Here is a 111,660-nt window from a genome sequence, read left to right on the forward strand (position 1 = left end):
CAGCGTGGTGGTGGCCGCCGCGATGGCCGCCGACAGCACGAAGGTCTCGATGAACGGCTTGTCCTCGAGGAATTCGCGATTGCCGTCCGCGTTGTAGGGGTATTTGGAATCCGACTCCGCCGGGTAGGCGATGCTGTCGGCGATGGTGATGCTGTGGAACCCGTGCGCCTCCGCGGCCTGCGCCAGCGGAACGTAGTAGTCCGGGTTGGTCATCGCCTCCGCGTAGGTGAAGCGCATCGGGTTCGTCCTCTCGACGGTGAGCAAGGCAGGAAAACTAGAACAAATTCTAGTTGTTGTCGTGATGCTAGCGCGGGTGTGCCGTCCCGGTGGCCGAGATGGAATCGGGCCGGGGTTGCGGGCGGAATCTGGACCTTGTTCTAATCGCTGTCATGACCATTGCCATCACCGGATCCGGATCGGGCATCGGAGCGGCTACCGCCGCCGCGCTCGCCGCCGCCGGGCACGACATCATCGGCATCGACCTGCGCAATGCCGACGTGACCGCGGATCTGACCGATCCGGCCGCGCGCGCCGCCGCCGTCGAGGCCGTGCTGGAGCGCTCCGGTGGCGTGCTCGACGGACTGATCCTGTGCGCCGGTGTCGGCCCGCACGTGCCGGACCCGAACTTCGTGGTCGAGATCAACTACCGGGCCACCGTCGCCCTCCTCGACGCCCTGCTGCCCGCCCTCACCAAGGGCGAATCGCCTGCGGCCGTGGTGGTTTCCTCGGTCGCCTCCACCCACATCAAGTGGGAGGACAATCCGATCGCCAAGGGCATCGAGGCCGAAGCCTTCGCCTCGGCAGGTGATTACGCCGGGTCCTACGCCTACGCCGCCTCCAAGAACGCGGTCACCGTCGCGGTGCGCGAACGGGCCGTGGAATGGGGCAAGGCGGGCGTACGCCTCAATACGGTCGCCCCCGGCAGCGTCGACACCCCGCTACTGCAAGCGGGACTCGACGATCCGCGCTACGGTGACGCCATCCGCAACTTCACCGCACCCATCGGCCGCAATGGCACGCCCGACGAGATCGCCTCCCTGATCACGTATTTGGTCGGCCCCCACGCCGGATTCATCCACGGCGCACAGTTCGTCATCGACGGCGGCGTGGACGCCCAGGCGCGGCCGAGCGCGGTCTGAAACAAACACGCCCGATCGTTTCGGCGCGGCGCGATCCGCCGCCACCATCCGATCCGGCGTCAAGAACGGTGGTCGGAGCCCGCGGGGTGTACATCCGCTTTCGACTCACCCGATGCCGCGGTGGGGACCGCTAATCCTCACTGCGGCATCACCTTTCCCGAGGAACACCAGGCAGGGGAGCGCCAGTTCGGCTGATCTGTGGCGGGCATCGCGTTACCCGGGAAGCCCTGTCCAGCTGGTCTCGCTGTGGCGGTGGCGGTTCCGAACGCGTCAGGCCTGGTCGGTGTCGGTGTCCTCGGTGGGCTCGTCGGGCTGGCCGATGACGCCGGGGCCGGATGCGCCGAGGTTGCCCGTGAGTTCGCTTTCGCCGGAGACGGTTTGGTAGGGCTGGACTGTGCGGGCGTGTTGCTGATCCGAGCCGCCGCCACCGCGGCCCGCGCCTGCCGCGCCGGGGGAGCCCATGAAGCCCGAACCGGCTTGGCCGCCCATGGCGGCGAGACCGGCTGCGCCGGAACCGAAGGGGCTGGCGCTCGCTGCGACGCGGCCGCCCGGGATCGAGGAGCCGGGGCCGCCCGGGGTGGAGGGGATTCCGCCACCGCCGATGCCGCCACCGCCGCCACCACCCGCGCCGCCGCCTCCGCCGCCACCGAGACCGGCGGCCTTGGTGTCGAGGGACGGATCGCCGCTTTGCGGGTTGCCGTTCGCAGGATTGGTTGCCGATGAAAGGCCGCTCTCGAGAAGGCCTTTGGCCTGTTCCAGGATCGGCTGGCCGACATTCTGGGCCAGGGACTGGGCCACCTCGGCGGGGTTGGGGCCGCCGCTCTGACCGGCGAGCTGGCCGATGATGCCGTTCAACTGGGCGGTGTAGCCGGAGAGTTCACCGCGGGTCACATTCACGACCGTGATCGCCGAGCCGAGATGCTCGGTGGCCGAGGCGATGAGCGCGGCCTGGCCGGGCGGGGTCAGCGCGACCGGAGCCATGGCCGCCGCCTGCGTGGCGAAGGACTGGGCGATGGCCGTGAGCTGGATATTGCCGCGCTGCACGATGGCGGCGGCCTGTTCGGTGAGCGTCGACAGGTCGAATCCGCGCTGGGCGGTCTCCTGCCCTTGGTTCTGCGCCTGCTGACCTGCGGACTGCGCGCTCTGTGAGCCCTTGCCCTGCCACAGCGATTCGACGGTCTTCAGTGCACCGCTGCCCACGGAGACCGCACCCTCGATGATCTTGGAGCCCTGGCTCAGCAGGGTCGTGGGATTCAGCTGGCCGAGCACACCGGTGCCGAAGCTGTTCATCAGATCCAGGAACGGCTTGAACAGCGCGTCCATGCCCGGGACGGCGGGCAGCGCCAGACCCTTCATGAGATCGCCGACCGGATCGGCGGGCAGCGGCGGCAGCGCGGGCAGACTCGCGGCGGCCTGGGTCAGCGCGGACTGCGCGGCGCTGATCGCGCCCGGGACGTCGTTCAGCGCCGCCTGGGCATTGCCGAGCACGCCCTGGGTATCGGACAGCGCCTGCTGTGCGCCGGACAGCACGCCGTGCGCGGCGTCGAGGCCGGGGGAGAGGGTGCCGTCGAGCATCGAGGCGGCATGAGTGTCGGCACCTTGCGTACCGCCACCGAGACCGTGCGGGAGGCCGCCGGACAGGGGTGAACCGCCGCTCTGCTCGAACTCCTTGCTGGACAAGGCGAATGCGGGCGCTTCGAAGGCCGCCACATCATCGGGCAGCTGGCCGAGGGGCAGATCGAGCAGGGGGCCGGTCGGCGCGTAGTGCAACGCCTCGGGGCTCAGCGGGTGGGACGGATGCGTCGGGTTGACCATGCCGATCACGCCGGACCCGGCGTCCAGGGGCCTCATGCCTGGCCTCCGAGCTGTCCGCCGATGCGGTTCAAACCACCGGCGAAGTCGCCATCGGTGGCCTCGTAACCCGCCGCGGAACCGAACGCGGCCTGGCCGAGGTGCGCGAAGCGGCCCGACAGTGCGTTGATGTCCTTATCGTGCAGTAGCTCGGCCACCGCGAAGCTGGCCAGGAAGTCCGCGCCGATGAGGCCGAAGACCGGCGTCATGGCGGCGACGTGGGATACCGTGTCCAAGCCGCCCGCGGCGGCAATATCGGTCGCGACGCCGTCCTGCGTCGCGGCGAAGGAACGGACCGCGTCGGTCTCCACCGAGAGATCAGCCATGATGGCCCCCCGTATCGTCGTAGACATGCGGTGCCGAATATATCCCACTGGGCGTCCACTCCGGCGTGCCGCGTTCTCCCACGCGGGTGATCACCGCTGGTTGCAAATTAGAACAAGTTCTATATTCTTCATCCCATGAAGGTCGCAGTCACCGGCGCTGCCGGGTTCCTTGGCACCAATTTGCTTCGCCTGCTTACGGATCGCGGTCACGAGGTGACTGCCATCGATCGCGTCCGGCCCACCGGAGCCAGCGAACCCGGTGTCACCTGGGTGAGTGGAGATGTGCTCGATCCCGCATCCATGCGCAGTTGCCTCGAGGGCGCCGAGGTCGTGTACCACCTGGTCGCGCTCATTACCCTCGCCCACAAGAACGATCTGGCCTGGCGGGTCAACACCGAGGGCGTCCGCGTGGTCGCCGAGGCCGCGCGCGAGGTCGGCGTGCGGCGCATGGTGCACACCAGCTCGATCCACGCGTTCAATCAGTACAGCTGTGGCGGCACCATCAATGAGCGCGCGCCGCGTTCCATCGACCCGGATCTGCCGGTGTACGACCGCTCCAAGTGGCAGGGCGAGGTCGAGCTGCGCAAGGTCATCGATCAGGGCCTCGATGCCGTGATCTGTAATCCGACCGGTGTGTATGGCCCGATCGACCACTCCGACTCCCGCATCAATGTCACCCTCTGGGACTCCGCGCGCGGCCGCACCCCGGTCATGATCGGCGGCGGTTTCGACCTGGTCGACGTGCGCGATGTGGCCAAGGGTCTGGTGCTGGCCGGTGAGCGCGGCAAGACCGGTGAGAACTATCTGCTCGGCGGCCATTTCGTGAACATGCTGGAGATCACCCGGCTGGCCGCGGAGATCAATGGCAAGTTCAAGCCCGCCTTCGCGATTCCGCCCAAGATCATTGCGGCGCTGCTGCCGGTGCTCGAGCCCGCCAGCCGCGCGTTCGGCAGCGACCGCATCTCCAAGGCCTCCATGGGTGCGCTGCTGTCCGCGCCGATCGTCGAGCGCACCAAGGCCACAACCGAACTCGGCTACCAGCCGCGCCCGGCCGCCGAGACCGTGCGCGACCTCATCGACTTCTACAACGGCCGGACCGTCAAGGTCGACACGCAGAAGATTGCTTGACAGTCGATAGCACAAATGTTCGACTTGGGTGGTGCGGTGGCAAAGCCAGACCCTGGACGCCGATGACGGCGCACTGCCCGGGCTCGAACGCGCCGGATTCGTACGGAGCGTACAGACCCCGGACTTCGAGGGCATCACGTTTCACGAGGTGCTCTGCAAGTCGGCCCTGAACAAGGTGACCGACGGCGGGACACTGCCATTCGCCTGGACCATCAACCCCATGCGCGGATGCTCGCACGCATGCCGCTACTGCTTCGCCCGCGGCACACACGAGTATCTGGATCTGGACGCGGGCGAGGACTTCGACTCGCAGATCGTGGTCAAGACCAATGTGTCCGCGGTCCTGCGGCGCGAGCTGCACCGGCGCTCCTGGCGGCGGGAAACCGTTGCGCTGGGGACCAATACGGATCCGTACCAGCGCGCCGAGGGGCGGTATCGGTTGATGCCGGGCATCATCGGCGCGCTCACCGAATCGGGCACGGGCTTCTCGATTCTCACCAAAGGCACCCTGCTGCGCCGGGATCTGCCGCTGCTGACTCAGGCGGCCCAGCAGGTTCCGGTACGGCTCGCGGTCTCCATCGCCATCCTGGATCCGGAGCTGCATCGCGGCCTGGAGGCGGGGACGCCGTCGCCGAAGGCCCGGCTCGAACTGGTCCGCGCGCTCACCGATGCCGGATTCGCCGTGAATGTCATGGTGGCTCCGGTCATTCCCTATCTCACCGACGGCCGCGCGCATCTGGACGAGCTACTCGGGGCCATCGCGGAGGCCGGAGCCGCCGGAGTCATTGTGCTACCGATGAATCTGCGCGGCAGTACCCGCGCCTGGTTCCTCGACTGGCTGGCCGAAGCCCACCCGGCGCTGCTGCGACGCTACCGGCAGCTGTATGGTCGCGGTACTTCGGTCAGCCCGGAGTATTCTGCGTGGCTACGCGGCCGGATCGAGCCGTTGCTGGAGAAACATCGTTTGAACCGCGATCGGCAGGCCGAACCGCAAGTGCGCGCCGCCGAATCGCATACGCCCGACCCGCAGCTCGCGCTGTTCGCCTAGCGCCGGCTCGCGCATCTCGACACAGTTTCAGCATCTCGACACACGTTTCACCCGTTCATTTCGCATGTCTGTCACGAATCGGTCAGCACGCGAATAGACGGGAGTAGTTTGGCGTTGATACCTCAGACTGACGAGGAAGTGATGCAGGCGCATGGTTTCCCAGCATGACGACTCTGTGGAGCTGCCGCCCAACGGCGGGGCTGCCCACGGTGATATCCCCGTGAACGGCAGTGACACAGGCAAATTGGCAGCAGAAAAACTGGAGCGTGTCGTAATCCGTTTCGCCGGTGACTCCGGTGACGGCATGCAGCTGACGGGTGATCGATTCACCCACGAGGCAGCGGCATTCGGCAATGACCTCGCTACCCAGCCGAACTTCCCCGCCGAGATTCGCGCACCCCAGGGCACCCTGCCGGGCGTCTCGTCGTTCCAGATCCAGATCGCCGACTACGACATTCTCACCGCCGGTGACCAGCCCGATGTGCTGGTGGCGATGAATCCCGCGGCGCTCAAGGCGAATCTGGAGGATCTGGCGCGCGGGGCCACGCTGATCGTCAATACCGACGAGTTCACCAAGCGCAATCTCGCCAAGGTGGGGTATACCGGCGATCCGCTCACCGATGACACGCTGTCCGATTTCGTGGTGCATCGGGTGCCCATGACGTCATTGACGCTCGGGGCGACCGAACCGACCGGTGTGGGCAAGAAAGATGGGCAGCGCGCCAAGAATATGTTCGCGCTGGGATTGCTGTCCTGGATGTACGGGCGGCCGATCGATGGCACCGAACAGTTCGTGCGGGAGAAATTCGCCGACAAACCGGATGTGGCGGAAGCGAATATCCTCGCAATTCGGGCGGGGTGGAATTATGGCGAAACCACCGAGGCCTTCGCCACCACCTACGAGGTAGCTCCGGCGACGCTCCCGGCGGGCACCTATCGGCAGATCACCGGTAATACCGCGCTCGCCTATGGCTTGGTCACCGCCGGGCAACTGTCCGGGCTGCCGGTGTTCCTGGGGACCTATCCGATCACCCCGGCCTCCGACATCCTGCATGAGCTGAGCAAGCATAAGAACCTCGGCGTCACCACCTTCCAGGCCGAGGACGAGATCGCCGGAATCGGTGCGGCGCTGGGCGCTTCGCTGGGCGGGGCCCTCGGCGTCACCAGTACCTCCGGGCCCGGGTTGGCGCTCAAGAGCGAGACCATCGGGCTCGCGGTCATGACCGAACTGCCGCTGCTCATCATCGATGTGCAGCGCGGCGGGCCCTCCACCGGATTGCCCACCAAGACCGAACAAGCCGATCTCTTGCAGGCGCTGTATGGGCGCAATGGCGAATCGCCGGTCGCGGTGCTCGCGCCCCGGTCACCCGCCGACTGCTTCGATACCGCGGTGGAGGCGGCGCGCATCGCGCTCACCTATCGCACGCCGGTGCTCCTGCTCTCCGATGGCGCGATCGCCAATGGGTCGGAGCCGTGGGCGATTCCGAAGGTCGGCGAGCTCCCGCCGATCGATCCCGGATTCGAGGCCGGTGGCGAGGACGGGGACGGCTACCAGCCCTACGCCCGCGACCCCGAAACCCTGGCCCGGCCGCTCGCGGTGCCCGGCACCGAGGGGCGCGCGCACCGCATCGGCGGGCTCGAAAAGGCCGACGGCAGCGGCAATATCTCCTACGAACCCGCCAATCACGAACTCATGGTTCGACTGCGGCAGGCCAAGATCGATGGCATCGCGGTGCCGGATCTCGAGGTCGACGATCCGGGGGAGCGGGCCGAACTGCTCATCATCGGATGGGGCAGCTCCTACGGTCCGATCGGCGAGGCCTGCCGCCGGGCACGCAGGCGCGGCGTACCGGTGGCGCAGGCGCACCTGCGGCATCTGAATCCGTTCCCCGCCAACCTCGGTGACGTGCTGCGCGGGTATCGCACCGTGGTCTGCCCGGAAATGAACGGCGGCCAACTGGCCATGCTGCTGCGCGCCCGCTACCTCGTCGACGTGCAACCGTGGACCAAGGTGGCCGGGACCGCGTTCTCGGCGCAGGAACTGGTCGGCGTCATCGATGCGGCACTCGACGGCTCCATTGCGGAGATGGAACAGACGAAGGCCTTCGCCGCGCGGGCGCGGGCGACCTACCGCACACCAGGGGGAAAGTGATGACCATCCTCGAAAACCCGCTCGTCGGAACGGATCTCGGGCTCACCGGACTCTCCGGTGTGCCCGCCGCGCAGGGGCCGCAGAAGGCCAAGGACTTCACCTCCGATCAGGAAGTGCGCTGGTGCCCCGGCTGCGGCGACTACGTCATCCTGGCCACCGTGCGCGGATTCCTCGCCGACCTCGGGTTGCGGCGCGAGAACCTCATGTTCGTCTCCGGCATCGGATGCTCGAGCCGATTCCCGTATTACCTGGAGGCGTACGGGATTCACTCGATCCACGGGCGTGCGCCCGCCATCGCCACCGGGCTGGCGGTGACGCGACCCGACCTGTCGGTCTGGGTCGTGACCGGGGATGGCGACGCGCTGTCCATCGGCGGCAATCACCTCATCCACGCGCTGCGCCGCAATGTGAACATGACGATCCTGTTGTTCAACAACCGGATCTACGGTCTCACCAAGGGGCAGTACTCGCCGACCTCGGAGACCGGCAAGGTCACCAAGTCCACCCCCATGGGCTCGATCGACCATCCGTTCAACACGCTGTCGGTCGCCCTCGGTGCCGAAGCCACCTTTGCCGCACGGGCTTTGGACTCCGACCGGGCCGGGCTCAATGAGGTGCTGCGCGCCGCCGCCGAACACCGCGGCACGTCCTTCGTGGAGATCCTGCAGGACTGCCCGATCTTCAATGACGGCTCCTTCGACATGCTCCGCAAGGAGAATGCCGAATCCCACCTCGTCCGCCTGCGTCACGGCGAGCCGCTGCGCTTCGGCGCGGACGGTGAATTCGCGGTCGTCCGAAACGGTTTCGGCCTGAAGGTGGCGCGCACCGACACCGTGGCCACCTCCGACATCGTGGTCCACGACGCCTACACCGACCACCCCGAATACGCCTACGCCCTCTCCCGCCTGTCCGACCAGGATCTCTCCCACGTCGTCACGGGCATCTTCCGCAGCGTCTCCCGCCCCACCTACGACGACGGCGTCCGCGCCCAAGCCGAAACCGCCGTCGAACGCAAACCGCACACCGAGGACTCGCTGCAACAACTCCTCACCGGCCGCGAAACCTGGACGGTCGGCTGACCTTTCATCGCAGGCCGACAGCGTTGGGGCCCAGTATGTCTGGGCCCCAACGAATCAGCCCGGGCCGACAGCGATTCAAACCAGCGATCGCGATCGGGCAAGCGGTGATCAGGCCGGTATGAAGGCGTTCAACAACCGCTGATAGACATCGCTGACCCGCAGCCGAGCCGCCTTCTGCTCATCGGTGATCCCCTCGGTCCACTCCGGCGCGTACACCACCAGATGCACATCCTGATCCGGTGCCGCAGGCATGAAGTCGATGATCGTCGTCCCCTGATCGGACACCGTCGGCATCCCCACATCCACCAATGCCAGCGCCCGCACCTCGGCCGCCGCCGACGTCAGCACATCCGCGGGAATGGTCCCCGTGACCCGCTGCGACCCAATCCATTTCACCGCGCGCCCATCGAACTGCACCTCCAGCGCCGGATGCAGATCCGTCCGCGACTGCCACCCATTGGGCATCCCGGTCAATGTGAACAATGGCGTCGACGACACCGGCGTGGTCGGCGCGGAGGACGGCAGATCAGGCAGTGTCGGCAAGGTCGGTGGTGTCACCGGATCCACTGCGGGCACGGTGGTCACCGGAACCGGCTGAGTAGTAGGCGGCACGGTGGTCGTCGGCACCGTGGTCGGCGCGACGACTGTAGCTTCCACCGTCGGCACGGCGGTCACCGGAGCGCCCTGCGTAGGCGGCTCGACGGTGGGTGCCGCAGGCGGAGCCGCCGGATCCTGCGCCGCCGCCAAACCCACGGCGCCGGTCAGCAATACGGCCGCCGCGAGCGTCGCGGCTGACCCGCGCCAAACCCCGAATCGTCGTGTCCCACCGACTGTTCGCATCGATTTCCTCCGAACTCCCATGCGAGCCAACACCCGCCGCCGCAGATTCTGCCTCGCGATCGCGTCAGCGTCCCCGACGGCGCGCCGGTCATGGCGCAGGTGCGACCACAACACACCGATGTGAACGCAGGGGGTACGGCAGCACGAAGGTCGGGCGGGGAGCCGTGACGCGCTGAGCGCGAAGGGGTTCCCTGCCCGGCCTTGAAGTGGAGGGCTGTGCTGGGGGCTACTTCAGGCCGGGGGGATTTCCGAGGTCGCGGGTGTTGTAGGTGTCGCAGGCCTTGATTTGGCCGGTGCGGTAGCCGGAGAGGAACCACTTTTGGCGTTCCTCGGACGAGCCGTGGGTCCAGGCTTCGGGGTTTACGCGACCGGTGGACGCCTTTTGGATGCGGTCGTCGCCGACGGCGGAGGCGGCGGAGAGGGCGTCGCGAATGTCGGTGTCGGTCAAGGGCTTGAGGAAGGGCTGGTTGGCGCCGGGGGCGTTGAGCTTGTCGGCGTAGGAGGCCCAGACTCCGGCGTAGCAGTCGGCTTGGAGTTCGGTGCGGACCGCGCCGGACTCGGGGCCTTGGGGGTCGCGTTGGGCGCGGTTGATGTCGCCGAGGAGGTTTTGGATGTGGTGGCCGAACTCATGGGCGACCACGTACTCCTCGGCGAGCGGGCCATTGCTCGCGCCGAAGCGGTCCTTGAGTTCCTGGAAGAAGGCGGTGTCGAAGTAGGCCGTCTGGTCGGCCGGGCAGTAGAACGGGCCCACCGCGGAGGACGCGCGGCCGCAGCCGGTGCTGACCGCGCCGGAGAACAAGGTCACCTTCGGGGCGGTGTAGCGCTTGTTCACCTGCTTGGGCAGTTCGGTGCCCCACACCGAGTCGAGGCTCTGCACCGTCAGCACGACGCGGCAGTCGACGTACTTATTGGCGTCGGCTCCGGTCTTGCAGTGGTCGGGAGTCTTCACCGTGCCCTGCTGCGAGTTGCTGTCCGCTCCGGTGAACTGGCCGAGCACGCTCCCCGGGTCGCCGCCGAGCAGAAGTGTGGCGATCAGCGCGATGATGCCGAGGGCTCCGCCGCCGAGAACCAGTCCGCCGCCCATGCCCGGTCCGCCCCCGCTGCTCACCCGGTCGGGGTCGATTTGCAGGCCCTCGTTGAAGGTCATGCGCCTAGCTTCGCACGGTCGCGTGGATATCGGTTTCCACTTGGAATACGTGTCTCACTACGATGGACCCGCACCCGGTCCACTCTGCCGGTGTTTCGAGCCCGTCGAAAGGAAACCAGTGCTGCGCACCCACTTGGCTGGTTCGCTGCGAAGCGAGCACGCCGGTCAGACCGTCACCCTCACCGGATGGGTGGCTCGTCGGCGCGACCACGGTGGCGTGATCTTCATCGATCTGCGTGATGCGTCTGGTGTGTCGCAGGCCGTCTTCCGTGAGGGAGTACCGGCCGAGCAGGCCCACAAGCTGCGCAACGAGTTCTGCGTGAAGGTCACCGGCGTGGTCGAGAACCGCCCGGCGGGCAGCGAGAACCCGAACCTGCCGACCGGCGCCATCGAGGTCAATGTGACCGAACTCGAGGTGCTCAACGAGGCCGCGCCGCTGCCCTTCCAGCTGGACGACGAGCCCGGCGAGGAAATCCGGCTCAAGTACCGCTACCTGGACCTGCGCCGCGAAGGCCCGGCCAAGGCCATCCGGCTGCGCTCGCACGCCAATGCCGCGATCCGCGAGGTCATGGGCAAGCACGCCTTCGTCGAGGTCGAGACCCCGACCATGACCCGCGCCACCCCGGAGGGCGCCCGCGACTTCCTGGTGCCCTCGCGCCTGCAGCCCGGCTCGTTCTACGCGCTGCCGCAGTCCCCGCAGCTGTTCAAGCAGTTGCTCATGGTCGGCGGCATCGAGCGCTACTACCAGATCGCGCGCTGCTACCGCGACGAGGACTTCCGCGCCGACCGCCAGCCCGAGTTCACCCAGCTCGACCTCGAGATGAGCTTCGTCGAGCAGGAGGATGTCATCCTCCTGACCGAGGACATCCTGGTCGCCCTGTGGAAGCTCATCGGCCACGAGATCACCACGCCGATCCCGCATATGACCTACGCGGAAGCCATGCGCCGCTACGGCTCCGACAAGCCGGACCTGCGCTTCGGCGTCGAGATCACCGAAATGGCGGAGTACTTCAAGGACACGCCGTTCCGCGTGTTCCAGGCTCCCTACGTCGGCGCGGTCGTCATGCCGGGCGGTGCGTCGCAGCCGCGGCGTCAGCTCGACGCCTGGCAGGAATGGGCCAAGCAGCGCGGCGCGAAGGGCCTGGGCTACATCCTCGTTCAGGAGGACGGCACCCTCGGCGGTCCCGTCGCCAAGAACCTGAGCGACACCGAGCGCGAGGGCCTGGCCAAGTTCGTCGGCGCGAACCCGGGCGACTGCATCTTCTTCGGTGCCGGTGACGCCAAGTCCAGCCGGGCCCTGCTCGGCGCGGCGCGCGGCGAGATCGCCCGCAAGTGCGACCTCATCGACGAGTCCGAATGGGCCTTCGTGTGGATCGTGGACGCGCCCATGTTCGAGCCCGCCGCCGACGCCACCGCCAGCGGCGATGTGGCCCTGGGCCATTCGGCCTGGACCGCCGTGCACCACGCCTTCACCTCGCCCAAGCCGGATTCGATGGACACCTTCGACACCGACCCGGGCTCCGCGCTGGCCTACGCCTACGACATTGTCTGCAATGGCAATGAGATCGGCGGCGGCTCGATCCGTATCCACCGCCGGGACGTGCAGGAACGCGTATTCAAGGTGATGGGCATCGACCACGACGAGGCGCAGGAGAAGTTCGGCTTCCTGCTCGACGCGTTCTCCTTCGGCGCACCGCCGATGGGCGGGCTCGCGCTCGGCATGGACCGGATTGTCGCGCTGCTGGCCGGGTTGGATTCCATTCGCGAGGTCATCGCCTTCCCGAAGTCGGGTGGCGGCGTGGACCCGCTCACCGATGCGCCCGCGCCGATCACGCCGCAGCAGCGTCAGGAAGCGGGCTTGAACGTCAAGCTCGATGCGGACGGCAAGCCGATCGTGGAGAAGAAGGACAAGTAAGGCATACGCCTGAATCGAGTACGCCTGAACTGAAAGGCCCGCACCGCTTACATAGCGGGGCGGGCCTTTTCGTTTGTTTGTCCGGATCAGACCCGGACCACCAGGCGACCGGTGAGCGTGCGGTAGGCGTAGGTGATGGCGATCGCGGTGACCGGTCCGGCCACCAGCAAACCGACGCCGCAGAGCAGCGCGCCGACGAACGTCACAATGAGCACCGCGAGCGCGAGCAGCACCACCGGAATGGCATTCGCGATCACCAATTGGGCACTGGATTTGATCGCGGTGAGCGGGTCCTGATCCTGATCGATCACGAAATGCAGTGCGAACATGCACAACACACCGACTATCACCACCGGGAACACGCATGCCATCGAGGCGATCAGGCAGGCCACAAATACCAGCAGTGCGGTGATCAGCACATTACCGGCATTCACGAAGCCGAAGAAGGCCGGGAAATCCGGTGGGGTGCCATCGGTTTCGTAGAGCGCGCCGCGAATCATCGCCGCCTGCAATAGCCATACCAGCAGCGAAGCCACGGCGAACAGCATGAGGACCGCCGAAAGCGACCGCACATCGAGGATATTCACCAGCAGGGTGACCATCAGCCAGGCGATCAGGCCGATCAGGACCATGCCCAGCCACGGAATCGGGTTCTGCCGGAAGCGGTCCCAGCCGTAGGCGAGGGCACGGCCCACATCGAGGTGCTCGCGTGGGGGCTCGAAGGTCTGCGGGGCCTCCGCGCCGGAGGTCGGGAAACCGCCCTGCGGTGGTACGCCGCTCGGCGGGCCCTGCGGCGGACCCGGCTGGCCGGGGCCGCCGGGCGCGTAACCGGACTGTGGCACCGCGCCGCCCGCGTAACCGGACTGCGGCGCGCCGCCCGCGTATCCGGGCGGAATCTGGCCTGCACCTGCATGTCCGGATTGCGTGGTTTGGCTTGCGCCGGGATAGCCAGGCGGCGCTTGAGACGCGCCCGACTGCGGGGGCAGTGGTGGCGGGGGCTCCACCGCCTCGCTGCCGTACTGCGCCGAACCCGGACCCTCGAACTGCGGATATCCCGCCAACCCCGGCAGTTCATGACGCCCATGCGTGCCGCCGTGTTCGGTTCCTCCGGAATACGGTGGGGGCTCGGGATTTTGATGGCTGCCCGACTGCTTGGGGTACCGCGCGCCACCCCCCTCGGCGGGCGTGTCGCCGGAGGGCTCATTCGGTGCTGAGGGCGGCGTGCCAGTCATGGTCACAAGCCTTTCACATTTCCCGGTTTACGGTGTGGCGCACAGCAGTTGACCATGAGACAACTCGAAGGTGATGGTTGTGTCAAGCAACCAGCGCCGTGTGGGCAAACGCTTACCAAAGACACGCCGGACGACGCGCGAAAGGTTGCGCAACCGCTCGCTGAAAGTGACCTGGAGCGAGTACTTTGGGTTCCGATGACCGCACTATTGGCCGAACGCGCCGCCGAAGTCGTGTCCGCGGCACAACACTTGCTCACAAAGCGAATGGGTGCTCCGGTAAAGCTGAGTGATCCTATGGAACTCAGCGGTAGTGGTAGGACGACGGTGCTACGCGTCCGTGTTGCGGAGAACGCCTTTTCACTTCCGCGCACACTCATTGTGAAGCAGGTACGGGGTTCCGCGACGCAGCGACGCACCGGAGGCATGGCCCCCGGCGTCGCCAGCATCGACTCCGCATTCCTGCGCGAAGCCGTGTCCTACCAGTTCACGACCGCCCTCGGCCGCGAACACCGGCCCGGCGCGTACCTCCTGGGCTACAGCCTCCCCGACCGGTTGCTGATCCTCAGCGACCTCGGCGAGAACACCTCGCTCACCCAGGTCCTGCAAACCAATCTCGAACCCGCGGGCCGTAATGCGTTGATGGCGTTCGCGCAGGCACTGGGTCGCATGCATGCCGCGACCGTCGGACGCGAAGCCGATTTCGTGGCACTGCTGCGGCGCGTCGATGTGGTGCATCGGGTGGACGGCATCGCGCAACAGGCCGAATCCGCCGTCGCCGAGGTGCCCGTCATGCTGGAGCGTGAGCTCGGCATCGAGGTGCCGGGGGAGATCGCCGAACGCATCGTGCGCGGCAATCGGCTGTTCTCGTCCGGGCGGCATCGCGCGTTCAGTCCGTCCGATCTGTGCCCCGACAATGTCATCCTCAATGAGGAAGGCGCGCGATTCCTCGACTACGAGTGGGGCGGCTTCCGCGACGCGACCCTCGATATCGCCTACGCACTGGTCTCCTTCCCGGGTTGCCTCTGCGACTTCGAACTCTCCCGCGAACGCGCCCGGCAGATGGTCGAGGCCTGGCGCTCGGAAGTGGTCGCGGTCTGGCCTTCCCTCGCCGATGACGACAGCCTGGCCGAACGGATTCTCGAAGCCCGCCTCATCTGGGTATGGCTGTCCACCTACTGGTTCCTCCCCGCCGACCACACCCGCATCGCCGCGGCCCGCGAACACGGCCTGTCGATTCCGCGCTCCGCGGCCCTGATCAACCGCTGGGCCGCCCTCGCCGAGGACGCCCGCTGCACCGGCGACGACACCCTCGGCGACTTCGCCGAACATGTGTCGGCGACCTTGGAAGAGCACTGGGAGGAGTAACTCCCGCTTGACAACGAAGGCCCGGATCCAGTTTCGGATCCGGGCCTTCGGCATTGCGGGCTGGTACGCGTGGACGCTCAGCTCCTGCCGCTGTGCTTGGACAGTGTGTCGTGGTGTGCCGAAACTTGGCCGCGCCGCAGGTCAACCTATCTGGAGCTGCGCCTCGTCGCAGGTCATGCCATCGGTGCGTTGCGCGGCTCGAGCCGCCCGCCCCGCCGCACGGCGAAGGAAATGCCGTGGCGGACACCGGAGTTCGGGTCGGCGACGTCGGTGAGGTAGAACCAGTCCATCTGCGCTTGGTCGGCATCCACGTGCAGGACGCCGTATCCGTGCGAATCGAGTTCGGCGTAGTGCAGGTGACGGTTGACGCCGACGATGGCCGTCTCGGCCGCCACCGAGGCGGTGCGGGGCGGTGTCTTGGTCATATCGCCCATGCTCTGCGAGGACACCGACGGGATCACGAACTCCACGCCCGCCTGCTGTCCGGCCGGGTACGCGGCAGCGTCGACGGGCACATCGGCGGCCCATGAGGTGTGGATATCTCCGGTCAGGAAGACCACATCGGAGACATTGCCGTCGGTGATGGTGCGCAGCAGGTGCTGACGGTCGGTGGTGTAGCCGTCCCATTGATCCACGTTGGCGGGAATGCCCGACTGCGGGATGCCGATCAGTTCGGTCAGTGCCTTGGTGGTGGCCGGTTCCAGTGGCGGGAACACCAGTGGCGCGATCATGACCGGGTTACCGATCAGCTTCCAGCTCACCGGGGCCGATTCCAAACCGGCCGACAGCCAATCCATTTGGGCCTTGCCGGTTATCGTGCGGTCCGGATTGTCGACCTGCCGCCAGCCCGTGCCGGATTTGGCCTGCTGGTCGCGGTAGCTGCGCAGATCGAGCATGGACAGTTCGGCCAGGGTGCCGAAGCGCAGTCGCCGGTAGATGCGCGAGTCGGCGCCGCTGCGCACCGGCATCCACTCCAGGTAGGCCTGCAGGGCCGCCGCGCGCCGCGACTGCCAATCGCCCTCGGTGTCTGGCTGATGGTTTTCCGCGCCGCCGGTCCAGGCATTGTCGGCGGATTCGTGGTCGTCCCAGGTGCAGATGAACGGCAGCCGGGTGTGCAGGTCGGCGAGGTCGGGATCGGTCTTGTACTGCGCGTGCCGAATCCGATAATCGGCCAGCGACACGATCTCGTGCGCGGGCTCATGCGGGCGGACCGTGCCATTGCGGCCGCCGTACTCGCCGCGTTGGTACTCGTAGAGGTAGTCGCCGAGGTGCACGATGGCGTCGAGATCGCCGCGCGCCGCGAGATGCCGGTAGGCGCTGAAGTATCCGGCCTCCCAGTTCGCACACGACACCACGCCCAGGCGCAGGCGGTCCGGGGTGGCGGACGGGTCCGGGGCGGTATGGGTGCGGCCGACGGCGGAGGTCTGGCCCAAAGCCGTGAAGCGGTAGCAATATTCGCGGCCCGCGGCCAGCCCACTCACGTCGATCTTGACGGTGTGGTCGGAATCCGCTGTGGCCGTATGGGTTCCGGAGGCGGCGATCGAGGCGAAGGAATCGTCGGCGGCAACCTCCCAGCGCACCGCGACCGGACCGCCCGCGCCGGAGCCGGGGAGCGCGTCCTCGGACTGGGTCACGCGGGTCCAGATGATCACGCCCGAGGGGAGTGGATCGCCCGAGGCGATGCCGTGCCGGAAGACCGGCGACTGCGCGTGCGCGGTCGAGGATCCGAACAGGCTCGCCGACATGGCGGCGGTGCCTGCCGTCAAGGCCGCGGCGGTGCCTCCCTTGAGAGCGGAGCGACGATCGAACCGGGCGAACATGATCTCGGGAAGGCGCACGCCTGAGATGACATCCGATCCGAGGCCGCGAAGCAAACTGGACAAGTGAACAGTCTGTAACCGCAGGGTGCATGACCGGCGTGCGCGGATCTGTCGGCCCCGCTCGGTAGGGTCATTGCCGTGAGCGATGGACTGTTCGACGCGCCGGGAATGGAGGCCGTGTCCGACGAATTCGAGGCGAAGATCCCCAGTAGTAATGGGCAGTTCGCCCCCCTGGCCGTGCGCATGCGCCCCCGCACCCTCGATGAGGTCATGGGCCAGGACCACCTACTCGGCCCCGGATCCCCGCTACGCCGCCTGATCGAGGGTTCCGGCGCGGCCTCGGTCCTGCTCTACGGCCCACCCGGCACCGGCAAGACCACCCTGGCCTCGCTCCTGTCCCAGGCCACCGGCCGCCGCTTCGAAGCACTCTCGGCGCTCTCCGCCGGCGTCAAGGAGGTCCGCGCCGTCATCGACCTCGCCCGCCGCCGCCTCACCGCGGGCGAGCAGACCGTCCTGTTCATCGACGAGGTACACCGCTTCTCCAAGACCCAGCAGGACGCCCTGCTGGCAGCGGTCGAAAACCGCATAGTGCTCCTGGTGGCCGCCACCACCGAGAACCCCTCGTTCTCCGTGGTCTCCCCACTGCTCTCGCGCTCCCTGGTGCTGCAACTGAAGTCCTTGTCGGAAGACGACATTCGCGCCGTCCTGGCCCGAGCCATCGCCGACCCCCGAGGCCTGGCCGGGGAGTACACGGTCACCGATGCCGCCCTCGACCACATAGTCCGCATCGCGGGCGGCGACGCCCGCCGATCCCTCACCGCCCTCGAAGCCTCCGCCGAGTCTTCCCTCGACGGAACCGTCGACGTGAACCTCGTGGAGGCCAGCGTCGACAAGGCCGCAGTCCGCTACGACCGCGCGGGTGACCAGCACTACGACGTGATCAGCGCCTTCATCAAATCCCTCCGAGGCTCCGACGTCGACGCCGCCCTCCACTACCTCGCCCGCATGCTCACCGCAGGCGAAGACCCCCGATTCATAGCCCGCCGCTTGATGATCCAAGCCAGCGAGGAGGTCGGCATGGCCGACCCCACCGCCCTCCAAACAGCGGTAGCCGCAGCCCAAGTGGTCCAACTGGTAGGCCTCCCCGAAGCCCAACTAGCCCTCACCCAAGCCACCATCCACATAGCCACCGCCCCCAAATCAGGCGGCGTGGTCAAGGCCATAGGCGCAGCCATGTCCGACATAGCCGCAGGCAAAGCCGGAGCCGTCCCACCCCACCTCCGCGACGGCCACTACGCGGGCGCCGAAAAACTAGGCAACGCCCAGGGCTACAAATACCCCCACGACCACCCCGACGGCGTCCTCACCCAGCAATACCCACCCGACGAACTGATCGGCAAGGACTACTACATCCCCACCGACCACGGCTACGAACGCGAGGTAGGCCCCCGCGTAACCAAACTCCGCAAGATCGTCCGAGGTAGATAGTCAGTCTTTGTACAACCCGTTGTCGCGGGCGATCTGTTCGATCTCCTTCGGGGTGCCGCCCATGATGACGCGGACGTGTTCGGTGACGAGTTCGATGGGCCAGTTCCACCAAGCTGCGCGCAACAAGCGGTCGATGTCCTCGTCCGGGTAGCGCTGCTTGACCGGTTGGGCGGGGTTGCCGCCGACGATGGTGTAGGGCGGGATGTCGGAGGTGACTACCGCGCCGGTGGCGATGATCGCGCCGTCGCCGATGTGGACGCCGGGCATGATCAGGGTGTTGTAGCCGAACCAGACGTCGTTGCCTACGACGGTGTCGCCCTTGCTGGGGATGGACGTGATGATGTCCATGGTTTCCTCGGCCCAGGTGCCGCCGAAGATGGTGAAGGGGAAGGTGGAGACGCCCTGGGTGGCGTGGTTGGCTCCGGCCATGATGAATTTGGTGCCGGTGGCGATGGCGCAGTATTTGCCGATGATGAGTTTTTCGGGGCCGAAGGCGTAGAGGACGTTGTTGCGTTCGAAGTCCGTCGGGGCGTCCGGGTCGTCGAAGTAGGTGTAGTCGCCGACGAGGATGTTGTCCGATTCGACGTGCGGTTTCAGGAACACGGTCCGGTCGGTGTGGGGGAGCGGGAAGCGCTGGGATGGGTCCGGGATCACAGTCACCCCGGCGATGGTAGCTATCCCGCTGGTGGTCGGGAGAAACCCGCTGGACCGGGGACGGTAGGCTTGATTCCTGTGCAGACCCACGAGATTCGACGGCGCTTTCTGGAGCATTTCGTCCGTGCCGGACACACCGAGGTACCGAGTGCTTCGCTGATCCTGGCCGACCCCAACCTGCTGTTCGTCAATGCGGGCATGGTCCAGTTCGTGCCGTACTTCCTCGGTCAGCAGACCCCGCCCTTCTCGACCGCGACCAGCGTCCAGAAGTGCGTGCGCACCGGCGATATCGAGAATGTCGGCGTCACCACCCGGCACAACACCTTCTTCCAGATGGCCGGCAACTTCAGCTTCGGCGACTACTTCAAGCGCGAGGCCATCTCGTTCGCGTGGTCGTTGCTGACCAACAGCGTGGAAGACGGCGGCTACGGCTTCGACCCGGAACGCCTGTGGGCCACCGTCTATCTCGATGACGACGAGGCCGAGCGCATCTGGCTGGAGATGGGCGTGCCCGCCGAGCGGATCCAGCGCCGCGGCATGGCCGACAACTACTGGTCCATGGGCATCCCCGGCCCGTGCGGCCCGTGCTCGGAGATCTACTTCGACCGCGGCCCCGAATACGGCGTCGAGGGCGGCCCCGAGGCCGACGAGGACCGCTACCTCGAAATCTGGAACCTCGTGTTCATGCAGAACGAGCGCGGCGAGGGCACCGGCAAGGACAACTTCGAGATCCTCGGCCCGCTGCCCAAGAAGAATATCGACACCGGCATGGGCGTCGAGCGCGTCGCGTTCCTGCTGCAGGGCGTCGACAATGTCTACGAGACGGACCTGCTGCGCCCGATCATCAATAAGGCCGAGGAACTCACCGGCAGCTCGTACGGCGTCACGCCCGAGAACGACATCCGCTTCCGCGTCATCGCCGACCACGCCCGCTCCGGCGCCATGTTGATCGCCGACGGCGTCAACCCCGGCAATGACGGCCGCGGCTACGTGCTGCGCCGCCTGCTGCGCCGCATTGTGCGCTCGGCCCGCCTGCTCGGGGCGGATCAGCCGGTCATGGGTGCGTTCATGAAGGTCGTCAGCGATCTCATGTCGCCGTCGTATCCGGAGCTGGCCACCGACTTCAAGCGCATCGAGACGGTCGCGGTCGGCGAGGAGACGGCGTTCCTCAAGACGCTCAACACCGGCTCCACCCTGTTCGACAACACCGCCGCCGCCGTACAGGCCAAGGGCGGCAAGACCATTGCCGGTTCGGACGCCTTCACCCTGCACGACACCTACGGCTTCCCGATCGACCTCACCCTGGAAATGGCCGCCGAGGCGGGCCTTTCGGTGGACGAGGACGGCTTCCGATCGCTGATGGCCGAGCAGCGCAAGCGGGCCAAGGACGATGCGATGGCCCGCAAGCACGCGCACGCCGACCTGACCGTCTACAAGGAATTCGTCGATCGCGGCGCCACCGAGTTCACCGGCTTCGACGAGCTCGCCACCGAGGCGACCGTGCTCGCGCTGATCAAGGACGGCGTGCGCGTGCCCGTCGCCGAGGTCGGCCAGGACGTCGAGGTCATTCTGGACCGCAGCCCGCTCTACGCCGAGTCCGGCGGCCAGATCGCCGACCGCGGTGCCATCACCGCCACGGGCGGCATCAAGCTGGCCGTCAATGATGTGCAGAAGATCGCCAAGACGGTGTGGGTGCACAAGTCCACCGTCGAGGCCGGTCAGCTCGCCGAGGGCGATACCGTGCTCGCCCAGGCCGATCCGAACTGGCGGCGCGGAGCCACCCAGGGTCACTCCGGAACGCATATGGTGCATGCCGCGCTGCGTCAGATCCTCGGCCCGAACGCCGTGCAGGCGGGCTCGCTCAACAAGCCCGGCTACCTGCGCTTCGACTTCAATTGGCAGGGTGCGCTTTCCGAGCAGCAGAAGGCCGATATCGAGGCCGTCTCCAATGACGCTGTCGGCGCGGATTTCCCGGTGAACACCTTCGTCACCGATCTGACCGAGGCCAAGAAGATGGGCGCCATGGCGCTGTTCGGTGAGAATTATGGCGATGAGGTGCGCGTCGTGGAGATCGGCGGACCGTTCTCCATGGAGCTCTGCGGTGGCACGCATGTGCAGCACTCCTCGCAGATCGGCCCGATCACCGTGCTCGGTGAATCCTCGGTCGGTTCCGGCGTGCGCCGCGTGGAAGCCTTTGTCGGCCTGGACTCCTACAAGTACCTCGCCAAGGAGCGCGCGCTGCTGGCCGGTGTGGCCTCCTCGCTGAAGGTGCCGTCGGAGGAAGTTCCGGGGCGCGTCGAGCAACTCGTCGAGCGACTCAAGGTTGCTGAGAAGGAACTCGAGCGCACCAAGATGGCTGCGGTGCTGTCTTCGGCGGGCACGTTCGTCGAGCGCGCCGAGCGTGTCGGCAAGGTGCTGCTGGTCGCGGCCGCCGCGCCCGAGGGCGTCGGCGCGGGCGATCTGCGCACTCTGGTGGCGGATATCAAGGGCCGCTTCGGCTCCGAGCCCGCCATTGTGGTGCTGCTCGGTAATGCCGACGGCAAGGTGCCGTTCGTGGCCGCGGTGTCCAAGGCCGCGCAGGATCTCGGCTTCAAGGCCGGTGACCTGGTCGCTGCCTTCGGTCCCAGCATTGCGGGCCGCGGTGGCGGCAAGCCGGAGATGGCGCAGGGCGCGGGCTCGGATCCGTCCGGGATCGAGGCCGGTCTGGCCGCTCTGCGGGCACGGGTGGCCGAGCTCGCAGGCTGATGCCCAATTCTGAATCGTCGGACCGGCCGGACACTTTCGAAGGTGCCCGGGTTCCGGTCGAGACGGACGCGCGTTTCCGTTCCGATCGTCCGTCTCCGGACGAGGATCCCGGTCGGGGTCGGCGTGTCGGCATCGATGTGGGCACCGTCCGCATCGGTGTCGCCTCCAGCGATCCCGACGGCATCCTCGCCACCCCGGTCGAGACCGTGCCGCGGGCCAAGAAGGTGGCCCCCGGCCAGCTCGCACCCGACCTCGCCAGGATTGCCGAGATTGTGCGGGAATACGAAGCCGTGGAAGTGATCGTCGGCCTGCCGCGTACCTTGCGCGGCGAGAGCGGCTCGTCGGCTAAGCTGGCGGCCACCTTCGCGGGGCGTTTGCGGACCCTGATCGCTCCGGTGCCGGTGCGGCTTTCCGACGAACGTTTGACTACGGTGTCTGCTGCACGCGCGTTGCGAGACAGCGGAGTTCGAGCGCGCGGGCAGCGGCAGGTCATCGATCAGGCGGCCGCCGTATCGATCCTGCAGGGTTGGTTGGACGAACGGAGTGCGCTATTGAAGCCGGGCGGTGCTGACGCATGACCGACCGCTGGACGCGAGCCGAGGAACGCTATCGGCAGAACGCGGATCGCCGCTACCGCCGGGACGATGTGGACTGGAACGAGGCGGACGACTACGAGGACGACACCACCGTCATCCCTCGCTATGAAGACGACGACGAGGAACCACTGCTCGAGCCGGAGCCGCCGCGCCGCGCCGCGCCACAGCGCGCCGACCGTGGCCGCCGAGGCTCCGCGCCGCGTTCCGAACGCCGAAGTTCCGGTGGCCGGGGCGGTTCACGCCACAAGAGTTCCCGCATGGCCTCGCGCAAGGCGGCCGAACGCAAGCGGCGCCGCCGCAATCTGCTGATCATCGGCGGCGTATTCGCCATCCTGTTCCTGGGCGCGGTCGGCTTCGCCGGCTGGAAGTTCATGAACCGCTTCAGCCCGCCGGAGGACTTCTCCGGGCAGCAGGGCCCTCTCGCGGTCGTGCAGGTGAAGGCGGGCGACACCGCCACCCAGATCGCGCAAACCATGTACGACAAGGGCATTGTCGCCAGCAGCGGCGCGTTCTACGAAGCCGCCGTGCGCAATACCAATATGAACTCGGTGCAGCCCGGCTACTACGCCATCCCCAGTCACAGCAAGGGTTCCGAAGCGGTCATCGCGCTGTTCGGCAAGGACGCGCGCGTCGGCAATGTGGTCATTTCCGAAGGGCGCCAGCTGCACGACTCCACCGATGCGCAGACCGGGGCACGCAAGGATGGCATCTACCGCAAGATCGCCGAGGCCAGCTGCGTCGGCACCGGCACCGCCGCCAAATGCGTGACCTACGAACAGCTCGACGCCGCGGGCAGCGGTACCGATCCGGCCGCACTGGGTGTTCCGGCCTGGGCCCTGGATCGGGTGCGCACCGTGCCCGATCCGAGCCGCAAGCTGGAGGGCCTGATCGCGGGCGGCACCCTGGATTTCGATCCCACCGCCAACCCGCAGGACATTCTGAAGCAGCTGGTCACGACCAGCGCGGCGAGCTATGAGGCCACCGGGATCCTGCAATCCGGTGCGGCCAATGGGCTTTCCCCCTATGACACGCTGATCGCCGCGTCGCTGGTGGAGCGTGAGGCGCTGCCGCAGGACATGTCGAAGGTGGCCCGGGTGATCGTGAACCGGCTCAAGGTCGATCAGCCACTGCAATTCGACTCCACCGTCAACTACGCGCTCAGCAGCACCGAGGTCGCCACCACGGACCTCGACCGCGCCAAGAAGACGCCGTGGAACACGTACGCCATGTCGGGCCTGCCCGCCACGCCCATCTCCGCACCCTCGCTGGAAGCCTTGCGCGCCATCGAGAAGCCGGAGCCAGGGAACTGGCTGTACTTCGTGACCGTCGACAAGCAGGGCACCACCCTGTTCACCGACAACTACAACGAGCATCTGCGCAATATCGAAAAGGCCAGACAGAGTGGAATTCTCGACAGTGGACGGTGACCGCCGCAAGGCCGCCGTCCTGGGCAGCCCGATCTCGCATTCGCGGTCGCCGCAACTACATCTGGCCGCCTATAAGGCGCTCGGGCTGGAGTGGACGTACGAGCGGATCGAGTGCACCGGGGAGCAGTTGCCCGGTCTGGTCGATGGGCTCGGGCCGGAATGGGTCGGGCTGTCGGTGACCATGCCGGGCAAGGTCGCGGCCCTCGCCTACGCCGATGAGCGGACCGATCGCGCCGAGCTGGTCGGCTCGGCGAACACCTTGCTGCGCACCGACACCGGGTGGCGTGCGGACTGCACCGATGTGGACGGCGTGCGCGGTGCGCTGCAAGGGGCCGGTGTCGAGGAGATCGCTCGCGCGGTCGTGCTCGGTGCGGGCGGCACGGCGCGCCCGGCCCTGCTGGCGCTGGCGGACCTGGGTGCGCACACCGTCACCATCGTCGCCCGTGACGCGGGCCGCGCCGCCGACACCCTGGAACTCGCCGAGCGCCTGGGCATGTCGGCCGAGATCATCGACTTCGACCCGGGCACAGTGGGTTTCGTCTGCTCCGACGTGGACGCCGTGGTGAGCACCGTACCGGCGAATGCCGCTGCGGCCGTGGCGGATTCCGTCGCGCTCGCCCCGGTGGTCCTGGATGCCATCTACAACCCGTGGCCGACTCCGCTGGCCGAGGCGGTCGAACGTGCGGGCAATACCGTGGTCGGCGGGCTCGAAATGCTGTTGAACCAGGCGTACGGCCAGGTCGAGCAGTTCACCGGCAAGCCCGCCCCGCGCGCGGAAATGGCTGCGGCACTGCAGGAATGACCGGCGTGCTCAGGCCGCTTTGGTCGCGGTGACCGCAATCGTGATGTAGGGCATGGTGAAACCGCCGCCTATCGCATCGATGGCGGACCCGACCGCTTCGAGCACCTCGGCCACCTGGTCGGGTGGGAGTTGGGTGAGCGGGCCCTGCGTGGGAATCTGGTCCAGCCACTCGTCCCGGGTGTAGGTTCGGGCCCAATCGAATCGCCACGGTTCGGGATCGGTGAATCCGCCCGCCTCTCGAATCCCCTTGGCGACCTTGTCGAATATCGTCTGGTAGACCTCGAGTGGCGGTCGTGTGGCCTGCATGTTGAACGGCGAGTCGGGCATCAAGCGGCTATACACCGTGGCGAACGCCTCGCTCACCTCGGCCGGTGGCTGGAATACATGCCAGAACGGTGCCAGCCGCCCGCCCGGCCGCAGCGATTGCGCCGCCTTGACCGCTCCCGCAACGGGATCCACCCAATGCCAGGCGGTTCCGGCCACCACAGCGTCATAGCTGCGCCCCGCCGGATCCCAGGTTTCAAAGGTCGCCACCTCCACCGGAATTCCGCTCTCCCGCGCGAATCCGGCCATCCGCGAATCGGGTTCGACACCCAGCACCGTGCAGCCCGCAGCGCGGAATTGCCGTGCCGCCGTACCCGTCCCGCACCCGACATCCAGGACATCGCGCCCGGGACTGGCGGCCACGATCCGGTCCACCATGGCCTCGGGATAACTCGGGCGGGTCCGGTCGTAGCGTTCGGGATCCACACCGAACGATTCCGCTATGTGCCTGGCCGTATGTGGTTCGGGAGCGGCGTGGGGATCTCGCCCCGGCGGTGGAGTGACCATATGGCCACTTTAAATGGGCCGCCTTGCAGCCGATGCCGAGATCGCTACGCTCACAGCGATATTGGTCAGTGCCCGTCAGGCGCTGACCGGGATTGCTGTCATCTGGGCTCAGGCGACCGGCTGTGGTTCGAACGCATTGCGGAAGGTGAAGGCCGCCGGGGTCGGGCCATTGGCGCGCAGGAGTTCCAGGCGTTCGACGCCTTCGGTGACGGTCGGGATGTGGCCGATCGGAACCCACCACATGACCGCGGCCACCTCGCCCAAGGGGACGAACCATTCGCGGCGGCGGCGCAGGTACTCCATGTGGCCGCTGCGGTAGACGTAGTCGAACAGTTGGTCGCGCGATTCCCAGACGCTCATGGTGATGATCGTGTCCGGGTCGGATTCGTAGGGGTGCAGGGCGGTTGCGTTATTGGCCTCGCCGTCCACCAGTCGCCAGATGAAGCCGGGGGCGATGTCGGCGAGGGCATTGATCTTGTCGAGTGCGGCCACGAATTCGACGACGCGCGGGTCGTCCTGGGGTGCGGCGAGACGGCCGATATTGAACTGGGCGAGGTGCATGAGGTGACTATAACTAACGTGTATTGATTTTAGAAAAGCTTACGCAACATCTGCCCGGTGCCGCGTCCATGTGGGCGATCCACCCCGCTTCGTTCGCCGGGCCCGTGAGCAGCGCGAGGTTCATGCCGCACACCAGCGGCGGGAAGTCCACGGCGAGCCGGTGAAAAGGGCAGTTGCGCAGGCGAATCACCTCGCCGTCGAGGTAGGGCTCGTAGCCGCGCTCGCGCAGCGCGTCCAGGAGATCGCGGCCCTCGAGTGCGGGACCGTGTGCGGCGGCGGCCTTCTCGATGGCAGCCTCGAGTCCCGCGTATTCGGTGGCCTCGGCGAGAACCGTTGCGAGCGTGCGATAGTCCCGGGCTGGCAGGGTGATCGCGAATTCGGCGTCCGCGCGTCGATAGAACTTGGCAGGCCGACCCGACCCCGGTCCGCTGCGCCCCTCGGGCCGCCGGAAGACCGCGTCCAGTAGTCCCGCCTCGGCAAGCTTGTCGAGATGGAAGGCGGCCAGCGGCCGTTTGATCTCGGCCGCCTCGGCGGCCTCGTCACGACTCACGTCATGGTCCGCGGCGGCGACGTAGTCGTACAAACGCCTGCGGATCGGATCGTGCAGCAGGGCGACGGCTTCGATGCTCACCGGGTAAACGTAGCGCGAATACCGCATGGTCCCGGGCGGAGAGGTGAGCCGCCCATGCCCCGTGTGCGCCCCGTCGCGGCGAACGCGTTAAGGTTCTGGAACGAGTTTCAGTTCGGCCACGCGGCCGCGCAGGTTAAGGTGATCGACATGAATGCGTGGGTGTTGCGCGCCGTCGGGCTGGGGGCGCTGACCGTAGTGCTGCGGACCTTGCTCGGTTTCGCCATGGTGCAGTGGCCGACCAATGGCTCGTATATGCGAATCTTCTGCCTGATCGTGCTGGTCGCGGCCGTGCTCGCCTGGGGTTTCCTGGACGGTCGCGCCGACCGGCGCAAGAATGCCGAGCCCGAGAACGGCGCCGATCTCACCATGGTCTGGCTCAAGGCAGGCCTCGCGGGCGGTCTCGGCGCGGGCCTGGTGGCCTGGCTGCTGGACTTCCTGCCCAAGTTCGATCTGGGTGACAACGGCCTGCTGTTCGAGATCACCTCGGGCGCGTCGTTCATCATCCTGCTGATCTTCATCCCCGGCATGATCGGCGTGACCATCGGTCGCTTCCTGGCCGGGCGGGAGCGCAAGAACAACCCCGGCAAGCCGGACGAGAGCGTGTCTCTGAACAAGGAACCCGCCGCAGTCTGACGGACTCATACGAGAAGCGCCCCGAACCGCACTGCGGTTCGGGGCGTTTCGCCATTTGCGGTGTCTCAGAAGCGGACCGCTGGGGTCACTGGCCACGCCGCGGTGTACTCAGCAGCGCGCGGCCGCGTTCCGGGGTGAGGCTGTTCGCCAGCACGGGGTCGGCGAGCAGCGCGACCGGGGCGATGTGATCCGGGGTGCGGGGCCGCCAGTGCGTCATCGCGGCTTCGAGCGCATGCCATAGGGCCGTCGGGTCCGAGCGGTGTTCGGCGAGCGCGTTTCGTACCGCGGTATCGAATTCCTGGTTTCCGTAGGTGAGTCGGTAGCCGGGCTGCTGCATCCGCGCTCGGTACTCGTCGATAGCGGGTCCAATCTGCAACCCTTGGTCGTTCTGGGTGATTTTCAGCCTTTGGGCCACATCGAGTTTGGAGAGCTGATAGGGCCCCTCGTGTTCGTGTTGCCGGGCGAGTTCGAGGGATACGCGGTGCGCGGTGAGCGCCCTGTCTGCCAGGTACTGGGCGCTTTCGAGCACGGAAGCACGCCAGGGCTCGTTGTTTTCGTGTTGCAGGAACATGCAGGGCAGGAACTCTTCGGTGAAGAGTGGACCGGTGAAGAAGTCGTCCGGGACGGACGCCGGAGGCAGCAGATGCGACATCAGCTGGGAGGCCTCGTAGGGGGAGGCGCCGAGGAACGCCAGCAACTGGACCCGCAGGACAGCGGCGCGTGGCCTGCCGAACTTATCGGCCTTTTCCAGTGTCGGCAGGGCCTTATCGATGTCCCCGGCCAGAGCCTCGCCCCGAGACTGTTCCACCGCCAGATCCCAGTCGTCACGGGTGCTCCCCGCCGGTTGACGCAAGTGATGAAGGCCCTGGTAATTCGATTCCATGAGCGCAGTGAACGACGGGTATCGCCGCGGAAATTCGGACCAGGAAAACGCGCTGTATGCCGCCCACTCGCCGTTCTCGTCGCGGTCGGCCGGGTCGAGGAACAGAATTCCGGCGTCGGCGTGCAGCGAGATCAGTAGCCCGCGACTGAACGGGTTACCCGGCGCGTCGACCGGATCGGCGATCAGATCGGCCCACGACTCCCAGTGCGATTCGAGATCACGCACCCACCCCAGATTGGTGGTGTCACGCATCTGCCACACGAACTCCCCGGCATGCCGCCACCCATCGGTGGTCAGCAGGAAGTCGCGATACGAGGGCGGCAACCTCAGACCGAGGCGCTCCTCGACCGCCGCGACGTCGGCCTCGGCGGCCGGGGCATACCCGAGCCAGCGCTGCTGCCGCACCTCCTCGGGAATCTGATCATCAGCATCTCTGCTGATGATCCATTCCTCGCTCCACCGCTCCAACCATGGTCGCCAGTTCATTACCCGAGCTTACGACCGGCCACCGACAAGTTCGGCACGCATGCCGGTGGCCTCCATCCCGGCGGCCAAACCAAGTGCCGGTCAAGGGGTTTCGAGACGCCTGCTCAGAGCAGGATCGCGGTTCCGCCGGTGCTCTGCTCGCGGGCGATGGCCGAGTAGGCGGCGGCGAGCAGGCTCGGGTCCGGGCCTTCCAGGCGGCCGGGCTTGGCGAGGCCGTCGAGGACCACGAAGCGCAGGACGCCAGAGCGGGTCTTCTTATCGGTCTGCATGGTGTCCAGCAGCTGGGGGAGGGCGTCGGCGTCGTAGGTGGTGGGCAGGCCGACGCTGGACAGGACCGCGGCGTGGCGGTCGGCGGTGGCGTCGTCGAGGCGACCGGCCAGGCGGCCGAGTTCGGCGGCGAACACCAGGCCCACCGAGACGGCGGCACCGTGACGCCAGCGGTAGCGCTCGCGGCGCTCGATGGCATGGCCGAGCGTGTGGCCGTAGTTCAGGATCTCGCGCAGATCCGATTCCTTGAGGTCGGCGGCGACCACATTCGCCTTGACCTGGATGGCGCGGCGAATGAGCTCCGGCAGCACCTCGCCGGTCGGGTCGAGGGCGGCCTGGGGATCGCGCTCGATCAGTTCCAGGATCACCGGGTCGGCGATGAAACCGGCCTTGATGATCTCGGCCATACCGGCCACGATCTCATTGCGCGGCACCGTCTCCAGGGTCGCCAGGTCCACCATGACGGCGGCCGGCTCGTGGAAGCTGCCGACCAGGTTCTTGCCCGCCTCGGTATTGATGCCGGTCTTGCCGCCGACCGCCGCGTCCACCATGGCCAGCAGGGTGGTGGGCACATGAATGATGTCCACCCCGCGCATCCAGGTGGCCGCCACGAAACCGGACAGGTCGGTGGCCGCGCCGCCGCCCAAGCTGATGATGGCGTCCTTGCGGGTCAAGCCGATCCGCCCCAGTACCTCCCAGCAGAACCCGGCGACCTGAAGATCCTTACCGTCCTCGGCATCCGGGATCTCGATCCGGTGCGCATCGATCCCCTTGTCCGCCAGTGCCTTCCGCACCACCTCGGCGGTCTCGGCCAGCGGCGGCTGATGGAAGATCGCCACCGTGCGCGTGCCGGAATTCCCGGTCACCTGATCAACCAGGTCACCCAGCAGGCCGCGCCCGATGATCACCGGGTACGGGTCTGCGGTGCGGACCTCGATACGGGTCGGCTCACTCATCAGTGCTGCTCCGATTCTTCTTGTGCGGGTTGGTCAGAGGTGTGCTGCGCCCGGGCTCGAGCCCGAGCCCTGCGGGCGCGAGCGCGGCGGGAACGGCCGCTCCCAGGCGCGGCCGCGGGTCCAGCCGCCGGATCGGCCTGCTGAGAGGCGTCCCCGCCCTCGGGCGAGTCGCCGCCCTGGGGTGAGTTCGCGCCCTGGGGTGAGTTCGCGCCCCGCGATGCGTCCCCGCTCTGTGGCGAGTTACCGCCCTGCGGCGAGTTCCCGTGCTGTGGTGAGTTCGCGCCCTGCGGTGAATTCCTGCCCCGGGGCGAGTTCCTGCCCTGAGAGGCGTTCTCGTCCTGCGATGCGGTGGAATTCCGCCGCCGGTTCGAATCCTGCGGCGCGTTCGAGTTCTGCTGGGCGGCAGCGGAGCTGGTGGCGGATCCGGATGCCGAGGATCCAGTCGCGGAGGAGCTGGTTGCCGCGGCTCCGGTTGCCGCAGAGCTGGCTGAGGCGGAGCTGGCTGCGGTTGTGGACTGGGCGGATTCGGTGGCGGTGGCGTCCGGGCGACGGCCGCGACGGCGAGAACGCCGACTGCGGCGGCGCTTCGGGGCGTCGGTTGCCTCCGCGTTGTCCGCGTCGCTCGATGCGGTTGCCCGGGCCGCGCCCGAATTGGCATCGCCTGTTGATGCAGATGCGGAATTCGCTTCGGACACGGCCGGATTCGATCCGGCGGCCGTTGTTGCCTGATCGCCTCGACCGCGTCCGCGACGGCGTCGGCGACGCGGGCGTGTGCGCCCGGAGTCGGCGGCGGTCTGGGTGGCGGCTTCTTCGGCGGCCGAATCCTCCGGGCGCACCGTGGATTCGAGTCCGAGTTTGGCCAGGATCATGCGCACCACGCGGCCCGGACTGCGGCCGTCGGTGCGCACGCGAATGCTCGCCACCTCGCGGTACAGCGGGCGGCGGTGCTTCATGATCTCGCGGTATTTCTTGGCCGGGTCATCACCGACGAGCAGGGGCCGGTTGGTGCTGGCGCCGGTGCGGCGAAGTCCTTCGCCCACACTGATTTCCAGGTAGATGACGGTCCGTCCGCGCAGCAGTTCGCGGGTGGCGGCCGACAGCACCGAACCGCCGCCGAGCGAGACCACGCCGTGGCCCGCCAGGACGGCGTCGCGGACGACCTGTTCTTCGATGCGCCGGAATTCCGGTTCGCCATCCTCGGCGAAGATCTCCGGGATGGTGCGTCCGGTCTGCTCTTCGATCCCGGCATCGGTGTCGTAGAGGTCCACGCCGAGTTCGCGGGCGAGTTTGCGGCCGATGGTCGACTTGCCCGACCCGGGCGGACCGACCAGCACAACGCTCAGCGGCGACTGGTCGGACTCCCCGGTCACTGTGGCGCGTTGCCCGAGGGAATGTGCGGGCGCGCGTTGATTCGCTTCAGGTAGCTGGTGATGTTGTCGACCGTCTCGGGCAGCGAGTCACCGGCGAACTTCTCCAGTACCGCCTGGGCGACCACGAGGGCGACCATGGCCTCGGCGACCACACCGGCCGCGGGCACAGCGCACACATCCGAGCGCTGGTGGATGGCGACGGCCTCGTCACCGGTGGACATATCGACGGTCGCCAGCGCGCGCGGCACGGTGGAGATCGGCTTCATGGCGGCGCGCACTCGCAGCGGCTCGCCATTGGTCATGCCGCCTTCCAGACCGCCCGCGCGGTTGGTGGAGCGCAGCACGCCGTCCGGACCCGGCTTCATCTCGTCGTGGGCCTGGCTGCCGCGGCGGCGCGCGGTCTCGAAACCGTCGCCCACCTCGACGCCCTTGATGGCCTGAATGCCCATGAGCGCGGCGGCTAGTCGCGAATCCAGGCGCGCCTCACCGCTGGTGAACGAGCCCAGACCGACGGGCAGCCCCTCGATCACGACCTCGACCACGCCGCCCAGGGTGTCGCCGTCCTTCTTGGCGGCCTCGATCTCGGCGATCATGGCGGCCTCGGCGTCCTTGTCGAACGCGCGCACCGGGCTCTCGTCGATGGCATCCAGATCGGTCGCGGTCGGAACCACACCGGTGGTGTTGGCGGCCGCGCCGATCGACACCACGTGCGAGATCACCTCGACACCGAGCGCCTGGCGCAGGAAGTTCTTGGCGACCGTGCCCGCCGCGACCCGCGCCGCGGTTTCACGGGCGCTGGCCCGCTCCAGCACATTCCGGGCATCGTCGAAGCCGTACTTGAGCATGCCCGAGTAATCGGCATGCCCCGGGCGCGGCCGGGTGAGCGGTGCGTTGCGGGCCAGCTCGGCCAGTTCCGCCTCGTCGACCGGGTCGGCGGACATGACCTGCGTCCACTTGGGCCACTCGGAGTTGCCGACTTCGATGGCGACCGGACCACCCATGGTGCGCCCGTGACGTACGCCGCCGATCATGCTGACCGCGTCGGCCTCGAACTTCATCCGGGCCCCACGCCCATACCCCAGGCGGCGGCGCGCCAGCTGTCCGGCAATGTCGGCAGAGGTCACCTCGACACCGGCCACCATCCCCTCGAGGATGGTGACAAGAGCGGGACCATGGGATTCTCCGGCAGTTATCCAGCGCAACACGAGTTACATCTTTCCATGCAGGGACGGGTGCCCGGACACGCGGTCCGGCGTGGGCCGATGTCATCGCGTGGCAAGTAGCGCAACCAGACTCGACGCGCACATGGCGGGACCGTGCGCGAGGACGTGGGGACCGGGTGCGGGAGCACGAGAATTCCACGGTCGCGCCGCGCGCGCCAGCAGAATTCCGGTGCCCGCGAGCGCCGTCAGCACGGGTGCGCCGAGGGCGGCCCAGACCCAGGCCTGCGCACCGCCCAGCGCGGTGGCCGCGCCGAGGCCGAGCGCGAGTTTCACATCACCGGCTCCGAGTGTCATCGGTGACAGCAGATGCACAAGTAAATAGGGAAGACCGAGCAGCAGGGCCCCGAGCATCGCCGTCCTGCACTGCCCTAGCGCGCCCGCGTATCCGATGACGGCCGCTGCCCCGGGCAGCGTCAGCGCGTTCGGCAGTCGCCGCGAGCGCAGGTCGATCCAACTCAGGACAGCGCACCAGGTCAGGAGCGCGAGCAGGGCGGTCAGAGGCATGCATCGAGCTTGCCTCTTCGGCGACCGCCGTGGGGCGTCGAATCACGAATTGTGGATAACCCCTTGGCATGTGAATACCGGGCCTTTCTGTGACAGATCGGTTCACGTGTTGTGTGTCTGTGTTGTGGCGTGTCGGCGGTAGCTTTGAAACCATGTCTGCTGATCTCGATCCGGTCCCGCGCCCCGACCACGCGGCCCGCCGCGCCAACTTGCGGAACTTGCTGGTCGAGAACCGCGTCGACGCGCTGCTGGTCACGGACCTGATCAATATTCGCTATCTGACCGGATTCACCGGTTCGAATGCCGCACTGCTGGTCTACGCCTGGGACACCACCGAGGACCGCACGGTCATCTGCACCGACGGCCGCTACATCACGCAGGTCAATGAACAGGTCCCGGATCTGCGCGCGGAGATCAACCGGGCCAGCGCCCGCCGCGTGGTGGAGATCGCGGGGGAATGGCAGACCGGTCGGGTCGGCTTCGAGAGCCATATCGTGACCGTCGATCAGCATCGCGCATTCGTCGCGCAGGGCACCGGATTGGACCTGGTCGCCACCTCCGGCCTGGTCGAACAGCTGCGCATGGTGAAGGACGATTTCGAGGTCGGCCGCCTGCGCGCCGCCTGCGATGCCGCCGATATCGCCCTGGCCACCCTGCTCGAGCGCGGCGGCCTGCGCCCGGGCCGCACCGAACGTCAGGTGGCCCGCGAGCTGGAATGGCTCATGTTCGAGCACGGCGCGGATGCCATCGCCTTCGAGACCATCGTCGCGACCGGGGCGAATTCGGCCGTCCCGCATCATCGCCCGACCGAGGCGGTCCTGGCGACCGGCGACTTCGTGAAGCTCGACTTCGGCGCGATGATCGGCGGCTACCACTCCGATATGACCCGCACCTACGTGCTCGGGCAGCCCTCGGACTGGCAGCGCGAGATCTATGACCTGGTCAAGGAGTCGCAGCGGGCGGGCCGCGAGGCGCTCACACCGGGTGCCGCCACGCGCGCGGTCGACGCCGCGTCCCGCTCGGTGATCGCGGCGGCGGGCTATGGCGAGCTGTTCGTGCACGGCCTCGGACACGGTGTCGGCCTGCAGATCCATGAAGCGCCCGGAATCGCCAAAACGGGCACGGGTACACTTCTCGAGGGCGTGGCGGTGACCGTCGAGCCAGGTGTGTATTTCCCCGGCCGCGGCGGAGTCCGGATCGAGGATACGCTCGTGGTTCGCCAGGGGGGCCCGGAACTGCTCACCCGCACCAGCAAAGACCTGACCGTCGTCGACTGACGAACGGTTTGCCACCGCGGCGTGCCGCGAATGGAAACTAGAACAGGAGATCCGAGGACAGTGGCGGATACCAGCGACTTCAAGAACGGCCTCGTGCTGAAGATCGATAATAATTTGCAGCAGATTATCGAGTTCCAGCATGTGAAGCCCGGTAAGGGTCCCGCCTTCGTGCGTACCAAGCTGAAGAACGTGCTGTCCGGCAAGGTGGTCGACAAGACCTTCAATGCCGGCGTCAAGGTGGAGACCGCGACCGTCGACCGTCGCGATATGACCTTCCTGTACCACGATGGTTCGGATTACATCTTCATGGACGGCGACACCTACGACCAGATTCATCTGGGCGACGCCATCCTCGGCAAGAACGCGGGCTTCCTGCTCGAGAACATGCAGGTCCAGATTGCGATGCACGAGGGTGAGGCGCTGTTCGTGGAGCTCCCCGTCGCCATCGACGTGATCGTCACGCACACCGAGCCGGGCCTGCAGGGCGACCGCTCGAGCGCGGGCACCAAGCCTGCCACCGTGGAGACCGGCGCCGAGGTTCAGGTGCCGCTGTTCATCAACCAGGGTGACAAGCTGCGCATCGACACTCGCGACGGCAGCTACATCAGCCGCGTCAACTCCTGACGCGCGCGGGATAATAGTGACCGTGGCCGATCAGCCCGACAAAAAGTCGAACTACAAGAAGCTCGGTGCGCGGCACAAGGCGCGTCGCCGGGCCGTCGACCTCCTCTTCGAGGCCGAGGCTCGCGATGTGGATCCCGCCGAACTGCTGTCCGACCGCGTCTCGCTCTCCGTGCGTGACGATTCGGTGGCTCCGGTGAACCCCTACACCCGCGTCCTGGTCGAAGGCGTCGCCGACGATCTGGACCGAGTGGACGGCACCATCGAGTCCTACCTGCAGGATTGGGCGCTGTCCCGGCTTCCCGCCGTGGACCGCGCGATTCTGCGGGTGGCGGTGTGGGAGTTGTTCCACGCCAACGACGTTCCCCCCGTGGTGGCCGTCGATGAAGCGGTGGAGCTCGCCAAGGAGCTTTCCACCGACGATTCCCCCTCGTTCATCAATGGCGTGCTCGGCCAGGTGGTCCTGGTGGCCCCGCAGGTTCGCGCCGCGGCGGCCGCTACCCGCGCCCCCGCACCCGTCGACGACGAGAAGTAGCACAAGGAGATTCGCAGGGTGCGTAAGTACCTGGTCATGGCCATGCGCACCCCGCGCTTCGAGCAGTCCGTGATCGAACCGCATCGAGCCTGGCTCGAGGCGGTCCAATCACGAGGACAGCTGGTGGAATCCGGCAAGTTCACCGACGGCTCGGGTGGCGCGTACGTGCTGCTGGCCGAGAGTCTGGACGCCGCAAAGGAACTGGTCGCGACCGACCCGATCCACCTCACCGGCGCTTCGGAACTCACTGTCTACGAATGGGAAATCAACCCCTAGCTCGGGGAGCTGAGCTTCCATAGGCGAATACGAAAGAGCCCGCACCGAATTCGGTGCGGGCTCTTTCGTCGATCAAGTGTGAGGCTGGTCGGACGGCACCCGGGCGGGGGATCGGGACCTCTTGCGCCAGCGCCACAGTGCCGCGAGTGCGAACGATCCGGGACCTGCCACCGCGATCAGGAAGAAGGCCCAGCAGAACATGGCCGCCGACTCCCCGCCGTTCTTGATCGGCAGCAGGCCGCGATGCAGGTGCACGGTCAGATAGGCGTAAGCCATTGCGCCCGAGCACAGCACGGCGGCGACTCTGGTGCCGAGGCCCAGGGCCACCAATGCCCCGCCGATCAGCTCGATCGCGCCCGCCCACCAGTGTGGCCAGCTCGCGAAGGCCGCGACATGGCTGCCGTAGGGCTTGACGGGAATCCCGTACAACTCCGAGAGGCCGTGTATGGCGAAGCTGACGCCGACGAGCATGCGGAAGAGCCCGAATACGGCCGCGGCCGGGGTGCGCGGCGTGAGTCCGGTGGGGTGATCTGAACGTAGGAGCTGCATGGTCGACCTCCGAGCCGGTCCGTGGTGCCCGTTACTACGGACGCGTCACCCGGGTGGTTCACGAAGTCCGGCCGACCAGCGGATACTGGTCGGCCGAATTCGATTGGCCCGTCAGGGCTGAAGGATGATGGTTCCCTTGACCGCGCGGTCTTCAATCAGCTGGTGGGCGTGCGCGGCCTGGTCGAGGGGGAGAACCCGATCGACGAGCGGAGTGAGGGAACCCGCGGCCGCCCGCTCGAGGGCCGCGCCGCGTGCCTGTGCCACCCCGGCCAGCCAGTCCGCCCCGGAGCAGCCGATCAGGGTGAGGCCGCGCATGACCAGATCCATGGCCGACACCTGGGCGAATCCGCCGGACAGCAGGCCGTAACTGAGCATCCGCCCGCGCAGTGGCGTCATGAGATCCAGTACGGTGCGCGCGGATTCGCCGCCGATCGAATCGAACACCACATCGATCGTTGCGCCGCCGAGGATTTCGCGCAGCCGCTCGGGCCAGTTCGGGTCGAGGTGGTCGATGACCTCGTCCGCGCCGAATTCCCGCGCCCGGTCGGCCTTTTCGGGCCCGCCCGCGGTGGCGATCACGCGGGCCGCACCGTACTCCTTGGCCAACTGGGTCAGATACCCGCCGACCCCCGTTGCGGCGGCCTCGATCAGTACGGTCTCGGTGCCGGTCAGCTTGGCCGTCTCCAGCAGTGGAATGGCCACCGATCCGCTCATCATGACCGCCGCCGCGTCCGCGGAGGGCAGCCCGTCCGGAATCCGGACCGTGGATTCGGCGGGAACGCTGACCAGTTCGGCAAAGGTGCCGAAACCATTGGAGGCCACGGCGACTCGCTGCCCGATCAGCGCCGCGTCGACGCCCGCCCCGACCTCGGTGATCACGCCCACCGCCTGGGTGCCGAAGATCAAGGGCAGCGGAATCGGTATGGGGAAGGCTCCGGAGCGCACCAGCGTCTCCGGGTACAGCACCGGAATCGCCTCGTTCCGCACGAGCACCTCGCCCGGTTGCGGCCGGGGCGCGGGAACATCCTGCGCCACCAGTACTTCGGGCCCACCGGTCGCTGTCATTACGATTGCCTGCATTGCAAACCCCACAAGTTGACTGTCGGTCCAGTTACGTTCGGTTACGATATGGACCGCCGGTCAACTTGTCAACGAAAGTCGAGGAAATGCCTGCTGAGCAGCCCAAGGAACGCGCCGACGCGGCACGCAACCGGCGCGCGATCCTGGACGCCACCCGGGCGCTGCTCGACGAACACGGCGCCGAGGCCATCACCATGGACCGCGTCGCCGCGGCCGCCGGGGTCGGCAAGGGCACGATTTTTCATCGCTTCGGAAATCGCGCGGGCCTGCTGCACGAGATGATCGCGGCCCCCGCGGAGACGTTGATGGCCGCGATCACCACCGGCCCGCCGCCGCTCGGTCCCGGAGCTCCCGCGGGCGAGCGGCTGCTGGCCTTCTTCGATGCCATGACCTCGATAGTCGCCGACAATGTGGAGCTCATGGTGGCCTACCGAACGGTGGACCCGCATCCGCGCACCGCCGAATTCCACGCCACCTGGGACGCCCACATCACCGCTCTGGTGCGCGAGGCCCGTCCCGATCTCGATGCCGAGGTCACCGGCCGCCTGCTGCTCAGCGGGCTGGGCTCGGACATGGCTTCGGGCATGGTGCGCGCGGGGGAGGTCGAACGCCTGCGGACCGCCGTCCGTGAGCTGGTGGAGTCGGTGCTGCGCGGTCCCGCGTAACCGGAGCGTGAGTGCGCGGTTCGTGGTGTGATCGAAATCGGCCAAAAAGTTTCGCGGTGGGATGTCGAGAATCCGTGCGTGGCTCCGTCCCCGCAGTGAACACGGCCGAAGGGGCCGGATCGCACCGAGGAGGAATGCCATGCAACCGAACGAGATCGCCGAGATTCTGAACCGCCCGCTGAGCCGGGAGCTGCTCGCCAGAGACCTGACCCGCTTGGCCTACGTGGCCAAGGACGGCACGCCCCGCAATGTGCCGATCGCGTTCGTCTGGAACGGCACGCAGATCGTCATGTGCACCACCAAGAACGCCCCGAAGCTGGCCTCGCTGCGCAGTAACCCGATGGTTGCGCTGACCATCGACACCGAGGTGCACCCGCCCCAGATCCTGCTTATTCGCGGTCGCGCCGAGCTGGATTACGTCGATGGCATCCCGGAGGAGTACCTCACGGCGAACACCACCTACGAGATGACGGCCGAGCAGCGGGTCGTGTGGGAGGCCGAGGTGCGTTCGCTCTACAGTGACGGCATGGTCCGGGTCGTGGTGACCCCGACGTGGGCGAAGCTCATCGACTTCGAGAACACGCTGCCGACCGCGGTCGAGGAACTGGTCCGACAGCGCGAAGAACGTCAGCGCGCCTGAGCCGTCGACACTTCATCCAAGGAGACCATCATGGCCAAATACCTTCTGCTCAAGCACTATCGGGGCGCGCCCGCCTCGGTCAACGATGTGCCGATGGATCAATGGACGCCGGAGGAGATCACGGCGCACATCCAATACATGCGGGATTTCGCCGATAAGCTCGACGCCGCAGGCGAATTCGTCGACGAACTGGCGCTCTCGCCGGAGGGCACGTTCGTCCGCTTCGACGGCGAGGGCAAACCGCCGGTCACCGACGGCCCGTTCGCGGAGACCAAGGACCTCATCGCCGGTGGGATGATCATCGACGTCGAATCCCGTGAGCGGGCATACGAACTCGCCGCCGAGCTGTCCGCGGCTCCGGGTGCGGGAGGCAAGCCGATCCACGAGTGGCTCGAGGTGCGCCCGTTCTACGGCGTGCCCCCGACCATCACGGAGTGACGCATCGTGGATGAGGCTCTGCTGCGGACCCTCACACCCACCGTGATCGGGATTCTCGGCCGCCGTGGCGCGGATTTCGCGGCGGCCGAGGATGCCGTGCAGGAAGCCCTCATGGAGGCGGTGCGGGTATGGCCGGACGATCCGCCGCACGACCCCAAGGGCTGGCTGGTCACGGTCGCCTGGCGCAAATTCCTCGACGCCGCCCGCGCCGACAGCTCCCGGCAGCGGCGCGAGGAGCTTGTGGAGGCGGAGCCCGAGCCCGGCCCCGGCGAGGCTGCGGACGACACGCTTCAGCTGTATTTCCTGTGCGCGCACCCATCTTTGACACCGGCCTCGGCCGTCGCGCTGACACTGCGCGCGGTCGGCGGCCTGACCACGCGGCAGATCGCGCAGGCCTACCTCGTGCCGGAAGCGACCATGGCGCAACGCATCAGCCGCGCCAAGCGGACCGTCTCGGGCATCCGGTTCGACCAGCCCGGTGACGTCGGCACGGTACTGCGGGTGCTCTACCTGGTCTTCAATGAGGGCTACTCGGGCGACATAGACCTTGCCGCCGAGGCGATTCGACTCACTCGGCAGCTGGCGGCCGGGATCAAACACGAGGAGGTCGCGGGCCTGCTCGCGCTCATGCTGCTGCACCACGCGCGGCGTCCGGCGCGGACCAGTCCCGACGGCAGGCTCGTGCCTCTCGCCGAACAGGACCGCAGCCTCTGGAACGCCCGCCTGATCGCCGAGGGTGTCGACATACTTCAGGCGGCTCTGGCTCGGGATCGCCTGGGCGAGTTCCAGATTCAGGCCGCGATCGCCGCGCTGCACGCTGACGCTCGCACGGCCGAGGAAACCGACTGGGTGCAGATCGTCGAATGGTACGACGAATTGCTGTGCGTCACAGGCAATCCCGTGGCTCGCCTCAATCGCGCCGTCGCGGTCGGAGAGGCTGACGGTCCCCGCGCCGGACTGACGGCACTGGCCGAACTCGACCCCGCCCTTCCTCGCTACACGGCCGCCGCGGCCTACCTGCACGAGCGAGACGGTGATCCGGTCACCGCGGCCCGCCTGTACGCGGAAGCCGCTCGGTCCGCGCCGAATCTCCTCGAGCGCGAACACCTCACACGACAAGCGGCTCGGCTCAACGCTCAACTTCGTGAGTGAGTTGCCGCCGTGTATCAGGCGGACGGTAGGTCGTAGCTCTCGCGCGCGGCCAGCACGCCGTCAGGCTTTGGTGAGCCGCTCCCTCGCGTGCACCATCGACTGCTCGATCCGACTCCGTTCGTCTCCCATGCCGACGAGCAGGTCCGTGGTGGCGGGGCCGAGGATATTGGTGACGGCGTGCTCGGCGTGTCCGAGATAGCCGGTGATTTCGAGTAGGACGATGCCGTGTACGAGACTCCACAATCGTCCCGCGATATCGGCGACCGGGTCCGCGCGGATCCGACCGGCCTCGATCATGCGCTCGACGAGGTGCATCATCTGGTTGAAAGATGTTGTGCCGACGGTGGATTCGACGGGAGCGCCCGGGGTGCTGAGATTCAGGGCCGCCGGATGCGTGGTTTGCGGGGAGACCAGCCCGAACATGAGTCGGTAGCGCTGCGGGTTGGCGAGTGCGTAGGTGCGGTAGGCGTTGCCCGCGACGAAGAAGTCGGCGACCGGATCGTCGGTCTCGGGGACGTCGAGCGCAGCGCCGAAGCGGGCGAAGGCCTCGGCGGCGACCGCGTCGAGCAGTGCGTTCATGCCACCGAAGTGCGTGTACACGGCCATGGTGGACGCGCCGATCTTGGCGGCGACGGTGCGCGCTCGCAGCGCCTCCGGGCCCACCTCTTCCAGTAGCCGGATGCCTGCTTCGATCAGCCGCTCACGCGTGCTCCGAGCGGGCTGTTCTTGTCCCGAGGTCACCATTGCCACGTCTCCATAACAGCGTTATCCTACGACCATAACGCTGTTATGGACCTGGGGGCCCACATGGTTAATCGCTTTCTCGAGGGCGAGTTCGCTCCGCTCCGAACCGAATTCACGCTCAAAGACCTTCCGGTCACCGGCACGATCCCCGACCATCTGGACGGCCGCTACCTCCGCAATGGCCCGAACCCCATCGGGGAGATCGACCCGGACCTCTACCACTGGTTCTCCGGCGACGGGATGGTGCACGGCATCCGGATCCGGGATGGCAGGGCCGAGTGGTATCGCAATCGCTGGGTGCGTGGTGCCTCGACCGTCGCGGCCTTGGGTGAACCACCGATCGCCGGACTTCCCGGAGTCTTCGGAATGGGGGCCAATACGAATGTCATCGGACACGCGGGCCGCACGCTGGCGCTGGTCGAGGGCGGTATCAAGAACTACGAACTCACCGAGGAGCTGGACACGATCGGGGTGTGCGACTTCGATGGGACGCTCACCGGCGGCTACACCGCGCATCCCAAACGCGACCCGGCCACCGGTGAGCTGCACGCGGTGTCGTACACCTTCGGACGGCGAAACACCGTGCAGTACTCGGTGATCGGGGTCGATGGCCGGGCCCGGCGTGCCATCGATATCGAGGTCGGCGGGAACCCGATGATGCACGACTTCTCGCTGACCGAGAAATACGTGGTGTTCTACGACCTGCCGGTCACCTTCGACACGCGCCGGTTTGCCGCCATGGCCGTACCGCGTGGACTGCGGTTACCGGCGCGACTGTTGTTGTCCGCCTTGATCGGACGCGTCCGTGTGCCCGCTCCCACCGATGTCGCGCAGGTGACCAAGGTGCGCCGGGATCTTCGCACTCCGTTCGGCTGGAATCCGCGGTATCCGGCCCGCGTCGGTGTGATGCCGCGCGAGGGCGGCAATGCCGATGTCCGGTGGTTCGATATCGAGCCCTGCTACGTCTTCCACCCGATGAACGCCTACGACGACGGCGACACCGTGGTGCTCGATATCGTGCGGCATTCGAAGATGTTCGACCGGGACGCCACCGGCCCGGGAGAAGTGCAGCCGACACTGGATCGCTGGGTGGTGGATCTGGTCGGCGGGCGCGTTCGCGAGTCGCGGCTCGACGATCGCGCGCAGGAGTTCCCGCGCGTCGACGAACGCCTGCTCGGTAAGCGGCATCGGTACGGGTACGCGCCCTCGATCAGCGCCGGTTTCGGTGGAAGCCCGGCGTTGTTGAAGCATGATCTCGACTCGAACACCGTGCACACGCGGTCATTCGGGGCAGGGAAGGCGTTGGGGGAGTTCGTCTTTCAGCCGTCCGCTGCCGATTCCGGTGAGGACGAGGGCGTCCTGATGGGCTATGTCACCGATCTCCCCGCCGATCGCAGCGAGTTGGCGATTCTCGATGCCGGAACGCTGGAGACGATCGCGAGCATCGGTCTTCCGCATCGGGTTCCGGCGGGTTTCCACGGGAACTGGCTTCCGGCCGATCGCTGAGGTTCGCCCGGGCAATCGGCCGCAATGAGTTTCGCCGCGGGGTCGGGTCTACATCCACAGATCCGATCAACCGCACTCGAGGAGAGCATCATGACCGTTACCTATACCTACAGGTCTGGTCGCCCGTATCGAGGTGACGGTCTTCCCGGTCATCACCGGGAAGACGGGTGCTGAAGCGGTCTTTCAGGGCGCGGCCGACTTCGACCTCGAGCTGCTCGAGAGTCGCACGCTCGACGGCAATATCCGGCAGCTCGTCTACCGGCCCACGCTTCACGGCTGAATCCGTGCTGGTCATGGACTAAACGCTCCGGCTTCCGTGTTGTGACACTTACTGTTTCAGCCAGTACAACGGGTGGATCGCGGTCCATCGCAGGAGGTCGGAGCCGATGAGCCTTCGTCAGTACGAGTACGCCCTGGCCGTCGCCGAACACGGTTCGGTGACGGCGGCGGCGGAGTCGCTGCACGTCGCTCAGCCGTCGGTGTCCCAGCAGATTCGTGCCCTGGAGCGGGAACTCGGCGTGCAACTGTTCGCCCGCACGCCGACCGGACTGGTGCCCACCGTGGTGGGCCGCGCGTTCCTGCGGGAGGCGGAGGTCGCGGTGAGCGCATCGCGGCGGGCTCGGGCGACGGCGCGGGCCGGGGCCGATGAGCTGGTGGGTGAGCTGCTGGTCGCGGCGCAGATGGGGCTGGGCACCCGGCAGTTGCCGAGTGCGCTGGGCGCCTTGCGGCGTCGTTTCCCGCGGCTCGAGGTGACCGTGTTCGAGGAGCCGAACCCCGCCGAGTTGGAGCGGCTGGGACGTCGGGGTGTGCTGGACCTTGTCTTGGTGGCGACACCGTGTGAAGAGGGTGCCGCCGATGCCCACCACCTCGGCGATGAGGAGTTCGTCGTGGTGCTGGGCGCGGGGCATCGGCTGCTCGCGGCGGACCGGGTCGAGTTGCGTGAGCTGGCGGGGGAGCCGTGGGTGCGGTTCGACCGTGACAGTGCGCTCGACGGCCTGCTGCGGGATGTGTTGCGGGACAATGATTTGACGCCGACGACGGTCGCCCGTGTCTCGCAGGCGGCGACGGCCGTGCGCTGGGCCGCCGACGGGCTGGGAGTGACACTTGTTCCGGCCTCCGCGGTGCCCGAAGGTTATGAGCACCTTGCGCGTCCGGTGTTTCCGGTCGTATCCCAGCCCGTTCTCGCCGCGCTCCGGCTTGGTGCGGGTCCGGCGGAGAAGGCCCTGCTCGAACTCCTGCGTCAAGAAACCTGGCATAAGGCCGATTTCTTCTCACCGGTTTCTTGAGCGCATCGGCCTGGGCGCTTCAGCCCCTGGGGAATTCGCCGCCGTCCACGACGAGATTGCTCCCGGTCAGCCAGCTCGCCCGGTCGGAGACGAGGAACAGCACCGCGTGGGCGATGTCGTCGGGTTGCCCCTCGCGCCCCAGCGGCGGCACGGCAGTGGCGTCGCTCGGGCCCGGCGCGGCACTCAGCCGCGCCCACTGCTCCCGCACTGCTTCACCGCCGGGGGTGGCGGTTCTGCCGGGAGTCACGGTGTTGACCCGGATTCCGAACGGGGCCAGTTCCGAAGCCAGTCCCCGGCTGTAGTTCTCCAGCGCCGCCTTCGCCGCCGTGTAGTGCAGGAACGGTGCTGCAGGATCGGGGACGGCGGCCGAGGAGACATGCACGATCATCCCCGAACGCTGTTCCCGCATACCGGGTGTCAGTAGCGAGTCCAGCCGCACCGACGCCAGGAAGTTCAAATCCAGCGCGTCCTGCCACACCTCATCGGGAATGGCCGAGCTGCCCGAAAATGGTTGCCCGCCACCGGCATTGTGGACCACGATGTCCACTCCGCCGAGCACCTCCTGCGCGACCGCGGCGAGCGCCTCCGCCCCGGCCCGAGACCGCACGTCCGCCGCCACGAAGGCCGCGCCCTCGGGCGCTGTGCCGGTCTCGGACCTGGCGGTGGTGAGTACCTGTGCGCCCGCGTCCAGGAATTGCCGGACGACGGCCGCACCGATTCCACGCGTACCACCTGTCACGAGTGCCCGCTTTCCCTCGAGCTCTCGAATTCCCGATCCATTTCCGATCGTCGTCATGTCCATGGTCCTCTCGATCGTGTATTCGTCTGCTCGACGAAATTCACGCTACGTCCGGGAAAGAACGAGAGGCAAAGACGAAATTGCAGTAGGTGCTATAGGCGATTCCTATTTCGTTGAATGGGCGACAATTCCGGTGTGCTCGAGGACTGCCGCCGCGAATTTCTCATGCACGGCGGCGGGTAGGGAGTGGCCCATTCCCTCGATCTCGACCAGCCGCGCGCCAGGGATCAGGCCCGCGAGATGACGACCGTGTGGCGGCGGGTTGATCGGGTCGCGCATGCCTTCGATGACCAGTGTCGGAGTGGCGATTCCCGGTAGTTCGGCACCGCGCCCGTCGAGCCCGTCGCGTACTCCGGCGTGGGGATGTAGCGCCCGGGTATCGGCCCGGCCCGCGTGTTCCCGCGCGATCAGCTCCGCGTCCCGGATCTCGTTCGCATCGTAGAAATCCCCGGAAACCGCTTGCTGTACGCCATTTTCCGACGGTGTGATGCCGAAGGCGAGTTCGACGAACCGCCGGTCCGGCGTCGGCAGCCCATCGGGCGTCGGCTCGCCGGTCAGCGCCCGATCCCAGTTGTCGAAGAACTCGACCCCGAGCGCGAAACAGTTGCTCAGCGTGAGTGTCCGCAACCGTGCCGCATAATCCAGCGCCAGCAACTGCGAGATCCCGCCACCCATCCCGAATCCCACGACGTGCGCGGCATCGACCTCCCAGCCGTCGAGTATCGCGACCGCATCGGCGGCCAGATCGTCGAATGTGTACGGATGCTCGGAGAACTCCCGCCACGTGGATCTGCCGGTGTCGCGATAGTCGAAGCGGATCACCCGGAGCCCGCCGTCGACGAACCGCTGGACCAGCGAGTCCGGCCAACTGGTCGAGGACAGCGTGTCCCCCGCGAGTAGCAGTAATGCGGGAGCCCCTGCGTCGCCGAGACTTTCGGTCCACAGTTCGATATCACCGACGTGCACAATCCGTGAGGTCACTTGGCCGCACCGCCGAAGTCCGCCGCATGATCCGCGGCCCACTCGCTGAGCGACCGTGCCGGACGACCGGTCACCTCCGCCACGGTGGACACCACCCGTTCCGGGTTCGCTGCGGTACCGGCCCAGATATCCAGCAGGAAATCCTGCACGAACTCCGGCAGCGAATCAGCTTGCGCGGCACGCCAATCCTTCGGCGAAATCTCCTCGAACGCGAGGTCACGCCCGATTCCAGCCCCGATCGCCGCCAATTGCTCCGGCTTGGTGAGGACCTGAGGCCCCGACAGCGGATATCTCTTACCCGCGTGTCCCTCTCGCACGAGCGCGGCCACCGCCACCGCCGCGACATCGGCCTCATGAATCGGAGTCTGCGCCGAATCCGCATACGGCTCGCGAACTGTCTCCCCCTGGCTGATCGCACCGGCCCAACCGAGCAGGTTCGCGGCAAACAACCCCGGCCTGACGTGTGTCCATTCCACTCCCACGGCTTCCACCGCCTGCTCGACCACCTGGTGGTGCAGCGCGCCCGGCTCCTCCAACTCGGCCAGTCGCGAGGTCAAGGTGACAATCCGCCCGATCCCACTCTGCTCAGCCAGCCGAGCCACAGCGACAGCGGTATCCGGATGAGACAGCAAAAACAACTTCTCCGCCCCCGCAAACGCCCCCGCCAGCGACTCCGGCTCCTCCAGATCCGCCCCCACAACCTCAACCGATTCCGGCAACACGGCAGCCCCCGGATTCCGAGTCACCGCCCGCACCTTATGCCCCGCCTCAACCAACTCCCGAACAACAAGCCCGCCAACAGTCCCGGTAGCACCAGTCACCACAATCGTCATCAGACAACCCCTCATCAGTGGAAATGGGCAGAACAAAATCCCGCAATCCAATTTAACCGAAAACCCCAGATTGGCAAATTATTTTGCAGCCCTTGACAATACAAAAGTTTCTTGTTCTCCCAATTCAATAGAATTGCCAAACTTTCCTTGACATTTCCGAGGAGCGCCCCTCTTAGGTGAAGTAATTGCGACGATGCCTCACACTTGTGGCATGGAGATCACAGCGGCTGTGGCGGCGGTTCTCGGGGCCTTCGGATTGTCGGGTGCGGCTGGACTCAATGCCTGGCTCCCCCTCCTGGTGGTCGGGGCGGCCGACCGATTCGGCTGGATAGACCTCGGCAGCTCCTACGGCTGGCTGTCGTCAACCCCCGCGCTGATCGGTATCGGTGTCGTATTCCTACTAGACCTCGTCGGAGACAAGATCCCAGCCTTGGATTCGGTCCTACACACCATCGGCCTCTTCGTGGCCCCCGTCTCCGGTGCGATCCTCTTCACCGCCGACACCAGCCTCTCCTCCCACCTGCCGCCCGCAGTCGCTGCCATCCTGGGCGCGGTCACCGCAGGCAGCATCCATGCCGGCCGCACCGTGGCAAGGCCCTTCGTCACGGGAACAACCGCAGGAGTAGGCAATCCGGTGGTATCAACCGCCGAAGACGGAACCTCCCTAGCCCTCACAATCCTGGCGCTGGCCGTCCCAGTGCTGGCCTTCGTCGTCATCCTCATTGTGCTGATCGCCCTGGGCTGGCTCGCATTCCGCGCGACTCGATGGCTACGCAGCAAGCACGACCGGCAAGAGCGCAACCCAACCCGCCCGGCCCGCAGGTCCCAGTAGGTGCTCGGCAAATCGAGTGTTCAATGGTGCTGGGCCGTTCTCGACGAACGCCTGCACCAGTGAACACTGGTAGCGGGCGGTCGAAGTAGTGTTGGGGCCGACGGGCTGCCAGGGAGGGAATTGCGAGAATGACTGAGCTATCTGCTTTTCCGTTCCCGTTCATTGAGTCTCATCGGATGCCGGTTGCGCCGCCGCGGACGGTGCGGGAGCTCGAGATGATGCGGCTCAGTGCTGAGATTCGGGCGAAGTCGCGGTGGTTCGACAAGATGAACGATGGCGGGATCGTTGACAGGTGGACTCGGGAGGCGGGTGCGCAGGGGCTTACTGAGGCTCAGATTCGTTATGTGCTCGAGGAATTGGCGCATTATGCCGAGCTGCGGGACGCGGAGAGCGGTATCGAGGTTTCCGCGGTTGATGGGGTCTGGCAGTCGGACAGCTTGATCGATGAGGAGCTGAGATCCCGTTTGCGGGAGGCGGTTCGAGTGGTGGAGGAGGTTCCGGAGGCCGAGTGGGATTGGCATCCGGGGGCGGATGAACAGGTACTGGATCTGGTTCATCCCTCGCTGTTCTGCTTCGTGCGTGGGGTGAGTCGGGCGGACGACTCGGCGTGGCCGGAGCCGGGGTCCGGGGGTGCGCGGTATGCGTACTCGGAGAAGTTTCAATGGCTTCCCACCGATGTTGAGGTCGGCGCCGATGGTGATGTCGTCTTCCGGTCGTATGTCAACAATGTGCATCCGGTGGCCCATCGCGAACTCGAGTCCGTGCTGCCGGACGTCTTCGCGCGCATGCGGCCGTTGTTCGAGAACGTGCTCACGGATCTGCGTCATCCGCGACCCCTGCGGATCGAGGCCAATTCTCTGACCTGGTACGACGAGGATCCGGAGAAGCCGGTCGAACCCGAAGATGATGACGACGAGGACGCCCGCCGTGACTGGGAGGGGGAAATGGACGAATGGTGGCACACGCGTCGCCCGGTCGTTCCGGATGCGCCTGCCTTCACAGCGCCGGTGCGTCCCGAGGACTCCGAGCAAGTCGTCCTGAGCGGCCGCCGGTTGCAGGTCATCGTCAAGCTCGCCAATATTCATCTCACGCCCGACAAGCCCGAATATCCGGGCGGCACTTGGCATGTCGAGGGAATGATGAATGAGCGCATCGTCTCGACCGGCATCTATTACTGGGACAGTGAGAACATCACCGAGAGCCGACTAGGTTTCCGGGCCGCGATCGACGATCCGGACTACGAACAGAACGACTCCAACGGTGTGCGTGACGTGTACGGCCTGACCGATGAGGACCCGTTGAATCAGGTCCTGGGTTCGGTGCAGACCGGCGCGGGCCGCGCGCTGGCATTCCCGAACATCCTCCAGCATCGCGTCGCCCCCTTCCGCCTCGCGGACCCCGACCGCCCCGGACATCGCAAGATCCTGGCATTCTTCCTGGTCGACCCCTCGACAACGATCGTCTCGACCTCCGATATCCCGCCCCAGCAGCCCTGGTCCGAAACGTCGACCATGACCTTGGACCAGGCCAAGGCCTACCGCGAGGAACTGATGCGCGAACGAAAGTTCTTCATCGGCGAACACAATGAGGATCTCTACGAGCGCGAATTCTCCCTCTGCGAGCATTGAATCCGGTTCCGGCGGCCCGGCAGTGCGGGCCATGCATGCCAGCGCGACTGTCGACTGCGTCATGCAGTTGTCCGGTGAATCGGTATTCCTCTTGGAGGACAACGAGATTCACCTGAAGCCGGGGGACTGGCTCGTGATCAACGGTGTAGTGCACAGCTGGCGCAATGACGGCGACGAACCGGCGGTCCTCATCGCCGTGATGGTCGGTGCCGACCACCTCGGCATTCCCAAGCGCTAGCGCTCTCAGGGCAGCCCGTCGGGCGGAGTGAAGGACCACATGGCGGCGGGGCGGCCGGTGGCTTTGACGCGCACTCGTTCGCCGGTGCGGGCCAGCCCGGGCAGCGCGGCGAGGGTGCGGTTGAGGTTGCCGGGGTCGGGGCGGGTGTCGTGCAGGGCGGCGGTCAGTTCCACGGCTCGGGTTGCGGGGAATAGGGGTCCGGTGAGGGCTCGCGTGAAAGTCAGGTCTTTCCAAAGCATTTCGGCCAAGCGTCGACGGCCGACGGTGACGATCTGATTGTGGTCGAAGGCCAGGTGGGGGAGTTGGTCGAAGGGAAGCCACTGCGCGGTGTCGGCGGGGTGGTCGGCGACGACGGCCCACATGGCGATGGAGAGGGTGGGCCCGCGGGGGTCACGGTTGGGTTCGTCGAAGGTGGCCAGCTGGCCCACGGCGATGATCGCGTCCTCAGGGACACCCAGTTTGGTACTCACGGCGCGGCGGGCGGCGGCGTCGAGTCGCTCGCCGCGGTGCAGGAGTACGCCGGGGAGAGCGAGTTCACCGGCGAACGGATCCCATTGCCGGGGCGCGATGCCCACGGTGACGGTGTTGTCGTCCCGCCCGTAGCGCAGCGCGATCACATCGATGGATACCGCCGATTGTTGCTCCACAAGTGCACAATCATGCCGTAGCCCGGATGCGGATCGTGCGATCGGCTCGGTCGGGGCCGTCGGCGGTGAGGAGGACGGGCACCCCGAGCTCGGCTTCCAGATAGCCGGGAACATCGGCGGGCAGGGCGGTCAAGGCGGGTGTGGCGGCCTCGAGCAGGTCGGTCAACCGCTGTTGGTGGTCGAGGTCCTGCCAGTCACCGCGGTCGAGTCGGTCCACGTAGCCTCCCTCGGTGAGATAGCCGGTGGCGGTGCGTATGTCGCCGACGGCGTCGAGGTGATTGACGGCCAGACCGTCTATGCCATCGCAGGCGTCGATGGCATAGCGCAGCAGGATCGGATCGAGGTGGCCGATGCGGAAGCCACCCTGATACGGCCCGGTTCCATTGTGCCGCTCGGGAATCGACAGGGCAGGGTCCTCGGTGGGGAAGGGCCCGGCCCCGTGCCGGGTCATATAGCTGCGGGTCACGCCCAACACGTAGCCGTCCGCGCCGATGCGCGCCAGCATCGCGCGAGCATTGCGCGGCTCCACCGTCGACCACGTGGTGTACGGGTGCAGACCACGCCATTCGTCCAGGAGCGCCCCCTGCGCGCCCTCGAATACGAGGCGACCATTGTCGGCAAACCCGGTGAGCTGATCACCGGGCAGAATCCTTACGGCACGGGCGAATTCGGTATAGACGTCGATCAAATCGTCGATCGGGTCGAACCGGTGCGCGCCGCCCGCCAGCAGCGGACGATAGTGCTCTTCTAGCGCGATCAGCTTGCGCCGCAGCGCATCCGGCCGCCGACAGTCGGCGACCCTGGGCGCATCATGCGAGAGCGCGTAACTTGCCGTCTCCCCGATCCCGATACCGCACGAACCGTGCCGGGAAGCACCCCTCGTGTCCTCCCGGCACCGGTTGGCGGCCCCGTGAATCGGAGTGGTCAACAGGGCCCGCTCATCCACATAGAGCAGGGACAGCGAATCGGCGATCCCCAGCCGCGCCAGGGCCCGCGCCTCGGTGGCAAGGGCGATGGGCTCCACCAGCATGTGCCGCGACAGCAGGGTCGGCACCCGGGAAAAGGTGCCGGACCCGAACTGCCGGAAGGTGTGGTGCCGCCCGCCCGCGACCACATTGTGGGCCGCCTGCGCGCCACCGTTGAACCGCACCACGGCGGCCACGTCCAAGCCCGCCTCGGGTGAGCACAGCCAGTCCACGGTGGCCCCTTTACCGGCATCGCCGAATCCCAGGTCCACCACGATGAGGTGGCGGTCGCCGAACATTGCTGTCCCCCTTCTAGTTTCCGAAGTCGACGTCGTCGTCACCGGCGCTCGCGGCGGGCAGCGCGCCGACGCTGCGGGTGCGGCGCGTACCGCCGACCGGGGCGAGCGCCTTGCCGACCGCATCGGCCGCAGCATCGGAGCCGATATCGCGCAGATCCGCCAGTCCCGCACCGAGATCGATGCGGTCCTCACCGATTCCGATGGTCAGCGCGATCAGCTCGCACACCGCCGCCGGATCGTCGAGGCGCATGAATCGTTCGCCGAGCAGTCCCGTCCAGTGCTCGGCGATCTCCGGATCCGCGTAATAGCTGGACTGATTGGGCAGGACGTAATGCACATGCCACCGATCCGACAGTTCGCGATACACGGAATCGACGGCAATGTCCTGCTTCACATCGTCTCCGATGACCTTGCGAATATGCCGCGACGCCAGCCGGGCTTTGTTCAACTCGTCACCGACGATGAACAGGTAGCCCTTCTTGCCCCGCTTCTCCCACGCATCCGTCGCGGTGTGCCGTGCGATGAAATACGCGGCCAGCTCATAGCTTTCGGACTTCTGCCCGCCTCCGCCGCCCTCGAGGAGGATGAGCCGCAGCTGTTCGTCCATCCGGTTGTCGGACTCGAACTGCCCGACCTGCAAGGGAACTCGGTCGCAGTCCGCGTCGCCGATGCCGCCGAACAGGATCTGCGGATCCTCGGCATATCCCTTGCGCTGCAACAGTCCATGCAGCTTGCCCAGCTTCTCCTGCATGATGCGCGGCACCATGCCCATGGACCCGGTCACATCGAACAGCACCGCGATCGGCAGCGAGTTCCCGTGATCGTCGGAATCCCTGGATTCCCTGAGCTTCACGCCCTTCGGATCCAGCGACTTGTGGGCCTTCCACTTGTCCCACGGCACCGAGCGCATATCGGCGGTGTAGCCGAAATCGTCCATGCCGTGCGCGGCGCGGAAGGTGCGGGCGGCGTCGAACGCCCGCTCGTCCCAATTGCCGTAACCCATTGCTATCACTGTCCTTTCGGTAGCTCGAAGGGCCGGAAGCGGCGCTGTCCGTAGAGCCGGTCGAGCAGGTCGTCGAATTCGCCGAGTAGGTCGGCGGCGTCCGGGCGCAATCGCGGATCGGCTTGCAGGCAGCCGGTCGCGAAGGCGCGCAGAGGTTTCGGTGCACGATCGCCGAGCATGGTGAGCATCAGCCGATGTGCGAGATACACATCGGTGGCGGGGGAGACCGCCTCGCGGATCTCCGGCGGATAGCCGACGCCGCCGAGTGTCGCGGCCGCGGGTGTGCCGGGCCGGGTGGCGAACGACCACCCGACCAGCACGACCCCGTGCAAGCGGGGATGAATCAGCACATTCGCGGGTGTGATGGCCGTGTGCACCCAGCCCGCCCGCTGTGCGCCCGCCACGCAGCGCAGCAGTCGCCGGTGCATCCAGGCGTAGTCGCGAGGGTCGAGCCCGTCCGGGTAGGCGGCGCGCACCTGTTCCAGCGTCACGAACTCCTCGGTGAGCGCACCCAGCACATTCACCGTCCGATGCTCGCCGGTGTCGGAGTCCACATGATCGACGGTGTCGATCAGCTCCGGAAAGTACGCCCGTAGCCACTCGTGCTCATTGGCGACGGTTGCGATGTCTCGCAGCGCATTTCGCTCGGCGGCCAGCAGTCGGTTGGCGGTCGCGCGCCGCGGAATCTTCACGATGCGATCGGATCCGCTGCGAAACAGATCGGCGACGGACCCGCGTGCATGCAACGCTCCCACCGGATACTTCCCGTGTTCCCCGGTAACCAGGAAGTCTCCGCCGTCGCTCTCGAGCCACTGCCGATACAGGTCCGCTAGCCGGACGAACGCCGCCCGCGCGAGATCTGCCTCATCCGTCGCAACCCGGTCGGGATGAACCACTGCCGCGAGCCGGTGATACCGCCGCCGCACGTCCTGTCGCGCCGCGGAATCGCTTGTGGCAGTGCCGAAGAGATCCTCCGGCTGCCGAGCCTCCCGAATGGCCCGCGCTGCGTCTCGTACTGCCGTCATGAGTTTTAGACTATAAGACTAAAACGATGAGCGCCACTGGTTTGACCAACTTTTTGTAGATTCGACAAAAAGTCCGGTCCGCGTGCTCAACCGGCCTGATCTGGCCGATTAGTCACTCATTGGTCGTTCATTGGTGAGCCCCCAGAGGGTCATACCACGTCGCCGAAAGGCCGACTCTGACTTCGCAAGAGGGGAATCACCATGAAAATCACCTACCGCGCCAACGCCGTACGCCGTCTGGCCCCGATCGCCGCCGCCGTGCTGACACTGGGCACGGCCGGTGCCGCCATGACCACGATCGCCGCCGCCCCCGCATCCGCCGCCTACGACTGTCCGGGCGGCACGTTCTGCGGTTACGACGGCGCCAATGGCACCGGCAGCATGATCGTGCAGGTCGATTCGATGTGCGTGCTGCACGACATCGGAAACGGCGGTGTCGGTGACCGTTTGACCTCCTACTGGAACCGCACCGGCAAGACCGTCGGCATCTACAACTGGACGGGCCAGGAGTGGCAGCTCCTCGCCTCCGTCCCCGACAACACCCGCGGCACCCTCTCCCACAATGTGGACAATATGGCCGACGCGGTGAAGGTCTGCGACTGACCGTCGCGGCAAGTGAGTGCGAAGTGGTCCCCATTGGCCACTTCGCACTCACCTCGTTCTACGGCTCAATACGTGGTCCACGGGGGCAGCGCCTCACGCGCCGCCAGCCATTGTTCCGGTATCCCGCGAATACCCTCCCGGGACCCGATCCCGGTGTGCGCGGCCACGATTCCGCCGACGATCGCCGCCGTGGTATCCGCGTCCCCACCGGCCTCGACACACGCGGTGATGGCGGCGGGATAGTCATCGATATACGACGCAGCCGCCCATAGCGTGAACGGCACCGTGTCCTGAGCGCTGACCCGCGCCCCATTGCCGAGCTCATAGGCCGCTTCGGCCACCGATCGGCCGAGCAGTTTCCGAGCTCGACGCACACCCAGCGCGGTCTGCCCATCGACCAGATACGGCTCGACCGCATCCAGCAACTCGCCTGGTGCACAACCTTTCCCGCGGGTCACCGCGGCACAAGCGGCCGCCACGGCAATTACCATGGCACCGACAATGGCTTCGGGATGCCGATGCGTCACCTCGGCCGAGAGCGCGGCCTGCGCCGCCGCCCGATCCGGATCTCCCGCGAAGTAAGCGCCGAGGGGCGCAACCCGCATGGCGGCTCCGTTACCCCACGACCCGCGCCCGCCGAATACGGCCCCCGCCGCCTCACTCCAGGGCCGCCCATCTCGAATCTGGTGCAGCACAACGACAGTGCCCGCACCGTATCCCCGATAGGGCTCGCACCGGTCGGCGAAGACGGCCGCAAGCTCATCCCGGTCGATATGGCCGCGCCGACGAATCTCCGAGTACACCGAACAAGCCATCTCGGTGTCATCGGTCCACTGCCAAGGCCCAACCGGCGGCCGCCCGGCAATAAGTTCAGCTACGGACCGGCCGGGCACGAAGAACTGCGCACCCAGCGCATCACCAACAGACAAGCCATCAAGGCTGTCCCGAACGGCATCTGGAATCAAAGTCATACGAGCCGCAATCATGCCGACCGTATCCCGTCGTGTCCACCGCAATGATGTCGTGAGCCACGCTGTCCGGCAGGAGCTAGCTTGTTCGCACGGATCCGTTCGGACCGATCATTTCGATCAGGAGTTTGGCGGATTGCTCCGCGCCATCGGTGCGGATTGTTTCGCCCACCGCGGTTGCGCGGGAGGTGGTTTCGGGGGTGAGAGCGATTTCGAGTGCGGCGGAGAGGGATTCGGCGGTGGGGGTGGGGCCGTCGTGACCCACGCCGATTCCGAGGGCGGTGATGCGGGCGGCCCAGTAGGGCTGGTCGGCCACCTGGGGGACTATGACCTGGGGCGTACCGGCTCGGGTGGCGGTGGTGGTGGTGCCCGCGCCACCGTGGTGGACGATGGCGGCCACGCGGGGGAAGAGAGCTTGCTGGTTGACTTCGCCGACGACGAAGCAGTCGGCCTGATCGTCGATGAGGGTGAGATCGGCCCATCCGCTATTGAGGAGCACGCGGCGGCCCCGGGCTCGGACCGCCTCGACGACGGCTTTATTGATCTCCGCTGGTTCGCGCAGGGGCATGCTGCCGAAGCCGACGTAGACGGGTGGGGCACCGGCGTTCAGGAATTCGTCGAGGTCGGCGGGCAGGGGACGATCGTCCTCGCGGATCCAGGCGGCGGTCTGCACCACCTGGAGGTCGGCGGGTTGCGGCCAGGGGCCCAGGATCGGGTCGGCGGCCAGGAAGGGATGGCGGGTCTGGTTGAGGTCGCGGATACGTTCGTTCGGAGGCAGGCCGATCGAGGCCCGATGCGCATTGATCGTCTCGGCGAACAGCGTGTCCAGATGCTTGGCGTTGTTGTCCCAGAGCGTCATGTTGTCCGCGTCCGGCGGGGGCTGGCCCGGCCAGCCGACCGGCGGTTGGTGCGGCGACGGCAGATAGCACGGACTGGTGGTCGCGAACAGGTAAGGGATGCCCAGCTTTTCGGCCGCAGCACGCGCACCGGCCACCGCTGGGAGGGAGCCGGTGGCCATGATCGCCTGAGCGTCCTCGGCCGCCGAGACGACCGTCTCATAGGCCATGGCGGTCAGTTCGGCCGCGATCCCGGGCAGCGTCTTCGGCGCTTTCCCGGAGGCCGAATCCTTGGCCAACGCGCGAATCGGCCACCCGAGCGGAGTCGAGGCGAGTCCGATGCTGTCCAGCATGTCCGCGAAGTCCGGCGGCGCACACACCCGCACCTCGACCCCGAGCGCCTGTAATTGCACCGCCAACCCGGTCATCGGCTCGAGATCCCCACGCGATCCATAACTCACCAGCACAACACGCATTCCACGACCTCCCACTTTTCGTACGGTTCAGCGACGAGGGGTGATTGTGCGGCATACCCGGGGCCTTGCGGCAAGCCCCCCACTACGTTATATGTTGAAGTGGGAGGAGAGTGAATGTCCTCCTCGCCAATCCGCTTCACCCACATTCCCCTCCTGACCGGGCGGCCCTTGCGCGTCTCCGCGTGGGTCTACGATGGGTCCGAACTCGGCACTCGCACAGCGACTCTCATTGAGGAGTTTCGTGGCCAGTCCTGCGGTCCCGTCGCAGTCCGCGGGCATCTCCGGTCGCGCACTCGCCGTTCTCGTCCCACTCGCCGTGGTTCTCGGTATCGCGACCGTGTTCGCACCGGGCAGGCTGGCCGCACTGGGGTCGGGTGGCGTCGATCAGGGGAATCTTCGCGACACCCTCCGCGGGGGGTTCATCGAATATTGGGGTGCGGGTCGGCGGGATTTCCCGCCACGCCTGGCGAGTGCGGTCGACTACTGGTTCCGATTCCACGTGGCCAAAGCCGTGATCGCCGCACTATTGCTGATCGTTCTGGTGGTGCTCGGAATTCTGTTGTGGAAGGCATTTCTCAGGGCAAGCGGCGTGCGAACCGGGTCCGTGCTCGCGTCATCCGGCGTGATCGTCACGCTGCTCGGGGTGCTCGCATTGCTCACTGTCATGGCGAATATCCAAGGGATGGTGACACCTTTTTCCTCGCTGATGCCGATGCTCAGGGATGGTGATTCCGACCCGGAACTCACCGCGACGCTCGATCAGGTCAGGCAGCGACTGGCCGAATCCACCCGGACCGATGACCCGCCCGCACTCGATGTGATGATCAGCGACTTCGCTCGATATCACGCGGTCATGGCCGTCATCGCGGCGACCGTGGCGGTGGTTCTCATCGCGGTGAGCGTGCTGCTCTGGAAGCATTTCAGGAGCGCATCCGACCGCCGGACCCGGCGCGTACTGGCTTGTTTCGGAATCCTTTCGGCGCTGGGCGCGCTCGCCTTGCTCATCGTCCTCGTGGGGAATATTTCCGTCGCCGCGGACGCGACCCCGGCTCTGAAGGCCTTCTTCGAAGGCGGCTGGTAACTCGTCAGTGGTGGTCGAGGATGGCGGCGATCTTGGTCATGGCCTGTTTCCAGCCTCGCTCCATGGCATTGCGGGCCATTTTCTGGCGGCGGTTCTCGATATCGAAACCGGTTTGGGTCAGCAGCAGCCGGGTGCCGCGGCCCTGCGGCTGAATGGTCCAGTCGACGACCCAGCGCGCCGGATACTTTGCCCGCAGATCCACCCAGGTGATGGTGAGCTGCTCCGCGGGGCGGGCGGTCAGCACCTCGCACGCGATCTCGCCGGTGGGCTCGGTGGGGACCGCGAGAATGAAATGCGTTCCGACGGACGGCGCGAATCCGACCGACCGCATGAGCCAGCGCGCATGTAGCTCCGGCTCGGTCAGTACCCGCCACACGTCCTCGGGCGGCTGCGGGAAGAAGCTCCCGATCTCCACTGCCGCGGGATTCAATTCCGAATCAGACATCATGGGCGCACCGCCTCGACGAATCCACTCATGCAACTACCATTCCATGACCGATCACTATGTGCCCATTCACTTCACGCGACGCGCCGGGATTGAACGGTATGGTCGGGAGTGCCGGTGGCTCGTGCCGCCGGTGCGGATTCGCGGATGAAGGACGCTGCCGATGACTGGAATCGTTTCGCCCCTCGAAGTCGATGAAATCCTGGTCGATGGGATCCGGTGTGCGGTGTATGACAGTGGTCCCGCCGATTCCGGTGAGGCCGTGGTTTTCGTACACGGTAATCCCGGGCCCATGGATGATTGGGCGGAATTGATCCCGGAGATCGCGGGTTTCGCGCGAGTGATCGCCATGGATATGCCCGGCTTCGGACGCTCCGAGCGGCCACGCTCGTTCGACCACAGCGTGATCGGGCATGCCCGCTTCCTCGGCCTGCTGCTCGATCAGCTCGGAGTCCAGCGCGCGCACCTGGTTCTGCATGATTTCGGCGGGCCGTGGGGATTGCGCTGGGCGCTGGACCATCTCGATCGACTGGCCAGTCTGAGCATGATCAATACCGGCGTCCTGGACGGCTACCGCTGGCACCGCTACGCCAGAATCTGGCAGACGCCGATCGTCGGTGAGCTGTTCCAGTTGGTGAGCACGCCGCGCGCCATGCAGATCGCGCTCAATCGCGACAATCCGAGGCTCATTCCGCGCGCCTACGTCGATCGCGTCGGCAGCTTCTCGGACTGGGGCCACAAGCGGGCCGTGCTGCGGCTCTACCGTAATGAGCGCGACCCGTCCGCCGCCTTCCCTGAGCTGGGTCGGGGCATTCCGTCGAATGCCCTGCCCACCTGCGTCATCTGGGGCGACGGCGACGCCTACATCCCGGTGCGTTTCGCCGACAAACAGCGAACCTTCTTCCCCGAAGCCGAGATTCACATCCTGAAGGGCCTCGGACATTGGCCATTCATCGACGACCCGCAGGCGGTGCTCACTCCCTTGGCCGCCTTCCTACGCAAGCGGGTCGGATCCGATCCGGCCTCAGTCGAGGACTGAGGCGGCCAGCCGCCGCACCCGCTCGAGATCGCGGACGATATCGATGCCCACGATGCGGTCGCCCGCCACGGTGAACGCCATGATCGAGAACGGTTGCCCCGCAACGGTGATCACCGCTCCGATGGAGCCATTGACGAGCACCGGCCGCAGATTGCCCCCACGCGGAGCGCGCGCCTGCATGGCCACGGACGCCGCGCCATAGACGACCTCCGTCCGATCCGCGCCGAAGTCGGTGCGCAGCACCACATCCGGATCGAGCACCCGGACCAGCCCGTCGAAGTCCCCCTCCCGCGCCGCCGCATAGAAGGCATGCACCACCCTGCGCTGACGCGTCAAATCCCGATCAGGCGAAGGCATCTCGGCCCCATTCACCCGCCGCCGCGCCCGGCTAGCCAACTGCCGCGCGGCAGCCGGAGTCCGCCCCACCATGTCCGCGATCTCCTGAAACGGCAACTCGAACATGTCATGCAAGACGAACGCCAACCGCTCCGCCGGAGTCAGCTGATCAAGCACCACGAGCAGCGCCAACCCCACCGAATCCGCCAGCAACGCCTCCTGCTCCGGATCAAGATCCCCATCCGGCACCACCACCAGATCCGGCACCTGCGCGGCGAACACATCCTCCCGCCGCTGCCGCCGAGACCGCAGCATATGCAAGCACTCCCGCGCGACCACGGTGGTCAACCACCCCCCGAGATTATCGATCCCCTCCGCATCGACCCGGTTCAACCGCAACCAAGCATCCTGCACCGCATCCTCGGCCTCGGCCACCGACCCGAGCATCCGATAAGCCACCGCCCCCAGCCGCCCCCGATGCTCCTCGAACCGCTCAGCCAGCCACTGACTCTCATCCATCACACCCATCCCATCACCAGAGTTCATTCCCATGAACCCTGGGGCGCGTCAGATGTGACATCGGCTCGATGATCAGCGAGTGACCCATGGGCCGCGTCACTTGCGACAGCTGGCTGATTGTTCATCGAGCCCGTGGCGTCCGACCTGGGCGCGCAGCGGAAGCGGTCTTCCCTCGCTTGCCCGATCGAGCGGACAGTTTCCGCGATTTTCCCATGGGCACGACGAACAGGACCGAAAGGAACGCGGCGCCCGAACCAACAATCGTCCAGATAACCGCCGTATCGTGATGGCCGTCCCGATCCCGCTGCTGCATCTCCTCGAAACCGAGTTGCTTGACGCCCGTGCCCCGAACATCGACGCGGCAGAGATCGCCCTGCGCCATGGTCCGTCCCTCGCAGACGGGGGCTTCGGTTCCACCCTGAGGATGCAGCACATGCGGCACATTGACGAACAAGATCCACGCTGCCGCGATCCCGAGAAAAAGGGCCCATACCCGGATCTCGATCAACCCGAGCATCTTTGTGGACGGTAGAACGGTCAGCAACTGTCTCCCCCTGCGTACTTGTGAATCAGGAAGACATTAACCAGTCCGAGCGGGATTCGCCGCTTCGGCCGCGGAGCTCTCGCGTGTGACGGCGGTGTTGGTCGGGTGGGTGTTCGCCGGGCCTTGGAAGGTTCGGCGGTAGGCGGAGGGGGTGGTGTCGAGGGCGCGCCAGAATTGGTCGCGCATGGTGACCGCGCTGCCGAAGCCGCAGCGGTCGGCTATGCGGTCGATGGTGTGGTCGGTGGTTTCGAGTAGGCGTTGGGCCAGGGCGATGCGCTGGGTGGCGATCCAGGCGGCGACGCTGGTGCCCACGGAGTTGCGGAAGACTCGGGTGAAGGTGCGGCGGCTCATATTGGCGTGGGTGGCCAGGCGGTCGACGGTGAGGTTTTCGTCGAGGTGTTCGATCGTCCATTGCAGGGTGGCGGCCAGGGGATCGCCGGAACCTGTTGCGGGTAAGGGGTGTTCGATGAATTGGGCTTGGCCGCCGTCGCGGTGGGGTGGGGCGACCAGGCGGCGGGCTACCCGATTGGCGATCTCCGCGCCGTGTTGGCTGCGCAGGAGATGCAGGCAGGTGTCGATGGCGGCGGTGGTGCCCGCGGAGGTGACGATGTTGCCGTCGTCCACGTAAAGACTCTCGCGGTCAAGGCGCACGTCGGGGAATCGGCGGGCGAAGACGTCGGCCCATTTCCAGTGGGTGGCGGCCGGGCGATCGGTCAGCAGGCCCGTGTCGGCGACCACGAACGCGCCCAGGCACAGGCCCACGATGCGGGCTCCGTTCTCGTGCGCGCCCTGGATAGCCCGCACGATCTCCGGCGGTGCGGGCCGCTCCGGATCCGGCCAGCTAGGCACGATCACCATGGATGCTCCGGCCAGCTCATCGAGCCCATGGCCGGTATCCACCACGAATCCGGCGGTGGTCGTGATCGGCCGCGCACCCGGCGTGCACACCCGGATCTCGCACGGCGGCAACTCCGCCGACGGCTGTTCCTCGCCGAACACCAGGCATGGAACCGACAGATGGAATGGGTTGATCTGGTCGAACCCGACCACGGCGATCACATCCACAACGGGTTCCCCTCTTCGTCTGGCCCAATTCCGTCGATTACCGGCACACGGGCCACTGTTTCCGAAGTGTAGCCAGCGGCAAGGTTGGGACCGAACCGGACGCCCGGTCCGCCGAACCGAAGGAATCACCATGACCTCCCCGAAGCGCGCACTCTTCGTCGTCGATGTGCAGAACGAGTACGTCACCGGCAATCTCCGCATTGCCCACCCGCCCGTCGAGCAGTCGCTGCCGCTGATCGCCCGCGCCATGGATACCGCTGCGGCAGAAGGAATTCCGATCATCGTCGTGCAGCACACCGCCCCCGCCGGTGCGCCGATCTTCGACCGCGGCACCGACGGCTGGGACCTGCACCCGATCGTCGCGCAACGCCACCACGACCACGCCGTGGAGAAGACCGTCCCGAGCGTCTTCGCCGAGAACGACCTCGAAACCTGGCTGCGCGAGCGCGATATCGACACCGTCACCGTGGTCGGCTACATGACGCACCACTGCAACAACGCGCTCATCACGCACGCCCATCACGCCGGATTCGCCACCGAGCACCTGATCGACGCCACCGGCACCATCGCACTGGCCAATGCGGCGGGCCAGGCTACCGCTGAGGAAACCCACCGCGTCATCAATGTGGTCATGCACTCCCAATTCGCTGCCGTCACCACCACCGAGGAGTGGATCGAGAACGTGGCCGCCGGGCAGCCGACCCAGATCGGCAACCTCTACGACTCCTACAACGCGGCGCTCGTCTAACCGAACCAGCGGCTCGCCCAAAGACTTTCAGGAGATATCTCGAATGAAATCCGTCGTCCGCACCCTTCTCATCGGCCTGTCCGCCGTGGCCGTCGCCGCCACGGTGACCGCCTGCAATTCCAGCAGTGCCGACACCGCAACCACCACCTCGCAGGCTCCCGCCAAGTACACGGGCATTTCCCTGCCCACCGCGAACCTCACCTGGCGCGAACTCCCCGACACCGGCGGCATCCGGGTCGCCGACGTCCGGGGCAGCATCACCGGCAGTGGCCCCTACGAAGCCTTCGTCAAATTCCCTGCGGGCAAAGACAATCCGATGCACATCCACACCAGCAACCTGCCCACCGTCGTCCTCGCGGGCACCTTCTACGCCGTGATCGACGGCAAACGTACCGAGTACCCGGCGGGCTCCTACTACGACCTCCCGGCCGACCTGCCCCATCTCAGCGGCTGCGAACCCGGCACCGAATGCCTGCTCTTCCAACATCAAACCGACCACTTCGACCTGGTTCCGACCGAAGGCAAGCGGTGAACCCCCGCTGAGCATCACCGCGCCCTCCCGGCTACATTGAGAGCGATCGTGTTGTTCGCTCTCAATGAGGAGGTCGGGATGGGTGCCGAGGTAGACGGAGCCATGCGACTGCGGGCCCTGCTGGCCGACGGCTGCACCCCGCAGCAGGCATGGGAGCTGTTCGACAGCCTTCCGGCGGTGCGAGTCGAGGAGATCATCACCGGCCGCTGGCGTGGCGCGGAAGTCGACACCGGACACCCGTGGAAGGGCGTGCTCGTCGAATCCGGCTGGTACGGAAAGCAGTTCGACGACGCCGACAGTGTGCAACCGCTGCTCTTCTCCGGCCCGGACGGCGACATCTTCCCCGTCGACCCCCGCCGGGTCCCGCTGTTCCTGGCCGGAAAGGTCCCGGTCTCCACGCTGCGCCCGGTCCGCCGTTCCCTCGGCGTGCTGCGCCCGCTGCTGCGGACCCGCACCCCGCGCGCCCGCCTGCGCAACCTGGAATTCCGCGGAAAGTCCAGCGCCGCAATGATCTACGACGACCTCCCCATTATCGACGTCTTCCGCCGCGTCGACGCCGACACCCTGCTCGGCGTCATGGACAAGCGCGGCCTGGCCGAGCCGTACTTCTTCACCCTGTTCCGCTAGCCCCGGCGGTTCGAACCGACCGTTCGGCCACCGGGTCCGGCCTACCATCGAAACAGACGGTGGTGTCGACCCGGGGGAGGACCCGATGGAACGTACGACCTGTCTGGTAGCCGGCGGTGGTCCGGCCGGAATGATGTTGGGCCTATTACTGGCTCGCGGCGGCGTCGAGGTCACCGTGCTGGAGAAACACGGTGACTTCCTGCGCGACTTCCGCGGCGACACCGTGCATCCCACCACCCTGGAACTCCTCGACGAGCTCGGCCTGCGGGACGAATTCGCGAAACTCCCGCACCGCCGGATCAATTCGATCCAGCTGCCCATCGGCGGCCGCATGGAAACCGTGGCCTCCTTCGCGGACCTGCCCGGCCGCTACAAGTACGTGGCCATGGTGCCGCAATGGGATCTGCTGGAAATGCTCGCCCGCGCCGCCGATCCCGAACCCGGCTTCCGCCTGCGCATGAACACCGAGGCCACCGACCTCATTCACGAACAAGGCCGCGTCGTCGGAGCCCGCTATCGAACCAAAGACGGTGAGACGGGCGAGATTCGAGCCGATCTCACGGTCGCCTGTGACGGCCGCACCTCGGCCCTGCGGGCTTCGGCCGGACTCGGTTCCCGCCGCTGGGCCACGCCGTTCGATGTGTGGTGGTTCCGCATCCCGCGCAATGACACCGACCCGGCGGGCATCGTCCCCGTACTGAGTGCCAGTCGAGTCGTCATCATGCTCGACCGAGGCGATTACTGGCAGTGCGCCACCCTCATCGCCAAGGGCAGCGACCCGGCTCAACGACAGTCGCAACCGGTCGACGTCATCATGCGAAGCCTCAATGACGTCGTGCCCTGGTTCGCCGATCGCCTCGACGCCGTCCATAGCTGGGACGACGTGAAGCTCCTCGACGTGAAGCTGGACCGCCTCGACCGCTGGTACACCGACGGCCTGCTCTGCATAGGCGATGCCGCCCACGCCATGTCCCCGGTCGGCGCCGTCGGCATCAACCTGGCCGTACAGGACGCGGTGGCCGCCGCGCGAATACTCACCCCGAAACTCTTGTCCCACAGCGTGACCCGGTCCGATCTGGCCCGCGTCCAGCGCCGCCGCACCCCACCCACGGTGGTCACCCAGACCGTGCAGCGAATAGCGCACGCACAGGCGATCGCCCCCGCGGTATCCGGCGAGCTCAACCTCTCCAATGCTCGACGCACCCCACGGACCCTGCGCGTATTCCGCCGCATCCCGCTCATCCGCAGCCTGCCCCCATTCCTGCTCGCCCGAGGCATCCTCCCCGAACACGCGCCGGACTTCGCCCGCCGACCCTGATCGCCTGCGCGGGTCGTGTGGTCTCGCCGGGCAGCGGAACCTGCGATCAGCCGCGGCGTATCACCCGGCGCGCAAGGGATTTCGCAGGGCGTCCGGACCCCTCGTCACCAGACGCCCTGCGGCCGGAATTGAATGCTGATGCGCGGACCCACGGGTCGGCGGGTTTTCGGGATGGCATGCTCCCAGGTGCGCTGGCAGGACCCGCCCATCACGATGAGATCGCCGTGCCCCAGCGCGTAACGCAGGCTCGCGCCGCCACCGCGCGGACGAAGTAGTAGCGCACGAGGCGCACCGACCGACACGATGGCGACCATGGTGTCGTCGGTCGCGCCGCGCCCGACAGTGTCTCCGTGCCAGGCGACACTGTCATTCCCATCGCGGTAATAACAGAGCCCGGCCGTAACGAACGGTTCCCCGAGCTCGTCACGGTACTTCTCGCTCAAGGCATTTCGCGCCTCGACCAGTATCGAATCGGGCAACTCCTGCCCTTCCTTGTAAGAGCACAGCAGCCGCGGCACATCCACCACCCGGTCATACATGGGCCGCCGATCCACCCGCCAAGGCACCTCCGCGGCAAGCTGCTCGAACAACATGTCGGCACCGCTGAGCCACCCGGGCAGCACATCCACCCAAGCCCCGGCGCTCAGCTCGGTGCGCTGGATCCCCTTCAGCGCACCGAGTCCGACCTCCCCGAACCCATCGAGCAGCGATCCCTGCAACGGTGTCGACATGCCGCCGAATCTATCATGAATCGAACACATGTTCCCATGGATTCGATTCCAGCGCGTCAAGACAGGACCCGTGCGGCCACCAGGGTCTCGAAGGTGTAGGGCCGAAGGCCATCGGTACGGCCGGCGAAGTACCGCTGCTGGAGGTCTGCACGTGCGGGATGGTCCACGACCTTCAGCCCGCACCGGCTGATCAGCCTCTCGATCTCCGATACCGGCCAGCCAGGTTGAAGAGGCTCGCCGACGGAAGCCGCGATCGGCGTGTAGATACGGGCGAATTCCGTCCCCACGTCGTCGAGCGCACAGTCCTCGGCCCGGTAGGAGAACACCACCTCAGACCCGGGAGCAGCCGCCGCGATCGTGCGCAACCCCGACTCGATCGCCTGTGCCGTCAGATAGGGCGCGACGCCCGTCCAGCAGAACATCGCCGGCTGCGCCCAGTCGAACCCGGCCGTGCCCAGCGCATCCTGAACCGGTCCGGCCTCGAAATCAGTCGGCACGAATACCTGCGAGTCGCTGAGCGGCAGGCCGAGCTCCCTGACCCGATCGAGCTTCCAGGCCTGGGAGGCAGGATGATCAACCTCGAACACCTTCAGCGAGCCGAGCAGATCCGGCCGCCGCCACGCGAACGAGTCGAGTCCCGCACCGAGAATCACGTACTGCGTGAAGGCGCCGGCAGCCAGCCGGTCCTCGGCGTACCGGCTGCGGGTGCAGACAAACGTGCGGGATTCGCGACGGACCGGGTCGGGGAACATCGGATCGAACTGGTCTCGCAACTGCTGCCATACCGGGCCGACAAGCACCAGGGCCAGCACATCGTCCAGTACCCACGGCGACGCGTTCTCCAGGCGAAACAATCCACGCGACACGGCCGCGAACATCGCCGTCCTGCTCGGTGCGCTTTCCATGAATTCCCCCTCGCCAAGCCAGAACCCAGCATGCCGACCACGCTCGCCCACTCTGTGCACTTCACAGGATGCGCCGGAAGCGCCCTGACGGCCACAGCCAGATCGCCTGGCCGCCACCACAAGTGTTGCGATGACCGCCTGAGCCCGCAGGCAATATCGGATGTTCTGCGGGGCAGTCGATCTCGCCTTGCCGAAAAATTAACCGAAGACATACGGGTGAGTGTTTGGGAGTATGTCGTGGGCGGTCTTGCGGATCGACACAATCGCGGGGGCGTCGAAGCGGCAGTGCCAGCCGCGGAAAGAGATTCGTGCACCGCCACGGGGAAGCAGTCAGGTTGATATGAGCGAAGAGCCGACCACCATCGAACTCGACGACGCCGTCCTTACCGGACCGCCCAAGACCCTGGCCGGTGGCCTGGTCAAAGCCGTGCGGCCACGTCAGTGGGTGAAGAACGTCCTGGTGCTGGCCGCACCGCTGGCCGCGGGCACAATTCCGGGTACCGACACCTTCGTCCTCTCCGACCTCACCCGCGACCTGCATATCGGTATCGCTTTCGTGGCGTTCTGCCTGGCGGCGTCGGGCATCTATCTGGTCAACGACTCGCTCGACGTGGAGGCAGACCGAGCACATCCGACCAAACGCTTCCGGCCGATCGCCGCCGGTGTCGTGCCGGTGAATCTGGCGTACGCACTGTCGGCGGTGCTACTGGGCGCTTCGATCCTGATCTCCTTCGTGGCCGCGTGGCAGCTGGCAGCGGTGATGGCGGTGTACATCGGTATCCAGCTCGCCTACTGCTTCGGACTCAAGCATCAAGCGGTGCTCGACGTATGTCTCGTGTCGTCGGGCTTCCTACTGCGCGCGATCGCCGGTGGTGCGGCAGCGAACATTCATCTGTCGCAATGGTTCCTGTTGATCGCGGCCTTCGGCTCGCTTTTCATGGCTGCGGGCAAGCGCTACGCCGAGTTGAGGATCGCGCTCGACACCGGCGCGAAGATTCGCAAGTCGCTGCAGTACTACACGCCCACCTATCTGCGTTTCGTCTGGACCTTGTCCGGCACCGCGGTCGTGGTCTTCTACGGGCTGTGGGCGTTCGAAGCTGATCACAAGGACAACCCGTGGTTCGCGATCTCGATGATTCCCTTCACGATCGGCATCCTGCGTTACGCGGTCGACATCGATGGCGGCGAGGCCGGCGAACCCGAAGAGATCGTGTTGGGCGACCGCACTCTGCAGCTATTAGGCGTGGCATGTCTCGCAGCAGTCGGTGTGGCTGTCTATCTCACCTGAGCGAGGACTGGCGGATGAAAGTTGGTGCGACGCCGACGTCGCGTCCGCGCTCATCAGCAATCACTTCGCGATGCTCACCTCACCCACGTGGGAGATGCAGCGGCCCGAGTCCGCCCACGCCCTTCGAGGCACCGGACAAACCCTGCAGTGGCTGGCCACCGACATCGCCGACGACGCGGGCGCTTGGCTCGTCGAACGGCGGCCCGACGGGGCGACATGGCAGCGCGGAAACCGACAAGCCGATGTGACGGTGAGCGGCCCGGCACGATCGCTGCTGCTGATCCTGACCCGCCGACTCCCGCTCACTGAACCCACCGACATCAGCGTCGACGGCGACTCCGGCCTCGCTCAGCACTGGCTCGACGACACCGCCCACGTCAGCGGCTGACCGGCTAGCCAGCCGTGGCATAAACCCGTGCCTCGAGGCCAGATCCTGCCGAGATCTGGACTCGAGACACGGGGTTGTCAGACCTCGATCACGGAGTGGCGGACTCCAGCGCCTGGACCGGATCCGGCTCGGACACCTTCGTCTTGCGGTCGGGCCGCATGGTGATCGCGAGCACCGCCGCACCGGACAGCGCGATCAGCATGGTCCAGACCGTGCCGACATGCATGGCGTGAATGAACGCGTCATCCGCGGCACGCGCCAGATCTGGGCGATTGATCGCGGCCGCGGCATGCCGGGCCAGTTCCGCAGAGGTTCGCATCCGATCCTGGACCGAGTCCGGCAGACCCTGCACCGGCCCGTCGATCCCGCGCCGGTACGCGATCGACATGATGGTGCCGCCCACCGCGATTCCGATGACACTGCCGGTCTGCCGCACAGTATTGGTGACCGCAGACCCGGCCCCGGCCCGCTCCAGCGGCAGGGTGCCCATGAGTGTCGCGGTCACCGGACCGATCACCAGCCCGATCGCGAGACCCTGTACCGACATGACGATTTCGATCCAGGGCAGGGGAGTGTCCACCCCGAAGAAGCCGAACGTGCCCATAGCGAGCCCGGCCACGGCCAGCGCGGGTGCGGACACCACCCGCAGAGATGACTTGCGCACCAGGCGAATCCCGAGCGGCCCGCCGATCATCGCGCCGATCGCCCCCGGAGAACTGGCCAGCCCGGCCTCCAGCGGCGAAAAGCCGCGCGAGCCTTGCAGATAGAACGCCCCATAGAATCCGACCGCCGTGATGGCGAAGAACAGCAGCCCGAGCGCCAGATTGCCACCGCCGAACACCCGCTGTGCGAGCAGTCGGGGATCGAAACTCGGCTGCCTGCTGCGCAATTCGACGAGTACGAAGGCGGCGAGCAGCACCAGTCCCGCGGCGATGGGAGCCCAGACGTCCGTGCGAGTCCAGGCCGCCACCTGCCCGGCCCGAATGAGCCCATAAGCCAGCGCGGCGAGCCCACTGATCGACAACACCAACCCGGCCGGATCCAGCGGTCGCGGCACAGGGCTCCGGAAATTCGGTATCAGCGTGGCGATTCCGGCCAGCGCCAGCACCACGATCGGAACATTCACGAGAAACACCGAGCCCCACCAGAAATGGTCGAGCAGCACACCGGCCAGCAGCGGTCCGGCGGCAATGCCGACCCCGGCGGATGCCGAGACGATGCCGATGGCGGTCGCCCGTGCGGGCCCGCTGAACGTCCAGGTGAGTATTGCCATGGTGGCGGGCATGATGAGCGCGCTGCCCGCGCCCATCACCGCGCGAGCCGCGATCAATTGGCTTGCGTCGCTTGCGTATGCGGCCCAGATCGAGGATCCGGCGAATATCGCCATGCCGGTCGCGAGCACGGTCCGGTGTCCGAACCGGTCGCCCAATGCACCGGCGGTGAACATGAGGGTGGCGAACACCAATGTGTATGAGCCGGTTGCCCATTGGAGCTGTGAGGGATTTGCGCCGAGCCCGCGCACCGGGTCGGCGAGGGTCTCGAAGGTGGTGCTGAGGATGGTGTTATCCAGCCAGATCAGCACGGAGGACAGGAGAAGGACGGCAAGAATCAACTGCTGCCTGGATTTCGGCAGCGTCGGAGGCGTGGTCATGAAAGCCTTCGCTACGATTGGTAGGAACCTGACGATCAGAGTGTGCGTGATTGTCAGGAACCTGTCAATCTCTGAGGAAGGCTGGGTCTTGGGCTCCTACCGTGAAAGCGATGGCTCGCTGACCTTCATGGTCCGTACGGTCTGGCTCAATATGCGCGCCGCGATCGGCGAGGAACTCAAGGCTTTCGGCCTCTCCACCTCGCAATACGCCACCCTGATGATGACCGAATCGCATCCCGGCCTCTCGATCGCCGATATCGCCCGCAATGTCGCCAGCACCCGCCAGGCCGCCAATGAAATGATCGGCGGACTCGAACAGCAGGGCCTCATCGAACGCCGCCCCCACCCCACCGACCGCCGCACCCACCAAATCCACGTCACCGATTCCGGCCGCACCCGCCTGGCCGAGGCCCGCATCGCCGTGGCCCGCCGCGAGACCGAACTCGAATCCCGATTCACCCCCGAACAGCGCGGGGCGATCCGCGACTGGCTCGAAGGAATCTCCGACGCCTGCCACTGACCGCCCCGCCCCTCACCCCCGGGCTATGTGATGCTCTGGCTCTCCACCGGTTCGTGCTGCCTCGCGAACTCGAGCAGGCGCGGCACGACCGTGTCGGGGATCGCGTACGGCAGACCATGCGAGACACCGGGATAGATCTCGACCTCGGCATTCGGAATGGTCCGCAGCGCCCGCTGCGTCGCCCGCTGCGGGTCGTACAGCACGGTCGCGCCACCGCACATCACCAGCGTCGGTGCCGAAATCTTTTGTAGCTCAGCATCATCGAGCACCTTCGGCCATGGGAGTCGCATCCGGTACCCGAGCGCCGCACTAGCCATCTCGGAAGCCAGCACCGAGAACGGTGCGTCGGGTGTGCACCACTCGACGAACTTCCGCATCCGCTCGGGCGTCGGGCTCATTCCGACCGCGATCATCCGGAACAGCACGCGCGCACGAACTTTGACCAGCATGCCCGGCTCCATCAGGCTCAGGCTCGCCAGGCGCGAACTGTGTACGCCCAGTATTCCGGCCAGCCATCCGCCGTGTGAGAACCCGATCAGATGAATCTTGTCGACACCGAGCCCGGTCAGCACCTCGTCCAGCCAACGGGCGAGTGTGGCACCGTCCTCGATCGGGGCGGTCTGCACGCTCAGTCCCGGTGTCCCGATGACGTCCGGCATGTACACGGTCCGGTCCCGGGCGAGATCCTCGATCAGCGGATACCAGGCCAGGCTATTGCCCTGGAATCCGGGGATCAGGACCAGCGGCGCTCCGCCACCCGATCCGGATTTCCGCACATACGTTGTGCCGAAGGAGGTTTCGATCTCGAGGTCGGTCGAGGGAATCGGCCATTCCGTTTCGGCTGCCCGATACGCCTTCATGTAGGTTGCCTGCGCGGCGTCGCTCTTCCACTGTCCGATCTTGCCGACCTTCGCCATGGCTTTCCCCTCCTTCAGCCGACGCTGCCGAGCTGGGCGGAATCGTGCTGTCGAATGAACTTCTGAATGCGCGGAACGATTCGCTCGGGGATCTGGTCGAGGATCGCGTGTCCCATGCCGGGATACACCTCGGTTTCGATGGCGGGCATGTGCTGCGCCGCGCGCCGAGCGGCCTCGGCGGGATCCCTGGACACCACGCTGTCGCCGCCGACGATGACGAGGGTCGGGGTGGTAATGGATTGCAGCTCAGCGTCTTTGAGAAGCCGGGCCCAGCCGATTCGCATGTTGAAGGTCGAGAGTGCGGCCTTCCCCAGGGCGAATTCCTCCGGTGTCGCGGTGAAACCGGGTGTCATCCACGCCGCCAGTGCGCGTATGTTCTCGTCGGTCTGCTTGCGCATGCCGAAGCGGACCATCTTGAACAGCGTGCTCCACAGCGGCTTGTTGAAGACGCCGCCCGGCTCGATGAGCGTCAGGCTCGCGAGGTGTCGCGAGTCATGCAACGCGGCGGCGATGCCGTGCCACGCACCGTGTGAATACCCCACGAGGTGAACCTGATCGAGCTCGAGCGCGGTGAGCACCTCGTCAAGCCAGATCGCGAAATCGGCTTCCTTCATCGGCGAGGTCTGCACGCTGAGTCCCGCCGCGCCAACCATTTCCGGCATATAGACGACCCGGTCCCGGGTCAATTCCTCGACGATGAAGTCCCAGTACAGGCTGTTGCCGCCGAACGAGTGGAGCAGAACGAGCGGTGTCCCGGTACCGGAACCACTGCGCCGGACATGTGTCGAACCGAAGGATGTCTTGATATCGACGGTCGTCGCCGGGATCGGCCACTGCGCTTCCAGTGCCTCATAGGCCCGCATGTAGGCCGCCCGCGCCGCGTCGTTCTTGAATCCACTGATCTTGGCCATCTCAGCCTCCCCTTTTCCGCATCAACCTCATCGTTGATGATATGAACGTACCATAACGGTGATATGGGCGTACCATCAAGCACTTCCACCGTCCACCATCCAGGAGAGCCACCACATGCCGCGCTTGGTCGATCACGAGCAGCGTCGCCGCGAGATCACCACGGCCGCCCGCCGCGTCATCGCCCACGGTGGCCTCGACGCCGCCACCTTCCAAACAGTCGCCGCCGAAGCCGGTATGTCGGTGCGCCTCATCCAGTACTACTTCGGCACCAAACGAGAGTTCCTCGTCGCCACCTTCCTCGCCGTGGTCGCCGAGGCGGGACAGCGATTCGAGGGCCCGCTCGCGGCCATGGGCGCGAATCCCACACCCCGGGAAGTCATTCGCACGATCCTGACCGCCGTCCTACCCCTGGACCCGCAGCGTCACGAGGACGCCCTGGTCCTGGCCGCCTTCCACGCCGCCGCCCTCACCGGGGGAGTCGTAGGCCCAGAAGACACCATAGGCCCGGCCCGCTACCTCTTCCCGATCTTCGCCCAGCAACTACGAATCCACCGCAGCCTCGAATCATCCACCCCGGCAGAAGAATTGGACGCCCAACTACTCGTGCTAGGCGGCTCCGGAATAACCCAGGTCGTCCTGACCGGCAACAACACCCCCGACCAAGCCCTCGAACTACTCGACCGCCTACTCGACCGATTCCTCTCCGTCTAGCTCGCCGACTTCGGCGTTGCCCGGCGGGCGTACGTCGCTTCAGGAGTCACGGTGATCACGTCGAGTTGCTGAACCAGCGTCCCCGGTACCTCCCCGCCCTCGAAGTGCTCAGGCCCGGGGACTATGACCGCCTCAGCATCCAAACGAGTCGCTTGTGCCTTGAGTCGAGCCAGCGGTGGCCGCCCGAAGCGGGGGTCGTACACGACCATATCGGCGAAGTCATAGCCGAGACGTGCAGCAACCCTCCGGATTTGGGTTTGGTCCCAAAGCTGAGCCAGCTTGGACACGTCCGTACGGAGATAGCCGACGGCGGTTGGCTTGTACTTCACCACTGCCCCTCTGTCTGTGTGGCCGTCGATTACACCGCGCCCGGGAAACTCCAGGTAGAACCCCGCGTGATCCTCTGCCTCGTCCCCGTACGACTGGAGTTCGAACAACCCACCAGAAAACTCGAATATGCGTGTACGCGGCCGGGTTTCGGCCGCTGGTTGCTTACCGGTCACGGCTGCCCCCTATGTCGGTGGTACGGCGGACCGGGGCCGGGACGACTGCGGCGGTCTTGGATGCTTGACCTAACGGTATGGAGCAGGAATGGGCTTAGATACCGCGCCGCTGGGACGTAGCGGGACGTATGATCCAACGACTAACGTCCCCCAACGTCCCGCAGGGAAGGGTGCGCCGAGCAATGCCCAATGAGCGTCTCCGCGCTACGTTGCTCGACAGTGATTACGACGAGCGTTCGTTAGCGGCTGAACTGGGCCTGGACCCCAAGAGCATCCAGCGCTGGATCACGCGGGAGGTAACACCCCGGCGTAGCACAGCACTCCGCGCGGCAAAGGTTCTCGGCGTCTCGTCGTTGTGGCTGTGGCCGAATCTCGAGACAGACCGGCGAGCCGCTTCGCAGGCTGAAATCGTGACGCTCTACCCGCATCGCTCGGAAGTTCCCCGCCACCTCTGGCTGGATCTTCTCGCAACGGCAAAGAAACGCGTGTGGCTCTACGCTAACGCGAGCCTATTTCTGCCGGAGGATAACCCGGAATCAATAGATATTATCCAACGGAAAGTGGCCAGCGGCACGGATATCCGTATCCTTATGGCTGATCCTGATAGCGAACTGTGCATCAGGCGTGGCGTTGAGGAACGACTCTTCGATGCAATACCGTCGCGCGTTCGAATGGCGTTGTCCTACTACGCGCCGCTGGTCGGGATCTCTGGGATTGACTTCCGGTTGCAGCAGGAGACGCTGTACAACTCGATATTCGTCTATGACGACGACATGTTGATCAATCAGCATGTCTATGGAATGTACGGCTACATGGCCCCGATCCTTCATCTGCGAAGAATGGAGGGAGGAGATTTCTTCGATATGTATGTCCGTAGCTTCAATCGAGTATGGGAGATCTCTTCGCAGATCGAGGAGTCGAACTTCTGGAAGCAGCGCGCTACGTCAATTGGTCGACAGTCGTAAAGCAGCGTCCTACTTGTGGAAATCCGTGATGGCTGCCACCACGGCCTCGGTGTCGCGGAGGTCTGGCAAGACTACGTCCGCGCCTGCGGCCTGTAGTTTTTCCACGCTCTCGGAGCCGGATGCAACCGCTATCACGAATGCGCCGCCGTTCCTACCGGCCTGAACATCTCGCGATGTATCTCCGACTAAAACGGTATTCGATTTATCGAACGTGGTACCGGTTTTTGTCGTTGCTCGGCGTTGCGCATAGGCGACCAGGTTATCGCGTACCGGGTCATCGGAGCCGTATCCGCCGACTTCGAAGTCTATGAAACGTTCGAGTCCGAATGCTGACAGCTTTGTGACGGCATTCGGCTTGATGTTTCCGGTCAGGACAGATTGAATAATTCCCGGTGTCGATTGAAGTGCCGTCAGTGCTCCGCGTGCGCCGGGTAACTCGTGACCTCGTTCGCGCATGGTTTCAATTCTGGACGATGTGGCAGAATCCAGCACCTTCAACGCGCGCGCTATATGGTCTGGCGTCGGCTCTATTCCATGCTCCAGTAACATGTTTCGGATTATCTCAGGCTCGGTGCGCCCGTCGGTCCGGGCGCGATGTTCTGCACGTTGACCAGTCAACAACTCGAACGCCAATCCGTATATCTCTTTATTCACTCCATAATTTTCAATCAACGTATGATCAATATCCCAGAGCACAAGAAGATCACCCATGGGAAGCACGCTCGTCGGGATCGGGCTCGTCCAGGTCGGTGTCGACGCCTTGGCGGTCGGCCCATTCGAGGAGCTCGTCGATTCGGAATACCGCTTGGTCGATGTCCGCGTGGAGGTCGCCGAGGTCGGCAAACCGGGCGGGCACGGTTTTCATGGTGAAGTCGCGGGGATCGACGTCCGGGACCTCGTCCCACCGAATCGGGGTGGAGACAGTGGCTTCCGGGACGCCGCGTACCGAATATGCGGCGGCGATGGTGTGGTCGCGGGCGTTTTGGTTGTAGTCGACGAACAGGAGTTTCGGGTCGCGGTCCTTGCGCCACCAGGTGGTGGTTACGTCGTCGGGGGCGCGCCGTTCGACTTCCTTCGCGAAAGCGAGTGCGGCGCGGCGGACTTCGGTGAAGGCCCACTCGGGGGCGATTCGGACGTAGACGTGTAATCCGTTGCCGCCGGAGGTTTTTGGCCAGCCGGTGGCGCCGAGATCGTCCAGGACTTCCTGGACGACTCCAGCGACCCGCTGCACTCGGGACCAGGGGCAGTCCGGCATCGGGTCCAGGTCGATTCGCCATTCGTCCGGTTGTTCGGTGTCGGCGCGGCGGGAGTTCCAGGGGTGGAATTCGACGGTGGACATCTGGACGGCCCAGATGACGTCGGCCAGTTTCTCGACGCAGAGTTCGTCGGCGGTGCGGTTGTAGCGCGGGAAATGTAGGCGCACCGTGGGAATCCAGTCCGGCGCACCGCCGGGGAGGCGCTTCTGATGCACCTTGTCGCCCGCGAGACCCTTGGGGAATCGGTGCAGCATGCACGGGCGGTCGCGCAGCGCATTGACGATCCCGTCCCCGACGCTGAGGTAGTACTGCGCCAGGTCGAGCTTGGTCGCACCGGTCGCGGGGAAGTACACGCGGTCCGGATTGGATATGCGGACGGTATGGTCGCCGACCGGTAATTCGATGGCGGGCGACCCGGACTTACTGGCCACCCGTCCGACGATAGTGCCCGGCGGCCGCTACCGCGCGAGATGGCGTGAGATCAGCGCGTCGACCGCACCCGGCCGACGCGACATCGGTCAGTTGCCGCCGACCTGTGCCCGCACGAAATCGACCACCGCATCGGTGAATTCGTCATTGGCGTCACTGGCGGCGGTGTGGGCGGCGGTGCCGATCTCGGCGTAGTCGGCGTGCGGGACCAGGGCACGGAAGGTGGCCACGCCCTCCGCGCTCACGACGTCGGACAATGCGCCGCGCACGAGCAGTACCGGAATGGCGAGTTGACGTGCGGCTTCCTCGAGGATCGTGCTGTGCATATCGATATCCTCGCCGCGATCTTCGCCGGGGCGGGCGATCATGGCCGGATCCCAATGCCAATACCAGCGCCCGTCTTCCCGCTGCCGCAGATTGCGTTGCAGTCCTTCGGTATTACGCGGCCGCCGACGGTGTGGAAGGTAGGCCGAGACGGCGTCGGCGGCCTCGTCGAGGGTGGCGAAGCCGTCGAGGTTGCTGCCCAAGAAGTTCACCACCCGTTGCACACCGGCGAGTTCGGGCCGCGGCACCACATCGACGAGCACCAGCCCGGTGATCCGCTCATGTTGCGGATGCACGGTGGCGAGCAGACCGGTGAGCCCGCCCATGCTGGCTCCGACCACGAAGGCGGGCTTGCCCAGTTGTTCGAGGACCTTCATGAGGTCCTCGACCATGGCCCCGCGCTGGTAGTTGCCGTCGGGAGCCCAGTCGCTGTCGCCGTGTCCACGGGCATCGAGCAGGACCGCGTGCATCCCGGCCTTGGCCAGCGCGAGCCCCGAGTCCTTCCACGAGTGGCGGGTCTGTCCACCGCCGTGCAGGAAGACCACCAGCGGTCCGTCCTGGGGTCCCCAGCTGTCTCCGGCGAGGGTGATGTCGCCGTCGCCGCGGAAGGTCATGCGGGCTGGCTCGGTGAAGTCGGCTTCGTTGCTCACTCCCCGAGCATCGCACAACTCGGTTTACGGTGTATGAAGACCGGCCGCCAGGTGGGATAGCGCGGCATCGGTGGGCGAGAATTCCAGCGTCCGAATCGGATGGGGGATCACGATGCCCTCCTCCCGGAAACGCTTGTGCAGACATTTGATGAACTCGCTGACCAGCAGGTATTGATCCTCGTACTGCCGGGTCCGCAGGATCACCCGGAACTCGACCCCGGATTCGCCGAAGGTGTGGAACCGAATCTTGGGTTCGGCGCTCGCGAAGCCCACATCGAGCTCCTTCATCACCCGCCGCGCGACATCCAGGCTTACCGCCTCCACATGGTCGAGGTCGCTGGTGTAGCTCGCGCTCACATCCACCGTGACCGCCATGTCCTGATCCGGCCGATGGAAGTTGGTCAGGATGGCATCGGCGAACTTGCGATTCGGCACGATGATGTAGTTGCCCGGAATGTCCTGGATCGTGGTGGTCCGCCAGTTCACATCGCTGATCCACCCCGTCTCACCACTGTCGAGCCGGATGAAGTCGCCGGGCTGCACGGTCTTCGAGGCCAGAATGTGCACGCCCGAGAAGAGATTGGCGAGTGTGCCTTCCAACGCGAGAGCGATGGCCAGCGCGCCGATACCCAGCGCGCCCAGCAGGGGAGTGATCTGCACGCCCGCGCTGTCCAGGGTGATCAGCACGCCGAGCACGAAAACAACGACCCGGGTGACGGTCGAGAAGAGACTCACCGACCCGGATATGCCGGAGATCCTGCGCGTGACCGTGGTGACCACCTCGGCGGCGAGTCGGGCCACCGCATAGGTGATCGCCAGCATCAGCGCGGCCTCGAGCATCCGATGGACGGTCTCCGCGGAAACCGGCAGCCCGGTCGGCAGCGAGAGTGCGATCATCAACCCCGCCAGCGATGCCACCGGAACGGCGAGATCTCGCGCCAGGCCGAAGCCCATGCGATGCACCGCCCGGGTGCGCGCCGGGGTCTTCTCGGCAATGCGGTCGATGAGCCGCCGGGTCCCGACTCCGGCCAGCGGACCCGCGACCGCGAAGGCGCAGGCAATGCCGATGACCAGCCAATGATTCATCGTGTGAGATTCCTCCCAGCATCCGGTGATGACGGCGGACCTCGAGCAAACCAATCGGTCCGAATCATAGCCATGCAATAGCTGATAACCATGCCCGGTTCGAGTGATTCGTTATTGTGAATGTGCAGGTGCCGGGCTCGAGCGGGGCGATCCTCCCGAAAAGCGAGGTTCTCGATCACGCTGCGAGAGCGGCCGTCGAAACAGCCTGCGCGGCGCCGGTTGCCGCAGGGGTGCGGTGACGGCCGCATCCGCCATCGCTGATAGGCTCCCTCGCTGAAAAGACATCCTTTAACGGACCGTCCTGTGAGGCGGGGAAGGAGGTCGGCATGGTTGTGCCCGAAGACCGGGCCGCCAAGTCGAGCGCTGGCGAATACTCGCAGCGGCACGATCCCGAGCGGATCCAGGCCGGACGCGAGCTGCTCTCTGATTCGGACGTCGGCCGGACCATCGCCCGCATGGCGCATCAGATCATCGAAAAGACCGCCCTGGATTCGAACGACCCTGCGGATGCCCGCGTCGTCCTGATCGGAATCCCCACGCGCGGAACCACTATCGCCGCCAGGCTGGCCACCCGGATCGAAGAATTCTCCGGTGTGCGTCCCGCGGTCGGCTCGCTCGACATCACCCTCTACCGCGACGACCTGCGCTCGCGTCCGCATCGCCCCCTGGAACGCACCTCGGTCCCCGAGGGCGGCATCGAGGACGCGCTGGTGGTGCTCGTCGACGACGTGCTCTTCTCCGGTCGCACCGTGCGCTCCGCGCTGGACGGGCTGCGCGACCTGGGCCGCCCCCGCGCGGTGCAACTGGCGGTGCTCATCGATCGCGGTCATCGCGAACTCCCCATTCGCGCCGATTACGTCGGCAAGAACGTGCCCACCTCGCGCACCGAGGACATCTCGGTGCTGCTGCGCGAGCACGACGGCCGCGACGGTGTGTACCTGCGTCAGGAAGGTGGCAACGAATGAAGCATCTGCTGTCGGTCACCGACCTGGACCGCGCCGCCGCCACCGGTTTGCTGGACGAGGCCGAACGGTTCGAGCAGGCACTGCTCGGCCGCGAGGTCAAGAAGCTGCCGACACTGCGCGGGCGCACGGTCATGACCGTGTTCTTCGAGAACTCCACCCGCACCCGCGTCTCCTTCGAGGTGGCCGGTAAGTGGATGAGCGCCGACGTCATCAATGTCAGCGCGTCGAGTTCCTCTGTCTCCAAGGGTGAATCGCTGCGCGACACCGCCCTGACCCTGCACGCGGCGGGCGCGGACGCGCTCATCGTGCGGCATCCGGCCTCCGGTGCGGCGCATCAGATCGCGCGCTGGTTCGCGCAGATGAACGAGGCCGAGGGCGGTTACACCGGTCCCGGTCCGGCCATCATCAATGCCGGTGACGGCACGCACGAGCATCCGACCCAGGCCCTGCTCGATGCGCTGACCCTGCGTCAGCGCCTCGGCGATCTCGAGGGCAAGCGCGTCGTGTTGGTCGGCGACATTCTGCACAGCCGGGTCGCGCGCTCGAATGCGTTCCTGCTCAGCACCCTTGGCGCCGAGGTGGTCCTGGTCGCGCCGCGTACGCTGCTTCCGGTCGGCGTCGAGGCGTGGCCGGTGCGGGTCTCGCACTCCCTGGACGCGGAACTCCCGGGCGCGGACGCGGTCATGATGCTGCGCGTGCAGGCCGAGCGCATGAACGGCGGCTTCTTCCCGTCGGCGCGCGAGTATTCGATCAACTACGGCCTGAGTGAACGCCGCCTGGGCATGCTCGACGAGCATGCGGTGGTACTGCACCCCGGGCCGATGCTGCGCGGTATGGAGATCGCCTCCGCCGTCGCCGATTCCCCGAAAGCGGCTGTGCTGCAACAGGTCAACAACGGAGTCCATATGCGCATGGCGGTGCTCTTCCGCCTGCTGGTCGGAACCGACGAGGTGGTGGCATGAACAACGTCCTGATCAAGAACGCCCGTATCTACGGCGAAGGCGAACCCGTCGACGTGCTGATCGCCGATGGCGAGATCCGCGAGATCGGTGCGGGGCTGAAGGCCGATGACGCCGAAATCGTCGACGCCGCCGGACAAATCCTGCTGCCGGGCTTCATCGACCTGCACACGCACTTGCGTGAGCCCGGTCGCGAGGACACCGAGACCATTGAAACCGGTTCCGCCGCAGCGGCTCTCGGAGGCTTCACGGCCGTCTTCGCCATGGCCAACACCAGCCCGGTCGCCGACTCCGCGGTCATCACCGACCACGTGTGGCGGCGCGGCCAGGAGGTCGGCCTGGTCGACGTGCACCCGGTGGGTGCGGTCACCGTCGGCCTCGAGGGCAAGCAGCTCGCCGAAATGGGCACCATGGCAGCGGGTGTCGGCAATGTGCGCATGTTCTCCGACGACGGCCACTGCGTCTACGACCCGCTGATCATGCGCCGCGCCCTGGAGTACTCCAACTCCCTCGGCGTGCTCATCGCCCAGCATGCGGAGGAGCCGCGCCTCACCAAGGACGCTGTGGCGCACGAGGGCCCGACCGCTTCCCGCCTGGGCCTGGCCGGATGGCCCCGCGCCGCCGAGGAGTCCATCGTGGCCCGCGACGCGCTGCTGGCCCGCGATGCCGGTGCGCGCGTGCACATTTGCCACGCCTCCACCTCCGGCACCGTCGAGCTGCTGAAATGGGCCAAGAGCCAGGGCATTTCGATCACCGCCGAGGTCACCCCGCATCACCTGCTCCTGGACGACTCGCGCCTGGAGACCTACGACGCGGTGAACCGGGTGAATCCGCCGCTGCGCGAATCCTCTGATGTGGCCGCCCTGCGCCAGGCACTGGCCGAGGGCGTCATCGACTGTGTCGCCACCGATCACGCCCCGCACGCCGAACAGGACAAGTGCTGCGAGTTCGCCGCCGCCCGTCCCGGCATGCTGGGCCTGGAGACGGCGCTGTCGATCATCGTGGAAACCATGGTCCGCCCCGGTCTGCTGGACTGGCGCGGCGTCGCGCGGGTGATGAGCGAGAACCCCGCACGCATTGTGGGCCTGGACGATCAGGGCCGTCCGATCGCGGTCGGCGAACCGGCGAACCTGGTGCTGATCGACCCGGATACCGAATGGACGGTGGAGGCAAAGGAACTCGCCTCGATCGCCCAGAACACCCCGTTCCAGTCGATGACCCTGCCCGCGAAGGTGACCAATACTTTCCTGCGCGGCCGGGCCACCGTGCGGAACGGCGTGGTCAGCGCCGCACGCGGTGCCGATGAGGTCTTCGCCGGTGGCGACCGGCGGGTGGGGAACCGAGGAGGACCGTAAATGTCGGAGCGAGTACTGCAAGTGATCCTGCTGCTTGCGCTGTTCATGCTCTGCCTGTGGGGCATGTACCGAGCCTGGACCGGCCGGGCGCGCAAGCAGGCGGCATCGATCGGTGACCTGCCGGGGGTGCCCCCGGACTGCGGGGCGCAACTGCTGGAGCCCACCACGGGCCTCTACCTGGGCAGCACCCTCGCACCGAGCTGGATTCAGCGGATCACGGTGGGCGACCTGGGTTTCCGGGCCACCGCGGAGCTGACTCGGTTCGAACGCGGCATCCTCCTCGAAAGGGATGGCGCGGGGACCATCTGGATTCCCCAGGAATCCATTACCGCGGTGCGCACCGAGCGTGGGCATGCGGGCAAAGTAATGACGGAAGACGGTGTGCTGGTAATTCGCTGGACGCTGCCGACCGGAACCGAGGTGGATACCGGTTTCCGCGGTGACGACAAGACGATTTATCCGGCATGGACCGGCTCGATAATGACGGGAGACGAGGCATGAGCAGCGGCAATACCGCAGTGATGGTGCTCGAGGACGGCCGCGTATTCCGCGGATCGACCTTCGGCGCCACCGGACAGACTTTGGGTGAGGCGGTGTTCTGCACCGCGATGACGGGTTACCAGGAGACCCTCACCGACCCCAGCTACGACCGTCAGATCGTGGTGGCCACGGCCCCGCAGATCGGCAATACCGGCTGGAACGACGAGGACGACGAGTCCTCGAAGATCTGGGTCGCCGGATACGCCGTGCGCGACCCCTCGCGCCGCGCCTCCAACTGGCGCTCGAACCGCACCCTGCAGGCCGAGCTGGAGAACCAGAACATCGTCGGCATCGCGGGCATCGACACCCGCGCGCTGGTGCGGCACCTGCGCACCCGCGGTTCCATGAAGGCGGGCATCTTCTCCGGCGCGGAACTGGCCGACTACGAGGAGCTCCTGGCTCGCGTCACCGGTCAGCCCTCCATGCTGGGCGCGGACCTGGCCGGTGAGGTCTCGACCGACGAGATGTACACCATCGAGCCCGAAGGCGAGGCCCGATTCACGGTCGTCGCAGTCGATCTCGGCATCAAGTCCAATACCCCGCGCATGTTCGCCCAGCGCGGCATGCGGGTGCACGTGGTGCCGTCGAATGTCACGCTCGACCAGATCAAGGAACTCAACCCCAACGGTGTGTTCCTCTCCAATGGCCCGGGTGACCCGGCTACCGCGGACGCCCAGGTCGCGCTGACCCAGGGCATCCTGCAGGAGAACCTGCCGCTGTTCGGCATCTGCTTCGGCAACCAGATCCTGGGCCGGGCGCTGGGCCGCAATACCTACAAGATGAAGTTCGGCCACCGCGGCATCAATGTCCCGGTCATCGAGCATCACACCGGGCGCATCTCGATCACCGCGCAGAACCACGGCTTCGCCCTCGAGGGCGAGCGCGGCGAGGTCTTCGACACCCCGTTCGGCAAGGCCGAAGTTTCCCATATCTGCGCCAATGACGGTGTCGTCGAAGGTGTTCAGCTGGTGAGCGGCCGCGCCTTCTCCGTGCAGTACCACCCCGAGGCCGCGGCCGGACCCCACGACGCCGCCTACCTGTTCGATCGCTTCGCCACGCTGATGGAAGGTGCCTGATGCCACGCCGTACCGACCTCAACCACATCCTGGTGATCGGCTCGGGCCCGATCGTCATCGGCCAGGCCTGCGAGTTCGACTACTCCGGCACCCAGGCGTGCCGGGTGCTCCGGTCCGAGGGCCTGCGGGTCTCGCTGGTGAACTCGAACCCGGCCACCATCATGACCGACCCGGAGTTCGCCGACTCGACCTATGTCGAGCCGATCACCTGGGAGTTCGTCGAGAAGGTCATCGCCAAGGAACGCCCCGACGCGATTCTCGCGACCCTGGGCGGCCAGACCGCACTCAATTGCGCTGTCGCCCTGCATGAACACGGCATTCTGGAGAAGTACAACGTCGAGCTGATCGGCGCGGACTTCGAGGCCATTCAGCGCGGTGAGGATCGCCAGAAGTTCAAGGACATCGTCGCCAAGGTCGGCGGCGAATCCGCTCGCTCCAAGGTCTGTTACACCATGGCCGAGGTGCGCGAAACCGTTGCGGAGCTTGGCTTCCCGGTCGTCGTGCGCCCGTCCTTCACCATGGGCGGCCTGGGCTCCGGCATGGCCTACAACCACGAGGATCTCGATCGCATCGCCGGTGGCGGCCTGGCCGCCTCGCCGACCGCGAACGTGCTCATCGAGGAATCCATCCTGGGCTGGAAGGAATTCGAGCTCGAGCTCATGCGCGACGGCAAGGACAATGTCGTCATCGTCTGCTCGATCGAGAATGTGGACCCGATGGGCGTGCACACCGGTGACTCGGTCACCGTCGCCCCGGCCATGACCCTCACCGACCGCGAATACCAGAAGATGCGCGATCTCGGCATCGACGTCCTGCGCGAGGTCGGCGTCGACACCGGCGGCTGCAATATCCAGTTCGCGGTGGACCCGGCCGACGGCCGCCTCATCGTCATCGAGATGAACCCGCGCGTCTCGCGGTCCTCCGCATTGGCTTCCAAGGCAACGGGTTTCCCGATTGCCAAGATCGCCGCCAAGCTGGCCATCGGCTACACGCTCGACGAGATCGTCAATGACATCACCGGCGAGACCCCGGCCTGCTTCGAGCCGACCCTGGACTATGTGGTCGTCAAGGCCCCGCGGTTCGCGTTCGAGAAGTTCCCGGGTGCCGACCCGACACTGACTACCACCATGAAGTCGGTCGGCGAGGCAATGTCCATGGGCCGCAACTTCTCCGAGGCGCTCGGCAAGGTGCTGCGTTCGCTGGAGACGAAGGCCGCCAGCTTCTGGACCCTGCCCGATGGTGAGTGGACCGATGTCGAGGCCATCCTCGAGGATCTGCGCACTCCCGTCGAAGGCCGCATTTACCAGGTGGAGCGCGCGCTGCGCCTGGGCGCGAGCGTGGAAGACGTCGCCAAGGCCTCGGGCATCGACCCGTGGTTCGTGGCCGAGGTCGCCGCCCTGGTCGAGCTGCGTCAGGAGATCCTCGACGCCCCCGTGCTCGACGAGCCCATGCTGCGCACCGCCAAGCATTACGGCCTCTCCGATCGCCAGATCGCCGCGCTGCGACCGGAACTCGCGGGCGAGGACGGCGTGCGGACCCTGCGCCACCGTCTCGGCGTCCGCCCGGTGTTCAAGACCGTCGACACCTGTGCCGCCGAGTTCGAGGCCAAGACCCCGTACCACTACTCGGCCTACGAGCTGGATCCCGCCGCGGAGTCCGAGGTCGCGCCGCAGCGTGAGCGCGAGAAGGTCATCATTCTGGGTTCGGGTCCGAACCGCATCGGCCAGGGCATCGAGTTCGACTACTCGTGCGTCCACGCCGCGATGACCCTGTCGCAGGCCGGGTACGAGACCATCATGGTCAACTGCAACCCGGAGACCGTCTCCACCGACTACGACACCGCCGATCGCCTCTACTTCGAGCCGCTGACCTTCGAGGACGTCCTCGAGGTCTACCACGCGGAAACCGAATCCGGCACCGTCGCGGGCGTCATCTGCCAGCTCGGCGGCCAGACCCCGCTGGGCCTCGCGCAGAAGCTGACCGATGCGGGTGTCCCCGTGGTCGGCACCTCCGCCGCCGCCATCGACCTGGCCGAGGACCGCGCCGAATTCGGCGATGTCCTTGTGGCAGCGGGCCTTCCGGCTCCCAAGTACGGCACCGCCACCACTTTCCCGCAGGCGAAGAAGATCGCCAACGAGATCGGTTACCCGGTCCTGGTGCGTCCGTCCTACGTGCTCGGCGGTCGCGGCATGGAGATCGTCTACGACGAGGCCACCCTCGAGGGCTACATCTCCCGCGCCACCGATATCTCCCCGAACCGCCCGGTGCTCATCGACCGGTTCCTGGAGGACGCCATCGAAATCGACGTCGACGCCCTGTGCGACGGCGACGAGGTCTACCTGGGCGGCGTCATGGAGCACATCGAGGAAGCCGGCATCCACTCCGGTGACTCGGCGTGCGCCCTGCCCCCGATCACCCTGGGCCGCAGCGATATCGAGGCCGTGCGCCGCTCCACCGTCGCGCTCGCCAAGGGCATCGGCGTCAAGGGCCTGCTGAACGTGCAGTACGCGCTCAAGGACGATGTGCTCTACGTCCTCGAGGCCAACCCGCGCGCCAGCCGCACCGTGCCGTTCGTCTCCAAGGCCACCGCGGTCCCGCTCGCCAAGGCGGCGGCCCGCATCGCCATGGGCGCGACCATCGCCGAACTCCGCAAGGAGGGCCTGCTCCCGGCCGAGGGCGACGGCGGCCACGTGCCGGTCGACGCTCCGGTCGCGGTCAAGGAAGCGGTCCTGCCGTTCACCCGCTTCAAGCGCCCCGACGGCAGCGGCATCGACTCCCTGCTCTCCCCGGAAATGAAGTCCACCGGTGAGGTCATGGGCATCGACGCCGACTTCGGCACCGCCTTCGCCAAGAGCCAAGCGGGCGCCTACGGTTCGCTCCCGACCGAGGGTTCGGCCTTCGTCTCGATCGCCAACCGCGACAAGCGCGCCATGGTCTTCCCGGTGAAGCGCCTGCACGACTTGGGCTTCCGCATCCTCGCCACCGAGGGCACCGCGGAAATGCTGCGCCGCAATGGCATTCCCTGCGAGGAGGTGCGCAAGCACTCCGACGGCGCGGCCGCCGACCAGCCGAGCATCGTGGACATGATCAAGGACGGCGACGTCGACATCGTGTTCAACACCCCGTACGGCAATAACGGCCCCCGCGTGGACGGCTACGAGATCCGCACCGCCGCAGTCGGTGCCAACATCCCGTGCATCACCACCGTCCAGGGTGCCGCGGCCGCCGTACAGGGCATCGAGGCCACCATCAATGGCGGCATCGGCGTGCGGTCCCTGCAGGAACTCCACGCCACCCTGCGAGGCTGACCCGATGACGACATTCGGTGTGCGGCTGCGCAATGCGATGCGCGAGCACGGCCCCCTGTGCGTGGGCATCGACCCGCATCCGCCACTGCTGCGGGCCTGGGGCCTGACCGAGGACATCGCCGGACTGAAGGTCTTCGCCGACGCTTGCGTCGACGCCTTCGCCGGGCGAGTGGCCCTGGTCAAACCCCAGGTGGCGTTCTTCGAAACCTACGGTTCCGGCGGAATCATGGTCCTGGAGGAGACGATCGGTGCCTTGCGCGAGGCGGGCACCCTCGTGCTCGCCGATGCCAAGCGCGGCGATATCGGCTCCACCATGGACGCCTACGCGCACGCCTGGCTCGGTGACGGCCCCCTCGGATCCGATGCGGTGACAGTGTCGCCGTACCTCGGGTTCGGTTCGCTGGCACCGGCTCTGGACCTGGCAAAGGCCAACAACCGCGGCGTCTTCGTGCTCTCCGCCACCTCCAACCCGGAAGGGGCCGAACTGCAACGCATCACCGGCCCCGACGGCCGCACCATCGCCCAGCGCATGGTCGACGATGCGGCCGCCGCCAATGCTGGAGCCGAATTCGGTTCCGTCGGCGTGGTGGTGGGCGCGACCCTGACCGAGGCCCCGGATCTCAGCGCCCTGAACGGCCCGATCCTCATGCCGGGCGTGGGTGCTCAGGGCGGCGGCGCGGACTCCCTCCGCAAGCTGCTCCCCGAAAGCGCCCTCGCCGCCGCAGTCCCGGCCGTCTCCCGCGAGGTCTTGAAGTCGGGCCCCTCGGTGTCGGCGCTGCAGGCCAGTGTCGCCCAGCTGACCGAGGAATTCGCCTTCCTCCAGCGCTGATTCAGCGGCTGAGCGACGAGTAGCCCCGGCGGAATTCTCCGCCGGGGCTACTCGTATCGCCGAGGTCGGGACTCCGAGGCCGCACCGTCATGGCCGGTGCGGGTGCCAGAATCGTCACCCAGAGAAGCTGATTCGCCCATACAGTGGGTGGCATGTCTGCATCGTTGCCGCCCAATGATTCTCGCCCCGCGCTCGTTCTCGGGGGAGGTGGTCCGGTCGGCCTGTCGTGGATGACGGGCGTGGCGATCACGCTGCGGGAGTTGGGGATCGACCTGGCGCTGGCCGGGCGGATCGTAGGCACGTCGGCCGGTGCGGTCGTGGGCGCGGTGCTCGCGGGGGACGGGGATCTGGAGCGCATTGTGAATCCGCCCGCGGGCGTGGCCAAGCCGATTCAGGTGGACTACGCGAAGTTCGGCGAGGTCATGAAGATCCTGGCGAGCCAGGCACGCGGGGTTCCCGCCATCGAGGCGCTACGGCAGATCGGGGTATACGTGACGGAGAACCCGGTGGTGGATCAACCGGACGAACATGTCACCCGCATCGGCAATCTGATCGGATCGACCGAATGGCCGGAACGGGAACTGGTGATCACCTCGGTCGATGTCAACACGGGGGAGTTGCGCGCGTGGACTCGCGATGACCAGGTGTCGTTCCACGCCGCCGTGGCCTCCAGCACCTCGGTGCCGGGCATCTTCCCGCCCATTCCGATCGATGGCGGCTGGTATTTCGACGGCGGTATGCGCTCGCCCATCAATGCCGACTTGGCCGCCGGTGCGGACCTGATCGTCATTATCGAGCCCCTGGCCCACATGTTCCCGCATACCTGGCGTGACGCCGAACTGGGCGGTGCCGCAACCATTTCCGTCATCCCGGACGCGGAGGCCATCGCCGCCTTCGGTCTCGACGTCTTCAGCCCCGACTCCCTCATCCCCGCCTACGAGGCCGGTGTTCGCCAGGCCGCCGAGGCTGCCCCGCGCCTGAAGGACGTGTGGCCGACCCGCTGACAATGCGTTGAACCGGCCGCTCGGGGCCCCTGCTGTGAGATCCCGCTCGCGGCCGGACCCGTGTGCCACCTCTCACTAGAATTCGCTGCGACTATTCGTGGTGAAAGGTGGATCTTCAATGTCCGGTGACGGTCTCGGTGTCCTCTCGTATGGCCAAACCCGTGTGCTGGTGGACGATTTCGCGGCGAGTTATCGCTTCTATCGCGATGTGCTGGGCCTGCCGCTGAAGCAGGAGGCCCCCGGCGATGTGCCGGAGGCCGAGGACGGTCCGTACGCCTGTTTCGCGATCGGCGGCAGCGATCTGGCGCTGTTCACCCGCGCGTACATGGACGCGGCCGTCGGCGCCGAGCACCGCCCGCGGGACGGCGTGGACGGGGTCGTGGTCGTCCTGCGCGTGGCCGATGTCGATGCCGCCGCCCGGACGCTGGAGGAACGCGGCGTGCCGCTCACGGCCGCGCCGGTCGATCAGCAGGCCTGGGGCATGCGCGTCGCGCACCTGCGCGCCCCCGAGGGCACCCTGATCGAGATCTGCCAGTACGACTGATCGGCCCGTGCGTCGGCGGCGACGCTCCCACGATCCGAATTGCTCACGGGAACAGCATAATTCGTGCCTCTGTCGGTCTCGTCACCGCCCGGGGCGACCTTGCGGAACCGTGATTGTTCCCACGTGGGTCGTTCGCCGCCCTCAGTGTCGCTCTGCCGCCCCGGATCGGTCCCGGCATCCAGGAGTGAGCTTCCGCCCGTGTTCGTCGGGTAGGGCCTTCGTGAGGTGCTTGTTCGCCGTGCGCGAACGCGGATCGGGCATTTCGCCGAACCTCACGCCGGAGCCCCCTGTGATGCGCGACACGCGGTGCGGAAAACGCGCGACACGCCGAGGAATTCAAGAAAGTTCCAGGTCGCGCGATCACAGTGTGGTCACGGTCCGAACCGGTGTGCGGGTACATGGTCCGGTGACCTGCTCGAGCGTCGAAAAAGCCCTGGTTGCAAGGGGATTCGCGACCGCGCCGAGGGCGTCGCCGGGACCGGTCCGCGGTGGCCCGCGGCAATGCCCATCCGCCCCGGTCGTGCTCGGAATCACGCGCTGACCTGGGGGGTGGGTTCGCAATCGCCAAGCGGCGTGGGTACGGTCGCTGAGACCGCTGGGTTACCGGCGGGAGATCATGCAATGAACGATGAGACGGAGGAACCGTGGCCCTTCCCCAGCTGACTGACGAGCAGCGTGCCGCTGCTTTGGAGAAGGCGGCGGCTGCCCGGCGCATTCGGGCCGAGCTCAAGGAGCGCCTGAAGCGTGGCGGCACCGATCTGAAGACGGTCCTGAGCGATGCCGAGAAGGACGAAGTTCTGGGCAAGATGAAGGTTTCGGCTCTTCTCGAGGCCCTGCCGAAGGTTGGCAAGGTCAAGGCTGCCGAGATCATGAGCGAGCTGGAAATCGCTCCCACCCGCCGCCTGCGCGGACTGGGCGACCGGCAGCGTAAGGCGCTGCTGGCCCGGTTCGACTTCAGCGCGGAATAATCCGAGGGTGGTCGAACACACTCGGAAGGGTCGGCTGGTAGTCCTGGTCGGCCCCTCGGCCGTCGGCAAGTCCACTGTGGTGCGTTGTGTGCGTGAGCGGTTACCCGAATTGGTTTTCAGTGTTTCGGCCACCACCCGGGCTCCCCGGCCCGGGGAGGTCGACGGGCGCGACTACCGGTTCGTGTCCCGGCCCGAGTTCGACGCCATGATCGAGGCGGACGAACTGCTCGAATGGGCCGACATTCACGGTGGTTTGCAGCGGTCGGGTACACCGGCCGCACCTGTGCGGGAAGCGCTCGCCGCCGGTCACTCGGTGTTGATCGAGGTCGACCTCGAGGGCGCGCGCTCCATCCGCACGGCGATGCCGGAGGCCAAACTGGTCTTCCTGGCACCGCCCAGCTGGGAAGAGTTGGTTTCCCGGCTCACCTCACGAGGCACCGAATCGCCCGAGGTGATCGAGCGCCGGCTGCTGACCGCCAAGACCGAATTGGCGGCCTGTGACGAGTTCGACATCGTCATAGTGAACGACGAGGTGACCAGCGCCTGCGAGCGGTTGGTATCGTTGTTCGTTAGCACAAAATCGCGATAAGCCCCCAGCTCGTCGTGAGCCCGGCTCAGCGTCTTGGATTCGACGCAGGGAAGTGAGCCGGGTAGGTAAATCCCCTTTTCCGAACAACCCCGCAGGAGCCTCCCTAGTGAGTGACCTCAAGACCGTTCCCACTTACGACACTCCGATCGGCCTCACCAACCCGCCGATCGATGAGCTGCTCGAGCGCACCTCGTCCAAGTACGCGCTGGTGATCTACGCGGCCAAGCGGGCCCGTCAGATCAACGACTACTACAACCAGCTGGGCGACGGCATTCTCGAATACGTCGGTCCGCTGGTCGAGCCGGGTCTGCAGGAGAAGCCGCTGTCGGTGGCCATGCGTGAGATCCACGCCGATCTGCTGGAACACACCGAAGGCGAATAAGCCTCACGGGTAAAGCCAGGCATTTCTACTACGGCGCTGGAGGCGTAGTGACGACGACACAATCAACCCGGGGCATGCGGTGACCCGGGTCATCGTCGGTGTCGGCGGCGGTATCGCCGCCTACAAGAGTTGCGCCCTCGTGCGCCGGTTCACCGAGACCGGGCACGAGGTGCGCGTCATTCCCACCGAGGCTGCTCTGCAGTTCGTCGGCAAGGCCACCTTCGAGGCGCTGTCCGGCAATCCCGTGCACACCGGTGTTTTCGCCGATGTGCCCGAGGTGCCGCATGTGCGACTGGGGCAGGAGGCCGATCTGGTGGTCATCGCCCCCGCGACGGCGGATCTCATGGCTCGTGCCGCTGCCGGCCGCGCCGATGATCTGCTCACCGCCACACTTCTGACCGCTCGATGTCCGGTGCTGTTCGCGCCCGCGATGCACACCGAGATGTGGGAGCACCCCGCGACCATCGCGAACGTGGCGGCGCTGCGTGCGTTCGGCGCGACCGTCATGGAGCCCGCCTCGGGTCGCCTGACGGGTGCCGACACCGGTTCGGGCCGGTTGCCGGAGCCGTCGGAGATCTTCGGTCTCGCGACTTTGCTGCTGGAACGCCCCGATGCGCTGCCGCGCGATCTCGAGGGTCGCCGGGTCATCGTCTCCGCGGGCGGTACTCGCGAACCGCTGGATCCGGTGCGGTTCCTGGGCAATCGCAGTTCCGGTAAGCAGGGCTATGCCATTGCGCGACTCGCCGCGCAGCGCGGTGCGCAGGTGACGCTCATCGCGGGCAATACCATCGGCCTGGAGCCTCCGGCCGCTGTCGAGGTCGTGCATGTGACCACCGCCGAGCAGTTGAAGGTCGCGGTGGACAAGCACGCGCTCGGCTCGGACGCGGTGATCATGGCTGCCGCCGTGGCGGATTTCCGTCCGGTGAGCGTGGCGGCTGCGAAGATCAAAAAGGGTGCGGGCGAACCGGATTCGATCGAACTGGCCAAGACCCCGGATATTCTCGCCGGGCTGGTGCAGTCGCGTCGCGACGGACAGCTGCCGGGTACCGCGATCGTCGGCTTCGCCGCCGAGACCGGTGACGAGCACGCCGATGTGCTCACCCACGCGCGAGCCAAGCTGGCGCGCAAGGGCTGTGACCTATTGGTGGTCAACGCCGTTGGTGAAGGCAAGGCTTTCGAGGTAGACCACAATGATGGCTGGCTGCTCGGCGCCGATGGCACCGAGATCGCCCTGGACCATGGGTCCAAGGCATTGCTGGCAAGCCGGGTGCTCGACGCACTCGGTCCCTTGCTCCGCTGAGGCCTCAGCACCGCAGGGCAGACAGACCGTTCGGACGGCAACTGTCTGAGTCACAATGTGTTCAACATGGTGGCGGGCTCGCCCCCGTGACGAACATATTGGAATAACCTGAGACAAAGGGTTGTGCAGTGGCGCCGAGCCGTTACTGTCGCAGGCCGATACGAGAAACCCGTTCAGGGAGAGGGAACAACTGTGCGCACGTCTGGCAGCCGCCTATTCACCAGTGAGTCCGTGACCGAAGGCCACCCGGACAAAATCTGTGATGCCATCAGCGATTCCATCCTCGATGCGTTGCTCGCCGCGGATCCCCGCAGCCGTGTCGCGGTGGAGACCCTGGTGACCACCGGCCAGGTGCACGTGGCCGGTGAGGTCACCACCACCGCCTACGCGGATATCCCGACCATCGTCCGCGAGAAGGTCCTGGAGATCGGATACGACTCCTCGGCAAAGGGTTTCGACGGCGCGTCCTGCGGCGTGAATGTCGCCATCGGCGCGCAGTCGCCGGATATCGCGCAGGGCGTGGACACCTCGCACGAGGCCCGCGTCGGCGGCGAGGACGATGAGATCGCCCGCCAGGGCGCCGGTGACCAGGGCCTGATGTTCGGCTACGCCACCACCGAGACCCCGGAGCTCATGCCGCTGCCGATCTCGCTGGCGCACAAGCTTTCCCGTCGCCTGACCGAGGTTCGCAAGTCCGGCGTGCTGCCGTACCTGCGTCCCGATGGCAAGACTCAGGTCACCATCGAATACGAGGGTGACCGTCCGGTGCGTCTCGACACCGTGGTCATCTCCACCCAGCATGCCGCCGATATCGACCTCGACAACTTGCTGACCCCGGACATTCGGGAGAAGGTCGTCGACTCGGTGCTGGCCGAGCTGAACCTGCCCAACCCCCTCGATACCTCCGATGTGCGCCTGCTGGTCAACCCGACCGGCAAGTTCGTGCTCGGTGGCCCGATGGGTGACGCCGGTCTGACCGGTCGCAAGATCATTGTCGACACCTACGGCGGCATGGCCCGTCACGGTGGCGGTGCCTTCTCCGGCAAGGATCCGTCGAAGGTCGACCGCTCGGCCGCCTACGCCATGCGCTGGGTCGCCAAGAACGTCGTCGCCGCCGGTCTGTCCGAGCGCGTCGAGGTCCAGGTCGCCTACGCCATCGGCAAGGCCGCCCCCGTCGGCCTGTTCGTCGAGACCTTCGGCACCGAGAAGATCGACCCGCTGAAGATCTCCGCCGCCATCGGCGAGGTCTTCGACCTGCGCCCCGGTGCGATCATCCGCGACCTCGACCTGCTCCGCCCGATCTACGCCCCCACCGCCGCGTACGGCCACTTCGGCCGCACCGACGTCGACCTTCCCTGGGAGCGCACCGACCGCGCCGACAAACTCCGCGCGGCTGCCGGTCTGTAATTGGCCGACAACGGCATCCCAGCGGGAGCGGTGGACCAAGGCGTACTCACGCCCGTCCCCGCTCCCGCTGCCGTCGGCACCCCCGCCCTCCCCATAGCGCGGGTACTCCCCCTCCTCGAACCAGCTCACCTGGACCGCGATTTCGACTACATCGTCCCCCCGGAAATGGACGAGATCGCCCAACCCGGCGTCCGAGTCCGAGTCCGCTTCTCCGGCCGCCTCATAGACGGCTACCTCCTCGAGCGCCTCGAAAAGACCGACCACACCGGCAAACTCGTCCGCCTGGACCGCGTCGTCTCACCCGAACAGGTCCTGACCCCAGAAATCCTCCGCCTGATAACGGCCGTAGCCACCCGCTACTCCGGCACCCGAGCCGACGTCCTCCGCCTCGCCATCCCGCCTCGCCACGCCCGAACCGAAGCCGAAGGCAAAGAACCCAAGCCACCCCGCACCAAGAAGCGCGGCAAGGCTGCCGCCGTGGTTTCTGATGTCGTGGATTTGGATGTCGTGGAGGACGATTCGAACTTGTCCGAGCCGACGGTCGTCATCGACGAGACCGCTGCTTCGGATGACCCCATTGTGACGAGTGAGGGCGAGGCCGCGGACATAACGGCCGACACTGATGAGGCGTCTGCGGTGGAGCCGGAATTGCCCACGGAGCAATCAATCTCGGAGCGGTATCCCGGATGGGGACGATATGCCCACGGCGTGTCATTTCTGACCGCGGTTGAGGCGGGGCGTAGCCCGCGTGCTGCTTGGCAGGCGCTGCCGGGAGAGGATTGGGCACGGCGGTTGGCCGAGTTGGCTGCGACCGTCGTGCGAAGTGGGCGTAGTGCGATTGTGATGGTGCCTGATCAGCGGGATTTGGATCGGGTGCTGGCGGAATGTGTTGCGTTGGTGGGGGAGTCGGCGGTGGGGCTGTCGGCGGGGTTGGGGCCTTCGGCGCGGTATCGGCGGTGGCTGGCTGCGCTGCGGGGGACTGCCCGGGTTGTGGTCGGGACTCGTAGTGCGGTGTTCGTGCCGGTGCATGATCTTGGGTTGATTGCCCTGTGGGATGACGGGGATGACACTTATGCGGAGCCTCGGTCGCCTTATCCGCATGCGCGGGAGGTGGCCATGTTGCGGGCGCATGAGACCGGGGCGGGATTCCTGGCGGCTGGGTTCGCGCGGACGGCCGAGGTGCAGGCCGTAGTCGAATCCGGGTGGGCCCATGACCTTTTGGCGGAGCGGTCGGTGCTGCGGGAAGCGATGCCGAGGATCAGTGCGCCCGGCGATAACGAGGTCGCGATGGAGCGCGATCCCATCGCGCGGGCGGTTCGGATTCCCGGGCTGGCCTTCCTGGCGGCGCGGCGAGCGCTCGCGGCGGGAGAGTCGGTGCTGGTGCAGGTGCCCAGGCGCGGTTACATTCCCGCGCTGTCGTGTGCGAAATGCCGGACCCCGGCGCGCTGTCGGCACTGCAACGGCCCATTGGCATTGCCGGAGAACAGTTCCGGTGCGCGGATGACCGATTCGACCGGTGGGTTCCGCTCGGTCAGTGCGCGGGGGACGGAGACCGCACACAGCCCGGCCTGCCGGTGGTGCGGGATTGTCGAGGCCGCATTCCGTTGCGGGGCTTGTGGTTCGCGTGCGTTGCGGGCCGTGGTAATCGGGGCGCAACGGACAGCGGAGGAGTTGGGGCGCGCGTTTCCCGGTGTGCCGGTACGGGGTTCAGGTGGCGCTTCGATCCTGGACACGGTGCCCGAAGGGCCACAGGTGGTAGTCGCGACCATCGGGGCCGAGCCGCGGGTGCCGGGCGGCTATTCCGTCGGCTTGCTGCTGGACGGCTGGGCGCTGCTGGGCCGCGCCGACCTGCGCGCCGCCGAAGACGCACTGCGCCGGTGGCTTTCGGCTGCGGCCCTGGTTCGGCCCTCGGGCCAGGTGATTGTCATGGCGGACCCGGCACTGCCGGTGGTGCAGGCATTGGTGCGCTGGGATCCGGTGGGGCACGCGCAATCCGAGCTCGACGAACGCACCGAGGTGCGCTTCCCGCCCGCCGTGCGACTGGCCGCCATCGACGGCACCACCGACTCGATCAATGAATTGCTCATCGAGGCAAAGCTTCCCGACATTGTCGAGGTGCTCGGCCCGGTCCCGCTTCCACCCGGTGCCCGTAAACCCTTCAGCGGCGGAGATTCCCCGGCCGAGGTCGAGCGCATGATTCTGCGTGTGGACCGGGCTCACGGCGCAGGCCTGTCCCGCGCCCTGGCCGCCGCCCAGGCCGTGCGCAGCACTCACAAATCCGACGCGCCCTTGCGCGTCCAGATCGACCCGATCGACATCGGCTGAGCCGAGCCCCACACCCGCGAATCATCCTGTCCGGCAAGGACGATGATTTCTCGCGGGTGGGGGAGGGGGCGGCCCGTCAGCGGTAGGCGGGGATATTGCGCTGTGCCCATTCGGCGTAGCTGGTCGCGGGGCGACCCAGCACGCGCTGCACGTCCGGGCTGACCTCCTGCTCGGCCACGGTAGGCGTACCGAGAATCTCGAGGGTGTGGTCGGCGACCGACTCCGGCATGAAGCGAAGCATATTGCCGCGCGCCTGTTCCCGGGTCAGCTCGACGAACGGCAGGGGTTCGCCGAGCGCTGCCGCGAGCGCTTCGGCCTGCTGGCGGGGCGTCACGGCTTCCGGGCCGGTCACCGTGTACACCTGGCCGTCGTGCCCGTCCTCTCGGAGTGCGACCGCCGCCACCGCCGCGATATCGGCCGGATCCACCACCGGCAGGCCGATATCCCCGAACGGCGCGAAGACGGTCCGCTGGGTGCGCACCGGCTCGATCCACGCGAAGGTATTGGTGGCGAATCCGCCGGGGCGCACCGCCGTCCACTCCAGATCCGAAGCGGCGAGGGCCTTTTCGAAGGCGAGCGTGCGGGCGTAGCCGTCACCGCCCGGCCGCGTCACCGCGCCCTGCGAGGAGAGGAACACCAAGCGTCGAACGCCTGCCGCCGCAACGGTTTCCAGTACCTGCTCGGGCGCTGGACCGGATACCAACTGGGGTCCGGTGATGAGTAGGAACATCTTGTCCGCTCCCGCGACGGCCGCGGCCAGCTCACCGAGGTCGCCGATGTCCGCCCGCCGGTGCTCGACGCCCGCCGGCAGATCCACCGGCTTCTCGCCGCGTGACACCGCGACCACCTTCTCGCCCGCTTCCGCGAGGCTGCGCACCAGCGTGCTGCCGACGTTTCCGGTTGCTCCGGTTACCACGATCATGTGTCCGACTCCTGAGTTAGTTGGCTGACTAACACGAACAGTAGGGCACGTGGCCGGGCGTTGTCTATAGTTAGTTGTATGACTAACTCAGTGGCCCGCGCCGGTATGACCAAGCCGGGCAAGCGGGAGCGGCTCGCCGACGCGGCAGCGAAGGTCTTCCACGAGCAAGGTGTGGAGAAGACGACCATCGCCGATATCGCCCGCGCGGCGGATGTTCCGGTGGGAAACGTCTACTACTACTTCAAGACCAAGGATCAGTTGGTCCAGGCCGCGATCGGCGCGCATGAGCGCACGGGTCAAGAGATCATCGCCGCCCTGGAACAGGTCGGTACTCCGGCCGAGCGACTCAAGGCGCTGGTCCGGGGCTGGGTCGAGCAACGTGAGCTGGCATCCCGATTCGGCTGCGCCGCGGGAACTCTCGCCACCGAGCTGGACAAGCGTGCGGACGGCCTCGATCAGGAACTCGCCGGAGTGATGCGCGCCTTCCTGGATTGGATCGAGACGCAGTTCACCGCCATGGGTCGCGCGGACGCGCGCGAGCTGGCCGTCGCGCTGCTTGCCTCATATCAGGGGATTTCCCTGCTCGCCAACACATTTCGCGATCCGGCCATGATGGAGGCCGAAGGCCATCGCCTGGAACGCTGGATCGACTCCCTGGTATGAGAATTCAGCCTTGGAGGGCGTGTGCGGGTCGCGCGGTGCGCACGCTCCAGCGGCCGTCCTCGCGCACGACGCGGACCGGGTGATCGAAGGTCGCGCTGATGTAGTCGGTGGTGATCACCTCGTCGACGGGTCCGGCGGCGACCGTGCGGCCGTCGCGGAGCAACATGGCGTGGGTCGTGCCGGGCGGCAGATCCTCCAAGTGGTGCGTGACCAGGACGGACGCGAGGTCGGTATGGGTCCGCTGCAATAGGTCGATGCTCTCCAGGAGTTGTTCTCGCCCAGCGAGATCCAGGCCGGTGGCCGGTTCGTCCAGGAGCAGGAGGCGGGGGCTGGGCATGAGGGCGCGGGCGATGAGGGTGCGGCCGCGCTGGCCTTGGGACAGGATCGGCCAGGCGGCGTCGCGGCGATGGGCCAGGCCGAGCAGGGTGATCAGGCGATCGGCCTCGGCGAGCTGGGCGGCGGTGGGGGACCAGCGCGGAATCCACGCCGCGGTATTGGTGATTCCGGTGAGCACGACCTGGTGCACGGTCATCGGATCACTGGGCTGGTGGCGGGGATCGACATGGCCGATGGCGGTGCGCAATTGGCGCATATCGACGTGGCCGAGTCGGTGACCGAGCACCTCGACTCCGCCCCGGGTGGGATGCTCCAACGCGCCGAGCATGCGCAGCAGGGTGGTCTTGCCCGCCCCATTGGGGCCGAGTAATGCCCAGTGCTCACCGGCGCGCACGGTGAGTGAAACCGCTTGCAGGATAGGGTTTCCGTCCCGGACGAAATCGACCGCATCGACCCGGAGCACCGTGGAATCCGTCATGTCCCCACCGTAGCAAGTCCTCAGACAAGGTGAGGAGTGAGAGTAATCCGGGAGAGCAGCGGGGAGACACTCGGTAGGGTGGCGGCATGGCGATCGAAGCGGTTCTTTTCGACTACTCCGGCACCTTGTTCCGATTGGAGGAATCGGCATTCCGCGAGGCGGAGCTGACCGATGCGAGTGGACGACCCCTCGACAAGCATGAGGTCACCGAGATCATGCGCCGGATGACCGCCCCGGTCGGGCAGTGGGTCGAATTCGATGAGGCGGGCCAATATGCTTGGGAGAACAGGGATCTCGACCCCGCCCTGCATCGCACCGCGTATATGCAGGTGCTGGAGAAGTCCGGCGTGCCCGACGCGTCCGCCGGGCAGTTGTATGAGCGACTGCTCGAGCCGACGGCGTGGACGCCCTACCCGGACACCGGTGACGTCCTGCGCGCGTTGAGCGAGCGCGGCGTGCGGGTGGCGATCGTCAGCAATATCGCCTTCGACTTCCGCCCGGCGTTCGTGAGCCGCGGCTGGGATCGCTATGTCGATGTCTTCACGCTGTCCTTCGAGGTGGGCGCGATGAAGCCGGATGAGCGCATCTTCCGTTCCGCGCTGGACAAGCTCGGGGTCGAGCCCGGCAATGCCCTCATGGTCGGTGACAGCGAAGAGGCTGATGGCGGCGCGACGGTGCTCGGCTGCGGGTTCGCCCTGGTCGATCCGCTGCCGACGGCAGATCGTCCGTGGGCGCTGCGTGATGCGGTGGCCGGTCACGGGCTGGTCGGTCGCTAGCACCAAATAGTCCAGACCGATAGGTTTGTGTCGCACATCACCTTGTTGTAGATAGACTGCCGATATATCGTCGATATCAGTAAGAGCAACGAAGAGCTTTTGCGAAACATCTACAACAAGCCTTCAGGAGGCACACCATGGAACACATGGACAACACAGAACGGGGTCGCGGACCCTGGCGGCGGCTGCGCGCAGAAGAGCAGCAGGGCCCCGAACATCCGCGTATGCGCCGTGGCGGTCGTGGGCAAGGCCCGCGTGAGCACGGCCCGCATCGCCACGGTCACGGCCGTGGTTTCGGTCCGGACTTCGGTCCGGGCGGCTTCGGTCCCGGTGGATTCGGTGGCGGCGGCCCGCACTTCGGCCGCGGTCGCGGTCGCGGCGGACGGGGCCGGCGCGGCGATGTCCGCGCGGCCATCCTGCTACTGCTGCAGGAGAAGCCCATGCACGGCTACGAGCTGATCCAGCAGATCCGCGAGCGCAGCCAGGACGTCTGGCGGCCGAGCCCGGGCTCCATCTACCCCGCGCTGGCACAGCTCGAGGATGAGGGCCTGGTCATTATCGAGAAGGTGTCGGGGCGCAAGACCGCCAAGCTCACCGAGACCGGTACCGCGTACGTCGAGGAGAACAAGACCGATCTCGGCGATCCCTGGCAGGAAGTCAAGGATGGCGTCGGCGATCAGGCGCTCGATCTGCGTGGCCTGATCGGTCAGCTGATGGGTGCGGTCGCACAGGTCGCCGCCGTCGGTTCGCCGGAGCAGGCGAGCAAGGCCGCGGAGGTCCTCACCGAGGCGCGCCGGTCGCTCTACCGGATCCTCGCCGAAGACGACACACCCGAAAAGTAATGGCATCGAAACACCCCGCCGCGCTGGGACATTCGGCTCCTCACCGGTGATCATTGTGAGATGGCACAGATGGGCCCCGCGAAACATAGTGACGTGGGACAGACGAGGGGCCGAGTGCGACGGGCGTTCAGACGCATCGCACCGGCGGGGGTAATGGCATTGACCGCGGTCGTCCTGGCGACGGCCGCGGGAACGATCGAATCGGGTTCCGCCGCAGCGAGTCCCGGCTACACACCGGCCGCCGTGCCGCTGGTATCCGGGCCGCCGCAGAGCGATCATCTGGCCGCGGCCAAATATCTCAAGGACCACCCGAACGCCGCGCCGCAGGGCACCAATGACTTCGGCTGCAAGCCGAGCGCCGCGCATCCGCGCCCGATCGTGCTGGCCCACGGCACCGATTCCTCGGCCTACTCCGACTATTCGGCCATCGGCCCCAAATTGGTACAGGCCGGATTCTGCGTCTTCGCCCCGAACTACGGCGGCAAGGCGGGCGGCAAGACCTACGGCACCGAGGACGTCTGGGCCAGCTCCGCCCAAATAGGCGGCTTCGTGGACCAGGTCCTCGCCGCCACCGGCGCCACCCAGGTCGACATGGTCGGCTTCTCCCAAGGCGCCAGCGTCACCCGCTACTACATCAACAAACTGGGTGGCGCCTCGAAAGTCGGTCAATGGGTAGGCATCGCCTCCCCCAGCTACGGCGGCATCATGTACGGCCTGGTCACAGTCGCCCAAGCGGCCCCCATAGTCTTCAAACTCGCCGAACTCGCCTCCTCCACCGCCGCCATCCAACAGGCCGCCGGATCCCCCTTCATCACCGAGCTGAATTCCGGCGGCGACACGGTCCCGGGCGTGCGATACACCACAATCGGCAGCAAGGTGGATGAAATGATCCAGCCCAATGACAACATCGCGCTGCGCGGTGCGGGAGCGACCAATCTGGTTCTTCAGAATCTGTGCGCCGATGACCTGACCGGGCATTTCCACATGGTTTATGACCCGTTCGTGCAGCAGGTGGTGGTCAATCTGCTCGATCCGGACCACGCCGTCGCGCCCACTTGTGTGCCCGTCGCGCTGTACACCGGAATCGCCGAGGTAGTCGAGGCTGCGCATTTCTGATCGGGGTGGTCGCGGGCATCCGTAAAATGGGGCGACCGTATTCGCTCGCCTTCTGGAGCTGCCCGTGACCATCCAGCCTGTCCGCCTGTTCGGCGATCCGATCCTGCGCGCTCGCGCGGCGGAGGTCGAGACGTTTGATCGGGAGGTGCGTCAGCTGGTGGCTGACCTCACCGACACCATGTATGAGAGTGGTGGGGTGGGGATGGCGGCTCCGCAGATCGGGGTGGGGCTGCGGGTGTTCGTGTATGACACCGGGGATGCGCAGGGGCATTTGATCAATCCGGTGTTCGAGGTGCTCGGGGACGAGACGCAAACCGGGCCGGAGGGGTGTCTGTCGATTCCCGGTGTGCGCCATGACGTCACGCGGCCGCTGGTGGTGCAGGCGCGCGGGGTCGATGTGGACGGTAAGGCGGTCGAGTTCCGGGCCGAGGGGTTGTTGGCTCGGTGCGTGCAGCATGAGACCGACCATCTCGACGGGGTGCTGTTCTTGCAGCGGCTGGATCCGGCCACACGCAAGGAAGCCATGCGGACATTGCGCGAATCATCCTGGTTCACACAGGGAATCACGGTGCTGGCGGCTTCCGAGATCGGTGCCCGCCGCACCTCATCCGCCACTGCGCGGGAACGGAGTCGTTGATGCGTCTGGTGTTCGCGGGAACCCCCGAGCCGGCGGTTCCGTCGCTGCGGCGGCTCATCGAATCCGATAAGCATGAAGTGGTCGCGGTGGTGACGCGGCCGGACGCGGTGCGCGGGCGCGGGCGCAAGGTGACCCGGTCGCCGATCGGGCAGCTCGCCGACGAGCATGGGATTCCCGTGTTCACGCCGCGCAAGCCGTCCGAGCCCGACTTCGTCGAGGCGCTCACCGAATTGGCTCCCGACTGTTGTCCCGTGGTCGCTTACGGCGCGCTGCTGCCCGAGCGGGTGCTCGACATTCCCCGGCACGGCTGGATCAATCTGCACTTCTCGCTGCTGCCCGCCTGGCGTGGTGCGGCGCCCGTGCAGGCCGCCATTCTCGCCGGTGACGAGTACACCGGTGCGTCCACGTTCCGGATCGAGAAGGGCCTGGACACCGGGCCGGTCTTCGGCACGCTGACCGAGAAGATCGCCATCTCCGACACGTCCGGCACCCTGCTGGAACGTCTCGCCGAGAGCGGCGCGCACCTGCTGGAATCCACCCTCGACGGGGTGGAATCCGGTGTCGTGCAAGCAGTTCCGCAGTCCATGGACGGCATCTCCTACGCTCCCAAGGTGGAGCAGGAGGACGGTCAGCTGCGCTGGGACCAGCCCGCCCTGGCCATTGCCCGCCGCTCCCGCGCGGTCACACCCGCCCCGGGCGCCTGGACCGAATTCGAGGGCATGCGCCTTAAGCTGGGCCCGGTGGAAATGGTCGAGGAATCCCTGCCCGAGCGCGCCATCGACGTCCGCAAGACCGGCGTCTACATCGGCACCGCCACCACCGCGGTCCGCCTCACCCAAGTCCAACCCCCGGGCAAACGCATGATGCCCGCCCTCGACTGGGCCCGCGGCGCCCGCCTCGCCCCCGGCGCGGTGGTCGCATGACACGCCCCGATCGTGACAAGGACGAGCCCCGCACCGGCATCTCGTCCAACGGCGGCGCCCAGCGCAAGCAGCCCGCCCGTCAGGGAGACAAGCCCTCCCGCAATGCTTTCAAACCCCGCACCCCCGGCACCGGCCGCGACGACTCCAAGTCCGGCCGCCCCCGCCAGGGCGACAACCGCGGCGGCAGCGGCACACGCCGCGAATCCCCTGCGGCACAGGGCGATCAGCGCCGCGGTGGCGCAGACGGCGGACGTAGCGGATCCAAGTCCTCCGGCGGCACAACCGGCCCGCGGGGTGATGCACGCCGTACCTCGCGTGACGGCGCATCCTCGAGTGGGTCGAGCAGCGGTTTCTCGGGTACGCGCGGCGGCCAGAGTCGCGGCGAAGGTGCGCGTGGTGGCGGGCGAACCCACGACGGTGCGGATGACGCACGCAGGTCGCACGACGATGCCAACCGGTCGAGTAACGGTCCGGCCGCTTCACGCGGCGGCCAGGGCAGTGGCGACAGCACACGCGCCGAACAGAGCCGCAGTGGCGGAACCGCCGCTCGCGGTTCGCGCGATGATGTCGGCCGGTCGAAGAGTGGCCCGACCGGAGCGCGGAGCGGTGGAAAGGCTCGTCGTGGGGACGGGACGGGCTCCGGACCGCAGCGCACTGGGAGTAATGGGGGTGCTCGGCGCGGGGAACGCCCTGTGCAGAGCGGGGATCCGGTTCGGGTCGTCGCCCGGGATGTTTTGCGGGCGGTGCGGGAGCGGGATGCTTACGCGAATCTTGTGTTGCCGGGGCTTTTGCGGGAGCGGAAGATCAGCGGGCGCGATGCGGCGTTGGCCACCGAGCTCACCTACGGGGCCTCGCGGGCGCAGGGGTTGCTCGATGCCGTGATCGAGGCGGGAGCGGGGCGGCCGATCGGCGAGATCGATGGGCTGCTTTTGGACGCGTTGCGGCTTGGGGCCTATCAGATTTTGCGGACTCGGATCGGGGCGCATGCGGCGGTTGATACGTCGGTCGCGCTGGTTCGGGACGAATTCGGCGCTGGGCGTGCCGGGTTCGTGAATGCTGTGCTGCGGCGGGTGGCGGAGCGGACGCCGGAGGAGTGGGTGGAAGCTCTCGCACCGAAGGATCCGCTCGGGCACTTGGCGTTCGAGTATGCGCATCCGGTGTGGATTGCGCAGGCGTTCGCGGATGCGCTGGGGGCGGAGGCGGGGGAGCTTCAGGAGGTGCTGGCCGCCGATGATGCTCGTCCGGCGGTGCATTTGGTTGCGCGGCCCGGCGAAATCTCCGCCGAGGAACTGGCTTTGATCACCGGTGGCGAGGAAGGCCGTTGGTCGCCGTATGCGGTGTACCTCGACGGTGGCGATCCGGCCAAGCTGGAACCGGTTCGTGAAGGTATGGCCGCCGTGCAGGATGAGGGCAGCCAGTTGGTGGCGCTCGCGGTCACCAAGGCTCCGTTGGAGGGCCCGGACGGCGGACGGTGGCTGGATCTGTGCGCCGGACCTGGTGGCAAGACCGCCCTGCTCGGTGCGATCGCCGATATCGACGGCTTCCGCATCGACGCGGTCGAACCCGCCGAGCACCGTGCGGAATTGGTGCGCAAGACCACCCGGGGCATGCCGGTCGAGGTGCACGTGACCGATGGTCGCGACAGCGGCCTCACCCCCGGTTACGACCGCATCTTGGTCGACGCCCCGTGTACCGGGCTCGGTGCCTTGCGCCGCCGCCCGGAGGCCCGCTGGCGTCGCCAACCCTCCGACGTTCGCGAATTGGTCACCTTGCAGCGCGAATTGCTTTCCGCCGCATGGGATCTGGTCCGGCCCGGCGGTGTGGTCGTCTACTCGACGTGTTCCCCGCATCTGCCGGAGACGGTCTCGGTGGTGGCCGATATGGTCCGCCGCACCGGCGCGGAACAACTCGACACCCGCGAATTGCTCCCGGGCGTCACCGATCTCGGTGACGGCCCCGGCGTACAACTGTGGCCGCACCGCCACGGCACGGACGCCATGTTCCTGGCGGCTCTACGCAAACCGCTCCAGCCGGAGTAATGCGGTAAACGCACACCGCGCCGGGCCCGATTCGGGCCCGGCGCGGTGCTTTTCGTCCTGATGCCTACTCGCGGGCGGATTGCTCGCGAAGTCGGGCGAGGGTTTTGGAGAGAATGCGCGAGACGTGCATCTGGGAGATGCCCATCTGGTTGGCGATCTGGGTTTGGGTCATGGATTCGAAGAAACGCATGGTCAGAATGCGGCGTTCGCGTTCCGGAAGACCTTCCAGCAGAGGCCGGATGGCCACGTACTCTTCGACTCGGTCGAATTGGGATTCTTCTTCGCCGAGGGTGTCGAGCAGGGATGCCTCGGTGTCGCGCCCCACGGAGACGGCGTCGATGGAGCTGGGCTGGTAGGCATTTCCGGCTATGACGGCCTGGGTGACCTCATCGGGTTCGATGCCGAGTTCGGCCGCGATTTCCTTGGCGGTGGGGGAGCGGCCGAGTTGCTGGGAGAGGCCGTCTATGGCCGCGCCGATGCGCAGGTGGGTTTCCTTGACGCGGCGCGGGACTCGCATGGCCCAGGTGTTGTCGCGGAAGTAGCGGCGAACCTCGCCCATGATGGTGGGGACGGCGAAGGACAGGAAGTTGGAGCCGCGGGTGATGTCGAAGCGGTCGACGGCGTGCACCAGGCCGACCCGTGCCACCTGGGTCAGATCGTCGAATGGCTCACCGCGGCCGCTGAATTTGCGGGCTATGTGGTCGGCGAGCGGGATGCACCGGTTGATCAATTCACCACGTAGCAACGCGCGTCTGGAGGAGCCGGGGTCGGTGGCGGCCAGCTGTTCGAACAGCGCCGACACATCGTCGTATCCGGAGGCGGTGCGGACGACCTCTTCGACTTCCTCCGCATCGACTTCTTCTACGGCCTCGGTGGCTTCACCGTTCTCGCCGTTTGCAGCGTTCTCTGCGTTGTCACCGTCGCCGTCGGCAGTTTCCCGCTCCTCGGGCGGCTCGGCCTGCGGTTCGGTTTTGGGGTCGGGCTCGGGTGCATCGGGGGATGCGAACACGATGTCTCCGTCTGCCACTACGCCTTCCCCCGGACCCGCCGGAATTCCACGACCGTCGGGTAGCCGGAGATCGCCGGATCGAACGCGCCCTGTGTCGCGCTCACCTCGTCGGAGAGCGTGCGCAGCACATGCCAGCCGAAGCTGCGTTGATCGGGCAGTCCCTCGGCGCGCGCGATTCCACTGACCTGCACCAGCAAATCGGTGTCACCGACGGTGAACCGGCATTGCAGCGTGGTGTCCGGCTTGGCGAGCGCGATGAGCGTGGATGCGGCCTCGTCGACGGCGAGCCGGATATCGGCCACCTCGTCCAGGGTGAAATCGCTGAGCAGCACCAGTGTTTCGGCGAGTCCGCGCACGATGGGCAACTGGGAGACGGATGCGGCGACACCGATCTCGACCGGTGTGGCCCGCAGCCCTTGTTCCGCCGAAATGTTGATCACCTTGTAGAGGCTACCCATTCCGGTGCGGCGCAATCACGGCAATCGCCGGTATCGGCCCCGGCCGTGTCTGCTACGCGGGGCCGCTAGACTGCCGCGTGTGTGCACCTCTTCCTCCCCCTTCCATCGGCCCGCGCCGATGATCGCCCCCTCCATCCTTTCCGCCGATTTCGCGCGTCTCGGTGAGGAAGTGAAGGCCATCGAGGGTGCCGATTGGGTGCATGTCGACGTGATGGACAACCATTTCGTGCCCAACCTGACGCTCGGCCTGCCGGTGGTGGAAAGCCTGTTGAAGGCCACCGACATTCCGCTCGACTGCCATCTCATGATCGAGAACCCGGAGCGCTGGGCCCCGGCCTACGCGGAGGCGGGCGCATACAACGTCACTTTCCACGCAGAGGCCACCGACAATCCCCTCGCGGTCGCCCGCGACATTCGGGCAGCCGGTGCGAAGGCGGGCCTTTCGGTCAAGCCGGGCACACCGATCGAGCCGTACCTCGAGATCCTGCGCGAGTTCGACACCCTGCTTGTCATGAGCGTCGAACCCGGTTTCGGCGGACAGTCATTCATCGCGCACGTGCTGGACAAGGCCCGCACGGTGCGCCGCCTGGTGGACGCCGGTGAGCTGCGCCTGGTGGTCGAGATCGACGGCGGCATCAATATGAGCACGATCGAGCAGGCCGCCGAGGCCGGAATCGACTGCTTCGTCGCCGGTTCCGCCGTCTACGGCACCGCCGACCCGGCCGCGACCGTGGAAGCCTTGCGGCAGAAGGTGATCGCCGTCGAGGCCGCGACCGCGGCTGATTAAGACGTCGGATCGAACGTGCGCGACCGTCCGAGTGGGCGGTCTCGCCCGTCAGTGGCCGAGTAGCGCCTCGACCACCGATTCCAGCGGCGGCACCGCGGTGACGGTCTCCGGCGGCTGAATCCAGGTGCGGTATCCCGTGCGCTCGTCATCGGCGGACGGGAGCACCACCTGCGCGCCGGTGCACGCGACCGTGGCGTAGAGCCGGAACAAGGCCGCGGAGACCGACTTGCTGAGCGCTTCGGGGCGAATCGGACCGGTAATGAAGGTCCAGCGCCGCGCCCGGGGGTGGTGCACGATCGGCCCGGCCAGATCGGCCTGCGCCAGCCGCTGCTGGACGCGTTCGCCGAGGTCGGCGGGCATGGTGATGGCGCCGTAACGGCTGCCTATCTCGAGCAGGATGTGTCGTGACGTCGGGTCGATCGATGCCGGAAGATGAAATTCGCGGCGGTACTGCACACAGCGGACTTCGAGCGTCGTATCGAGGAGCGTGGTCACGCTGTTCTCCCAATTGTTTTGTCTGCCACCAGGATCCGGCCCGCGCGGGGCCCAACCTTCCCTAGGTTTGAACTGCTGCGATTGCTCACCCGGGCCTGGAGGAGGCACCGGCTGCCGAGATCGTTCTGCACTGAACTGCTGGCGGAGAAGTTGAACTGTAGGAATCAGCTGCATAACAATCTTGCGTCCATTTTTGGTTCTGCGCAAGATTCTGGTGTAAGCGAGTCGCAGATTGGGTAAACCCGCGCGTTTCAGCCCCGGCCAGGCCGCATGTCGTCTGCGACGCGGCGTCGTTAGGCTGAGGGGGACAATCGCTCACCGGGGAATACGGCCGGTGGCCCGGGCTGTTGGCCCGGTCGTCGGGCCCGGCTCGCGGGCGTGATGCGGTAATTGGCACAGGGAGAGGTAGCGCAATGTTCACGGGCATCGTCGAGGAACTGGGCGAGATCGTCGCCACCGAACAGCTGGCCGATGCGGCCCGTCTGACCATTCGCGGACCGCTGGTGACCTCCGATGCCGGACACGGCGATTCGATCGCGGTGAACGGTGTCTGCCTGACCGTCGTAGACCAGAAGGTGGAAGGCGACGTTTTCACCGTGGACGTCATGGCCGAGACCCTCAATCGCTCCAGCATCGGCGGCCTCGACGTCGGCTCGCGGGTCAATCTGGAACGCGCCGCCGCCGTCAATAGCCGCCTCGGCGGCCATATCGTGCAGGGCCATGTGGATGGCACCGGCACCGTGCTCGCCCGCACCCCGTCGGAGAACTGGGAGGTGGTCCGAATCTCGCTGCCGGACAGCATCGCCCGCTATGTCGTGGAGAAGGGTTCCATCACCATCGACGGCATCTCGCTGACGGTCTCGGGTCTCGGACTCGCCGAGGAAGCGGCCGCCGACGGCAGCAAGGACTGGCTCGAGGTTTCGCTGATCCCGACCACCCGCGCACTCACCACCCTCGGTTCCGCCCCGGTCGGCACCACCGTGAACCTGGAGGTGGACATTATCGCCAAGTACGTCGAACGACTGGTCCAGCGCGGCTAGCCCGCACTCGCGACGCCGGAGACGGCGCAAAACAGGCACTGGCTTACTGTAGGTAGGCACCTAATCGAGATGGAGCACAACAGACGTGACCAGGTTCGACACCATCGAGCGCGCAGTCGCCGACATCGCCGCCGGTAAGGCCGTCGTCGTGGTCGACGACGAGGGCCGGGAGAACGAGGGCGACCTCATTTTCGCCGCCGAGAAGGCGACCCCCGAGCTCGTGGCCTTCATGATCCGCTACACCTCCGGTTACATCTGTGTGCCGCTCACCGGGGACGACTGCGACCGCATGGGCCTGCCGCCCATGTTCGCGGTGAACCAGGACAAGCACGGCACCGCCTACACCGTCTCGGTGGATGCGCGCGAGGGCATCAGCACCGGCATCTCGGCCGCCGACCGCGCCACCACCATGCGCGTGCTCGCCGATCCGCAGGCCAAGTCCGATGATCTGACCCGCCCGGGTCACGTGGTCCCGTTGCGCGCCAAGGACGGTGGCGTCCTACGCCGCCCCGGCCACACCGAGGCCGCCGTGGATCTGGCCCGCATGGCCGGGCTCAGCCCCGCCGGCGTGATCTGCGAGATCGTCAGCCAGAAGAACGAAGGCGATATGGCGCGCACCGAGGAGCTGCGCGTTTTCGCCGATGAGCATGATCTGGCCTTCATCTCCATCGCGCAGATGATCGCCTGGCGTCGCCGCAATGAGAAGCATGTGGAGCGGGTGGCCGAGGCCAAGATCCCGACCAAGTACGGCGAGTTCAAGGCCATCGGCTACCGGAGCGATTACGACGATTCCGAGCATGTCGCGCTGGTCCTGGGTGATATCCCGGGCCCCGATGGCACCGGCGAGGGCGTCCTGGTGCGGGTGCACTCGGAATGCCTGACCGGTGACGTGTTCGGGTCGCTGCGCTGCGACTGCGGACCGCAGCTGGACGCGGCCATCAAGATGGTCGCCGAGGAAGGTCGCGGCGTGGTGCTCTACATGCGCGGGCATGAGGGCCGCGGCATCGGGCTCATGCACAAGTTGCAGGCCTACCAGTTGCAGGACAATCTCGACCTCGACACCGTGGATGCCAATACCGCCCAGAACCTGCCCGCCGATGCGCGTGACTATGGCACCGGTGCACAGATTCTCGTGGATCTCGGCATCACGTCGATGCGGCTGCTCACCAATAACCCGGACAAGCGCGCCGGGATCGAGGGATACGGGCTCAGCATCAGCGAGCGGGTGCCGATGCCGGTGCACGCCAATTCCCACAATCTGCGTTATCTGCGCACCAAGCGGGATCGGATGGGCCACGACCTGGTCGGGCTGGACGATCTCGACCTGGGCGAAACCGCACACTAGACAACCGAGAAGGGCGGATACCGATGAGCGGTACCGGCGTACCGACATTCGAGCTCGCCGATGCCAAGAGCGTCAAGCTGGGCATCGTCGCCTCGCGCTGGCACACCACGATCTGCGACGCACTGGTCGACAATGCGGTGAAGACGGCGCAGGACGCGGGCGTCACCGACATCACGGTGGTGCGGGTCGCGGGCGCGATGGAGCTGCCGGTGGTGGCGCAGGCGCTGGCCCGCAGCCATGACGCGGTGGTCGCGCTCGGTGTCGTGATCCGTGGTGGCACACCGCATTTCGAGTACGTGTGCGATTCGGTGACGGCCGGTCTGACCCGGGTGTCTCTCGATGAGGGCACCCCGGTCACCAATGGCGTGCTCACGGTGAACACCGAGGAGCAGGCCCTGGATCGCGCGGGTCTGCCCGGCTCGGCGGAGAACAAGGGTGAGCAGGCCTCGGCCGCCGCGCTGGATGCGGCGCTGACCCTGCGCGAGCTGACCCAGTCCGTCTAGTCATGCCAGTCGTCCGGATCTGGAAGCGAGACGGCGGTTCCGAGGAACCGCCCCGTAAGCCTGCCGCCGAATCGAAGACCGGGGATGCGCAAGTGCCTGCCGCACAGCAGAAGTCCGAAAGCAAGCCCGCCGCCGAGGAGGATTCCGAATCCGGCTGGGATCTGGAGGTGCGGCCGCATCGTGCGATCCGCACCGTGCGGATCGTCGCGGTGTTGATCGCGGCCGTGTTCATTATCGGCGGCATCTTCCTGAACCGGGGATCCACGGGTGTGAACTTCCGGATCTCCGATCAGATCGCCATGATCGGCATCGGGCTGCTGCTGGCCGGTGGCGTGCTCATGCTCAGCCGTCCGCGGGTGCGGGTGGGTGCGCGCGGGGTCGTGGTGCGCAATATCCTGGGCGACAATGAATTCCAGTGGAAGGATATTCGCGGGATCTCCTTCCCGGACAAGAAGTCCTGGGCCCGGCTGGAACTCGTGCATGACGAATACGTGCCGATGATGGCGATCCGTTCCAATGACAAGCTGCGTGCCGCCACGGCGATGGACAAGTTCCGTGAGCTCGGCGCGAAGTACACCGGAAATACGGACTGACGCAGCGGAATTCATTCCGTCGGTAAACATGATTGTGGCCCGCCACCCATTGGGGTGACGGGCCACAATCGTCAATGCGTGTGCCGGTCAGTGCTGGTTGTCGCCGAGCACGGCACCCTCACGCCGCGGGTCCGCGCCGCCGATCCAGCCATTGCCGTCGCGGGCCAGGGCGGATAGGCCGCTGGATTGCGGGGCCACCGAGACTTGGTGGCCGAGCTCTCGTAGTTTCAGCACCAGTGCGTCGTGGTCGCCATTGTCGGCGGCATTGATCGCGGGATTCTCGCCCCCGACATTGGTGGCGGGGGAGTTGGCCGCACCGAAGGCGACGAGTGAGACCGCCTGCTGCGGGTTCAGCCCCCAATCCAGCATGGCCACCAGGGTTTTCACCACGAACTGGATGATGACCGACCCGCCGGGCGACCCGGTCACGAAGCTGAGCTGCCCGCGCGAGCCATCGGCGGCCTTGTCGAAGACCAGCGTCGGGCTCATGGAGCTGCGCGGCCGCTTGCCCGCGTCGATCCGGTTGGCGACGGGCAGGCCGTCCTTGCCGAGCGGTTCGGCGGCGAAGTCGGTGAGCTGGTTGTTCAGCACGAAGCCATCGACCAGGTGGAAGGAGCCGAAGGCCGATTCCACCGTGGTGGTCATGGCGGCGGCATTGCCGTACTTGTCGACGATGGAGATGTGGCTGGTGCCGTGTTCGGGCGTCTGCGGTCCGGTGCCGAGGGGGACCGGGCCGAAGTCACCGGGCTGCGCGTTGCCCATGCTGTGGTTCGGATCGATGAGCCCCGCGCGCGTTTTCAGGTAGTCGGGATTGAGCAGCGTCTGCGGCGAATTACCCGGCATGGGAATGAAATCCGAGTCGGCCACGTACTTGTCGCGATCGGCGTAGGTGAGGCGCTCGGCCTCCGAGATGAGGTGCACCGCAGCGGCCGTGGGCTTGCCGCCATTGAGCGCGGCATCGGAATCGCCGCTGATGTTCTCGGGCTTCATGGCGCTCAGGTCGAAGTTCGACAGGATGCCCAGCGTGGCCGCGACCGTGACGCCGCCGGAGGACGGATTGGGCATGCCGCAGATCTCGTGCGTGCGGTACGGCGAGCACAGCACGGTGCGCTTCTTGGCCTGGTAGGCGGCCAGATCCGCCATGGAGGTCAGGCCCGGGGTGCGTCCGCCCGAGGTGGTGGAGATGGCTTCCACGATATCGGCGGCGATGGCCCCGGTATAGAAGGCGTTCGCGCCGTCGGAGGCAATGGCCGAGAGGGTCTTGGACATTGCCGGATTCGTCAGCGTGGTCCCGGCGGGTTTGCCGGTGCCGTCGGCCTGCAGGAAGTAGTTGCGGGCGTTCTCGTCACGTCCGAGATCGGCTGCGGAGTCGGCGATTTGGCCCGCCATTCGAGGGCTGATCTTGAAGCCCTGATCGGCCAGTGCGATAGCCGGATTGAACAGGTCGCGCCAGGTCTGCTTGCCGTGTTCCTGCTGCGCGAGCTCGAGTAGTCGCAGCGCGCCCGGAGTGCCGATGGACCGGCCGCTGGCGCGCGCATTGGGTTGCGGCACGGTGCGGTCGGTATCGCTGATCCAGCGCAGATAGTCATTGGTGGCGGCGGCCGGTGCGGTTTCACGGCCGTCGTAGGCCTCGACATTGCCGCTGGCCTTGTCGTA

Annotated in this window: 112 protein-coding genes and 3 pseudogenes (2 of these 115 only partly in view); 66 read left to right on the forward strand and 49 right to left on the reverse strand. The window is 66.6% G+C overall.

What is annotated here, in order from left to right; all coding sequences use genetic code 11:
- Positions 1 to 237, reverse strand: partial view of a TIGR03619 family F420-dependent LLM class oxidoreductase gene (locus AB0N05_RS10115; RefSeq protein WP_364690280.1) — the 5' portion only. 636 nt of this gene lie to the left of the window's left edge; 237 of the gene's 873 nt are visible here — the first part of the coding sequence; it begins with the start codon at positions 235 to 237; its stop codon lies off the left edge, out of view.
- A gap of 152 nt (positions 238 to 389) precedes the next feature.
- Between AB0N05_RS10115 and AB0N05_RS10120 the strand changes: the two genes are divergently transcribed.
- On the forward strand, positions 390 to 1,139 hold the full coding sequence (locus tag AB0N05_RS10120) for an SDR family oxidoreductase (protein ID WP_364690283.1): 750 nt from the start codon (positions 390 to 392) through the stop codon (positions 1,137 to 1,139).
- A gap of 270 nt (positions 1,140 to 1,409) precedes the next feature.
- On the opposite strand, the gene AB0N05_RS10125 is transcribed toward AB0N05_RS10120, so the two are convergent.
- The gene (locus tag AB0N05_RS10125) at positions 1,410 to 2,990 is read right to left on the reverse strand and encodes a hypothetical protein (RefSeq protein ID WP_364690286.1); all 1,581 of its coding nucleotides are present in this window, start codon (positions 2,988 to 2,990) and stop codon (positions 1,410 to 1,412) included.
- Positions 2,987 to 3,316 carry a type VII secretion target gene (locus AB0N05_RS10130; RefSeq protein ID WP_364690289.1) on the reverse strand — a complete coding sequence of 110 codons (330 nt, stop codon included), beginning with the start codon at positions 3,314 to 3,316 and terminating at the stop codon, positions 2,987 to 2,989. The genes AB0N05_RS10125 and AB0N05_RS10130 overlap by 4 nt, the downstream gene beginning before the upstream one ends.
- A gap of 135 nt (positions 3,317 to 3,451) precedes the next feature.
- On the opposite strand from AB0N05_RS10130, the gene AB0N05_RS10135 reads away from it, so the two are divergent.
- The 4 genes from AB0N05_RS10135 (at position 3,452) to AB0N05_RS10150 (ending at position 8,723) form a co-directional block, all read left to right on the forward strand.
- The gene (locus tag AB0N05_RS10135; protein WP_364690292.1) at positions 3,452 to 4,444 is read left to right on the forward strand and encodes an NAD-dependent epimerase/dehydratase family protein; all 993 of its coding nucleotides are present in this window, start codon (positions 3,452 to 3,454) and stop codon (positions 4,442 to 4,444) included.
- A gap of 31 nt (positions 4,445 to 4,475) precedes the next feature.
- Positions 4,476 to 5,492, forward strand: coding sequence for an Rv2578c family radical SAM protein (locus tag AB0N05_RS10140; protein ID WP_364690295.1), 1,017 nt, complete (start codon positions 4,476 to 4,478; stop codon positions 5,490 to 5,492).
- Positions 5,493 to 5,643: 151 nt separating this feature from the next.
- Entirely contained in the window at positions 5,644 to 7,644 is a 2,001-nt protein-coding gene (locus tag AB0N05_RS10145) for a 2-oxoacid:acceptor oxidoreductase subunit alpha (RefSeq protein WP_364690298.1), read from the forward strand.
- Positions 7,644 to 8,723: a 2-oxoacid:ferredoxin oxidoreductase subunit beta gene (locus AB0N05_RS10150; protein WP_364690301.1), complete on the forward strand. Its 1,080-nt coding sequence runs from the start codon at positions 7,644 to 7,646 to the stop codon at positions 8,721 to 8,723. The genes AB0N05_RS10145 and AB0N05_RS10150 overlap by 1 nt, the downstream gene beginning before the upstream one ends.
- A 108-nt stretch (positions 8,724 to 8,831) precedes the next feature.
- On the opposite strand, the gene AB0N05_RS10155 is transcribed toward AB0N05_RS10150, so the two are convergent.
- The gene (locus AB0N05_RS10155) at positions 8,832 to 9,563 is read right to left on the reverse strand and encodes a hypothetical protein (protein WP_364690304.1); all 732 of its coding nucleotides are present in this window, start codon (positions 9,561 to 9,563) and stop codon (positions 8,832 to 8,834) included.
- 226 nt (positions 9,564 to 9,789) lie between these two features.
- The gene (locus tag AB0N05_RS10160) at positions 9,790 to 10,710 is read right to left on the reverse strand and encodes a neutral zinc metallopeptidase (RefSeq protein WP_364690307.1); all 921 of its coding nucleotides are present in this window, start codon (positions 10,708 to 10,710) and stop codon (positions 9,790 to 9,792) included.
- 118 nt (positions 10,711 to 10,828) lie between these two features.
- Between AB0N05_RS10160 and aspS the strand changes: the two genes are divergently transcribed.
- Positions 10,829 to 12,625, forward strand: coding sequence for an aspartate--tRNA ligase (gene aspS, locus AB0N05_RS10165; protein WP_364690310.1), 1,797 nt, complete (start codon positions 10,829 to 10,831; stop codon positions 12,623 to 12,625).
- 86 nt (positions 12,626 to 12,711) lie between these two features.
- On the opposite strand, the gene AB0N05_RS10170 is transcribed toward aspS, so the two are convergent.
- Positions 12,712 to 13,857 (reverse strand): hypothetical protein, encoded by a 1,146-nt coding sequence (locus AB0N05_RS10170; RefSeq protein WP_364690312.1) that lies wholly within the window; start codon positions 13,855 to 13,857, stop codon positions 12,712 to 12,714.
- A gap of 195 nt (positions 13,858 to 14,052) precedes the next feature.
- Here AB0N05_RS10170 and AB0N05_RS10175 point away from each other — a divergent pair, with 195 nt between their 5' ends.
- Positions 14,053 to 15,222, forward strand: a complete 1,170-nt coding sequence (locus tag AB0N05_RS10175; protein WP_364690315.1) for a kinase — start codon at positions 14,053 to 14,055, stop codon at positions 15,220 to 15,222.
- A 173-nt stretch (positions 15,223 to 15,395) separates the two neighbouring features.
- On the opposite strand, the gene AB0N05_RS10180 is transcribed toward AB0N05_RS10175, so the two are convergent.
- A complete protein-coding gene (locus AB0N05_RS10180; protein WP_364692259.1) occupies positions 15,396 to 16,967 on the reverse strand; it encodes an alkaline phosphatase D family protein in 1,572 nt (523 codons plus the stop codon).
- Positions 16,968 to 17,210: 243 nt separating this feature from the next.
- Between AB0N05_RS10180 and AB0N05_RS10185 the strand changes: the two genes are divergently transcribed.
- On the forward strand, positions 17,211 to 18,530 hold the full coding sequence (locus tag AB0N05_RS10185) for a replication-associated recombination protein A (RefSeq protein WP_364692262.1): 1,320 nt from the start codon (positions 17,211 to 17,213) through the stop codon (positions 18,528 to 18,530).
- Here AB0N05_RS10185 and AB0N05_RS10190 read toward each other — a convergent pair whose 3' ends face one another.
- Complete coding sequence (locus AB0N05_RS10190) at positions 18,531 to 19,190, reverse strand: CatB-related O-acetyltransferase (protein WP_364690318.1); 660 nt, start codon at positions 19,188 to 19,190, stop codon at positions 18,531 to 18,533.
- Positions 19,191 to 19,262: 72 nt separating this feature from the next.
- Between AB0N05_RS10190 and alaS the strand changes: the two genes are divergently transcribed.
- From alaS to AB0N05_RS10210, 4 genes are all read left to right on the forward strand, one after another.
- On the forward strand, positions 19,263 to 21,929 hold the full coding sequence (alaS, locus tag AB0N05_RS10195) for an alanine--tRNA ligase (protein WP_364690321.1): 2,667 nt from the start codon (positions 19,263 to 19,265) through the stop codon (positions 21,927 to 21,929).
- A 131-nt stretch (positions 21,930 to 22,060) separates the two neighbouring features.
- Positions 22,061 to 22,507, forward strand: coding sequence for a Holliday junction resolvase RuvX (gene ruvX / locus AB0N05_RS10200; protein ID WP_364692265.1), 447 nt, complete (start codon positions 22,061 to 22,063; stop codon positions 22,505 to 22,507).
- Entirely contained in the window at positions 22,504 to 23,952 is a 1,449-nt protein-coding gene (locus AB0N05_RS10205) for an endolytic transglycosylase MltG (RefSeq protein ID WP_364690324.1), read from the forward strand. Before ruvX ends, AB0N05_RS10205 begins: the two co-directional genes overlap by 4 nt.
- The gene (locus AB0N05_RS10210; RefSeq protein WP_364690327.1) at positions 23,927 to 24,754 is read left to right on the forward strand and encodes a shikimate dehydrogenase; all 828 of its coding nucleotides are present in this window, start codon (positions 23,927 to 23,929) and stop codon (positions 24,752 to 24,754) included. The genes AB0N05_RS10205 and AB0N05_RS10210 overlap by 26 nt, the downstream gene beginning before the upstream one ends.
- A 9-nt stretch (positions 24,755 to 24,763) precedes the next feature.
- Here the strand turns inward: AB0N05_RS10210 and AB0N05_RS10215 are convergent, their stop codons facing one another.
- The 3 genes from AB0N05_RS10215 to AB0N05_RS10225 form a co-directional block, all read right to left on the reverse strand.
- Positions 24,764 to 25,585, reverse strand: a complete 822-nt coding sequence (locus tag AB0N05_RS10215; protein WP_364690330.1) for a class I SAM-dependent methyltransferase — start codon at positions 25,583 to 25,585, stop codon at positions 24,764 to 24,766.
- A gap of 108 nt (positions 25,586 to 25,693) precedes the next feature.
- Positions 25,694 to 26,146: a DUF3291 domain-containing protein gene (locus tag AB0N05_RS10220; protein WP_364690333.1), complete on the reverse strand. Its 453-nt coding sequence runs from the start codon at positions 26,144 to 26,146 to the stop codon at positions 25,694 to 25,696.
- A 13-nt stretch (positions 26,147 to 26,159) separates the two neighbouring features.
- The gene (locus AB0N05_RS10225; protein WP_364690335.1) at positions 26,160 to 26,777 is read right to left on the reverse strand and encodes a transcriptional regulator; all 618 of its coding nucleotides are present in this window, start codon (positions 26,775 to 26,777) and stop codon (positions 26,160 to 26,162) included.
- Between the two features lie 147 nt (positions 26,778 to 26,924).
- On the opposite strand from AB0N05_RS10225, the gene AB0N05_RS10230 reads away from it, so the two are divergent.
- A complete protein-coding gene (locus tag AB0N05_RS10230) occupies positions 26,925 to 27,410 on the forward strand; it encodes a B-4DMT family transporter (protein WP_364690338.1) in 486 nt (161 codons plus the stop codon).
- 85 nt (positions 27,411 to 27,495) lie between these two features.
- Here the strand turns inward: AB0N05_RS10230 and AB0N05_RS10235 are convergent, their stop codons facing one another.
- From AB0N05_RS10235 to AB0N05_RS10255, 5 genes and pseudogenes are all read right to left on the reverse strand, one after another.
- Positions 27,496 to 28,779 (reverse strand): SMI1/KNR4 family protein, encoded by a 1,284-nt coding sequence (locus tag AB0N05_RS10235; protein WP_364690341.1) that lies wholly within the window; start codon positions 28,777 to 28,779, stop codon positions 27,496 to 27,498.
- A 104-nt stretch (positions 28,780 to 28,883) separates the two neighbouring features.
- Complete coding sequence (aroB, locus tag AB0N05_RS10240; RefSeq protein WP_364690344.1) at positions 28,884 to 30,002, reverse strand: 3-dehydroquinate synthase; 1,119 nt, start codon at positions 30,000 to 30,002, stop codon at positions 28,884 to 28,886.
- Between the two features lie 851 nt (positions 30,003 to 30,853).
- Positions 30,854 to 31,345: pseudogene (locus tag AB0N05_RS10245) on the reverse strand (shikimate kinase); the annotation flags it as partial.
- Positions 31,346 to 31,368: 23 nt separating this feature from the next.
- Positions 31,369 to 32,577, reverse strand: coding sequence for a chorismate synthase (gene aroC / locus AB0N05_RS10250; RefSeq protein WP_364690347.1), 1,209 nt, complete (start codon positions 32,575 to 32,577; stop codon positions 31,369 to 31,371).
- Positions 32,578 to 32,637: 60 nt separating this feature from the next.
- Positions 32,638 to 33,099 (reverse strand): A24 family peptidase, encoded by a 462-nt coding sequence (locus AB0N05_RS10255; RefSeq protein WP_364690350.1) that lies wholly within the window; start codon positions 33,097 to 33,099, stop codon positions 32,638 to 32,640.
- 152 nt (positions 33,100 to 33,251) lie between these two features.
- Here AB0N05_RS10255 and AB0N05_RS10260 point away from each other — a divergent pair, with 152 nt between their 5' ends.
- From AB0N05_RS10260 to AB0N05_RS10275, 4 genes are read left to right on the forward strand one after another with little or no spacing between them, the layout of a single operon-like run.
- Positions 33,252 to 34,376: a Xaa-Pro peptidase family protein gene (locus tag AB0N05_RS10260; RefSeq protein ID WP_364690353.1), complete on the forward strand. Its 1,125-nt coding sequence runs from the start codon at positions 33,252 to 33,254 to the stop codon at positions 34,374 to 34,376.
- Between the two features lie 60 nt (positions 34,377 to 34,436).
- Entirely contained in the window at positions 34,437 to 35,000 is a 564-nt protein-coding gene (gene efp / locus AB0N05_RS10265) for an elongation factor P (protein WP_364690356.1), read from the forward strand.
- A gap of 22 nt (positions 35,001 to 35,022) precedes the next feature.
- A complete protein-coding gene (gene nusB / locus AB0N05_RS10270; protein WP_364690359.1) occupies positions 35,023 to 35,532 on the forward strand; it encodes a transcription antitermination factor NusB in 510 nt (169 codons plus the stop codon).
- Between the two features lie 18 nt (positions 35,533 to 35,550).
- Positions 35,551 to 35,808 carry a YciI family protein gene (locus AB0N05_RS10275; protein ID WP_364690361.1) on the forward strand — a complete coding sequence of 86 codons (258 nt, stop codon included), beginning with the start codon at positions 35,551 to 35,553 and terminating at the stop codon, positions 35,806 to 35,808.
- Between the two features lie 72 nt (positions 35,809 to 35,880).
- On the opposite strand, the gene AB0N05_RS10280 is transcribed toward AB0N05_RS10275, so the two are convergent.
- Together AB0N05_RS10280 and AB0N05_RS10285 are read right to left on the reverse strand one after the other, a co-directional pair.
- Complete coding sequence (locus AB0N05_RS10280; RefSeq protein WP_364690364.1) at positions 35,881 to 36,357, reverse strand: DoxX family protein; 477 nt, start codon at positions 36,355 to 36,357, stop codon at positions 35,881 to 35,883.
- A gap of 111 nt (positions 36,358 to 36,468) precedes the next feature.
- Positions 36,469 to 37,422 (reverse strand): zinc-binding dehydrogenase, encoded by a 954-nt coding sequence (locus AB0N05_RS10285; protein ID WP_364690367.1) that lies wholly within the window; start codon positions 37,420 to 37,422, stop codon positions 36,469 to 36,471.
- Positions 37,423 to 37,523: 101 nt separating this feature from the next.
- Here AB0N05_RS10285 and AB0N05_RS10290 point away from each other — a divergent pair, with 101 nt between their 5' ends.
- The 4 genes from AB0N05_RS10290 to AB0N05_RS10305 all read left to right on the forward strand — a co-directional run bounded on the left by AB0N05_RS10290 (position 37,524) and on the right by AB0N05_RS10305 (position 40,332).
- On the forward strand, positions 37,524 to 38,102 hold the full coding sequence (locus AB0N05_RS10290; protein WP_364690370.1) for a helix-turn-helix domain-containing protein: 579 nt from the start codon (positions 37,524 to 37,526) through the stop codon (positions 38,100 to 38,102).
- Positions 38,103 to 38,241: 139 nt separating this feature from the next.
- Entirely contained in the window at positions 38,242 to 38,742 is a 501-nt protein-coding gene (locus tag AB0N05_RS10295) for a pyridoxamine 5'-phosphate oxidase family protein (RefSeq protein WP_364690374.1), read from the forward strand.
- 30 nt (positions 38,743 to 38,772) lie between these two features.
- A complete protein-coding gene (locus AB0N05_RS10300; RefSeq protein WP_364690377.1) occupies positions 38,773 to 39,180 on the forward strand; it encodes a YciI family protein in 408 nt (135 codons plus the stop codon).
- Positions 39,181 to 39,186: 6 nt separating this feature from the next.
- Complete coding sequence (locus tag AB0N05_RS10305; RefSeq protein WP_364690380.1) at positions 39,187 to 40,332, forward strand: DUF6596 domain-containing protein; 1,146 nt, start codon at positions 39,187 to 39,189, stop codon at positions 40,330 to 40,332.
- 60 nt (positions 40,333 to 40,392) lie between these two features.
- On the opposite strand, the gene AB0N05_RS10310 is transcribed toward AB0N05_RS10305, so the two are convergent.
- A complete protein-coding gene (locus tag AB0N05_RS10310) occupies positions 40,393 to 41,076 on the reverse strand; it encodes a WHG domain-containing protein (protein WP_364690383.1) in 684 nt (227 codons plus the stop codon).
- Between the two features lie 63 nt (positions 41,077 to 41,139).
- Between AB0N05_RS10310 and AB0N05_RS10315 the strand changes: the two genes are divergently transcribed.
- From AB0N05_RS10315 to AB0N05_RS10325, 3 genes and pseudogenes are all read left to right on the forward strand, one after another.
- Complete coding sequence (locus AB0N05_RS10315) at positions 41,140 to 42,582, forward strand: carotenoid oxygenase family protein (RefSeq protein ID WP_364690386.1); 1,443 nt, start codon at positions 41,140 to 41,142, stop codon at positions 42,580 to 42,582.
- Between the two features lie 112 nt (positions 42,583 to 42,694).
- Positions 42,695 to 42,862 (forward strand): annotated as a pseudogene (locus AB0N05_RS10320) (deaminase); the annotation flags it as partial.
- 106 nt (positions 42,863 to 42,968) lie between these two features.
- A complete protein-coding gene (locus tag AB0N05_RS10325; protein WP_364690389.1) occupies positions 42,969 to 43,868 on the forward strand; it encodes a LysR family transcriptional regulator in 900 nt (299 codons plus the stop codon).
- A 19-nt stretch (positions 43,869 to 43,887) separates the two neighbouring features.
- On the opposite strand, the gene AB0N05_RS10330 is transcribed toward AB0N05_RS10325, so the two are convergent.
- The 3 genes from AB0N05_RS10330 to AB0N05_RS10340 all read right to left on the reverse strand — a co-directional run bounded on the left by AB0N05_RS10330 (position 43,888) and on the right by AB0N05_RS10340 (position 46,496).
- On the reverse strand, positions 43,888 to 44,670 hold the full coding sequence (locus AB0N05_RS10330; protein ID WP_364690392.1) for an SDR family oxidoreductase: 783 nt from the start codon (positions 44,668 to 44,670) through the stop codon (positions 43,888 to 43,890).
- Between the two features lie 102 nt (positions 44,671 to 44,772).
- Positions 44,773 to 45,648, reverse strand: a complete 876-nt coding sequence (locus tag AB0N05_RS10335; RefSeq protein ID WP_364690395.1) for an alpha/beta hydrolase — start codon at positions 45,646 to 45,648, stop codon at positions 44,773 to 44,775.
- Positions 45,645 to 46,496, reverse strand: a complete 852-nt coding sequence (locus AB0N05_RS10340; RefSeq protein WP_364690398.1) for an NAD(P)H-binding protein — start codon at positions 46,494 to 46,496, stop codon at positions 45,645 to 45,647. The genes AB0N05_RS10335 and AB0N05_RS10340 overlap by 4 nt, the downstream gene beginning before the upstream one ends.
- Before the next feature lie 196 nt (positions 46,497 to 46,692).
- On the opposite strand from AB0N05_RS10340, the gene AB0N05_RS10345 reads away from it, so the two are divergent.
- From AB0N05_RS10345 to AB0N05_RS10355, 3 genes are all read left to right on the forward strand, one after another.
- The gene (locus AB0N05_RS10345; protein ID WP_364690401.1) at positions 46,693 to 47,313 is read left to right on the forward strand and encodes a DUF4126 domain-containing protein; all 621 of its coding nucleotides are present in this window, start codon (positions 46,693 to 46,695) and stop codon (positions 47,311 to 47,313) included.
- A 128-nt stretch (positions 47,314 to 47,441) separates the two neighbouring features.
- Positions 47,442 to 48,941 (forward strand): DUF4246 domain-containing protein, encoded by a 1,500-nt coding sequence (locus AB0N05_RS10350; protein WP_364690404.1) that lies wholly within the window; start codon positions 47,442 to 47,444, stop codon positions 48,939 to 48,941.
- A 31-nt stretch (positions 48,942 to 48,972) separates the two neighbouring features.
- A complete protein-coding gene (locus AB0N05_RS10355; RefSeq protein ID WP_364690407.1) occupies positions 48,973 to 49,179 on the forward strand; it encodes a cupin domain-containing protein in 207 nt (68 codons plus the stop codon).
- Between the two features lie 5 nt (positions 49,180 to 49,184).
- Here AB0N05_RS10355 and AB0N05_RS10360 read toward each other — a convergent pair whose 3' ends face one another.
- The 4 genes from AB0N05_RS10360 to AB0N05_RS10375 are packed head-to-tail and all read right to left on the reverse strand — an operon-like array spanning position 49,185 to position 53,118.
- Entirely contained in the window at positions 49,185 to 49,826 is a 642-nt protein-coding gene (locus AB0N05_RS10360; RefSeq protein WP_364690410.1) for an NUDIX hydrolase, read from the reverse strand.
- 10 nt (positions 49,827 to 49,836) lie between these two features.
- Positions 49,837 to 51,090, reverse strand: a complete 1,254-nt coding sequence (locus AB0N05_RS10365) for an adenylosuccinate synthetase (protein ID WP_364690413.1) — start codon at positions 51,088 to 51,090, stop codon at positions 49,837 to 49,839.
- Between the two features lie 13 nt (positions 51,091 to 51,103).
- On the reverse strand, positions 51,104 to 52,093 hold the full coding sequence (locus AB0N05_RS10370) for a hypothetical protein (RefSeq protein WP_364690416.1): 990 nt from the start codon (positions 52,091 to 52,093) through the stop codon (positions 51,104 to 51,106).
- A gap of 5 nt (positions 52,094 to 52,098) precedes the next feature.
- On the reverse strand, positions 52,099 to 53,118 hold the full coding sequence (locus tag AB0N05_RS10375; RefSeq protein ID WP_364690419.1) for a hypothetical protein: 1,020 nt from the start codon (positions 53,116 to 53,118) through the stop codon (positions 52,099 to 52,101).
- A gap of 201 nt (positions 53,119 to 53,319) precedes the next feature.
- On the opposite strand from AB0N05_RS10375, the gene AB0N05_RS10380 reads away from it, so the two are divergent.
- Positions 53,320 to 53,721 (forward strand): peptidase inhibitor family I36 protein, encoded by a 402-nt coding sequence (locus tag AB0N05_RS10380; RefSeq protein ID WP_364690422.1) that lies wholly within the window; start codon positions 53,320 to 53,322, stop codon positions 53,719 to 53,721.
- Positions 53,722 to 53,786: 65 nt separating this feature from the next.
- Here the strand turns inward: AB0N05_RS10380 and AB0N05_RS10385 are convergent, their stop codons facing one another.
- Together AB0N05_RS10385 and AB0N05_RS10390 are read right to left on the reverse strand one after the other, a co-directional pair.
- On the reverse strand, positions 53,787 to 54,650 hold the full coding sequence (locus AB0N05_RS10385) for an ADP-ribosylglycohydrolase family protein (RefSeq protein ID WP_364690425.1): 864 nt from the start codon (positions 54,648 to 54,650) through the stop codon (positions 53,787 to 53,789).
- Positions 54,651 to 54,768: 118 nt separating this feature from the next.
- Complete coding sequence (locus AB0N05_RS10390) at positions 54,769 to 56,001, reverse strand: glycosyltransferase (RefSeq protein ID WP_364690428.1); 1,233 nt, start codon at positions 55,999 to 56,001, stop codon at positions 54,769 to 54,771.
- Between the two features lie 241 nt (positions 56,002 to 56,242).
- Between AB0N05_RS10390 and AB0N05_RS10395 the strand changes: the two genes are divergently transcribed.
- Positions 56,243 to 57,082: a hypothetical protein gene (locus AB0N05_RS10395; RefSeq protein ID WP_364690431.1), complete on the forward strand. Its 840-nt coding sequence runs from the start codon at positions 56,243 to 56,245 to the stop codon at positions 57,080 to 57,082.
- 4 nt (positions 57,083 to 57,086) lie between these two features.
- Here the strand turns inward: AB0N05_RS10395 and AB0N05_RS10400 are convergent, their stop codons facing one another.
- Positions 57,087 to 57,530, reverse strand: a complete 444-nt coding sequence (locus AB0N05_RS10400) for an SRPBCC domain-containing protein (protein WP_364690434.1) — start codon at positions 57,528 to 57,530, stop codon at positions 57,087 to 57,089.
- Between the two features lie 160 nt (positions 57,531 to 57,690).
- Here AB0N05_RS10400 and AB0N05_RS10405 point away from each other — a divergent pair, with 160 nt between their 5' ends.
- Positions 57,691 to 58,566 carry an alpha/beta fold hydrolase gene (locus tag AB0N05_RS10405; protein ID WP_364690437.1) on the forward strand — a complete coding sequence of 292 codons (876 nt, stop codon included), beginning with the start codon at positions 57,691 to 57,693 and terminating at the stop codon, positions 58,564 to 58,566.
- Here AB0N05_RS10405 and AB0N05_RS10410 read toward each other — a convergent pair.
- The 3 genes from AB0N05_RS10410 to AB0N05_RS10420 form a co-directional block, all read right to left on the reverse strand.
- Positions 58,552 to 59,421 carry a sigma-70 family RNA polymerase sigma factor gene (locus AB0N05_RS10410; RefSeq protein WP_364690440.1) on the reverse strand — a complete coding sequence of 290 codons (870 nt, stop codon included), beginning with the start codon at positions 59,419 to 59,421 and terminating at the stop codon, positions 58,552 to 58,554. The genes AB0N05_RS10405 and AB0N05_RS10410 overlap by 15 nt on opposite strands.
- Positions 59,422 to 59,542: 121 nt before the next feature.
- Entirely contained in the window at positions 59,543 to 59,938 is a 396-nt protein-coding gene (locus AB0N05_RS10415; protein ID WP_364690443.1) for a hypothetical protein, read from the reverse strand.
- 63 nt (positions 59,939 to 60,001) lie between these two features.
- Positions 60,002 to 61,030 (reverse strand): helix-turn-helix domain-containing protein, encoded by a 1,029-nt coding sequence (locus AB0N05_RS10420; RefSeq protein WP_364690446.1) that lies wholly within the window; start codon positions 61,028 to 61,030, stop codon positions 60,002 to 60,004.
- 130 nt (positions 61,031 to 61,160) lie between these two features.
- On the opposite strand from AB0N05_RS10420, the gene AB0N05_RS10425 reads away from it, so the two are divergent.
- The 4 genes from AB0N05_RS10425 (at position 61,161) to AB0N05_RS10440 (ending at position 64,255) form a co-directional block, all read left to right on the forward strand.
- Positions 61,161 to 61,778, forward strand: a complete 618-nt coding sequence (locus AB0N05_RS10425; RefSeq protein ID WP_364690449.1) for a cysteine hydrolase family protein — start codon at positions 61,161 to 61,163, stop codon at positions 61,776 to 61,778.
- A gap of 43 nt (positions 61,779 to 61,821) precedes the next feature.
- On the forward strand, positions 61,822 to 62,310 hold the full coding sequence (locus tag AB0N05_RS10430) for a hypothetical protein (protein WP_364690452.1): 489 nt from the start codon (positions 61,822 to 61,824) through the stop codon (positions 62,308 to 62,310).
- Positions 62,311 to 62,412: 102 nt separating this feature from the next.
- Positions 62,413 to 62,937 (forward strand): DUF4334 domain-containing protein, encoded by a 525-nt coding sequence (locus tag AB0N05_RS10435; RefSeq protein WP_364692268.1) that lies wholly within the window; start codon positions 62,413 to 62,415, stop codon positions 62,935 to 62,937.
- An 85-nt stretch (positions 62,938 to 63,022) separates the two neighbouring features.
- Positions 63,023 to 64,255 carry an FAD-dependent oxidoreductase gene (locus AB0N05_RS10440; protein ID WP_364690454.1) on the forward strand — a complete coding sequence of 411 codons (1,233 nt, stop codon included), beginning with the start codon at positions 63,023 to 63,025 and terminating at the stop codon, positions 64,253 to 64,255.
- Positions 64,256 to 64,359: 104 nt separating this feature from the next.
- Here the strand turns inward: AB0N05_RS10440 and AB0N05_RS10445 are convergent, their stop codons facing one another.
- Positions 64,360 to 64,986 (reverse strand): alpha-ketoglutarate-dependent dioxygenase AlkB, encoded by a 627-nt coding sequence (locus AB0N05_RS10445; RefSeq protein WP_364690457.1) that lies wholly within the window; start codon positions 64,984 to 64,986, stop codon positions 64,360 to 64,362.
- A gap of 56 nt (positions 64,987 to 65,042) precedes the next feature.
- Complete coding sequence (locus tag AB0N05_RS10450) at positions 65,043 to 65,891, reverse strand: class I SAM-dependent methyltransferase (RefSeq protein ID WP_364690460.1); 849 nt, start codon at positions 65,889 to 65,891, stop codon at positions 65,043 to 65,045.
- 340 nt (positions 65,892 to 66,231) lie between these two features.
- Here AB0N05_RS10450 and AB0N05_RS10455 point away from each other — a divergent pair, with 340 nt between their 5' ends.
- Together AB0N05_RS10455 and AB0N05_RS10460 are read left to right on the forward strand one after the other, a co-directional pair.
- The gene (locus tag AB0N05_RS10455) at positions 66,232 to 67,179 is read left to right on the forward strand and encodes a decaprenyl-phosphate phosphoribosyltransferase (RefSeq protein ID WP_364690463.1); all 948 of its coding nucleotides are present in this window, start codon (positions 66,232 to 66,234) and stop codon (positions 67,177 to 67,179) included.
- A gap of 70 nt (positions 67,180 to 67,249) precedes the next feature.
- Entirely contained in the window at positions 67,250 to 67,567 is a 318-nt protein-coding gene (locus AB0N05_RS10460) for an SCP2 sterol-binding domain-containing protein (protein WP_364690466.1), read from the forward strand.
- 88 nt (positions 67,568 to 67,655) lie between these two features.
- On the opposite strand, the gene AB0N05_RS10465 is transcribed toward AB0N05_RS10460, so the two are convergent.
- Complete coding sequence (locus tag AB0N05_RS10465; protein WP_364690469.1) at positions 67,656 to 69,218, reverse strand: MFS transporter; 1,563 nt, start codon at positions 69,216 to 69,218, stop codon at positions 67,656 to 67,658.
- A gap of 88 nt (positions 69,219 to 69,306) precedes the next feature.
- On the opposite strand from AB0N05_RS10465, the gene AB0N05_RS10470 reads away from it, so the two are divergent.
- Positions 69,307 to 69,738, forward strand: coding sequence for a MarR family transcriptional regulator (locus tag AB0N05_RS10470; protein WP_364690472.1), 432 nt, complete (start codon positions 69,307 to 69,309; stop codon positions 69,736 to 69,738).
- Positions 69,739 to 69,761: 23 nt separating this feature from the next.
- Here AB0N05_RS10470 and AB0N05_RS10475 read toward each other — a convergent pair whose 3' ends face one another.
- Together AB0N05_RS10475 and AB0N05_RS10480 are read right to left on the reverse strand one after the other, a co-directional pair.
- Positions 69,762 to 70,655, reverse strand: a complete 894-nt coding sequence (locus AB0N05_RS10475; RefSeq protein ID WP_364690474.1) for an alpha/beta hydrolase — start codon at positions 70,653 to 70,655, stop codon at positions 69,762 to 69,764.
- 14 nt (positions 70,656 to 70,669) lie between these two features.
- A complete protein-coding gene (locus tag AB0N05_RS10480; protein ID WP_364690476.1) occupies positions 70,670 to 71,566 on the reverse strand; it encodes an alpha/beta hydrolase in 897 nt (298 codons plus the stop codon).
- Positions 71,567 to 71,681: 115 nt separating this feature from the next.
- Here AB0N05_RS10480 and AB0N05_RS10485 point away from each other — a divergent pair, with 115 nt between their 5' ends.
- Positions 71,682 to 72,278, forward strand: coding sequence for a TetR family transcriptional regulator (locus AB0N05_RS10485; RefSeq protein ID WP_364690480.1), 597 nt, complete (start codon positions 71,682 to 71,684; stop codon positions 72,276 to 72,278).
- Here AB0N05_RS10485 and AB0N05_RS10490 read toward each other — a convergent pair.
- The gene (locus AB0N05_RS10490) at positions 72,275 to 72,607 is read right to left on the reverse strand and encodes a hypothetical protein (RefSeq protein WP_364690483.1); all 333 of its coding nucleotides are present in this window, start codon (positions 72,605 to 72,607) and stop codon (positions 72,275 to 72,277) included. The two genes, AB0N05_RS10485 and AB0N05_RS10490, sit on opposite strands and share 4 nt — an antisense overlap.
- Positions 72,608 to 72,963: 356 nt before the next feature.
- Between AB0N05_RS10490 and AB0N05_RS10495 the strand changes: the two genes are divergently transcribed.
- Positions 72,964 to 73,746, forward strand: coding sequence for a helix-turn-helix transcriptional regulator (locus tag AB0N05_RS10495; protein ID WP_364690486.1), 783 nt, complete (start codon positions 72,964 to 72,966; stop codon positions 73,744 to 73,746).
- 9 nt (positions 73,747 to 73,755) lie between these two features.
- On the opposite strand, the gene AB0N05_RS10500 is transcribed toward AB0N05_RS10495, so the two are convergent.
- The 4 genes from AB0N05_RS10500 to AB0N05_RS10515 all read right to left on the reverse strand — a co-directional run bounded on the left by AB0N05_RS10500 (position 73,756) and on the right by AB0N05_RS10515 (position 77,491).
- The gene (locus AB0N05_RS10500; RefSeq protein WP_364690489.1) at positions 73,756 to 74,457 is read right to left on the reverse strand and encodes a haloacid dehalogenase-like hydrolase; all 702 of its coding nucleotides are present in this window, start codon (positions 74,455 to 74,457) and stop codon (positions 73,756 to 73,758) included.
- Positions 74,450 to 75,433 carry a non-homologous end-joining DNA ligase gene (gene ligD / locus AB0N05_RS10505; RefSeq protein ID WP_364690491.1) on the reverse strand — a complete coding sequence of 328 codons (984 nt, stop codon included), beginning with the start codon at positions 75,431 to 75,433 and terminating at the stop codon, positions 74,450 to 74,452. Before ligD ends, AB0N05_RS10500 begins: the two co-directional genes overlap by 8 nt.
- 87 nt (positions 75,434 to 75,520) lie before the next feature.
- Entirely contained in the window at positions 75,521 to 76,405 is an 885-nt protein-coding gene (locus AB0N05_RS10510) for an alpha/beta hydrolase (RefSeq protein WP_364690494.1), read from the reverse strand.
- Between the two features lie 24 nt (positions 76,406 to 76,429).
- Complete coding sequence (locus AB0N05_RS10515) at positions 76,430 to 77,491, reverse strand: mechanosensitive ion channel family protein (RefSeq protein ID WP_364690497.1); 1,062 nt, start codon at positions 77,489 to 77,491, stop codon at positions 76,430 to 76,432.
- Positions 77,492 to 77,817: 326 nt separating this feature from the next.
- Between AB0N05_RS10515 and pyrR the strand changes: the two genes are divergently transcribed.
- The 7 genes from pyrR to pyrF are packed head-to-tail and all read left to right on the forward strand — an operon-like array spanning position 77,818 to position 86,523.
- On the forward strand, positions 77,818 to 78,456 hold the full coding sequence (pyrR, locus tag AB0N05_RS10520; RefSeq protein ID WP_364690500.1) for a bifunctional pyr operon transcriptional regulator/uracil phosphoribosyltransferase PyrR: 639 nt from the start codon (positions 77,818 to 77,820) through the stop codon (positions 78,454 to 78,456).
- Positions 78,453 to 79,418, forward strand: a complete 966-nt coding sequence (locus tag AB0N05_RS10525) for an aspartate carbamoyltransferase catalytic subunit (RefSeq protein WP_364690503.1) — start codon at positions 78,453 to 78,455, stop codon at positions 79,416 to 79,418. The genes pyrR and AB0N05_RS10525 overlap by 4 nt, the downstream gene beginning before the upstream one ends.
- Positions 79,415 to 80,770 (forward strand): dihydroorotase, encoded by a 1,356-nt coding sequence (locus tag AB0N05_RS10530; protein WP_364690506.1) that lies wholly within the window; start codon positions 79,415 to 79,417, stop codon positions 80,768 to 80,770. The genes AB0N05_RS10525 and AB0N05_RS10530 overlap by 4 nt, the downstream gene beginning before the upstream one ends.
- Positions 80,771 to 81,271 (forward strand): transporter, encoded by a 501-nt coding sequence (locus tag AB0N05_RS10535; protein ID WP_364690509.1) that lies wholly within the window; start codon positions 80,771 to 80,773, stop codon positions 81,269 to 81,271.
- Positions 81,268 to 82,386 carry a glutamine-hydrolyzing carbamoyl-phosphate synthase small subunit gene (gene carA, locus AB0N05_RS10540; RefSeq protein ID WP_364690512.1) on the forward strand — a complete coding sequence of 373 codons (1,119 nt, stop codon included), beginning with the start codon at positions 81,268 to 81,270 and terminating at the stop codon, positions 82,384 to 82,386. The genes AB0N05_RS10535 and carA overlap by 4 nt, the downstream gene beginning before the upstream one ends.
- Positions 82,386 to 85,694 carry a carbamoyl-phosphate synthase large subunit gene (gene carB / locus AB0N05_RS10545; protein WP_364690515.1) on the forward strand — a complete coding sequence of 1,103 codons (3,309 nt, stop codon included), beginning with the start codon at positions 82,386 to 82,388 and terminating at the stop codon, positions 85,692 to 85,694. The genes carA and carB overlap by 1 nt, the downstream gene beginning before the upstream one ends.
- Before the next feature lie 4 nt (positions 85,695 to 85,698).
- Complete coding sequence (gene pyrF / locus AB0N05_RS10550) at positions 85,699 to 86,523, forward strand: orotidine-5'-phosphate decarboxylase (RefSeq protein ID WP_364690518.1); 825 nt, start codon at positions 85,699 to 85,701, stop codon at positions 86,521 to 86,523.
- Position 86,524: 1 nt separating this feature from the next.
- Here the strand turns inward: pyrF and AB0N05_RS10555 are convergent, their stop codons facing one another.
- A complete protein-coding gene (locus tag AB0N05_RS10555; RefSeq protein ID WP_364690521.1) occupies positions 86,525 to 86,677 on the reverse strand; it encodes a hypothetical protein in 153 nt (50 codons plus the stop codon).
- Here AB0N05_RS10555 and AB0N05_RS10560 point away from each other — a divergent pair.
- The 8 genes from AB0N05_RS10560 to AB0N05_RS10595 all read left to right on the forward strand — a co-directional run bounded on the left by AB0N05_RS10560 (position 86,676) and on the right by AB0N05_RS10595 (position 95,042).
- Complete coding sequence (locus tag AB0N05_RS10560) at positions 86,676 to 87,527, forward strand: patatin-like phospholipase family protein (RefSeq protein WP_364690524.1); 852 nt, start codon at positions 86,676 to 86,678, stop codon at positions 87,525 to 87,527. The two genes, AB0N05_RS10555 and AB0N05_RS10560, sit on opposite strands and share 2 nt — an antisense overlap.
- A gap of 118 nt (positions 87,528 to 87,645) precedes the next feature.
- Positions 87,646 to 88,071, forward strand: a complete 426-nt coding sequence (locus tag AB0N05_RS10565; protein WP_364690527.1) for a VOC family protein — start codon at positions 87,646 to 87,648, stop codon at positions 88,069 to 88,071.
- A 644-nt stretch (positions 88,072 to 88,715) separates the two neighbouring features.
- Positions 88,716 to 89,039, forward strand: a complete 324-nt coding sequence (gene mihF / locus AB0N05_RS10570) for an integration host factor, actinobacterial type (protein WP_364690531.1) — start codon at positions 88,716 to 88,718, stop codon at positions 89,037 to 89,039.
- A gap of 7 nt (positions 89,040 to 89,046) precedes the next feature.
- A complete protein-coding gene (gmk, locus tag AB0N05_RS10575; RefSeq protein WP_364690534.1) occupies positions 89,047 to 89,628 on the forward strand; it encodes a guanylate kinase in 582 nt (193 codons plus the stop codon).
- Between the two features lie 106 nt (positions 89,629 to 89,734).
- Positions 89,735 to 90,010, forward strand: a complete 276-nt coding sequence (gene rpoZ / locus AB0N05_RS10580) for a DNA-directed RNA polymerase subunit omega (RefSeq protein ID WP_364690537.1) — start codon at positions 89,735 to 89,737, stop codon at positions 90,008 to 90,010.
- A 79-nt stretch (positions 90,011 to 90,089) separates the two neighbouring features.
- Positions 90,090 to 91,310, forward strand: a complete 1,221-nt coding sequence (gene coaBC / locus AB0N05_RS10585; RefSeq protein WP_364690540.1) for a bifunctional phosphopantothenoylcysteine decarboxylase/phosphopantothenate--cysteine ligase CoaBC — start codon at positions 90,090 to 90,092, stop codon at positions 91,308 to 91,310.
- Positions 91,311 to 91,502: 192 nt separating this feature from the next.
- Positions 91,503 to 92,717 carry a methionine adenosyltransferase gene (metK, locus tag AB0N05_RS10590; protein ID WP_364690543.1) on the forward strand — a complete coding sequence of 405 codons (1,215 nt, stop codon included), beginning with the start codon at positions 91,503 to 91,505 and terminating at the stop codon, positions 92,715 to 92,717.
- Positions 92,718 to 92,810: 93 nt separating this feature from the next.
- The gene (locus tag AB0N05_RS10595) at positions 92,811 to 95,042 is read left to right on the forward strand and encodes a primosomal protein N' (protein ID WP_364692272.1); all 2,232 of its coding nucleotides are present in this window, start codon (positions 92,811 to 92,813) and stop codon (positions 95,040 to 95,042) included.
- A 76-nt stretch (positions 95,043 to 95,118) separates the two neighbouring features.
- On the opposite strand, the gene AB0N05_RS10600 is transcribed toward AB0N05_RS10595, so the two are convergent.
- On the reverse strand, positions 95,119 to 95,964 hold the full coding sequence (locus AB0N05_RS10600) for an NAD(P)H-binding protein (protein ID WP_364690546.1): 846 nt from the start codon (positions 95,962 to 95,964) through the stop codon (positions 95,119 to 95,121).
- Between the two features lie 78 nt (positions 95,965 to 96,042).
- Between AB0N05_RS10600 and AB0N05_RS10605 the strand changes: the two genes are divergently transcribed.
- Positions 96,043 to 96,627, forward strand: coding sequence for a TetR/AcrR family transcriptional regulator (locus tag AB0N05_RS10605; RefSeq protein WP_364690548.1), 585 nt, complete (start codon positions 96,043 to 96,045; stop codon positions 96,625 to 96,627).
- Positions 96,628 to 96,631: 4 nt separating this feature from the next.
- Here AB0N05_RS10605 and AB0N05_RS10610 read toward each other — a convergent pair whose 3' ends face one another.
- Entirely contained in the window at positions 96,632 to 97,441 is an 810-nt protein-coding gene (locus tag AB0N05_RS10610; protein WP_364690551.1) for an ATP-binding cassette domain-containing protein, read from the reverse strand.
- 86 nt (positions 97,442 to 97,527) lie between these two features.
- Here AB0N05_RS10610 and AB0N05_RS10615 point away from each other — a divergent pair, with 86 nt between their 5' ends.
- The 6 genes and pseudogenes from AB0N05_RS10615 to AB0N05_RS10640 all read left to right on the forward strand — a co-directional run.
- Positions 97,528 to 98,217 carry an HAD-IA family hydrolase gene (locus AB0N05_RS10615; protein WP_364690554.1) on the forward strand — a complete coding sequence of 230 codons (690 nt, stop codon included), beginning with the start codon at positions 97,528 to 97,530 and terminating at the stop codon, positions 98,215 to 98,217.
- Positions 98,218 to 98,441: 224 nt separating this feature from the next.
- On the forward strand, positions 98,442 to 99,059 hold the full coding sequence (locus AB0N05_RS10620; RefSeq protein ID WP_364692275.1) for a PadR family transcriptional regulator: 618 nt from the start codon (positions 98,442 to 98,444) through the stop codon (positions 99,057 to 99,059).
- A gap of 153 nt (positions 99,060 to 99,212) precedes the next feature.
- Complete coding sequence (locus AB0N05_RS10625; RefSeq protein WP_364690557.1) at positions 99,213 to 100,175, forward strand: alpha/beta fold hydrolase; 963 nt, start codon at positions 99,213 to 99,215, stop codon at positions 100,173 to 100,175.
- Positions 100,176 to 100,239: 64 nt separating this feature from the next.
- Positions 100,240 to 100,812, forward strand: coding sequence for a peptide deformylase (def, locus tag AB0N05_RS10630; protein WP_364690560.1), 573 nt, complete (start codon positions 100,240 to 100,242; stop codon positions 100,810 to 100,812).
- A complete protein-coding gene (gene fmt, locus AB0N05_RS10635; protein ID WP_364690563.1) occupies positions 100,812 to 101,735 on the forward strand; it encodes a methionyl-tRNA formyltransferase in 924 nt (307 codons plus the stop codon). The genes def and fmt overlap by 1 nt, the downstream gene beginning before the upstream one ends.
- A 704-nt stretch (positions 101,736 to 102,439) precedes the next feature.
- A pseudogene (locus AB0N05_RS10640) lies at positions 102,440 to 103,774 on the forward strand (transcription antitermination factor NusB); the annotation flags it as partial.
- A 64-nt stretch (positions 103,775 to 103,838) separates the two neighbouring features.
- Here the strand turns inward: AB0N05_RS10640 and AB0N05_RS10645 are convergent.
- Together AB0N05_RS10645 and AB0N05_RS10650 are read right to left on the reverse strand one after the other, a co-directional pair.
- The gene (locus AB0N05_RS10645; protein WP_364690566.1) at positions 103,839 to 104,783 is read right to left on the reverse strand and encodes an RNA polymerase sigma factor SigF; all 945 of its coding nucleotides are present in this window, start codon (positions 104,781 to 104,783) and stop codon (positions 103,839 to 103,841) included.
- A 17-nt stretch (positions 104,784 to 104,800) separates the two neighbouring features.
- The gene (locus AB0N05_RS10650; RefSeq protein ID WP_364690569.1) at positions 104,801 to 105,223 is read right to left on the reverse strand and encodes an anti-sigma factor; all 423 of its coding nucleotides are present in this window, start codon (positions 105,221 to 105,223) and stop codon (positions 104,801 to 104,803) included.
- A gap of 136 nt (positions 105,224 to 105,359) precedes the next feature.
- Between AB0N05_RS10650 and rpe the strand changes: the two genes are divergently transcribed.
- Entirely contained in the window at positions 105,360 to 106,028 is a 669-nt protein-coding gene (gene rpe, locus AB0N05_RS10655; RefSeq protein ID WP_364692278.1) for a ribulose-phosphate 3-epimerase, read from the forward strand.
- A gap of 48 nt (positions 106,029 to 106,076) precedes the next feature.
- Here the strand turns inward: rpe and AB0N05_RS10660 are convergent, their stop codons facing one another.
- Complete coding sequence (locus tag AB0N05_RS10660; protein WP_364690572.1) at positions 106,077 to 106,523, reverse strand: hypothetical protein; 447 nt, start codon at positions 106,521 to 106,523, stop codon at positions 106,077 to 106,079.
- Positions 106,524 to 106,936: 413 nt separating this feature from the next.
- On the opposite strand from AB0N05_RS10660, the gene AB0N05_RS10665 reads away from it, so the two are divergent.
- From AB0N05_RS10665 to AB0N05_RS10680, 4 genes are all read left to right on the forward strand, one after another.
- A complete protein-coding gene (locus AB0N05_RS10665; protein ID WP_364690575.1) occupies positions 106,937 to 107,563 on the forward strand; it encodes a riboflavin synthase in 627 nt (208 codons plus the stop codon).
- 85 nt (positions 107,564 to 107,648) lie between these two features.
- Entirely contained in the window at positions 107,649 to 108,908 is a 1,260-nt protein-coding gene (locus AB0N05_RS10670; protein WP_364690577.1) for a bifunctional 3,4-dihydroxy-2-butanone-4-phosphate synthase/GTP cyclohydrolase II, read from the forward strand.
- Positions 108,909 to 108,931: 23 nt separating this feature from the next.
- Positions 108,932 to 109,411 carry a 6,7-dimethyl-8-ribityllumazine synthase gene (gene ribH, locus AB0N05_RS10675; RefSeq protein ID WP_364690580.1) on the forward strand — a complete coding sequence of 160 codons (480 nt, stop codon included), beginning with the start codon at positions 108,932 to 108,934 and terminating at the stop codon, positions 109,409 to 109,411.
- A gap of 161 nt (positions 109,412 to 109,572) precedes the next feature.
- The gene (locus AB0N05_RS10680) at positions 109,573 to 110,004 is read left to right on the forward strand and encodes a PH domain-containing protein (protein ID WP_364692280.1); all 432 of its coding nucleotides are present in this window, start codon (positions 109,573 to 109,575) and stop codon (positions 110,002 to 110,004) included.
- A gap of 87 nt (positions 110,005 to 110,091) precedes the next feature.
- Here AB0N05_RS10680 and AB0N05_RS10685 read toward each other — a convergent pair whose 3' ends face one another.
- Positions 110,092 to 111,660, reverse strand: the 3' portion of a protein-coding gene (locus AB0N05_RS10685) for a gamma-glutamyltransferase family protein (protein WP_364690583.1). The gene runs 396 nt beyond the window's last position; 1,569 of the gene's 1,965 nt are visible here — the last part of the coding sequence; its start codon lies beyond the right edge, outside the window — the gene reads right to left on this strand; its stop codon occupies positions 110,092 to 110,094.

Source organism: Nocardia sp. NPDC051030, assembly GCF_040683015.1.
Lineage (GTDB): Bacteria > Actinomycetota > Actinomycetes > Mycobacteriales > Mycobacteriaceae > Nocardia.

Excerpts from the sequence above, each read along its gene's own strand:
- AB0N05_RS10175 (WP_364690315.1), top strand. The coding sequence starts at position 14,053 with ATGACCGCACTATTGGCCGAACGCGCCGCCGAAGTCGTGTCCGCGGCA.
- AB0N05_RS10380 (WP_364690422.1), top strand. The coding sequence starts at position 53,320 with ATGAAAATCACCTACCGCGCCAACGCCGTACGCCGTCTGGCCCCGATC.
- AB0N05_RS10605 (WP_364690548.1), top strand. The coding sequence starts at position 96,043 with ATGACTAACTCAGTGGCCCGCGCCGGTATGACCAAGCCGGGCAAGCGG.
- AB0N05_RS10145 (WP_364690298.1), top strand. The coding sequence starts at position 5,644 with ATGGTTTCCCAGCATGACGACTCTGTGGAGCTGCCGCCCAACGGCGGG.
- AB0N05_RS10230 (WP_364690338.1), top strand. The coding sequence starts at position 26,925 with ATGAATGCGTGGGTGTTGCGCGCCGTCGGGCTGGGGGCGCTGACCGTA.
- AB0N05_RS10325 (WP_364690389.1), top strand. The coding sequence starts at position 42,969 with ATGAGCCTTCGTCAGTACGAGTACGCCCTGGCCGTCGCCGAACACGGT.
- AB0N05_RS10220 (WP_364690333.1), bottom strand. The coding sequence starts at position 26,146 with ATGCACCTCGCCCAGTTCAATATCGGCCGTCTCGCCGCACCCCAGGAC.
- AB0N05_RS10370 (WP_364690416.1), bottom strand. The coding sequence starts at position 52,093 with ATGGGTTACGGCAATTGGGACGAGCGGGCGTTCGACGCCGCCCGCACC.
- AB0N05_RS10255 (WP_364690350.1), bottom strand. The coding sequence starts at position 33,099 with ATGCCTCTGACCGCCCTGCTCGCGCTCCTGACCTGGTGCGCTGTCCTG.
- AB0N05_RS10290 (WP_364690370.1), top strand. The coding sequence starts at position 37,524 with ATGCCTGCTGAGCAGCCCAAGGAACGCGCCGACGCGGCACGCAACCGG.
- AB0N05_RS10620 (WP_364692275.1), top strand. The coding sequence starts at position 98,442 with ATGCGCCGTGGCGGTCGTGGGCAAGGCCCGCGTGAGCACGGCCCGCAT.
- AB0N05_RS10460 (WP_364690466.1), top strand. The coding sequence starts at position 67,250 with ATGCTCACCTCACCCACGTGGGAGATGCAGCGGCCCGAGTCCGCCCAC.
- AB0N05_RS10475 (WP_364690474.1), bottom strand. The coding sequence starts at position 70,655 with ATGGCGAAGGTCGGCAAGATCGGACAGTGGAAGAGCGACGCCGCGCAG.
- AB0N05_RS10425 (WP_364690449.1), top strand. The coding sequence starts at position 61,161 with ATGACCTCCCCGAAGCGCGCACTCTTCGTCGTCGATGTGCAGAACGAG.
- AB0N05_RS10120 (WP_364690283.1), top strand. The coding sequence starts at position 390 with ATGACCATTGCCATCACCGGATCCGGATCGGGCATCGGAGCGGCTACC.
- AB0N05_RS10615 (WP_364690554.1), top strand. The coding sequence starts at position 97,528 with ATGGCGATCGAAGCGGTTCTTTTCGACTACTCCGGCACCTTGTTCCGA.
- AB0N05_RS10285 (WP_364690367.1), bottom strand. The coding sequence starts at position 37,422 with ATGACAGCGACCGGTGGGCCCGAAGTACTGGTGGCGCAGGATGTTCCC.
- AB0N05_RS10535 (WP_364690509.1), top strand. The coding sequence starts at position 80,771 with ATGTCGGAGCGAGTACTGCAAGTGATCCTGCTGCTTGCGCTGTTCATG.
- AB0N05_RS10400 (WP_364690434.1), bottom strand. The coding sequence starts at position 57,530 with ATGATGTCTGATTCGGAATTGAATCCCGCGGCAGTGGAGATCGGGAGC.
- AB0N05_RS10560 (WP_364690524.1), top strand. The coding sequence starts at position 86,676 with ATGTCTGCATCGTTGCCGCCCAATGATTCTCGCCCCGCGCTCGTTCTC.
- AB0N05_RS10130 (WP_364690289.1), bottom strand. The coding sequence starts at position 3,316 with ATGGCTGATCTCTCGGTGGAGACCGACGCGGTCCGTTCCTTCGCCGCG.
- carA (WP_364690512.1), top strand. The coding sequence starts at position 81,268 with ATGAGCAGCGGCAATACCGCAGTGATGGTGCTCGAGGACGGCCGCGTA.
- AB0N05_RS10625 (WP_364690557.1), top strand. The coding sequence starts at position 99,213 with ATGGCATTGACCGCGGTCGTCCTGGCGACGGCCGCGGGAACGATCGAA.
- AB0N05_RS10500 (WP_364690489.1), bottom strand. The coding sequence starts at position 74,457 with ATGGGTGATCTTCTTGTGCTCTGGGATATTGATCATACGTTGATTGAA.
- AB0N05_RS10235 (WP_364690341.1), bottom strand. The coding sequence starts at position 28,779 with ATGAACTGGCGACCATGGTTGGAGCGGTGGAGCGAGGAATGGATCATC.
- AB0N05_RS10205 (WP_364690324.1), top strand. The coding sequence starts at position 22,504 with ATGACCGACCGCTGGACGCGAGCCGAGGAACGCTATCGGCAGAACGCG.
- AB0N05_RS10315 (WP_364690386.1), top strand. The coding sequence starts at position 41,140 with ATGGTTAATCGCTTTCTCGAGGGCGAGTTCGCTCCGCTCCGAACCGAA.
- aroB (WP_364690344.1), bottom strand. The coding sequence starts at position 30,002 with ATGAGTGAGCCGACCCGTATCGAGGTCCGCACCGCAGACCCGTACCCG.
- AB0N05_RS10185 (WP_364692262.1), top strand. The coding sequence starts at position 17,211 with ATGGAGGCCGTGTCCGACGAATTCGAGGCGAAGATCCCCAGTAGTAAT.
- AB0N05_RS10480 (WP_364690476.1), bottom strand. The coding sequence starts at position 71,566 with ATGGCCAAGATCAGTGGATTCAAGAACGACGCGGCGCGGGCGGCCTAC.
- AB0N05_RS10610 (WP_364690551.1), bottom strand. The coding sequence starts at position 97,441 with ATGACGGATTCCACGGTGCTCCGGGTCGATGCGGTCGATTTCGTCCGG.
- rpe (WP_364692278.1), top strand. The coding sequence starts at position 105,360 with ATGATCGCCCCCTCCATCCTTTCCGCCGATTTCGCGCGTCTCGGTGAG.
- pyrF (WP_364690518.1), top strand. The coding sequence starts at position 85,699 with ATGACGACATTCGGTGTGCGGCTGCGCAATGCGATGCGCGAGCACGGC.
- AB0N05_RS10260 (WP_364690353.1), top strand. The coding sequence starts at position 33,252 with ATGTCTGCTGATCTCGATCCGGTCCCGCGCCCCGACCACGCGGCCCGC.
- carB (WP_364690515.1), top strand. The coding sequence starts at position 82,386 with ATGCCACGCCGTACCGACCTCAACCACATCCTGGTGATCGGCTCGGGC.
- fmt (WP_364690563.1), top strand. The coding sequence starts at position 100,812 with ATGCGTCTGGTGTTCGCGGGAACCCCCGAGCCGGCGGTTCCGTCGCTG.
- ribH (WP_364690580.1), top strand. The coding sequence starts at position 108,932 with ATGAGCGGTACCGGCGTACCGACATTCGAGCTCGCCGATGCCAAGAGC.
- AB0N05_RS10310 (WP_364690383.1), bottom strand. The coding sequence starts at position 41,076 with ATGGTGACCTCGGGACAAGAACAGCCCGCTCGGAGCACGCGTGAGCGG.
- AB0N05_RS10415 (WP_364690443.1), bottom strand. The coding sequence starts at position 59,938 with ATGCTCGGGTTGATCGAGATCCGGGTATGGGCCCTTTTTCTCGGGATC.
- AB0N05_RS10135 (WP_364690292.1), top strand. The coding sequence starts at position 3,452 with ATGAAGGTCGCAGTCACCGGCGCTGCCGGGTTCCTTGGCACCAATTTG.
- AB0N05_RS10600 (WP_364690546.1), bottom strand. The coding sequence starts at position 95,964 with ATGATCGTGGTAACCGGAGCAACCGGAAACGTCGGCAGCACGCTGGTG.
- AB0N05_RS10350 (WP_364690404.1), top strand. The coding sequence starts at position 47,442 with ATGACTGAGCTATCTGCTTTTCCGTTCCCGTTCATTGAGTCTCATCGG.
- AB0N05_RS10665 (WP_364690575.1), top strand. The coding sequence starts at position 106,937 with ATGTTCACGGGCATCGTCGAGGAACTGGGCGAGATCGTCGCCACCGAA.
- AB0N05_RS10365 (WP_364690413.1), bottom strand. The coding sequence starts at position 51,090 with ATGTTCGGCGACCGCCACCTCATCGTGGTGGACCTGGGATTCGGCGAT.
- AB0N05_RS10180 (WP_364692259.1), bottom strand. The coding sequence starts at position 16,967 with ATGTCGGCGAGCCTGTTCGGATCCTCGACCGCGCACGCGCAGTCGCCG.
- AB0N05_RS10355 (WP_364690407.1), top strand. The coding sequence starts at position 48,973 with ATGCATGCCAGCGCGACTGTCGACTGCGTCATGCAGTTGTCCGGTGAA.
- AB0N05_RS10555 (WP_364690521.1), bottom strand. The coding sequence starts at position 86,677 with ATGCCACCCACTGTATGGGCGAATCAGCTTCTCTGGGTGACGATTCTG.
- AB0N05_RS10280 (WP_364690364.1), bottom strand. The coding sequence starts at position 36,357 with ATGCAGCTCCTACGTTCAGATCACCCCACCGGACTCACGCCGCGCACC.
- AB0N05_RS10390 (WP_364690428.1), bottom strand. The coding sequence starts at position 56,001 with ATGCGTGTTGTGCTGGTGAGTTATGGATCGCGTGGGGATCTCGAGCCG.
- AB0N05_RS10295 (WP_364690374.1), top strand. The coding sequence starts at position 38,242 with ATGCAACCGAACGAGATCGCCGAGATTCTGAACCGCCCGCTGAGCCGG.
- AB0N05_RS10345 (WP_364690401.1), top strand. The coding sequence starts at position 46,693 with ATGGAGATCACAGCGGCTGTGGCGGCGGTTCTCGGGGCCTTCGGATTG.
- AB0N05_RS10435 (WP_364692268.1), top strand. The coding sequence starts at position 62,413 with ATGCGACTGCGGGCCCTGCTGGCCGACGGCTGCACCCCGCAGCAGGCA.
- AB0N05_RS10155 (WP_364690304.1), bottom strand. The coding sequence starts at position 9,563 with ATGCGAACAGTCGGTGGGACACGACGATTCGGGGTTTGGCGCGGGTCA.
- AB0N05_RS10450 (WP_364690460.1), bottom strand. The coding sequence starts at position 65,891 with ATGGAAAGCGCACCGAGCAGGACGGCGATGTTCGCGGCCGTGTCGCGT.
- AB0N05_RS10340 (WP_364690398.1), bottom strand. The coding sequence starts at position 46,496 with ATGAGGGGTTGTCTGATGACGATTGTGGTGACTGGTGCTACCGGGACT.
- AB0N05_RS10410 (WP_364690440.1), bottom strand. The coding sequence starts at position 59,421 with ATGGATGAGAGTCAGTGGCTGGCTGAGCGGTTCGAGGAGCATCGGGGG.
- AB0N05_RS10530 (WP_364690506.1), top strand. The coding sequence starts at position 79,415 with ATGAACAACGTCCTGATCAAGAACGCCCGTATCTACGGCGAAGGCGAA.
- AB0N05_RS10375 (WP_364690419.1), bottom strand. The coding sequence starts at position 53,118 with ATGACGGCAGTACGAGACGCAGCGCGGGCCATTCGGGAGGCTCGGCAG.
- AB0N05_RS10330 (WP_364690392.1), bottom strand. The coding sequence starts at position 44,670 with ATGGACATGACGACGATCGGAAATGGATCGGGAATTCGAGAGCTCGAG.
- AB0N05_RS10495 (WP_364690486.1), top strand. The coding sequence starts at position 72,964 with ATGCCCAATGAGCGTCTCCGCGCTACGTTGCTCGACAGTGATTACGAC.
- AB0N05_RS10485 (WP_364690480.1), top strand. The coding sequence starts at position 71,682 with ATGCCGCGCTTGGTCGATCACGAGCAGCGTCGCCGCGAGATCACCACG.
- AB0N05_RS10215 (WP_364690330.1), bottom strand. The coding sequence starts at position 25,585 with ATGGTCACTCCACCGCCGGGGCGAGATCCCCACGCCGCTCCCGAACCA.
- AB0N05_RS10465 (WP_364690469.1), bottom strand. The coding sequence starts at position 69,218 with ATGACCACGCCTCCGACGCTGCCGAAATCCAGGCAGCAGTTGATTCTT.
- AB0N05_RS10160 (WP_364690307.1), bottom strand. The coding sequence starts at position 10,710 with ATGACCTTCAACGAGGGCCTGCAAATCGACCCCGACCGGGTGAGCAGC.
- AB0N05_RS10455 (WP_364690463.1), top strand. The coding sequence starts at position 66,232 with ATGAGCGAAGAGCCGACCACCATCGAACTCGACGACGCCGTCCTTACC.
- AB0N05_RS10515 (WP_364690497.1), bottom strand. The coding sequence starts at position 77,491 with ATGAATCATTGGCTGGTCATCGGCATTGCCTGCGCCTTCGCGGTCGCG.
- AB0N05_RS10170 (WP_364690312.1), bottom strand. The coding sequence starts at position 13,857 with ATGACTGGCACGCCGCCCTCAGCACCGAATGAGCCCTCCGGCGACACG.
- AB0N05_RS10150 (WP_364690301.1), top strand. The coding sequence starts at position 7,644 with ATGACCATCCTCGAAAACCCGCTCGTCGGAACGGATCTCGGGCTCACC.
- AB0N05_RS10300 (WP_364690377.1), top strand. The coding sequence starts at position 38,773 with ATGGCCAAATACCTTCTGCTCAAGCACTATCGGGGCGCGCCCGCCTCG.
- pyrR (WP_364690500.1), top strand. The coding sequence starts at position 77,818 with ATGGTTGTGCCCGAAGACCGGGCCGCCAAGTCGAGCGCTGGCGAATAC.
- AB0N05_RS10405 (WP_364690437.1), top strand. The coding sequence starts at position 57,691 with ATGACTGGAATCGTTTCGCCCCTCGAAGTCGATGAAATCCTGGTCGAT.
- AB0N05_RS10440 (WP_364690454.1), top strand. The coding sequence starts at position 63,023 with ATGGAACGTACGACCTGTCTGGTAGCCGGCGGTGGTCCGGCCGGAATG.
- AB0N05_RS10565 (WP_364690527.1), top strand. The coding sequence starts at position 87,646 with ATGTCCGGTGACGGTCTCGGTGTCCTCTCGTATGGCCAAACCCGTGTG.
- AB0N05_RS10430 (WP_364690452.1), top strand. The coding sequence starts at position 61,822 with ATGAAATCCGTCGTCCGCACCCTTCTCATCGGCCTGTCCGCCGTGGCC.
- AB0N05_RS10525 (WP_364690503.1), top strand. The coding sequence starts at position 78,453 with ATGAAGCATCTGCTGTCGGTCACCGACCTGGACCGCGCCGCCGCCACC.
- AB0N05_RS10445 (WP_364690457.1), bottom strand. The coding sequence starts at position 64,986 with ATGTCGACACCGTTGCAGGGATCGCTGCTCGATGGGTTCGGGGAGGTC.
- AB0N05_RS10125 (WP_364690286.1), bottom strand. The coding sequence starts at position 2,990 with ATGAGGCCCCTGGACGCCGGGTCCGGCGTGATCGGCATGGTCAACCCG.